Origin of the sequence: Rhodococcus maanshanensis NBRC 100610, assembly GCF_001894865.1 — a bacterium.
In the GTDB taxonomy this organism is placed as follows: domain Bacteria; phylum Actinomycetota; class Actinomycetes; order Mycobacteriales; family Mycobacteriaceae; genus Rhodococcus_G; species Rhodococcus_G maanshanensis.
Window position 1 is genome coordinate 1 of the sequence record NZ_BCXA01000026.1, and the last position, 114248, is coordinate 114248.

Annotated in this window: 110 protein-coding genes and 1 tRNA gene (1 of these 111 running past the window's edge); 51 read left to right on the plus strand and 60 right to left on the minus strand. The window is 68.9% G+C overall.

The window, feature by feature from the left end; translation table 11 throughout:
- Nucleotide 1: 1 nt before the first annotated feature.
- The 4 genes from RM1_RS26430 to RM1_RS13595 form a co-directional block, all read right to left on the minus strand.
- Nucleotides 2-151, minus strand: coding sequence for a hypothetical protein (locus tag RM1_RS26430; RefSeq protein WP_169922320.1), 150 nt, complete (start codon nucleotides 149-151; stop codon nucleotides 2-4).
- Between the two features lie 450 nt (nucleotides 152-601).
- Complete coding sequence (locus RM1_RS13585) at nucleotides 602-799, minus strand: hypothetical protein (RefSeq protein ID WP_245816308.1); 198 nt, start codon at nucleotides 797-799, stop codon at nucleotides 602-604.
- 123 nt (nucleotides 800-922) lie between these two features.
- Entirely contained in the window at nucleotides 923-1570 is a 648-nt protein-coding gene (locus RM1_RS13590) for a GNAT family N-acetyltransferase (protein WP_343286942.1), read from the minus strand.
- Nucleotides 1506-1955, minus strand: a complete 450-nt coding sequence (locus RM1_RS13595) for an SRPBCC family protein (protein ID WP_245816311.1) — start codon at nucleotides 1953-1955, stop codon at nucleotides 1506-1508. Before RM1_RS13595 ends, RM1_RS13590 begins: the two co-directional genes overlap by 65 nt.
- 244 nt (nucleotides 1956-2199) lie before the next feature.
- Here RM1_RS13595 and RM1_RS13600 point away from each other — a divergent pair, with 244 nt between their 5' ends.
- Nucleotides 2200-2784 (plus strand): hypothetical protein, encoded by a 585-nt coding sequence (locus RM1_RS13600; RefSeq protein WP_072751927.1) that lies wholly within the window; start codon nucleotides 2200-2202, stop codon nucleotides 2782-2784.
- Nucleotides 2785-2960: 176 nt separating this feature from the next.
- On the opposite strand, the gene RM1_RS13605 is transcribed toward RM1_RS13600, so the two are convergent.
- Entirely contained in the window at nucleotides 2961-3278 is a 318-nt protein-coding gene (locus tag RM1_RS13605) for a hypothetical protein (RefSeq protein WP_072751928.1), read from the minus strand.
- Between the two features lie 402 nt (nucleotides 3279-3680).
- Here RM1_RS13605 and RM1_RS13610 point away from each other — a divergent pair, with 402 nt between their 5' ends.
- From RM1_RS13610 to RM1_RS13625, 5 genes are all read left to right on the plus strand, one after another.
- Nucleotides 3681-4184, plus strand: a complete 504-nt coding sequence (locus RM1_RS13610; protein ID WP_072751929.1) for a DinB family protein — start codon at nucleotides 3681-3683, stop codon at nucleotides 4182-4184.
- A gap of 200 nt (nucleotides 4185-4384) precedes the next feature.
- The gene (locus tag RM1_RS13615; RefSeq protein ID WP_072751930.1) at nucleotides 4385-4591 is read left to right on the plus strand and encodes a dihydrofolate reductase; all 207 of its coding nucleotides are present in this window, start codon (nucleotides 4385-4387) and stop codon (nucleotides 4589-4591) included.
- A 65-nt stretch (nucleotides 4592-4656) separates the two neighbouring features.
- Complete coding sequence (locus RM1_RS13620) at nucleotides 4657-5133, plus strand: NUDIX domain-containing protein (RefSeq protein ID WP_083576716.1); 477 nt, start codon at nucleotides 4657-4659, stop codon at nucleotides 5131-5133.
- Between the two features lie 263 nt (nucleotides 5134-5396).
- Nucleotides 5397-5771 carry a hypothetical protein gene (locus RM1_RS25915; protein WP_218019705.1) on the plus strand — a complete coding sequence of 125 codons (375 nt, stop codon included), beginning with the start codon at nucleotides 5397-5399 and terminating at the stop codon, nucleotides 5769-5771.
- Between the two features lie 258 nt (nucleotides 5772-6029).
- Nucleotides 6030-6875 (plus strand): NAD(P)H-binding protein, encoded by an 846-nt coding sequence (locus RM1_RS13625; protein ID WP_072751931.1) that lies wholly within the window; start codon nucleotides 6030-6032, stop codon nucleotides 6873-6875.
- Between the two features lie 172 nt (nucleotides 6876-7047).
- Here RM1_RS13625 and RM1_RS13630 read toward each other — a convergent pair whose 3' ends face one another.
- The 3 genes from RM1_RS13630 to RM1_RS13640 all read right to left on the minus strand — a co-directional run bounded on the left by RM1_RS13630 (nucleotide 7048) and on the right by RM1_RS13640 (nucleotide 9382).
- Nucleotides 7048-7365 carry a hypothetical protein gene (locus RM1_RS13630; RefSeq protein ID WP_072751932.1) on the minus strand — a complete coding sequence of 106 codons (318 nt, stop codon included), beginning with the start codon at nucleotides 7363-7365 and terminating at the stop codon, nucleotides 7048-7050.
- An 85-nt stretch (nucleotides 7366-7450) separates the two neighbouring features.
- The gene (locus RM1_RS13635) at nucleotides 7451-7984 is read right to left on the minus strand and encodes a YbhB/YbcL family Raf kinase inhibitor-like protein (protein ID WP_072751933.1); all 534 of its coding nucleotides are present in this window, start codon (nucleotides 7982-7984) and stop codon (nucleotides 7451-7453) included.
- Nucleotides 7985-8044: 60 nt separating this feature from the next.
- The gene (locus RM1_RS13640) at nucleotides 8045-9382 is read right to left on the minus strand and encodes a M20/M25/M40 family metallo-hydrolase (RefSeq protein WP_072752087.1); all 1338 of its coding nucleotides are present in this window, start codon (nucleotides 9380-9382) and stop codon (nucleotides 8045-8047) included.
- Nucleotides 9383-9546: 164 nt separating this feature from the next.
- Here RM1_RS13640 and RM1_RS13645 point away from each other — a divergent pair.
- Nucleotides 9547-9632: transfer RNA gene (locus tag RM1_RS13645), tRNA-Leu, on the plus strand.
- Between the two features lie 83 nt (nucleotides 9633-9715).
- Here RM1_RS13645 and RM1_RS13650 read toward each other — a convergent pair.
- The gene (locus RM1_RS13650; protein WP_072751934.1) at nucleotides 9716-10927 is read right to left on the minus strand and encodes a S8 family peptidase; all 1212 of its coding nucleotides are present in this window, start codon (nucleotides 10925-10927) and stop codon (nucleotides 9716-9718) included.
- A gap of 186 nt (nucleotides 10928-11113) precedes the next feature.
- Here RM1_RS13650 and RM1_RS13655 point away from each other — a divergent pair, with 186 nt between their 5' ends.
- From RM1_RS13655 to RM1_RS13665, 3 genes are all read left to right on the plus strand, one after another.
- The gene (locus RM1_RS13655; protein ID WP_072751935.1) at nucleotides 11114-12553 is read left to right on the plus strand and encodes an SDR family NAD(P)-dependent oxidoreductase; all 1440 of its coding nucleotides are present in this window, start codon (nucleotides 11114-11116) and stop codon (nucleotides 12551-12553) included.
- Nucleotides 12554-12633: 80 nt separating this feature from the next.
- On the plus strand, nucleotides 12634-14130 hold the full coding sequence (locus RM1_RS13660) for a glutamate-cysteine ligase family protein (protein WP_072751937.1): 1497 nt from the start codon (nucleotides 12634-12636) through the stop codon (nucleotides 14128-14130).
- A 43-nt stretch (nucleotides 14131-14173) separates the two neighbouring features.
- A complete protein-coding gene (locus RM1_RS13665) occupies nucleotides 14174-15415 on the plus strand; it encodes a saccharopine dehydrogenase family protein (protein ID WP_072751939.1) in 1242 nt (413 codons plus the stop codon).
- Here the strand turns inward: RM1_RS13665 and RM1_RS13670 are convergent.
- Nucleotides 15396-16103, minus strand: coding sequence for a lysoplasmalogenase family protein (locus RM1_RS13670; protein WP_072751940.1), 708 nt, complete (start codon nucleotides 16101-16103; stop codon nucleotides 15396-15398). The two genes, RM1_RS13665 and RM1_RS13670, sit on opposite strands and share 20 nt — an antisense overlap.
- Nucleotides 16104-16135: 32 nt before the next feature.
- Between RM1_RS13670 and RM1_RS13675 the strand changes: the two genes are divergently transcribed.
- From RM1_RS13675 to RM1_RS13710, 8 genes are all read left to right on the plus strand, one after another.
- A complete protein-coding gene (locus RM1_RS13675; protein WP_083576717.1) occupies nucleotides 16136-17467 on the plus strand; it encodes a CoA transferase in 1332 nt (443 codons plus the stop codon).
- A 54-nt stretch (nucleotides 17468-17521) separates the two neighbouring features.
- Nucleotides 17522-17992 (plus strand): OsmC family protein, encoded by a 471-nt coding sequence (locus tag RM1_RS13680; RefSeq protein WP_072751942.1) that lies wholly within the window; start codon nucleotides 17522-17524, stop codon nucleotides 17990-17992.
- A 1-nt stretch (nucleotide 17993) separates the two neighbouring features.
- The gene (locus tag RM1_RS13685; protein WP_072751943.1) at nucleotides 17994-19046 is read left to right on the plus strand and encodes a nucleoside hydrolase; all 1053 of its coding nucleotides are present in this window, start codon (nucleotides 17994-17996) and stop codon (nucleotides 19044-19046) included.
- Nucleotides 19047-19135: 89 nt separating this feature from the next.
- The gene (locus RM1_RS27045) at nucleotides 19136-20239 is read left to right on the plus strand and encodes a BPL-N domain-containing protein (protein ID WP_072751945.1); all 1104 of its coding nucleotides are present in this window, start codon (nucleotides 19136-19138) and stop codon (nucleotides 20237-20239) included.
- A 444-nt stretch (nucleotides 20240-20683) separates the two neighbouring features.
- The gene (locus tag RM1_RS13695) at nucleotides 20684-24676 is read left to right on the plus strand and encodes a Pls/PosA family non-ribosomal peptide synthetase (protein ID WP_245816313.1); all 3993 of its coding nucleotides are present in this window, start codon (nucleotides 20684-20686) and stop codon (nucleotides 24674-24676) included.
- Nucleotides 24673-25356 carry a BPL-N domain-containing protein gene (locus tag RM1_RS13700; RefSeq protein WP_092667938.1) on the plus strand — a complete coding sequence of 228 codons (684 nt, stop codon included), beginning with the start codon at nucleotides 24673-24675 and terminating at the stop codon, nucleotides 25354-25356. The genes RM1_RS13695 and RM1_RS13700 overlap by 4 nt, the downstream gene beginning before the upstream one ends.
- 1 nt (nucleotide 25357) lies before the next feature.
- Nucleotides 25358-26572 carry a heparan-alpha-glucosaminide N-acetyltransferase domain-containing protein gene (locus RM1_RS13705; RefSeq protein ID WP_072751949.1) on the plus strand — a complete coding sequence of 405 codons (1215 nt, stop codon included), beginning with the start codon at nucleotides 25358-25360 and terminating at the stop codon, nucleotides 26570-26572.
- Complete coding sequence (locus RM1_RS13710; RefSeq protein WP_245816315.1) at nucleotides 26569-27354, plus strand: BPL-N domain-containing protein; 786 nt, start codon at nucleotides 26569-26571, stop codon at nucleotides 27352-27354. Before RM1_RS13705 ends, RM1_RS13710 begins: the two co-directional genes overlap by 4 nt.
- An 8-nt stretch (nucleotides 27355-27362) precedes the next feature.
- Here the strand turns inward: RM1_RS13710 and RM1_RS13715 are convergent, their stop codons facing one another.
- The 4 genes from RM1_RS13715 to RM1_RS13730 all read right to left on the minus strand — a co-directional run bounded on the left by RM1_RS13715 (nucleotide 27363) and on the right by RM1_RS13730 (nucleotide 33212).
- Complete coding sequence (locus RM1_RS13715; RefSeq protein ID WP_245816316.1) at nucleotides 27363-27953, minus strand: C40 family peptidase; 591 nt, start codon at nucleotides 27951-27953, stop codon at nucleotides 27363-27365.
- A 138-nt stretch (nucleotides 27954-28091) separates the two neighbouring features.
- Complete coding sequence (meaB, locus tag RM1_RS13720) at nucleotides 28092-29084, minus strand: methylmalonyl Co-A mutase-associated GTPase MeaB (RefSeq protein ID WP_083576718.1); 993 nt, start codon at nucleotides 29082-29084, stop codon at nucleotides 28092-28094.
- Complete coding sequence (gene scpA / locus RM1_RS13725; protein WP_072751951.1) at nucleotides 29074-31332, minus strand: methylmalonyl-CoA mutase; 2259 nt, start codon at nucleotides 31330-31332, stop codon at nucleotides 29074-29076. The genes meaB and scpA overlap by 11 nt, the downstream gene beginning before the upstream one ends.
- Nucleotides 31329-33212 (minus strand): methylmalonyl-CoA mutase family protein, encoded by a 1884-nt coding sequence (locus RM1_RS13730; protein ID WP_072751953.1) that lies wholly within the window; start codon nucleotides 33210-33212, stop codon nucleotides 31329-31331. Before RM1_RS13730 ends, scpA begins: the two co-directional genes overlap by 4 nt.
- Before the next feature lie 125 nt (nucleotides 33213-33337).
- Between RM1_RS13730 and RM1_RS13735 the strand changes: the two genes are divergently transcribed.
- From RM1_RS13735 to RM1_RS13750, 4 genes are read left to right on the plus strand one after another with little or no spacing between them, the layout of a single operon-like run.
- Nucleotides 33338-34207, plus strand: a complete 870-nt coding sequence (locus tag RM1_RS13735; RefSeq protein ID WP_072751955.1) for a PaaI family thioesterase — start codon at nucleotides 33338-33340, stop codon at nucleotides 34205-34207.
- Nucleotides 34188-34865: a TVP38/TMEM64 family protein gene (locus RM1_RS13740; protein WP_245816318.1), complete on the plus strand. Its 678-nt coding sequence runs from the start codon at nucleotides 34188-34190 to the stop codon at nucleotides 34863-34865. Before RM1_RS13735 ends, RM1_RS13740 begins: the two co-directional genes overlap by 20 nt.
- A 60-nt stretch (nucleotides 34866-34925) precedes the next feature.
- Nucleotides 34926-35507 (plus strand): helix-turn-helix domain-containing protein, encoded by a 582-nt coding sequence (locus tag RM1_RS13745; RefSeq protein ID WP_072751957.1) that lies wholly within the window; start codon nucleotides 34926-34928, stop codon nucleotides 35505-35507.
- Nucleotides 35504-36013, plus strand: coding sequence for a hypothetical protein (locus RM1_RS13750; protein WP_072751959.1), 510 nt, complete (start codon nucleotides 35504-35506; stop codon nucleotides 36011-36013). Before RM1_RS13745 ends, RM1_RS13750 begins: the two co-directional genes overlap by 4 nt.
- Before the next feature lie 10 nt (nucleotides 36014-36023).
- On the opposite strand, the gene RM1_RS13755 is transcribed toward RM1_RS13750, so the two are convergent.
- From RM1_RS13755 to RM1_RS13765, 3 genes are read right to left on the minus strand one after another with little or no spacing between them, the layout of a single operon-like run.
- Nucleotides 36024-37220 (minus strand): SPFH domain-containing protein, encoded by a 1197-nt coding sequence (locus tag RM1_RS13755; protein WP_072751960.1) that lies wholly within the window; start codon nucleotides 37218-37220, stop codon nucleotides 36024-36026.
- A complete protein-coding gene (locus tag RM1_RS13760; protein ID WP_072751961.1) occupies nucleotides 37221-37652 on the minus strand; it encodes an NfeD family protein in 432 nt (143 codons plus the stop codon).
- A 54-nt stretch (nucleotides 37653-37706) separates the two neighbouring features.
- Entirely contained in the window at nucleotides 37707-38522 is an 816-nt protein-coding gene (locus RM1_RS13765) for a DUF3097 domain-containing protein (RefSeq protein ID WP_072751963.1), read from the minus strand.
- Between the two features lie 82 nt (nucleotides 38523-38604).
- Between RM1_RS13765 and RM1_RS13770 the strand changes: the two genes are divergently transcribed.
- Nucleotides 38605-39417, plus strand: coding sequence for an Rv1486c family protein (locus RM1_RS13770; protein WP_072751965.1), 813 nt, complete (start codon nucleotides 38605-38607; stop codon nucleotides 39415-39417).
- 7 nt (nucleotides 39418-39424) lie between these two features.
- On the opposite strand, the gene RM1_RS13775 is transcribed toward RM1_RS13770, so the two are convergent.
- Nucleotides 39425-40315 (minus strand): class I SAM-dependent methyltransferase, encoded by an 891-nt coding sequence (locus RM1_RS13775; protein WP_072752101.1) that lies wholly within the window; start codon nucleotides 40313-40315, stop codon nucleotides 39425-39427.
- Nucleotides 40316-40451: 136 nt separating this feature from the next.
- Here RM1_RS13775 and RM1_RS13780 point away from each other — a divergent pair, with 136 nt between their 5' ends.
- Nucleotides 40452-40832 carry a glyoxalase superfamily protein gene (locus tag RM1_RS13780; protein WP_072751967.1) on the plus strand — a complete coding sequence of 127 codons (381 nt, stop codon included), beginning with the start codon at nucleotides 40452-40454 and terminating at the stop codon, nucleotides 40830-40832.
- A 9-nt stretch (nucleotides 40833-40841) separates the two neighbouring features.
- Here the strand turns inward: RM1_RS13780 and RM1_RS13785 are convergent, their stop codons facing one another.
- The 8 genes from RM1_RS13785 to RM1_RS13820 form a co-directional block, all read right to left on the minus strand.
- Nucleotides 40842-41894, minus strand: coding sequence for a ferrochelatase (locus tag RM1_RS13785; RefSeq protein ID WP_072751969.1), 1053 nt, complete (start codon nucleotides 41892-41894; stop codon nucleotides 40842-40844).
- Nucleotides 41895-41901: 7 nt separating this feature from the next.
- Nucleotides 41902-42732, minus strand: a complete 831-nt coding sequence (gene inhA / locus RM1_RS13790; RefSeq protein ID WP_072751971.1) for an NADH-dependent enoyl-ACP reductase InhA — start codon at nucleotides 42730-42732, stop codon at nucleotides 41902-41904.
- A gap of 52 nt (nucleotides 42733-42784) precedes the next feature.
- Nucleotides 42785-43507 (minus strand): 3-oxoacyl-ACP reductase FabG1, encoded by a 723-nt coding sequence (gene fabG1 / locus RM1_RS13795; protein ID WP_027501904.1) that lies wholly within the window; start codon nucleotides 43505-43507, stop codon nucleotides 42785-42787.
- A gap of 71 nt (nucleotides 43508-43578) precedes the next feature.
- Entirely contained in the window at nucleotides 43579-44559 is a 981-nt protein-coding gene (locus RM1_RS13800) for a VWA domain-containing protein (RefSeq protein WP_072751973.1), read from the minus strand.
- Nucleotides 44556-45524 (minus strand): DUF58 domain-containing protein, encoded by a 969-nt coding sequence (locus RM1_RS13805; protein WP_072751975.1) that lies wholly within the window; start codon nucleotides 45522-45524, stop codon nucleotides 44556-44558. Before RM1_RS13805 ends, RM1_RS13800 begins: the two co-directional genes overlap by 4 nt.
- Nucleotides 45521-46642: a chaperone MoxR1 gene (locus RM1_RS13810; RefSeq protein WP_072751977.1), complete on the minus strand. Its 1122-nt coding sequence runs from the start codon at nucleotides 46640-46642 to the stop codon at nucleotides 45521-45523. The genes RM1_RS13805 and RM1_RS13810 overlap by 4 nt, the downstream gene beginning before the upstream one ends.
- Before the next feature lie 64 nt (nucleotides 46643-46706).
- A complete protein-coding gene (locus RM1_RS13815) occupies nucleotides 46707-48206 on the minus strand; it encodes an NlpC/P60 family protein (RefSeq protein WP_083576719.1) in 1500 nt (499 codons plus the stop codon).
- 420 nt (nucleotides 48207-48626) lie between these two features.
- Nucleotides 48627-49154 carry an Rv1476 family membrane protein gene (locus RM1_RS13820; RefSeq protein ID WP_072751981.1) on the minus strand — a complete coding sequence of 176 codons (528 nt, stop codon included), beginning with the start codon at nucleotides 49152-49154 and terminating at the stop codon, nucleotides 48627-48629.
- A 321-nt stretch (nucleotides 49155-49475) separates the two neighbouring features.
- Here RM1_RS13820 and acnA point away from each other — a divergent pair, with 321 nt between their 5' ends.
- On the plus strand, nucleotides 49476-52298 hold the full coding sequence (acnA, locus tag RM1_RS13825; RefSeq protein WP_174562953.1) for an aconitate hydratase AcnA: 2823 nt from the start codon (nucleotides 49476-49478) through the stop codon (nucleotides 52296-52298).
- Between the two features lie 207 nt (nucleotides 52299-52505).
- Nucleotides 52506-53072 (plus strand): TetR/AcrR family transcriptional regulator, encoded by a 567-nt coding sequence (locus RM1_RS13830; RefSeq protein ID WP_027501910.1) that lies wholly within the window; start codon nucleotides 52506-52508, stop codon nucleotides 53070-53072.
- Nucleotides 53073-53093: 21 nt separating this feature from the next.
- Here the strand turns inward: RM1_RS13830 and RM1_RS13835 are convergent, their stop codons facing one another.
- Together RM1_RS13835 and RM1_RS13840 are read right to left on the minus strand one after the other, a co-directional pair.
- The gene (locus RM1_RS13835) at nucleotides 53094-53318 is read right to left on the minus strand and encodes a helix-turn-helix domain-containing protein (protein WP_072751985.1); all 225 of its coding nucleotides are present in this window, start codon (nucleotides 53316-53318) and stop codon (nucleotides 53094-53096) included.
- Nucleotides 53319-53433: 115 nt separating this feature from the next.
- The gene (locus RM1_RS13840) at nucleotides 53434-55065 is read right to left on the minus strand and encodes an ABC-F family ATP-binding cassette domain-containing protein (protein ID WP_072751986.1); all 1632 of its coding nucleotides are present in this window, start codon (nucleotides 55063-55065) and stop codon (nucleotides 53434-53436) included.
- 139 nt (nucleotides 55066-55204) lie between these two features.
- On the opposite strand from RM1_RS13840, the gene RM1_RS13845 reads away from it, so the two are divergent.
- The 3 genes from RM1_RS13845 to RM1_RS13855 are packed head-to-tail and all read left to right on the plus strand — an operon-like array spanning nucleotide 55205 to nucleotide 57507.
- Nucleotides 55205-55975: an SDR family oxidoreductase gene (locus RM1_RS13845; protein WP_072751988.1), complete on the plus strand. Its 771-nt coding sequence runs from the start codon at nucleotides 55205-55207 to the stop codon at nucleotides 55973-55975.
- A 16-nt stretch (nucleotides 55976-55991) separates the two neighbouring features.
- Entirely contained in the window at nucleotides 55992-56339 is a 348-nt protein-coding gene (locus RM1_RS13850; protein ID WP_072751990.1) for a VOC family protein, read from the plus strand.
- 4 nt (nucleotides 56340-56343) lie between these two features.
- On the plus strand, nucleotides 56344-57507 hold the full coding sequence (locus tag RM1_RS13855; protein ID WP_072751993.1) for a lycopene cyclase family protein: 1164 nt from the start codon (nucleotides 56344-56346) through the stop codon (nucleotides 57505-57507).
- Here the strand turns inward: RM1_RS13855 and RM1_RS13860 are convergent.
- From RM1_RS13860 to ligD, 3 genes are all read right to left on the minus strand, one after another.
- Nucleotides 57470-58279, minus strand: a complete 810-nt coding sequence (locus RM1_RS13860; protein ID WP_072751995.1) for a metal-dependent hydrolase — start codon at nucleotides 58277-58279, stop codon at nucleotides 57470-57472. The genes RM1_RS13855 and RM1_RS13860 overlap by 38 nt on opposite strands.
- 146 nt (nucleotides 58280-58425) lie before the next feature.
- A complete protein-coding gene (locus RM1_RS13865) occupies nucleotides 58426-59427 on the minus strand; it encodes an alkaline phosphatase family protein (protein WP_083576722.1) in 1002 nt (333 codons plus the stop codon).
- Nucleotides 59428-59543: 116 nt separating this feature from the next.
- Nucleotides 59544-61451 (minus strand): non-homologous end-joining DNA ligase, encoded by a 1908-nt coding sequence (gene ligD / locus RM1_RS13870; protein ID WP_072751998.1) that lies wholly within the window; start codon nucleotides 61449-61451, stop codon nucleotides 59544-59546.
- A 64-nt stretch (nucleotides 61452-61515) separates the two neighbouring features.
- Here ligD and ku point away from each other — a divergent pair, with 64 nt between their 5' ends.
- The gene (ku, locus tag RM1_RS13875) at nucleotides 61516-62397 is read left to right on the plus strand and encodes a non-homologous end joining protein Ku (RefSeq protein ID WP_072752000.1); all 882 of its coding nucleotides are present in this window, start codon (nucleotides 61516-61518) and stop codon (nucleotides 62395-62397) included.
- On the opposite strand, the gene RM1_RS13880 is transcribed toward ku, so the two are convergent.
- Together RM1_RS13880 and RM1_RS13885 are read right to left on the minus strand one after the other, a co-directional pair.
- Entirely contained in the window at nucleotides 62394-62861 is a 468-nt protein-coding gene (locus RM1_RS13880; protein WP_072752002.1) for a DUF4334 domain-containing protein, read from the minus strand. The genes ku and RM1_RS13880 overlap by 4 nt on opposite strands.
- 44 nt (nucleotides 62862-62905) lie before the next feature.
- On the minus strand, nucleotides 62906-64006 hold the full coding sequence (locus tag RM1_RS13885) for an NAD(P)-dependent alcohol dehydrogenase (protein ID WP_245816322.1): 1101 nt from the start codon (nucleotides 64004-64006) through the stop codon (nucleotides 62906-62908).
- 184 nt (nucleotides 64007-64190) lie between these two features.
- On the opposite strand from RM1_RS13885, the gene RM1_RS13890 reads away from it, so the two are divergent.
- The 6 genes from RM1_RS13890 to RM1_RS13915 all read left to right on the plus strand — a co-directional run bounded on the left by RM1_RS13890 (nucleotide 64191) and on the right by RM1_RS13915 (nucleotide 68337).
- Nucleotides 64191-64424 carry a hypothetical protein gene (locus tag RM1_RS13890; protein WP_072752004.1) on the plus strand — a complete coding sequence of 78 codons (234 nt, stop codon included), beginning with the start codon at nucleotides 64191-64193 and terminating at the stop codon, nucleotides 64422-64424.
- A gap of 3 nt (nucleotides 64425-64427) precedes the next feature.
- Nucleotides 64428-66185 (plus strand): fumarate reductase (quinol) flavoprotein subunit, encoded by a 1758-nt coding sequence (frdA, locus tag RM1_RS13895; protein WP_072752006.1) that lies wholly within the window; start codon nucleotides 64428-64430, stop codon nucleotides 66183-66185.
- A gap of 3 nt (nucleotides 66186-66188) precedes the next feature.
- Nucleotides 66189-66938: a succinate dehydrogenase/fumarate reductase iron-sulfur subunit gene (locus tag RM1_RS13900; RefSeq protein ID WP_072752008.1), complete on the plus strand. Its 750-nt coding sequence runs from the start codon at nucleotides 66189-66191 to the stop codon at nucleotides 66936-66938.
- Nucleotides 66935-67339 (plus strand): fumarate reductase subunit C, encoded by a 405-nt coding sequence (locus tag RM1_RS13905; RefSeq protein ID WP_072752010.1) that lies wholly within the window; start codon nucleotides 66935-66937, stop codon nucleotides 67337-67339. The genes RM1_RS13900 and RM1_RS13905 overlap by 4 nt, the downstream gene beginning before the upstream one ends.
- A complete protein-coding gene (gene frdD / locus RM1_RS13910; RefSeq protein ID WP_072752012.1) occupies nucleotides 67336-67707 on the plus strand; it encodes a fumarate reductase subunit FrdD in 372 nt (123 codons plus the stop codon). The genes RM1_RS13905 and frdD overlap by 4 nt, the downstream gene beginning before the upstream one ends.
- Before the next feature lie 183 nt (nucleotides 67708-67890).
- A complete protein-coding gene (locus RM1_RS13915; protein WP_083576720.1) occupies nucleotides 67891-68337 on the plus strand; it encodes a hypothetical protein in 447 nt (148 codons plus the stop codon).
- 71 nt (nucleotides 68338-68408) lie between these two features.
- Here RM1_RS13915 and RM1_RS13920 read toward each other — a convergent pair whose 3' ends face one another.
- From RM1_RS13920 to RM1_RS13950, 7 genes are all read right to left on the minus strand, one after another.
- Nucleotides 68409-68828, minus strand: coding sequence for a metal-sulfur cluster assembly factor (locus tag RM1_RS13920; protein WP_072752016.1), 420 nt, complete (start codon nucleotides 68826-68828; stop codon nucleotides 68409-68411).
- A complete protein-coding gene (sufU, locus tag RM1_RS13925) occupies nucleotides 68825-69334 on the minus strand; it encodes a Fe-S cluster assembly sulfur transfer protein SufU (protein WP_072752018.1) in 510 nt (169 codons plus the stop codon). Before sufU ends, RM1_RS13920 begins: the two co-directional genes overlap by 4 nt.
- 1 nt (nucleotide 69335) lies before the next feature.
- Nucleotides 69336-70646: a cysteine desulfurase gene (locus RM1_RS13930; RefSeq protein ID WP_072752020.1), complete on the minus strand. Its 1311-nt coding sequence runs from the start codon at nucleotides 70644-70646 to the stop codon at nucleotides 69336-69338.
- Nucleotides 70647-70650: 4 nt separating this feature from the next.
- Entirely contained in the window at nucleotides 70651-71442 is a 792-nt protein-coding gene (gene sufC / locus RM1_RS13935; protein ID WP_072752021.1) for a Fe-S cluster assembly ATPase SufC, read from the minus strand.
- Nucleotides 71443-71480: 38 nt separating this feature from the next.
- Nucleotides 71481-72680, minus strand: a complete 1200-nt coding sequence (sufD, locus tag RM1_RS13940; protein WP_072752023.1) for a Fe-S cluster assembly protein SufD — start codon at nucleotides 72678-72680, stop codon at nucleotides 71481-71483.
- Nucleotides 72680-74137, minus strand: a complete 1458-nt coding sequence (sufB, locus tag RM1_RS13945) for a Fe-S cluster assembly protein SufB (RefSeq protein ID WP_072752025.1) — start codon at nucleotides 74135-74137, stop codon at nucleotides 72680-72682. The genes sufD and sufB overlap by 1 nt, the downstream gene beginning before the upstream one ends.
- A 62-nt stretch (nucleotides 74138-74199) precedes the next feature.
- On the minus strand, nucleotides 74200-74877 hold the full coding sequence (locus RM1_RS13950) for a helix-turn-helix transcriptional regulator (protein WP_281252141.1): 678 nt from the start codon (nucleotides 74875-74877) through the stop codon (nucleotides 74200-74202).
- Nucleotides 74878-75121: 244 nt separating this feature from the next.
- Between RM1_RS13950 and mptB the strand changes: the two genes are divergently transcribed.
- The 6 genes from mptB (at nucleotide 75122) to RM1_RS13980 (ending at nucleotide 81579) form a co-directional block, all read left to right on the plus strand.
- Complete coding sequence (mptB, locus tag RM1_RS13955) at nucleotides 75122-76810, plus strand: polyprenol phosphomannose-dependent alpha 1,6 mannosyltransferase MptB (protein WP_092667818.1); 1689 nt, start codon at nucleotides 75122-75124, stop codon at nucleotides 76808-76810.
- Complete coding sequence (locus tag RM1_RS13960; protein ID WP_072752031.1) at nucleotides 76807-77751, plus strand: ABC transporter ATP-binding protein; 945 nt, start codon at nucleotides 76807-76809, stop codon at nucleotides 77749-77751. Before mptB ends, RM1_RS13960 begins: the two co-directional genes overlap by 4 nt.
- Complete coding sequence (locus RM1_RS13965) at nucleotides 77748-78539, plus strand: ABC transporter permease (RefSeq protein ID WP_072752033.1); 792 nt, start codon at nucleotides 77748-77750, stop codon at nucleotides 78537-78539. Before RM1_RS13960 ends, RM1_RS13965 begins: the two co-directional genes overlap by 4 nt.
- A 57-nt stretch (nucleotides 78540-78596) precedes the next feature.
- On the plus strand, nucleotides 78597-80045 hold the full coding sequence (locus tag RM1_RS13970; protein WP_072752034.1) for a hypothetical protein: 1449 nt from the start codon (nucleotides 78597-78599) through the stop codon (nucleotides 80043-80045).
- Nucleotides 80046-80109: 64 nt separating this feature from the next.
- Nucleotides 80110-81084, plus strand: coding sequence for a COX15/CtaA family protein (locus tag RM1_RS13975; protein ID WP_072752036.1), 975 nt, complete (start codon nucleotides 80110-80112; stop codon nucleotides 81082-81084).
- Between the two features lie 87 nt (nucleotides 81085-81171).
- Entirely contained in the window at nucleotides 81172-81579 is a 408-nt protein-coding gene (locus RM1_RS13980; protein ID WP_072752038.1) for a hypothetical protein, read from the plus strand.
- 87 nt (nucleotides 81580-81666) lie between these two features.
- On the opposite strand, the gene RM1_RS13985 is transcribed toward RM1_RS13980, so the two are convergent.
- Nucleotides 81667-82032: a hypothetical protein gene (locus tag RM1_RS13985; protein ID WP_072752040.1), complete on the minus strand. Its 366-nt coding sequence runs from the start codon at nucleotides 82030-82032 to the stop codon at nucleotides 81667-81669.
- A gap of 33 nt (nucleotides 82033-82065) precedes the next feature.
- On the opposite strand from RM1_RS13985, the gene RM1_RS13990 reads away from it, so the two are divergent.
- A complete protein-coding gene (locus tag RM1_RS13990; protein ID WP_072752043.1) occupies nucleotides 82066-83031 on the plus strand; it encodes a quinone oxidoreductase family protein in 966 nt (321 codons plus the stop codon).
- Here the strand turns inward: RM1_RS13990 and RM1_RS13995 are convergent.
- From RM1_RS13995 to RM1_RS14010, 4 genes are all read right to left on the minus strand, one after another.
- Entirely contained in the window at nucleotides 83028-83717 is a 690-nt protein-coding gene (locus RM1_RS13995; RefSeq protein ID WP_083576721.1) for a TetR/AcrR family transcriptional regulator, read from the minus strand. The genes RM1_RS13990 and RM1_RS13995 overlap by 4 nt on opposite strands.
- 82 nt (nucleotides 83718-83799) lie before the next feature.
- On the minus strand, nucleotides 83800-84885 hold the full coding sequence (locus tag RM1_RS14000) for a TIGR03857 family LLM class F420-dependent oxidoreductase (protein WP_072752045.1): 1086 nt from the start codon (nucleotides 84883-84885) through the stop codon (nucleotides 83800-83802).
- Nucleotides 84882-85964 (minus strand): phosphotransferase family protein, encoded by a 1083-nt coding sequence (locus tag RM1_RS14005; RefSeq protein ID WP_245816325.1) that lies wholly within the window; start codon nucleotides 85962-85964, stop codon nucleotides 84882-84884. Before RM1_RS14005 ends, RM1_RS14000 begins: the two co-directional genes overlap by 4 nt.
- Before the next feature lie 602 nt (nucleotides 85965-86566).
- On the minus strand, nucleotides 86567-87550 hold the full coding sequence (locus tag RM1_RS14010; RefSeq protein ID WP_072752047.1) for a heme o synthase: 984 nt from the start codon (nucleotides 87548-87550) through the stop codon (nucleotides 86567-86569).
- Between the two features lie 263 nt (nucleotides 87551-87813).
- On the opposite strand from RM1_RS14010, the gene tkt reads away from it, so the two are divergent.
- From tkt to RM1_RS14040, 6 genes are all read left to right on the plus strand, one after another.
- On the plus strand, nucleotides 87814-89916 hold the full coding sequence (tkt, locus tag RM1_RS14015) for a transketolase (RefSeq protein WP_027499723.1): 2103 nt from the start codon (nucleotides 87814-87816) through the stop codon (nucleotides 89914-89916).
- Between the two features lie 5 nt (nucleotides 89917-89921).
- A complete protein-coding gene (gene tal / locus RM1_RS14020; protein ID WP_072752109.1) occupies nucleotides 89922-91055 on the plus strand; it encodes a transaldolase in 1134 nt (377 codons plus the stop codon).
- Complete coding sequence (zwf, locus tag RM1_RS14025; RefSeq protein ID WP_245816327.1) at nucleotides 91000-92604, plus strand: glucose-6-phosphate dehydrogenase; 1605 nt, start codon at nucleotides 91000-91002, stop codon at nucleotides 92602-92604. Before tal ends, zwf begins: the two co-directional genes overlap by 56 nt.
- Nucleotides 92601-93509, plus strand: a complete 909-nt coding sequence (gene opcA, locus RM1_RS14030) for a glucose-6-phosphate dehydrogenase assembly protein OpcA (RefSeq protein WP_343286931.1) — start codon at nucleotides 92601-92603, stop codon at nucleotides 93507-93509. Before zwf ends, opcA begins: the two co-directional genes overlap by 4 nt.
- Nucleotides 93502-94251, plus strand: coding sequence for a 6-phosphogluconolactonase (pgl, locus tag RM1_RS14035; protein ID WP_072752052.1), 750 nt, complete (start codon nucleotides 93502-93504; stop codon nucleotides 94249-94251). The genes opcA and pgl overlap by 8 nt, the downstream gene beginning before the upstream one ends.
- Nucleotides 94252-94592: 341 nt before the next feature.
- Entirely contained in the window at nucleotides 94593-95030 is a 438-nt protein-coding gene (locus RM1_RS14040) for an Lrp/AsnC family transcriptional regulator (RefSeq protein ID WP_169922322.1), read from the plus strand.
- Between the two features lie 33 nt (nucleotides 95031-95063).
- On the opposite strand, the gene RM1_RS14045 is transcribed toward RM1_RS14040, so the two are convergent.
- From RM1_RS14045 to secG, 5 genes are all read right to left on the minus strand, one after another.
- Entirely contained in the window at nucleotides 95064-95906 is an 843-nt protein-coding gene (locus RM1_RS14045; protein WP_245816329.1) for an alpha/beta hydrolase, read from the minus strand.
- Between the two features lie 976 nt (nucleotides 95907-96882).
- Nucleotides 96883-97326, minus strand: a complete 444-nt coding sequence (locus RM1_RS26155) for a hypothetical protein (RefSeq protein WP_143069442.1) — start codon at nucleotides 97324-97326, stop codon at nucleotides 96883-96885.
- Between the two features lie 219 nt (nucleotides 97327-97545).
- A complete protein-coding gene (locus RM1_RS14050) occupies nucleotides 97546-98190 on the minus strand; it encodes an isochorismatase family protein (protein ID WP_143069443.1) in 645 nt (214 codons plus the stop codon).
- Between the two features lie 15 nt (nucleotides 98191-98205).
- The gene (gene ppc / locus RM1_RS14055; RefSeq protein ID WP_072752060.1) at nucleotides 98206-101022 is read right to left on the minus strand and encodes a phosphoenolpyruvate carboxylase; all 2817 of its coding nucleotides are present in this window, start codon (nucleotides 101020-101022) and stop codon (nucleotides 98206-98208) included.
- Between the two features lie 64 nt (nucleotides 101023-101086).
- On the minus strand, nucleotides 101087-101320 hold the full coding sequence (gene secG, locus RM1_RS14060; protein WP_027499703.1) for a preprotein translocase subunit SecG: 234 nt from the start codon (nucleotides 101318-101320) through the stop codon (nucleotides 101087-101089).
- Nucleotides 101321-101571: 251 nt separating this feature from the next.
- Here secG and RM1_RS14065 point away from each other — a divergent pair, with 251 nt between their 5' ends.
- On the plus strand, nucleotides 101572-102456 hold the full coding sequence (locus RM1_RS14065; RefSeq protein WP_245816331.1) for a tyrosine-protein phosphatase: 885 nt from the start codon (nucleotides 101572-101574) through the stop codon (nucleotides 102454-102456).
- A 69-nt stretch (nucleotides 102457-102525) separates the two neighbouring features.
- Here the strand turns inward: RM1_RS14065 and RM1_RS14070 are convergent, their stop codons facing one another.
- From RM1_RS14070 to uvrC, 8 genes are all read right to left on the minus strand, one after another.
- Nucleotides 102526-102975: a nitroreductase family deazaflavin-dependent oxidoreductase gene (locus tag RM1_RS14070; protein WP_245816333.1), complete on the minus strand. Its 450-nt coding sequence runs from the start codon at nucleotides 102973-102975 to the stop codon at nucleotides 102526-102528.
- A 125-nt stretch (nucleotides 102976-103100) separates the two neighbouring features.
- Entirely contained in the window at nucleotides 103101-103886 is a 786-nt protein-coding gene (gene tpiA, locus RM1_RS14075) for a triose-phosphate isomerase (protein ID WP_072752064.1), read from the minus strand.
- Nucleotides 103887-103889: 3 nt separating this feature from the next.
- The gene (locus tag RM1_RS14080) at nucleotides 103890-105101 is read right to left on the minus strand and encodes a phosphoglycerate kinase (RefSeq protein ID WP_072752066.1); all 1212 of its coding nucleotides are present in this window, start codon (nucleotides 105099-105101) and stop codon (nucleotides 103890-103892) included.
- A gap of 5 nt (nucleotides 105102-105106) precedes the next feature.
- Complete coding sequence (gene gap / locus RM1_RS14085) at nucleotides 105107-106126, minus strand: type I glyceraldehyde-3-phosphate dehydrogenase (RefSeq protein ID WP_027499698.1); 1020 nt, start codon at nucleotides 106124-106126, stop codon at nucleotides 105107-105109.
- A gap of 142 nt (nucleotides 106127-106268) precedes the next feature.
- Nucleotides 106269-107252, minus strand: a complete 984-nt coding sequence (gene whiA / locus RM1_RS14090) for a DNA-binding protein WhiA (protein WP_027499697.1) — start codon at nucleotides 107250-107252, stop codon at nucleotides 106269-106271.
- Entirely contained in the window at nucleotides 107243-108259 is a 1017-nt protein-coding gene (locus RM1_RS14095) for a gluconeogenesis factor YvcK family protein (RefSeq protein WP_072752068.1), read from the minus strand. Before RM1_RS14095 ends, whiA begins: the two co-directional genes overlap by 10 nt.
- The gene (rapZ, locus tag RM1_RS14100) at nucleotides 108256-109122 is read right to left on the minus strand and encodes an RNase adapter RapZ (RefSeq protein WP_051636941.1); all 867 of its coding nucleotides are present in this window, start codon (nucleotides 109120-109122) and stop codon (nucleotides 108256-108258) included. Before rapZ ends, RM1_RS14095 begins: the two co-directional genes overlap by 4 nt.
- 29 nt (nucleotides 109123-109151) lie before the next feature.
- Nucleotides 109152-111302: an excinuclease ABC subunit UvrC gene (gene uvrC, locus RM1_RS14105; RefSeq protein ID WP_072752070.1), complete on the minus strand. Its 2151-nt coding sequence runs from the start codon at nucleotides 111300-111302 to the stop codon at nucleotides 109152-109154.
- A 108-nt stretch (nucleotides 111303-111410) separates the two neighbouring features.
- Here uvrC and ggt point away from each other — a divergent pair, with 108 nt between their 5' ends.
- Nucleotides 111411-113360, plus strand: a complete 1950-nt coding sequence (gene ggt / locus RM1_RS14110) for a gamma-glutamyltransferase (RefSeq protein WP_083576723.1) — start codon at nucleotides 111411-111413, stop codon at nucleotides 113358-113360.
- A 4-nt stretch (nucleotides 113361-113364) separates the two neighbouring features.
- Here the strand turns inward: ggt and RM1_RS14115 are convergent, their stop codons facing one another.
- Both RM1_RS14115 and RM1_RS14120 read right to left on the minus strand, forming a co-directional pair.
- Nucleotides 113365-113625 (minus strand): hypothetical protein, encoded by a 261-nt coding sequence (locus tag RM1_RS14115; RefSeq protein WP_072752072.1) that lies wholly within the window; start codon nucleotides 113623-113625, stop codon nucleotides 113365-113367.
- 202 nt (nucleotides 113626-113827) lie between these two features.
- A protein-coding gene (locus tag RM1_RS14120) for a PH domain-containing protein (protein ID WP_072752074.1) crosses the window boundary here: on the minus strand, nucleotides 113828-114248 show its 3' portion. It continues 29 nt past the right edge of the window; the window shows 421 of its 450 coding nt (coding positions 30-450); the start codon falls outside the window, past its right edge; the stop codon is at nucleotides 113828-113830.

A 114248-nucleotide genomic window follows, 5' to 3' on the forward strand; every position in this document is an offset into this window, starting at 1 on the left:
CCTAGGTCGGCGGTGCGGGCAGCGGGTTCACCTTGTCCGTGTCCCACGTCAGCTTCTGATCGGGCGATACCCGGTACGCCTCCAGATCCGGCCACTCGGTGTCCCACCCCTCCCAGGTACCAGCCCAGACGACCCCGGAATCGGCTCCCACGTGCCTGAGTACCTTGGCTAGGCCGCGCGCGACGGACTCGGGCAAGGAACCACAGTCCGGGCTCTCCTCCCAGGTGGGCGGCTGCGCATCTACAGACCACGATCCTGTTATCGACCCCCACTCGACCTCGGGATGCATCCGCCGCCCGTTGGCGCGCGCCACCTCGTCCCAACGGACATCAACGCAGGTACCTCCTTCTACGCGCCCCGCCGGATGGAGGATCCGAACATAGACCGGGAGATCGACGCCAACGAGGTCGGCGACAGTTCGCGGAGCTCGCACCGAACTACCGTCGAACCACTCGACCGCCGTGAGATCGGGAACCTCACTCATGAGAACCACCGTCGTCTTCGATAACCAGCAACGCCGAGCTTGTCGGCCTCGTGCATCGGGTCTTCGAGAACTGTGACCGCGTCGGGGTCGGCGTTGCCGGGGTTTCCAGGTGGGTGCTCACTCAGCACGGCTGGTGGTCCCGTCACCTCCGCGCCGTCGGTTCTTGCCCTGATTGATGTACAGCCGAACACCGTCATACACCACGGTGTAGGGCACATTCTCGTCGTTGTCCGGATCGCCGGAATCCGAAGGATCCGGCAGCTCTGCCATCTCCTCGATGACGATCTGTGCTCGCGCCCCACCGGGATCGAACATCTCCTGAAATGGCCCGACGATGCCCGCGAGCGTACCGATTGAGTTTCTCGGCTCCGTCTGGAAGAGGTTCGGCGTTCGGCGAACAGCGAGATCGGCTGTTCAGTTTGGCCTGGTTGACGATCCTCAATCAGTGCACGCCCCTTCTGCCTTGGGAACCTGAAAGAAGTCGCAGGCGGCACCCTTGTATGAGCGTCGATCCACGAAGATGAAACCGACCTTCTCCAGTACACGGACGCTCGCATGGTTTCCGACCTCGACGTACGCACAGATGCTGCTCGAGGATTGATCGCCAGGCAGATGTTTGTTGTGCCAGTGGACCAGGCCCGCGGCGATCTCCGTGGCGAGACCGCGGTTCCAATGGTCTGGACGCAAGGCGTACGCCAACTCACGGCCTACATCGCTCGCTCCGAAGCCGGCGCGACCGATCATGTCGCCGTCACGATTCTCTACGCGCCACTTGGTCCAACCTCGAACCCGTTGTTCGTCGCAGTATTCCGTAATCCTGGATCGCGCTTCGTCGAGGGTTTCAGGGCGCCCGCTCCCGATGAACCGCATCGTGACAGGGTCGGCGTGCAGCACGGCGAGATCATTCAAGTCCGAGGGGAGCCACGTCGTGATCCTCACCCGGTCAGTACTCAGAATCGTCAGACGACCCACGCTCATCCCTTCCCTTCCGATCTCGGACGAGCAACCGGTGAACCTCACGTTAAGACTCGTCGAATACGTCCCGGAGTCGCGACAAGGTGACCTTCCAGCCCCGCTCCAGGGCATCACGGGCCATCTTCTGCCGGCGGTCCTCGATATCAAAGCCTGTTTGTGTCAACAGAAGTCGCGTGCCGCGGCCCTGCGGATGGAGCATCCAGTCCACAATCCACCGCGCAGGATCCTCAGCTCGCAAATCGACCCAGCTGAACTTCAACTGCTCACCTGGCCGAGCCGCCAGGACTTCGCAGGCAATCTCACCGGTCGGCTGAGTTGGTATTGCGAAAATGAACTGCGTTCCCACTGACGCAGCGAACCCGGTAGGTCGCATCATCCATCGCTCGAGCAGATCCGGATCCGTCAGTGCACGCCAAATGGTGTCTGGCGACTGCGGGAAGAAACTGCCGATCTCGACCGCAGCGGGATTCAACTCTGAGTCAGCAATCATCGGCATCTACCCCCATAGAAAGTAACGGTCGGTCTGTGTGTCCGATCGAGCGGGAACAACGTTACGAACGAGACCACGCCGAGGCACGTGTCGCTTGGCTGTCCGCTTCTGACGATCATGCCGAAACCGGAGACGTAGAACCCACTGTTGGCGGTGGTATGTGACTGTCGTGTAATAGATCGTCAGTCAAGACACCGTCGTCGGCATCGCGCTGGCGCCGCGAGCGAACCGACCAAGTAACAATGACTGGGTGAGTTTCGAACTGTGCGAGGACGCGTCGACCGCCGATTGGCTCGTCGAGCAGGGACTTCCGTGGTATCGATTGGCAGGCCGCGGCCCGGTCGGATATCCGAGCTATGCGCGGGTGAGATTCATACCCGATCCGGGCTTTCCTGGACAGAAGATGAGCGACGTCGATTTCGATCAGCACGCATTGTCGGAGAAGGAGCAGATCGGCGTAGCGCTGGAGGTCCTGTCTCGATACACAACCACACCAGATGAGTGCTACTTCTGCATGTGGGATGGGTGGAGCACGATCACCATCGACTCAGCGCCCAACTTCGCGATTCCCAATCGCGACTACTGGTTGTTCCGCGGCACACTGGCGGACTATGCGGACTGGAATAGCACCGACCCCGCGCGGTGGCCGTATGGCGGCTCACCCGACCCCGCATTCATTTGGCCGGCAGACCTTGCCTGGTGCATCACAAACGACGTTGATCCACACTTCGCCACCATCGGTGCCAGCGCGGACGCAATAAATCGCATTGTGGCCGGCGAGCGAATCGATGCAGTACTCGATGATCCGGCACGCGAGCCACCGTACTGGGAATAATCGAACATGGTCGGTTTGCGTCCCTTCGAGCAAATCTGGGGTGCGCAAGCGGTGTCCCGTAGGACGATCGTCGAGTCGGATGGGTCGCGGTCGACGATGACAGTTCAGGACTGGTATGGGTCTTCGAGAACTGTGACCGCGCCGGGTCGGCGTTGCCGGGGTTTCCAGGTAAGTGCTCACTCAGCACGGCTGGTGGTCCTGTCACCTCCGCGCCGTCGATTCTTGCCCTGATTGATGTACAGCCGAACACCGTCATACACCACGGTGTAGGGCACATTCTCGTCGTTATCCGGATCGCCGGAATCCGAAGGATCCGGCAGCTCCGCCATCTCCTCGATGACGATCTGTGCTCGCGCCCCACCGGGATCGAACATCTCCTGAAACGGCCCGACGAACGCCCCACCGAGCCCGCGGTGCTTCGCACGAATAGCCGCCCACCCGAACAGCGTCAGCGGTCCGATCGTAACGACCAGCAGTAACAAGTCCCCACCCATACCCGCGAGCGTACCGATGAGTTTCTCGGCTCCGCTTGGAAGAGAGGTTCGGCGGACAGCAAGACCGGCTGGGTCAGTTCTAGCCAGTCCTGTTTGACGATGATGCTGGAGCATCATCGATCGGCGTGCAGCCCGGGATGGACGAAGTTCTGAGATATGCTAACCGCAGGCAGTGGAGCCTCCTGCCGAGCCCGGTCTGCGATGTTGCCGCTGGCCTGCTCTCTACGCCCCGTACGCAGTTCTCGCGTCGAGCGGATCGAATGCTCTCCTTCTTCCCGGTCAAACTCTGACGCCGGGCATTTCGTCCCACTCGAAACTGATCGCTGCTGCGCCGCCTTCCTCATTCAGCACCGGTCCTCAACCCGCGGGCCGTTAACCGCACTAGAGAAATGGAGTGAAAGCATGAGTACCTACGGACTTACCAACGGCACCGAACGAGCGATCCTCGAGAACATGCTCGACCGCAACCGCGAAGCACTCATCGAGACCACACGCGGTCTGTCCGAGGACGATGCCCGTCGCCGCCTCGTCGCGTCGCTGACCACACCGATCTCATTGATCAAGCATGCCGCTTGCGCGGAACGGATCTGGTTCCAGCGGTTTTGGGCAGGGCTCGACGAGTCCGAATGTGATGGCTACTCGCGCCGCGACGAGGGCACCTTCGTCGTGGGCGACGAAGAGTCGCTGGCGGACGTAATCGCCGAATTCGAGCGCGCAAGCCAACGATCGCGGGAGATCGCGTCCGCATTCGACCTCGACGACACCAAGGGCAATCCCCGAGAAGGAACCGTCAGCATGCGATGGACGCTGCTCACATTCATCCAGGAGTTCGCCCGGCACGCAGGCCACGGAGACATCCTTCGTGAACAGATTGACAGGCCCCCACTGCGTCAGCCGGAGTCATGAAACTCGGGCACTCCCGAGAGCCCGATTCGGTCACTGTTCTCACGTTGCCGAGTTGCCGTGATCCGAGTTCGTCCCTGCCGCTGCCTGGTCGCCGCACGATCGTGGTCTCCGCGCGCGACGACTACCCGGCGGATGTGTGGGTGGCGCGGAGTCTGAGCGAGGCGGTCGCGATGGCGGATACGTCGGATTAGATCGAGGACGTGATCGTGTTCGGCGGCGCGATGCTTTACGAGCAGGCGCTCGTCGACGACGTCATTGACGAGTTGCAGGTGACTGTCGTGTCCGGCACGCATGGGTGTGACACGTTCTTCCCGGAAATTCCGAGCGTCTACGCGCTGTGTTCTACGACTTCGGGCCGGTACGGGCGGGAGTGGGCGGAGCACCAGGTCTACCGGCGCGGAGCGTGACGCCGCCCGGCCCGGGTAGTGCGGATCGAACAGTGCGTGTCGGTGACTCCTGGAACGATCGGTCGATGCATCCTGTCGTTCGCTCCGTCCACGACCTCGTTTCCAAGATCGAGCCACTCGACGACCTTGAACGTGAACACCTCTCAGATGCGCTGGCCTGGATCGAGAGCACCGACGACATCTTTCGCCACGCCAAGCCAGCAACTCCACCACGCCACCTTGTGTCATACGCGGTCGTGGTGGACCCATCCGATCAGAGCCTGTTCCTCGTCGACCACATCAAATCCGGGCTGCAGCTCCCCACCGGCGGGCACGTCGAGCCCGGCGAACACCCCATGGTTGCGGCCAGACGGGAGACGAGGGAAGAGCTCGGCCTAGAAGCCGACTTCACCATTGCTGGAACGGAGCCGATATTCCTCACGGTCACTGCAACGGCGGGGGCCGACAACAACCATGTCGACGTCAGCCTCTGGTACGTGATCGCGGCCCGCCGCGACACGCAATTCACCCTCGATCCCCACGAATTTCGTGGCGGCCGGTGATGGACAGCGAACGAAGTGCTGACGAGCGACCCCCACCAGTTCGATCCGCAGTTCCGCCGATTCATCGAGAAGTTGCGTTCTGCAGACCCGGCCTGACGTCAGGGCCCGGGCGCCGAGATCTACAGATCCGGGCATTCCCTGGAGACCAGCTGCGGTGAGTCATCCGGCGAGAGCCCTCGGCTCGGTGTCCTGTGTGACCATCGATCAACAAGACGTTGACCGCGCTTTGGCACCCTCGTCACCGAGCCAGCTACGGTTCCCGAATGACGAGTGTGGGTGTCGTGGCCGACTGGCACGGTGAAGAAGGTTGGGGTGTCATCGAATCGTCGGACACCCCGACCGGATGCTGGGTGCACTACAGCAATATCTGGACACTGAACCATCCGCCTCTCCGCCGCGGGGAATCGATCCAGGTCTACGGACAAGCCACAGACCTCCAGGTTGGCGAAACCGTCGACTTCGACTGGGAGTCGGCGATGCAGGATGGTTTCTCATTCCGAGCCGTCGACGTTCGCCCGCGACGGCAGCCGCCACTGCGAACAGTGGAGTTTCGGGTCGAGGGCGAGCGAGTTCCATGGCCTGTCGATCGCTTCGGCGAGCTCCCGCACGGCGGCCATTGGACTGAATCGACCGGTTAGTGCGTCGAATCGTCACGTCTGTCACGAGTTGAGTATCTGATCGCGCGATCCAGGAGGCGGTGGTCGATCCCCGAAGCTTCACCATCCACATTCGCCTTGGTTGGAGGTGTCCTGTTTGACGATCGTCGAACAGGACACCTTCGAGGGAAAGTGTTGGCGTGGCACGGATCACGATGACGTTCACTCCGACAAGGTTGACCTGAACCGTGGTTCATGTTTGACAGTTGTGTCATCGATCGCCGAGATGAGGAGAGTCCGATGACACAGCCCAAGATCCTGGTGGCCGGCGCGACCGGAAAAGTCGGCGGCGCGGTGGTGACCCAACTGCACGCGGCGGGCGTGCCCGTGCGGGCGTTGACGAGAGGGAAGGTCTCCTTCCCGGAGGGGGTGCAGGCGGTACGCGGGGACCTCAGCGATCCCACGTCGCTCGACGCGGCACTGGCGGGCATCGATTCGGTCTTCCTGGTGTGGCCGTTCCTGAGCGCCGAGGGCGCGCCGGCCGTGATCGACGCGATCGGGAAGCATGCCCGGCGGGTGGTGTACCTGTCCTCCGCCGGGGTCGGGGACGAGAAGCCGGGCGAGGCCATCACCATGTTCCACACGGAGCTGGAGCGATTGATCGAGGCGTCGGGTTTGGATTGGACGGCGCTGCGGCCCACCGGGTTCGCGAGCAACACGCTGGGTTGGGCCGAGGAGGTCCGCACCACCGGCGCAGTACGCGCGCCGCTGCCGAAGCTGGCCCGCCCGCTGATCCACGAGGCTGACATCGCGGCGGTCGCCGTCCAAGCTCTGACGACCGACGCCCTGCTCGGCGCCCGCCCCTTGATCACCGGCCCCGAACTGGTCACCCAGGAACGGCAGGTGGCGCTGATCGGCGAGGCGATCGGGCGTCCGGTGCGGTTCGAGGAGATCACGCTGGATGAGGCCATCGAGCAGATGAAGGCCGCGGGCTACCCTGTCGAACTGGTGGAGGCTGTGATGCCGGCCCAGGCAGAGATGCTCAACAATCCGGAGCCGGTCAACGACGAGGTGAAGCGCATCACGGGCACCCCGGCCCGGCCCTTCCGGGAGTGGGCGGTGGATCATGCGGCGGACTTCCGCTGAGGGAGATGTCAATACTCATTGAAGGTCACTCACTCCGCCGTACGTGTCATGGCTGAATAGCGGATGCCTTCGGGCTGGCCAACAAGAGTTGGTCAACCCGAAGGCATTTCACCTGCTCTCGCCCCTCCGGGAGATTCCAATCCGCTCGGCTTCGGTCACTGACCCGCGGACGTCACCGTCGGGACAGATCGGGCCAGGGCGGACGGCGGAGGACGGCCAGCGTCGCCAACACCGCCGACGCCAGGCCGATGGACAAGGCCATCAACGCTATTCGGGTCTCGTCGACGGCGGGCTTCCAGGCGACTTCGCCGTCGTGGATGACGAACACACCGACGGGCACCGCCACGGCGCCGCTGGTGCCCATGCGGCGGCCACCGATCCTGGCGACGGTGATGATCGTGGCGCCGTTGGCGGTCTCGTACGGCTCCCCGTAGACACGCAGGCCACCGGCACCGGGCGGCAGCCGATCCGCGACCTTCCGAATCTCCATGGTCACTCCCCCGTTCCGGCCGACACCGAGGCGCGCCGGGACCCTCGCCCGATCGGTTCGAGGGCCCCGCGCGCCGATCCGTCCGCTACTGCTCGTACGTCCCGGTCAGCGTCGCGCGCGCGATCGCGTGGCTGAAGAGGTTGAACCCGAGACGCCCCGGGCTGACCGACGTGTCCACGTCCAGCTTCTCCACCCCGACCGCGTGCACCGCGACGATGTACCGGTGCGGGCCGTGCCCGGCAGGCGGCGCGGCACCGAGGTACCCGTACAGGCCGCCGTCGTTGAGCAGCTGCACCGCACCCTCGGGCAGCCCGGATCCGTCCGCGGTACCCGCACCGGACGCCAGCGAAGTCACCGTCACCGGGATGTTCGCGACCGCCCAGTGCCAAAAGCCGGAGGCGGTGGGGGCGTCCGGATCGAACACCGTCACCGCGAAGCTCTTCGTCTCCGCAGGGAACCCGGACCACGACAGCTGCGGCGAGATGTCCTGGCCGCCTGCCCCGAAGATCCCGCTCACCTGGGCGTTGGCAAGAACCTGGCCGTCCTCGATGTCCGTCGAGGTCAGCGTGAACGACGGGAGCTCGGGAAGCGCGTCGTAGGGATTGTGCGAGGAAGCCATGGTGGGACCTTTCAGCGGTGAGGGGGCGGAACCGGTGCGATCACTCGATGGATGCTGGCACTAGCAATTATGGAGAAAGTGCTCGAGAACGCGGGTACCGAACTCGAGCGCGTCGACGGGCACCCGCTCGTCGACGCCGTGGAAGAGGGCGGTGAAGTCCAGATCGGGCGGCAACTGCAGCGGAGCGAACCCGAAGCAGCGGATCCCCAGCTTCGCGAACGCCTTCGCGTCGGTGCCGCCGGACAGCATGTACGGCACCGTCCTGCCGTTCTCGTCGTGCGCCAGGATCGCGGCGTTCATCGCGTCCACCAGGTGCCCGTCGAAGGTGGTCTCGTAGGAGTCCAGCTTGGTGATCCATTCGCGGGTGACGTCCGGCCCGATCAGCTCGTCCACCTCCCGTTCGAAGGCGGCCTGCCTGCCGGGCAGCACGCGGCAGTCGACCACTGCCTCGGCGGTCTGCGGGATCACGTTCGCCTTGTACCCGGCGCTGAGCATGGTCGGGTTCGCGGTGTCACGCAGCGTCGCCCCGATGATCCGCGAGATCGTCCCGAGCTTCTCGAGCGTGCCGTCGATGTCCGGGGAGGCCGGGTCGAACTCGACCCCCGTCTCCGCACTCACCGCGCCGAGGAACTCGGCGACCGAGTCGGGCACCACCAGCGGGAAGGTGTGCCTGCCCAGCCGGGCGACCGCCTCGGCCAGGATCGTGACGGCATTGTCCTCGTGCAGGAAGGATCCGTGTCCGGCGCGGGCCTTGGCCGTCAGCCGCATCCAGCCCAGCCCCTTCTCCGCCGTCTCCACCAGGTACAGCCGGGCCTCGCTGCCGTCGGGGCGCGGCACGCTCAGCGAGAAGCCGCCGACCTCGCCGACCGCCTCGGTGACGCCGTCGAACAGATCCGGGCGGTGCTCGACCAGCCACTGCGACCCGTACTTGCCGCCCGCCTCCTCGTCGGCGAGGAACGCGAACACCAGATCGCGCGGCGGCACGGCGCCCTCCGCCTTGAACTGGCGAGCCAGCGCGAGGGTCATCCCGACCATGTCCTTCATGTCGATCGCCCCGCGGCCCCACACATAACCGTCCTCGACCGCCCCGGAGAAGGGGTGCACGCTCCAATCGGCGGGCTCGGCGGGCACGACGTCGAGGTGACCGTGGATCAGCAGCGCGCCACGCGTCGGGTCCGCGCCCCGCAGCCTTGCGAACACATTCCCGCGGCCCGGCGCGCCGGATTCCACGTACTCGGTCTCGTATCCGACCTCCTCGAGCCGGGCGGCCACCCACTGGGCGCACTCACGCTCCCCCTTGGTGGTGGCGAGCTCACCGGTGTTGGAGGTGTCGAATCGGATCAGCGCGCTGACCAGATCGACGACTTCGGCCTCGGCTCGGCCACGATCGGAGTTGATCGCCGCGGCGGGGCCGTGAGTGTTCTCTGCGTCTGACACCCCACTTTCCTACCACCGAACACCCCCTCCTAGCAGCGCAGACGCGCTGATTTTGGCGTGGGGCCCTGCATCAGCTAATCTTTCCCAGCACGCAGAAAACGGCGGGCAAACAACAAGGTGTGCAAGCGCGAGTGGCGGAATGGCAGACGCGCTAGCTTGAGGTGCTAGTGTCCTACTAATGGACGTGGGGGTTCAAGTCCCCCCTCGCGCACTCTGAGTTGAGACAGACGCGAAAGGCCCCGGATCACGATCCGGGGCCTTTCGCGTTTCTCCGAAACATCCTGTCCGACATCATCATCGGCCCATCGCCGCCTCCGTCCTCGCATGCTCGGCCGCCGTCAGCTCGCGCATCGCGAGATCCTTCGCGCATGCGAGCAGCGAGCCGACCGCGCTGACCCTCGGGAAGGACAGCCCGGTGTGCCCGACGTTGTCGTGCTCGTCGTCGCCGTCGTAGATGACGGTGGCGCCGCGCACCAGCCACCGCTTCACATCGGCGACCGACGGCAGTTCACCCCTTGTCCGCAGGTAGAAGGACTGCAACAGCAAAACGACGCCCGTCGCGACCGGTGTCGCCTGACTCGTCCCGAACTGGAGCGACTCACCTGTGTCGTTGAGGATGCCCGCCGACGTCACCGGCGACCCCGGCGCGAAGATGTCCGTCGCGCACGGCCCGCCGATCTTGCGGTGCAGCCGCTGCGAGAACGGCGTCATCCGATCGGCCGCCGTCTCGAACGCCTTCGCCCCGTCCCGGTAGCGGAAGCTGCCCTCGTCGGCGTCGTAGACCGACCCGACACTGATCGTCTGTCTGAAGATCGCCGGGTAACTCATCCCCTGCATGCCGCCGTGCGCGTAGTAGTCGTTGCCCGCCGACACACAGCAGCAGACGCCCTCGTCGGTCAGTTCCTGGAGCAGGGCACCGATGCCGTCGCCCGGCATGTCGGTGTCGGTCGTCCGGTTGTCCGACGCGCCAAGCGCCATGCAGACGGCGGAGATGCCAAGAGACGACCGACGCTCGAGCACCCAGTCCAGTCCGTCTCGAATGTCCGTGAAGCTCCCGCCTCCGCTGTCGCCGAGGACCTTGACAGGAACGATCCGCGCGTTCGGGGCGACGCCCGTGTGGATCCGCGCGGCGCACGCGATTCCCGCCACGCTCGTGCCGTGGCCGTGCGCGTCCGTGACGTCAGCGGGGTCGCCCCCGTTGTCCCGGGTGAAGTTGCGTCCCGGCACCACCCGGCCCGCGAAATCCACGTGTGTGGTGCGTAATCCGGTGTCGAGCACGGCGACGGTGACACCGGAACCACCGACGTTGAACTCACGGCGGGCGTCCGCCGCCCGGACGAGGAGATCGACCTCCGTCAGTTCCGGCAGGAACGGTCCGTCCTTCTGCACCGGGGCCTCGACGGGTATCACCGACTCGACGTGAAGCAGCGAATTCGGACGCGCCATGTCGTCGGTCACTGCTGTCGGGAACCGGGGCGGATCCGTGGAACCATTCAACTCATTCATGATCTCGGCCTTTCGGTGATCGGCATCGACTGCCGACGAATCCCCCGATACCGAAAATCCTCCTCGGGCTTGTGAGCGATGTCACCACCTGAGCCGGTGGAAACTGCGATGGTCTCGGCCCATCCCCTGACTCGGTAGAATCCGACCTCGACCGGCACTTCGAGATCAGAACTGAGCGACCTACCGATGGCACAACCAATGACGGGCATCGATCCCGCCGACCTGGAGATCTGCCTGCGCGTGCTGTCCGAGGCCGGCAGCCTCGACGCCGACCACCCGGATTCGATGGTCCTCCAGCGCGCCAGCGGCAAGATGTTCAAGCAGCTCAAGCGGCGCCGCCGGGTTGAGGCGCGCGACGCCGTCTCCGAGGCCGACCGCCAGGTCGTGGCCGCGACCGCCACCGGTTCGCCCGAGCGCATCGACGACGAGACCGCGGGCGTGCTGCTCACCTCGAACGCACCCGGCGCGAGCGCGGGCACCCTGATCCGTCCGCGGCCCTGCTACATCTGCAAGCAGCGCTACACGGTCGTCGACGCGTTCTACCACCAGCTCTGCCCCGAGTGCGCGGCCAGCAGCCACGCCAAGCGCGACGCCAGCACCGACCTGACCGGCAGGCGGGCGCTGCTCACCGGCGGTCGGGCCAAGATCGGCATGTACATCGCGCTGCGGCTCCTGCGCGACGGCGCGCACCTCACCATCACCACCCGCTTCCCCAACGACGCGATCCGCCGGTTCAAGGCGATGGAAGACAGCGGCGACTGGATCCACCGGCTGAGGGTGGTCGGCATCGATCTGCGCGACCCCGCCCAGGTCGTCTCGCTCGCCGACTCGGTGGCCGAGCAGGGTCCGCTCGACATCCTCATCAACAACGCGGCACAGACCGTCCGACGCTCCCCCGGCGCCTACTCCGCGCTCGCGGAGGCCGAGTCCGGGCCGCTGCCCGCCGGCGAGCTCCCGGACGTGCTGACCTTCGGCAAGACCAGCGACGCGCACCCGGCCTCGCTGGCGAGCTCGCTGCCGACGGCCGAGTCGGTGATCCATCAGGTCAGCGAGCTCGCGCTGGTCGCAGGCTCCGCCTCGCTCGAACGCATCGAGCAGGGCATCGCGATCGACGCGGGCGGGTTGGTGCCCGACCTCGCGCACACCAACAGCTGGGTCCAGACCGTTGCTGAGGTCGATCCGATCGAGCTGCTCGAGGTTCAGCTGTGCAACTCGGTGGCGCCGTTCATCCTGGTGTCCCGACTGCGCCCCGCCATGGCGGCCGCGGCGGCACGCCGCAAGTACGTCGTCAACGTCTCCGCGATGGAGGGCCAGTTCAGCCGGGCGTACAAGGGTGCGGGGCATCCGCACACCAATATGGCCAAGGCCGCGCTGAACATGCTGACCCGCACCAGCGCCAAGGAGATGCTGGATCAGGACGGAATCCTGATGACCGCCGTCGACACCGGCTGGATCACCGACGAACGCCCGCACTACACCAAGGTCCGCCTTGCCGACGAGGGCTTCCACGCCCCGCTCGACCTGGTCGACGGCGCTGCCCGGGTGTACGACCCGATCGTGCAGGGTGAGCAGGGCGTCGACCTGTACGGCTGCTTCCTCAAGGACTACAAGCCGTCACCCTGGTGACGCTGGGCATCGCGGCTGCGGTGCGGGGCCCGAAGCGGGGATACTGAGTCCAGGGCGTCAGCACCGGCCGAGGAGTACCCATGGGCCACGAGGTGACACGGCTGAAGTTCTCGCACCGGGACCGGCAGGACTTCCGCGAGAAGGTGCAGACCTGTCTCGATGCCCTGACGACCGTCCTCGAGAAGGCCGAGGCCGAGATCCCCAGCCCGAAGATGGGCATGGAGATCGAGCTGAACCTCGTCGACGAGAACTGCGACCCCGCCATGGTGAACGCCGCGGTGCTCGCCGACCTCGCAGGCCCGAACTATCAGTCCGAGCTCGCTCAGTTCAACATCGAGATCAATGTCGAGCCGAGGCACCTGGCCGGCGCGAATCTCGCCGCACTCGATAGCGACCTGCGCGCCTCGCTCGACCTCGCGGATGCCCGCGCCCGCGAGTCCGGTGGCCGGCTCGCGATGATCGGCATCCTGCCGACCCTGCGCGAGGAGCACTTCGAGCAGAAATGGATGTCGGCCGACACCAGGTACACCGTCCTGGAGGAGCAGATCCTCGCCGCAAGGGGCGAGGACATCGAGCTGAGCATCGCGGGGGTACCGCTGCCCGGCCGCTCCAGCGCCGAACGCCTGACCACCGTCGCCCAGACGATTCTCCCCGAGGCCGCGTGCACCTCGGTCCAGCTGCACCTGCAGGTGGCCCCAGGCGACTTCGCCGCGTATTGGAATGCCGCCCAGATACTGGCCGCGGCGCAGGTGGTGCTCGCCGCCAACTCGCCGTTCTTCGCAGGAAAAGCGCTGTGGAACGAGACCCGGCTCCCGCTGTTCGAGCAGGCCACCGACACCCGGCCGCGGGAGCTCAGGAATCAGGGGGTCCGACCGCGGGTGTGGTTCGGCGAGCGCTGGATAACGTCGATCTTCGACCTGTTCGAGGAGAACTCGCGCTACTTCCCCGCGCTCCTGCCGGATTGCACGCCCGAGGACCCCATCGCGGTGGTCGCAGGCGGCGGCACACCCGACCTCGCCGAGCTGACGATGCACAACGGAACCATCTACCGGTGGAATCGTCCGGTCTACGACCCAACGGACGCCCGAGCACCGCTGCGCCTGGAGAACCGCGTGCTGCCCGCAGGGCCGACCATCGTCGACACAGTCGCCAATGCCGCGTTCTACTACGGCACGCTGTGCTCGCTCGCCCGTTCCGACCGACCGGTGTGGACGCAGATGCCGTTCGCCTCCGCAGAGGAGAACCTCCGGGTCGGCGCGATCAACGGCTTCGACTCCGTCATGCAGTGGCCCGGGGTCCGCGCGGTGAGCCCACAGGATCTGGTGCGGCGCACCCTGTTGCCGATGGCGGAGGCCGGCCTCGAGGCCCTGGGGGTCGACGCCGCCCTCCGCGACAAGTACCTGGGCGTGATCGAGGGCCGCGCCCGTGCGGCCCGCAGCGGATCGGTGTGGCAGCGCGAGTGCGTCGCCTCGCGGGAACGTGCCGGTCAGTCGCGCGACGACGCCCTGAGGGCCATGCTGTGCGAGTACCTCGAGCGGATGCACTCGGGCGAGCCGGTCCACACGTGGAGCTGGTAGCACCGCGGCCGTGAACGGTGCGTTCCGCGTAGGGTCCTGATACATGACCCGCACTCGCGATCTAGACATCGTCGTCTACGGCGCCACCGGATTCGTCGGCAAGCTCACCGCGGAGTACCTGGCCAGGAGCGCCCCGCGCCGGGCCCGGATCGGCCTCGCCGGACGGTCCACCGCCAAGCTGGAGAAGGTGCGCGCCCAGCTCGACCCGTCCGCCGCACAGTGGCCGATCATCATCGCGGACGCGGACGATCCCACCTCCCTCACCGCGCTCGCCGTGTCCGCCCACGTCGTGATCAGCACCGTCGGCCCGTACGCCAAGTACGGCATCGACCTGGTCCGTGCCTGCGCCGAGGCGGGCACCGACTATGTCGACCTCAGCGGCGAGGTGCTGTTCGGCCGGGAGAGCATCGACAGGTTCCACGAGGTCGCGGTGGCCTCCGGGGCCCGGATCGTGCATTCCTGCGGATTCGACTCCATCCCCTCCGACATCGGCGTGCACGTCCTGCACAAGCAGGTCGCGGCCGACGGCGAGGGCGACCTCACCGACACCACGCTGGTGGTCACCTCGATGCGCGGCGGCATCAGCGGCGGCACCATCGACTCGATACGCAACCTCGTCGACACCGTCAGGGCCGACAAGTCCGCGCGCCGCATCGCGGTGAACCCGTACTCGCTGAGCCCGGACCTCGCCTCCGAACCCGACCTCGGCCGCCAGTCCGACGTCGAGATGCTCAAGGGATCGGACATCGCGCCCGGCCTCGGCGGTCGCACCGCGCCGTTCCTGATGGGCTCGACCAACACCAGGGTCGTGCGCAGGAGCAATGCGCTGCGCAAGTGGGAGTACGGCCGCGCGTTCCGGTACCGCGAGGTGATGAGCGTCGGGCAGTCCGTCCTCTCGCCCGTCTTCGCCGCGGGAGTGTCCGCAGGCCTCGGCGCCCTGATGGCGGGACTCGCCTTCGGCCCGACCCGGTACCTCCTCGACCGGGTACTGCCCAAGCCCGGCGAGGGACCGAACGAGAAGTCGAGGGCCTCAGGCCATTTCACGACCGACACCTACACCACCACCAGCACCGGCGCCCGATACGTCGCCCGGATGCGGGCGAAGGGCGACCCTGGCTACGCCGCGACCGCGGTGATGCTGGGCGAATCGGCGCTGGCCCTCGCGCTCGACCGGGATGCCCTGCCCGACGCGGCGGGCGTGTTGACGCCCGCGACGGCGATCGGCGACGCGCTGGTCGACCGGCTGCGTGCCGCGGGCTTCGAGATCAGCGCGCGGCGGAACTAGTCGCGGCGGGGTGGGGCTGACGGGGGGCGCGTGCGGCCGCCAGCACCCCAACCGTGAGGAGCAGCTGCCCGGCGATGTAGGTGGACATGATCAGGAATCCGGACGCGGGCGGGTCGAACCAGTCCGCGAAGGCGCCGAGGGCGATCATCGAATCCGAGACGAGGAACAGCGCGCCGCCGACGGCCGCGACGACCCCCAACCCGGTGGACAGCGCGGCCATGGTGCCGAGGCAGATCCCGTAGATCAGCGCCGGGACAAGCAGCGCGCCCGCGCCCGCCGCACACGCCGCGACCAGGCCCGCCACCACCACCCCGTAGCCGAGCACCACCGAACGGCGCACCGCGCCGCGATACGGCCAGAACGCGGCGATGTAGGCGAGCTGGGCGAGCAGGAAGAACCCGATCATCACCAGGAACGCCGCGTCGCCGCCGGTCAGATCGGGCGCCGAGTCTCCGAGCCAGGAGAATCCGAGTGCGATCAGCGTCAACGTGACCAGCCGCGGCCGCGGAGCGGGAGCCGCCAGCAGCAGGACGAGCGCCAGCAGCGGCATGAGGAACCACTGGCTCACGTTCGCGGCCCCGTCGGCGCCCGCCAGTTGCGCGACCAGGTGCGCGACGGACACGGCCGCGAAGCCACCCAGTGCGGCGAGGGCCGGTCGACTCAGAGTTGATGCGACGGCGCGAATCATCGCGTCATCGTAGTCTTCGGTACCGTTGCGCCATGGGGCCTCACGAGGAACTGCGGCACGACTACGAACGCGAGTGCCGCCTGACCGCGGGGCCCGCCGCGATCGACTGCGAGCCCGACACCGGGTTCCTCAGCGCCCGGTTGCCGGTGCCCTCGCTCGCCTTCGGTTCCGTCGCAACCCTCGCCTCTGCTGTCAACCGGCTGCTGGCTGCGGGCGGCCTGCCGCCGCAGGACCGCAGGCTGGACCCCGAGCGCATCGCGTCCTCGTTCGCGGGCGACAAGGCGATGCGGATCGACGGAGCGCCCGTCTCGGGGTTCGCCCCGCTGTCCGGCTTCTTCGCCGCCTCGGACGGCTGGGTCCGCACGCACGCGAACTACCCGCATCACCACGCGAGACTACTACGTGCCCTTGACCTTTCGGCCGATGCCGACCCGGGCCTGGTCTCCACACGGATCGGAGAGCTCCCGAAACAGGAGGTCGAGGACCGGGCCGCCGAGGAGGGCGCCATCGCGGCCGCGGTGCGCACGGAGACGGAATGGCTGGCCGGTCCGCAGGCCACCGCAGGACCGCTGGTCCGAATGACCGCCGGCGGTGCGGGCACCGCGGGCGAGCGCGGCGCGCCACCAACCGATCCACACCGCCCGCTGGCCGGGGTTCGGGTTCTCGACCTCACCAGGGTGCTGGCCGGGCCCGTCGCCGGCCGCGCGCTGGCACTGCTCGGGGCGCAGGTGCTGCGGATCGACCCCCCGCACCTGCACGAGATCGACTGGCAGCACCGGGATACCGGGCAGGGAAAGCGGTCCGTGCTGCTGGATCTCGGCAGCACCGAGGGCGCAGCCACCATGCACGACCTGCTCGACACCGCGGACGTCCTGCTCACCGGGTACCGCCCCGGCGCCCTCGACCGGTTCGGGCTCGGCCAGGACCGGCCCGGCCTGATCCGCGGAAGCGTCAGCGCCTGGGGAACAGAGGGACCGTGGGCGGAGCGCCGCGGCTTCGACTCGATCGTGCAGGCCGCCAGCGGGATCGCGCTGATCGAGGGCGACGAGCACCCGGGAGCGCTGCCGGTGCAGGCGCTCGACCACGGCAGCGGCTACCTGCTCGCGGCCGGGGTCGTCGATGCGCTCGCGATGCGCACGGGGGACGGCATCGGCCGGACCGTCTCGGTGTCGCTGGCCCGCACCGCACGCTGGCTGCTCGAGGCACCCGGCCGAACCGAAGCGCCATCGGCACCGAGGCTTCCAGGACCGTCGACAGTGGTCACCCACGGCGCGACCACCGCGGCTCGGCCACCACTGGCCGAGTACGACCAGTACCCGTATCCGGCTCACGACTGGGGCGCGGATGCGCCGCACTGGACCTGACCGGACCGGCGAAGCAACGGCCCTTCGTCCACCCTTCCCGAGAGGATCCGCCCCGTGCGCGAGCACCACTACGAACTGACCGTCACCTGGACCGGCAATCACGGGGCGGGCACGACCGACCCGCGCTCCTACGGCCGCGAACACCTGGTGACCGCGGACGGAAAGCCGGATCTGACGGGCAGCTCGGATCCCGCGTTCCGGGGCGACCCTACGCGGTGGAACCCGGAGGAACTACTGGTCGCCGCCCTGTCGCAGTGCCACATGCTCTGGTTCCTGAATCTCGCCGCCCTCGCGGGCGTCGTGGTGACGGACTACCTCGATCGCCCGACCGGGACGATGACCGAGGAGCCCGGCGGGGCAGGACAGTTCACGGAGGTCGTGCTGCGGCCGGAGGTCACGGTTGCGGCGACAGACATGCTCCCGAAGCTGGCCGAGTTGCACACGGCCTCGCACGAGAAGTGCTTCATCGCCCGCTCGGTGAACTTCCCCGTGCAGCACCGGCCCACGGCCCTCGTGGGGGCCTGAGATGCCCGGTACCGAGCCGTCCACCGTGCCCCTGATCGTCGACGTCGACACCGGCATCGATGATTCACTCGCGCTGCTCTACCTGCTCGCCAGCCCCGAGGCCGAGATCCTCACGATCGCCAGCACCGGCGGCAACGTGCCCGTCGCACAGGTCGCCGCGAACAACCTTGCGTGGCTGGAGCTGTGCGGCCGGCCGGACATCGAGGTCACCCTCGGTTCGCCTGCGCCGCTGACCGATCCACTGCGCACCACCGAGGACACCCACGGCCCACAGGGCGTCGGCTACGCGGAGCTCCCTGCATCGACCAGGTCGGTGTCGGCGCGCAGTTCGGCGCAGGCCTGGGTCGACATCGCACGCGACCGCCCCGGCGAGGTCACCGGGCTTGTCACCGGACCACTGACCAACCTTGCCCTGGCGCTGCGGATCGAGCCAGCACTGCCGACCCTGCTGCACAGGATCATCGTGATGGGCGGCGCGTTTCACCATCCGGGTAACACGACACCGAAGGCGGAGTGGAACATCTCCGTCGACCCCGAGGCCGCCCGCGAGGTCTTCGATGCGTTCTCCGCCGCCCCCGCCGACCGCAGGCCGGTGATCTGCCCACTCGACGTGACCGAGACCATCGAGATGCGACCGGAGCACCTGCGCCGGCTCGCGGCGGTCGCGGGCAGCACTCCCGCCGAGGTGATATCCGAGTCGGATCCGGTCGGAACCCGCTCGCACGCAGCGAATCCGATTGTCCGGCACCTGTCCGACGCCGTCCGCTTCTACCTCGAGTTCCACCGCGACCACGGTCAGGGATTCCTCGCGCACATGCACGACCCCTTCGCGGCGGCCGTCGCCCTCGGGACCGTCGACTATCGTGCCCGGTCCGCCACCGTGGACGTCGAGTTGACCGGAACTCTCACGCGCGCCTGCACTGTCGCCGACTATTACGGAATGTGGGGACGTCCGTTCAACGCGGACATCGTGGTGGAGACCGATCCCGACGAGTTCTTCTCCTCCCTGGTGGACCGAATCGGACACTGTGCGCGTCGGACTCCGTTCGGTTGACCGCATTTCTGTAATGTCTTGTCCCCGGGGGCGAACGAGAGCGAGGCGCGGTGCGAAACCACCAGAGAATCTTGGTTGTCCTTTGGCTCGTGCTCGCTCTCGTCGGCATGCCCGTCGTCGCAACGGCACAGCCGAACTCGAATGCCACGGCGAGCGGACCACTGGCGCTCGTCTATCGCGGCCCCGCCTCATGCCAGGGGTGCCCCGAGTCGGTCGCGGTGATGCTGCGCAATTCACCGTCGCACTTCCGCACCGAGTACGTCGGGCCGAACGACACACCCATCACGGCTGAGACGCTGGCCCGCGCCAGCGTGTTCGCTCAGCCGGGCGGGCCCAGCCTGAGCAAGGCATGGAAGGCGATGAAGCCGTACTCCGGCATGATCCGCGACTGGATCCGCAACGGCGGCAACTACCTGGGCTTCTGCGTCGGCGGATACCTGGCCGGGGCGACTCCCGGCTACGACCTGCTGCCCGGAGACACCTCGCAGTACAGCGCCAAGCCGGGTGCAACGGTGTGGGACGCCCAACCGCACCGCTCCACAGTCGTGTGGCGCGGTCAGGAGAAGACCGCCTACTTCCAGGACCCGCCCGCGTTCGATCTGGAGCCCGGACACGACGCGACCATCCTCGGCACCTACAAGGGCGGCGAGATCGCGGCCCTTGCGGTCGATTTCGGGAAGGGACGGGTCGGCGTCACGGGACCCCACGTCGAAGCGGATGCGAGCTGGTTCATCGACGACGGACTCTCTGCTCAGGACGCGGTGCACATGGACTTGGCGCACGACCTGGTGGAGACGACAGTGCACCGCGGTGCCGGAACGGGAACGTCTAGTGCGACCACGCTGGTAGCGACACCCGTGCCCGGACCCCTTCCGGTCCCCATGCCCGCGGAGACACCCGCTCCCGCGCCGACCGTGCCGGCAGAGCCCGCACCAACGGAAGCGCCTGCACCATTGACCATTCCGGCGCCGGTCGAGGCCACACCGCCGACGACGGCCGCACCTCAGGAAACCGAAGCGACACCGCCGACCGGCACTCCCCCGGCGAGCACGCCCCCGGTCGCCACGCCCCCCGCACCGCAGCGTCCGCCGCTACCGTGGCCACTGAACCGTCTCGCGGAGGACCCGTTCTTCGGCCAGTTCTTCCCGGGTGCGGCCCCGACAGGTCAACCGTCGGCGCGTCCACACTCCTGACTGTCAGGAGCCACATCCCCCGATCTGCTCACCGCTGAGGTTCGCGCCCGGGCGAAGCGTCGCGCGGACGCTGAACGGGTGTCGACGTCCCGGTGAACGGGATGAATCGACGGGTGGAACGAAGGCCACCCGGCACCTGCGATCGGGTGGCGCGCGCTCTGGTAGCCTCCCTCCTCGTCCGGTCCGCCGGACCCCCGGATGCATGCCGTGCACCACCTCGTGGCCAGCTCGACGGCCTACTCAGATGGCCATGGCGACACCGGAATCGACGCGCCCGGTCCGAACATGACCATGCCGCGACGCGACCCGGACCCACCCCTCCGAGCCCCGCGCAGCGCCTCGCGTCCACGCCGCCGTCGACCCCCCCGATCGAGATGCCCGGACGTGCTCACTCAGCGCGCCCGAGATTCCGCGTTTCCCGCGGCTCACCACCACGAGGAAGCCATGTCCAGTGCTCAAACCCAGCCATTTCTGTCCGGTCGGGCATGGCTCGACACACCGATGCGACGTCTCGAGCACGTCTTCGAGGCCTCCGTCGCACGCGTGCCGCACGCCGTCGCGGTCGAGTGCGACGACCGACACCTGACCTACGCCGACCTCGAACAACGCGCGAACCAGATGGCCCACCATCTGATCGGCCGCGGCCTCGGCATCGGTGCCCGCGTCGCGATCCTGCTCGAGCGTTCCCCGGAGACCTACATCGCCCTGCTCGCGGTGCTCAAGGCCGGGGCGGCCTTCGTCCCGATCGATCCCGCCTCGCCCGCCGACCGCATCGCCTACATCACCGCGGACGCCGACGTCGACCTCGTGCTCACGAGCTCGGCGTTCTCGGACATCCTCGGCGGCCTGCAGGTGCCGTGGACCGAGGTCGACAGTGAGTCCGCCTTCATCGCCGGGCAGCCGACCACCCGCCCGAGCTTCACGGTGACACACCGCGATCCGGCGGCGTACATCATCTACACATCGGGCTCGACCGGACGGCCCAAGGGCGTCGAGATCGCTCAGTCGAGCATCTGCAACTTTCTCGACATCGTCCCCACCGTCTACGACGTGCAGCCGACCGATCGGGTGTACCAGGGCATGACCATCTCGTTCGACTTCTCCATCGAGGAGATCTGGCCGACGTGGGCCGTTGGTGCCACTCTCGTCCCCGGACCCACCGGCGCGGGTCGGCTCGGCGGCGAACTCGCGGACTTCCTCGAGTCGCGTGCCGTCACCGTCATGTACTGCGTGCCGACGCTGCTCGCCACGATCCCCCGCGAGCTCCCACTGTTGCGCAGCATCCTCGTCGGCGGCGAGGCCTGCCCGCGCGAACTGGTCGAGCGATGGGGCCGACCCGGCAGACGCATCCTCAACACCTACGGACCGACCGAGGCAACCGTGACCGCGACGTGGTGCGAGCTCGTGCCGGGTCGCCCGGTGACGATCGGTGTCCCGCTTCCCACCTACTCGGTGGTGATCCTCGACGAGAACCGCGAGCCGGTCCCCCACGGTGGCGTCGGTGAGATCTGCATCGGCGGACCAGGCGTCGCCCGCGGATACGTCGGCCGCCCCGACCTGACCGCCGACCGGTTCCTCGACCTGCCGATCACGGGCATCCGCGGCCGCATCTACCGCACGGGCGATCTCGGCCGGATCACCGAGAACGGCGAAGTCGAGTACCTCGGCCGCGCCGACAGCGAGGTCAAGATCCGAGGGCACCGCGTCGATCTCGGTGAGATCGAGAGCGTTCTGCTCGTCGACGACGCCGTCGCCAGCGCGGTCGTCTCGAAGGTCACCGTCGCCGACGTCGAGCAGCTCGCGTCGTGGGTGGTGCTCATGCCGGGCGCAGACGCAGGCGGCGCCGCGATGGCCGCACTGATCGCCCGCGTGCACGACGAGCTGCAGAGACGGCTCCCGGACTACATGGTGCCGACCTTCCTCGACGTCGTCGACGAACTGCCGATGATGCCGAGCGGCAAGGTCGACCGACCCCGCCTGCCCGCTCCCACCGGCCGACGACTGTCCGGGCCGACCGGCCCCGTCGTCGCGGCGGCCAACGCGGTCGAGCACGACCTGCGCAGATTGTGGGCCGACCTGCTCGGTCTGCCCGACGACGAGGTGTCCGTCGAGGCCGACTTCTTCACCGAGCTCGGAGGCCACTCACTCGCCGCGGCCCAGCTGGTCACGCGGTTGCGCGAGAGCGGGATGCACCCGACCGCAGGCATCCGGGACGTGTACGCCCAGCCGACCATTCGTGCGATTGCCGCGACACTGATCGGAATCGGCCGAGTCGGCGGAACCGGCTGCGCGCTCCCCCCTGCCCCGCCGACACACCACACCGTCGGCGAACCGATCGGCAGTGCCGCCGTGCGACGCGCCGGGGCGCTGCAGGCCCTGTTCGTCCTCCTCGTCCTGCTCGTGGTGACCATCCCGGTCTCGATCGTGTACGTCCGCCACGGCGGTCAGCCGTCGTTCGACGCCCTCGTCGACCTGCTGATCGCCACCGTTCCGTCGTACCTGGTGGTGCGGTGGGTGGTCCCGGTCGTCGCGATCCGGCCGCTGTCCGCGGGCATCGGCCCCGGCCGCTACCGACTCTGGGGCGCAACGTATCTACGTCTGTGGATGGTCGACCACCTCATGCTGCTGGCGCCGATGCCGGTGCTCAGCGGATCGCCGCTGATGGCTCCGTTCCTGCGGGCCCTCGGCGCCAGGGTGGGTGCAGGCGCCCACATCGGCACCTCGACCGTCTCGTTCCCCTCGCTGGTCACCATCGGCGCCGGGGCCTCGCTCGGCACGAACACCGACGTGCGGCCGTGGCGGGTCGTCGGCCGTCAGGTCGTAGTGGCGCCGGTCGTCGTCGGTGCGCACGCATACGTCGCCGCGAACTGCGCACTCGAACCGGGCGCCGTCGTCGGCGACGGCGCGATGCTCGGCGACCAGTCCGTGCTCGCGGAGGGCGCGACGATCCCCGCGCACAGCCGCTGGTCCGGCTCGCCGCCGCGCCAGGTGCGCGCCCTCGACCCGCGCATCGAAGCGATGGCCGCGGACGAGCCTGCACCCGAGTGGACCCCGAAGTTGCTGATGTTCACCGCGTTCGGTGTGCTCACCCTCGAGGCGCTGACGATCGCGACCATCGTGCCGAGCCTGGTTCTGGTGTGGGCGGTGCTGCTCGAGTACGGGATGATCGCCTCGTTGCTGGCGACGCTGGCTTCCGGCGCCGTCTACGTTGCCAGCGTGTGCGCCGTCGTCGCGCTCGGCAAGAAGCTGATCCTGCCGTCGCTGCCGATCGGCACCTTCCCCGAGGCGTCCGCGCTCGGCGTCAGGAAATGGGCCACCGACAAGCTGTTCGAGATGAGCCTGCTCTACACGAACACCCTCTACGCGACCCTCTACACGGTGCCGTGGCTGCGCCTGCTCGGCGCCGAGGTCGGCCGCGGCGCCGAGGTCTCGACCGTCTCCCACATCGACCCCGACCTGCTGACCATCGGCGAGGAGAGCTTCGTCGCCGACATGGCGAGCCTCGGCGGCAGCACGTTCTGCAACGGCCGGATGACGTTCGCCCCCACCGAGATCGGTACCAGGGCGTTCATCGGCAACGCCGCGGTACTGCCGAGTGGAATGCGCACCGGCGACGGTTCACTGGTCGGCGTGCTCACCGTCCCGCCTGCCGAGGGCGTTCCGCCCGACACCTCGTGGCTCGGCAATCCGGCGTTCTACCTGCCCGCCCGCCAGGACAGCGGCCAGTTCGACGAGACGGAGACCTTCGCACCGAGCCGAGCGGTGGTCGCCCACCGCTGGTGGATCGAGTTCTTCCGGATCGTCTTGCCGCCGACGGTGATCGGGGTGAGTCTGTACTTCTATCTGCTCGGGCTCTCGCTGATCGCCCGTGCCAGCACCCTCACCTGGACGATCCTGTCTGCTCCGCTGCTCGCACTGGCAACGGCGCTCGGGGTGGTCCTGTTCTCCGCGGCGGTGAAGAAGAACCTGGTCGGCACCTACCGGCCTCGGGTCGAGCCGCTCTGGGCCAAGTTCGTACGACGGTCCGAGTTCGCCACCGGCATGTACGAGTCCGCGGCCGTCCCGGTACTGCTGGGCCAGCTCACCGGAACCCCGTTCCTGCCGATGATCCTGCGCTGGTACGGCGCGGGCATGGGCAGGCGGGTCTGGATGGGTACCACCTATCTCACCGAGTTCGACCTGGTGCAGGTCGGCGACGACGCGGTGATCGGGGCCGGGGTGTCGCTGCAGACCCACCTGTTCGAGGACCGGGTGATGAAGATGTCGACGGTGACCGTCGGCGCAGGCGCGACAGTCGGCACCCGTGCGGTGGTGCTCTACGACGCGGTCGTCGGCGAGCACGCCGAACTCGGTGCCCTGTCCCTGCTGATGAAGGGCGACGAGCTGCCGGCCAACACCCGGTGGGAAGGCGTCCCGGCGCAGGCGGTGCACGCGTGAGGCACCCGTACCACCGCCCCCTCGCCCTCGTGTACCGCGGCGGGGGCGCAACGCTGCCCGGTTGTGCGGAGTCCGTGGCCGCACTGCTCTCGCTCAGCCGGTGGGACTTCGACGTCCGCTACGTGGGCCCCGGCGAGGACCTGCCGCTCGCACCCGACGTCCTGCGGTCCGCGGCCGTCTACGCCCAGCCCGGCGGTGACGAACTGCTCCCCGCCTGGCGGCGGATGCGTCGACACCGGGACACGGTCCGCGAGTATGTCGCAGGCGGCGGTCGCTACCTGGGGTTCTGTCTCGGCGGGTACCTCGCGGGCGCCACGCCTGGCTTCGATCTCCTCCCAGGAGACGCCGACCGTTACATCTCCACCGATCGGTCCGAGGTCGCCGGCCCCGAGGCCACCGTCGTCGACGTGCGGTGGCGGGGCCGTCCACAGCCGATGTACTTCCAGGACGGTCCGACCTTCGAACTGCCGCAGTACTTTCCGCCCGGCATGTACGTGCTGGCCGCGTACGCCAACGGCCAGGTCGCCGCGCTCACCGCCCGCTTCGGTGCGGGGCGTGTCGGGGTCGTCGGCCCGCACCCGGAAGCCGACGCCGATTGGTTCGCCGATTCCGGACTGCCCACTCCCACCGGCGTCGGTACCGTCGCCGGCCTCGACCTGATCGACGCGGTGATGAGCTGACATGACGACACTGACCGACACTCCCGTTGCCGCCGTCCCCGCACGGCGGCGGATCCGCCTGCGCGGCATCGACCTGGCCCGCAGCCTGGCCGTGCTCGGCATGATCGCCGTGCACTCGCTGGACGACTACGACGCCGACGGCAACCCGACCATGTCGTACAGCCTCTCCGCCGGACACGCATCGGCGATGTTCGCGGTGCTGGCCGGAGTCGCGATCGCCTTCCTGTCCGGTCGTCGCCGGCTGCCGCGCGGGCCGCAGTCTCTCGGCACCGCCGCGTCGCTGGTCGCCCGCGCCGGGATGCTCGGGCTGATCGGGTTGTCGTTGGGATACACCGAGATCGACTACGGGGTGGTGATCCTTCCCTACTACGCCGTCATGTTCCTGCTCGCCGTACCCCTGGTGTATCTGGGCACCCGCGCGCTGGCGGTGCTGGCAGTGGCGTCCGCCGCGTTGATGCCTGCGCTCAGTCAGCTCGTGCGCCCTCATCTCCCTGAGCCGTTCACCCGGCAGTTGTCCTGGGAGACAGTGCTGGTCAAGCCGTTCGAGTCGCTGGCCAATCTGATCTTCACCGGTGAGTTCCCTGTGGTCGTGTGGATGACCTACGTGCTGGTTGGCATCGTGGTGGGCCGGCTCGACCTCTCGTCTCTGCGGATCAACGCCTGGCTCACCGGCTTCGGCGCGCTATTGGTCTCGCTATCCGCCACCCTGTCCTGGATGGTGCTGCACCCGTTCGACGGCCTGAACCGACTCGAGGCGATCACCGATCCCGACACCCTGGCGGAAGTCCTCGCGTTCGGCTCCGACGGCACCGTGCCCACCGACACCTGGTGGTGGCTGGGGGTCAACGGTCCGCACACCGGCACCTCGCTGGACCTGATGAACACCATTGGCAGCTCGCTCCTGGTTCTCGGCCTGTGCCTGCTGCTGTTCTGGATCGGCCGGCCGACCCTGGCTCGTGCCGTCAACATCCTCACCGCGCCACTGGTTGCCGTCGGCACGATGTCGCTGACCGTCTACGTCGGCCACATCATGTTCATCAACTCCGACTTCGACATGTACGACGCCACGGAGGGCTATCTGCGGCAGGTCCTGGTGATCTGCGTCGTGGCACTCGCCTGGCGCGCGACCGCCGGTCGCGGCCCCCTCGAGGGTCTCGTCACCGCCGTGACCACCCGGGTCCGCCGGGCCGTCGAGTCCAGGGTTGGCCGCACGTGAACAGAACCGCGGGCCAGGTGACGCGACGGCGGTTCCTGATCGGAGCGGCCGGTGCAGGCGCAGTCGGCGCTGCCGCCGCCGTCGGCCTTCCGCGTCTGCTCGAGGACGACCGCCCCGTCGCACTCGTGTACCGCGGTCCCGCGACGTGTGCCGGATGCGCGGAGTCGGTGGCAAGCTTGCTCGAGTCTGCCCCGACGCCGTTGCGTCCGGTGTACTGCGGTCCCGACGAAGAGGTCGATGTCACACCCGAATCCCTCGCAGGCGCAACGCTCTACGCACAACCGGGTGGCGGGACCCTCGACCCCGCGTGGCGCCGCGTGCGGGGCTACGCTCCGCACCTCCGTGAGTGGGTGGCGTCGGGCGGCACCTACCTCGGCTTCTGTCTCGGCGCCTACCTCGCAGGCGCCGACCCGGGCTACAACCTGTTCCCGGGGCGGGTACGGCAGTACATCGGGACCGACGAGGCCACCGTCGACGACACCGAGGACACCGTCGTGGAGGTGACGTGGCGCGACGAGCGACGCCACATGTTCTTCCAGGACGGCGCTGTGTTCAGGGTGCCCGGTGACGACTGGGGCGCGGTCGGTGCCACGGTGCTCGCCCGCTACCCGAACGACACCGTCGCTGCCGTCGTCAGCCCCTACGGCAGCGGCCGCGTCGGCCTGGTCGGCCCCCACCCGGAGGCCGACGAATCCTGGTACCGCGGGCCGGACCTGGTGAACCCGGACGGCATCCGATACGACCTCGGGCACGATCTCATCACGACCGCACTGCAGCGCTGACGCGTAGCTCAGAACCGTTGCACGTTGTGGATGGGCGGCAGGTCGGCGAGCCCGGTCAGACCGATCGGGACATCCTCGTCGTATGCGTTGAACACCTGCCCGAATCCCGCGTAGATGCCGACGTGGTCGGCGGCATCACGGAAGGTGATCACGTCGCCGGGAGCCATCGCCTCGACCGGAATCGGTTCGCCTGCCAGTGCCTGATCCTCGCTCACCCGCGGCAGATCCACTCCTGCCTGCCCGAATGCCCACTGCACGAGGCCCGAACAGTCCCACGCGTCGGGCCCGGTTCCGCCCCAGCTGTAGGGCTTGCCTGCCTGTGTGTAGGCGGCGGCGAGTGCTCTCAGGCCGGCAGAACTCCCCACACCCTCGGGGAGGGTTATCTCCGAGGGTGCGGCGGATTCCTCGACTTCGTCCGATTCGCTCAACCGGTCGAGCTGATCGGCGGTCGAGTGCGCGAGCAACGGCGGCACCACCATCGCGCTGGCGACCGCAACGAGCAGCCCGGTCGTGGCGAGCGCGGTTCCGAATCGGGCACGACCACCGCGTGGCGCGGCCGCGTCGGCATCGCCCCGCGATGTCACAACGGACGCGTCCACTGCCAATCCTTCTGTGCCACACAAACTCCGTTCAGCAAACCGCAGAGGCACCGACATGGTACAGAGAGGTGACAACCCGGGTCGCGACAGGCACGACCCGGGTTGTCAGCCGGGATTCGACGATGCGGGTCGCAGCGCCTAACTGTCGAACGCGTCCAGGATCTGATGCGCAGCCAGCGCCGCGGTCAGCGAGCCGTCCCGCACCTGCTGCTCGACGTCGTGACGGATCGCCTTGACCTCGGCGTCGGTCTCGAGCCGGCGCAGCAGCTGGTCGTGCACCATCGACCAGGTCCAGTCCACCTGCTGCTGGTGACGCTTGGCCTCGAGCTCCCCCGCGTCGCCCAGCACCTTCCGATGCCGGAGCACGGTGTCCCAGAACTTGTCCACGCCAACGTTTTCCAGCGCGCTCATGGTCAGCACCGGCGGCTTCCAGAGCGCGTCGTGCGGGTAGATCAACCGCAGGGCCCCTGCGAGTTCACGCGCCGCGGCCTTGGCCTCGATCGCGTGCTTGCCGTCGGCCTTGTTCACCGTCACGATGTCGGCGAGCTCGAGCACGCCCTTCTTGATGCCCTGCAACTGGTCGCCGGTACGGGCCAGGGTCAAGAACGTGAACGTGTCGACCATGTTCGCCACGGTCACCTCGGACTGCCCGACGCCGACGGTCTCGACCAGGATCACGTCGTAGCCGGCGGCCTCGAGCAGCACCATCGTCTCGCGGGTGGCCTTGGCGACACCGCCGAGCGTGCCCGAGGTCGGGGACGGCCGGATGTACGCGTTCGGCTGCACCGACAGGTTCTGCATCCGGGTCTTGTCGCCCAGGATCGAACCGCCGGTCCTGGTCGACGACGGGTCGACCGCCAGCACCGCCACCTTGTGACCGAGCTCGAGCAGGTGCATGCCGAGCGCCTCGATGGTGGTCGACTTGCCCACCCCTGGGACGCCGGTGATGCCGACACGGATCGCGCCGCCCGCGTGCGGGAGCAGGCGCAGCAGCAGCCGCTGCGCCTGCTCCCGGTGGTCGGCCCTGGTCGATTCGACCAGCGTGATGGCCTTCGCGAGCTGTGCGCGCTTGTTCGCGAGCACGGCATCGCCGAGGGCCGTCAGATCGAGGGCAGGCCTGTCAGCTGGCACTCAGATCGTGCCCCAACTGCGCGGCCAGCTTCTCCAGCAGACCGGTGGCCGCGTCGGCGATCACCGTGCCAGGCGGGAAGATCGCGGCAGCGCCGGCCTCGTACAGCTCGTCGAAGTCGCCGGGCGGGATGACGCCACCGACCACGACCATGATGTCGGGCCGGCCCACCGCGGCGAGCGCCTCCCGCAGCGCGGGCACCAGCGTCAGGTGTCCGGCGGCAAGGGAGGAGACACCGACCACGTGCACGTCGGCGTCGGCGGCCTGGTTGGCCACCTCTTCGGGGGTCTGGAACAGCGGTCCCACGTCCACGTCGAAGCCGAGGTCCGCGAACGCCGTGGCGATCACCTTCTGCCCTCGGTCGTGTCCGTCCTGGCCCATCTTGGCGACCAGGATGCGGGGGCGACGGCCCTCCGCCTCGGCGAAGGCCTCGACGAGTTCGGTTGCGGTTGCGATGTTCTCCGCCTTTCCGGCCTCGTCCCGGTACACACCACTGATGGTCCGGATCTCGGCCTGATGACGCCCGTACACCTTCTCCAGCGCGTCGGAGATCTCGCCGACGGTGGCCTTGGCGCGGGCCGCGTTCACGGCGAGAGCCAGCAGGTTGTTCTCCATGCCACCCTCGGTGGAGGTGGCGGCCCTTGTCAGCTCGGCGAGCGCGGCCTGGGTGGCCGCCTCGTCGCGCTCCGCGCGCAGGCGCTCGAGCTTGGCGAGCTGCTCGGCACGCACCTTCGTGTTGTCGACCTTGAGCACCTCGATGCTGTCCGGCTCGTCGGGCACGTACTTGTTGACGCCGATCAGCGGCTGCCTGCCCGAGTCGATGCGGGCCTGCGTGCGGGCCGCGGCCTCCTCGATGCGGAGCTTCGGGATGCCCTCGCCGATGGCCTGCGCCATGCCGCCTGCCGCCTCGACCTCGGCGATGTGCGCGCGGGCGCGGTTCGCGAGCTCATGGGTGAGCCACTCGACGTAGTTCGAGCCGCCCCACGGGTCGATCGGGCGCGTGGTGCCCGACTCCTGCTGCAGCAGCAGCTGGGTGTTGCGGGCGATGCGGGCCGAGAAGTCGGTCGGCAGCGCGATGGCCTCGTCGAGCGCGTTGGTGTGCAGCGACTGGGTGTGGCCCTGGGTCGCGGCCATCGCCTCGACGCAGGTACGGGCGACGTTGTTGAACACGTCCTGCGCGGTGAGCGACCACCCGGAGGTCTGCGAGTGCGTGCGCAGCGACAGCGACTTGCTCGACTTCGGGTCGAACTTCGCGACCAGCTCGCTCCACAGCAGGCGGCCTGCGCGCAGCTTGGCGACCTCCATGAAGAAGTTCATGCCGATGGCCCAGAAGAACGACAGCCGAGGCGCGAACGCGTCGATGTCCATGCCCGCGTCGAGACCGGCCCGGATGTACTCGACGCCGTCGGCGAGGGTGTACGCCAGCTCCAGGTCGGCGGTCGCCCCGGCTTCCTGGATGTGGTAGCCGGAGATGGAGATCGAGTTGAACTTCGGCATCTTCGCGCTGGTGAAGGCGAAGATGTCGGAGATGATCCGCATCGACGGCTTCGGCGGGTAGATGTAGGTGTTACGGACCATGAACTCCTTCAGAATGTCGTTCTGAATGGTTCCGGCCAGCTGGTCGGGCGTGACGCCCTGCTCCTCCGCTGCCACCACGTAGAGCGCGAGGATCGGCAGCACCGCGCCGTTCATCGTCATCGACACCGACACCTGCGAGAGGTCGATGCCGTCGAAGAGCTGGCGCATGTCGAGGATGGAATCGATGGCCACACCGGCCATTCCGACGTCGCCCTGCACGCGCGGGTGGTCGGAGTCGTAGCCGCGGTGGGTCGCGAGGTCGAAGGCGACCGACAGGCCCTTCTGCCCGGACGCCAGGTTGCGGCGGTAGAAGGCGTTGGACTCGGCCGCGGTGGAGAACCCGGCGTACTGGCGGATGGTCCAGGGCTGGTTGACGTACATCGTCGGGTAGGGCCCGCGCAGGAACGGGGCCGCCCCGGGGAAGCTGTCGAGCGGGTAGCCCTCGGACTGGGCCTCGTCGCGGTCCGCCCTGGTGTACACCGGCTTGACGTCGATGCCCTCGGGCGTCGACCACACCACCTCGTCGGCGGTGTAGTTGTTGGCGGCCGCCGCCTCGGCGACGTGCGCGGCGACCTGGTCGGCGGTCGGCGCCTTCGGCGCGGGGAAATCCGGGTCCGTCAGCGGCACGTCGGCGAAGCTGCCGATCACGTGCTTGACCTCGCGGGTGGTCATTTCACTCCCAGGGTGTCGAGCAGGTCGGCGAGCGCCGACACCGCATCAATGCGGGCGGTGAGGAATCCGTCGGGACGGTCCTGGCCTTCCGCCTCGGCAAAGGTCTTCTCCGGGCCGGCCAGCAGCACGGTGGTGATGCCGGCCGCGCGCAGCGCGTCCACCGCGGGGACGCCGTCGGCGACGTACCGCTTGTCGGTGCCGCAGAGCACCGCGACGGTGGTGCCTGCCTCGCGCACGATGCCCGCGACCGTGGCCAGGTCGAGGGTGCCCGGGTTCACGGCCTCGATGCCGCCCGAGGCGAGCAGGTTCGAGGCGAAGGTGGTGCGACCGTTGTGCTCGGCCACCGGGCCGAGCGCGGCGAGGAACACCTTCGGCCGGGATCCGTTGTCCGCCAGGTACTTGTCCGAGCGGTCCCGCAGCGCCTCGAAGGCGGCGCCGTAGCGGGCGACGTCGGCGAGCGGCGACTGCGCGTCCAGCGGCAGCGGCTTCTCGTCGAGGTTCGGGAACTCGTTGACCCCGGTCACCGCGGTCTTGCGGTGCGCGATGTCGGACTCGCGGGCGGCGCGGGTGGCCGCGATCCGGTCCGCGATCAGGCCGGACTCCAGCGCGGCCGCGTAGCCGCCGTCGGCCTCGATCTGCTGGAAGAACTCCCACGAGCCCGCCGCGATGGCGGCGGTGAGGTCCTCGACGTACCAGGACCCGGCGCCGGGGTCGAGCACCCGGCCGAGGTGGGACTCCTCGAGCAGCAGCAGCTGGGTGTTGCGGGCGATGCGGGCCCCGAACGACTTCGACGTCTCGAGCGTGCCCTCGGGCACCGCGGCGTCGAAGGGCAGCACGGTCACCGCGTCGGCCCCGCCGACGCCTGCGCCGAAGGCCGCGAGGGTGGTGCGGAGCATGTTCACCCACGGGTCACGCTGGGTCATCATCGCCGCCGAGGTGACGGCGTGCTGCGGCGCTCCGCCGAACTCGGAGGCCCCACAGACCTGCGCGATGCGGGCCCAGAGCTGCCGAGCCGCACGGAACTTCGCGATCGTCTGGAACTGGTCGTCGGTGGCGGAGAACCGGAACTCGATCTGGCCGAGGGCCGCCGAGATGGTGACGCCCGCACCCGTGAGCGCGCGCAGATACTCCAGTCCGGCCGCGATCGCCGCACCCAGTTCCTCGGCGTCGCTCGCACCCGCGTTGTGGAACGCGGTGCCGTCGACGGTGATGGCGCGGACCGTCTCGGCCCGGCCCGCCGCGGCCTGCGCGAGGGCAACGGTTGCGGCGAGGTCGACGTCGCCGCGACCGGCGAAGGCACTGGTCAGCGGGGCGGCACCGAAGCCGACCGTGACCGCCGAGCGATCCGTCACGCCGTCGCCTGCGGCCGCGCGCTCGTCGAGCAGCGTCAGTACCGCCTCCGCGGCGGCGGCCGTCTCGACGCCGGCGTCGAGGGTCAGCGGCGCCAGATCGAGCAGCACCCCGTCCAGGGCCTGCGCCACCGCGGCTGCGGGCACGTCGCCGCCGCCGGCGCTGAGCCAGATCGCGCTGATGCCGTTCTCGAGCCCGTCCAGGATCGCCTGGTTGACGGCCTTCGGATCAGCCTCTCCCGCACCGAATCCGGCGCTGACGAGCCAGCCGCGGTTCACGTCGCGGTGGGCGTCCCGGCCTCGGATGAAGGGGAACTCCCCCGGGAGGGTGGTTTCGGGGGTCTCGTTGCGGCGCGTGTACAGCGGCGCGACGGTCACACCGTCGTACGTGGTGGTGTCGAGCAGCCGCTCGGGCTCGGCGGGCATGTCAGCCACATCGACCTTGCGGGCCTTCGCCAGCACCGCGGCCACAGCCTTCTGCCACTTCGCGTAGTCGCGTGCAGCGTCCTCGGCCTGTGAAGCGTGTGACACAGGAGCTTGTGACACGGTGTCTGCTTCCTCTCCATATTCGGACACAGTCATTGTTTCTGTGATGCTAGCCGCACCCTTTCGGCCACTATCGCCTGGATCACCTACCCTTCGGTAACCTCCACCCAATGAGCATTGCGAACGTCAGGACGGGCGCCGAGCGGAGGACGCCGCAGGCCCTGTTCCGGGTCAGCCCGGCCACCCGCGCAGACGAGGTGAACCGGATGACGATGGACCTGGGCGCGCCCGAGTCGCACGGCGGGACCGCGTCGCTGGGGGTGCTCCTCGACGACTGCCTCGGCTTCACCATGTACGAGCGGCGCGGCGATCGGGCGGGCCTGGTGAGCGCAGACCTGTCCGTCGACTTCGTCCGGCCGACCGGTTGGACCGGGGCGCACCTGACCGCCGAGGGCAGGCTCGAGACCCGCGGCGAGGACGGTGCGATGGCTTCGGTGCGGGTGTACGACTCCGCGGGCGAGCTGGTCGCCACCGGCACCGCGTGGGGCAATTTCATCGACGGCGTCCAGCAGTCCCGCGACGACCGCCCGCTCGTCCCCGCCGACGGGTCCGTACCGACATCGACGACGCCGCTGGAGGCGATCGGCGGCAGGCTCGAACGGACCGAGCGCGGCGCGCGGCTGACCGTGCCACCGAACCGGTCGCTCGCGAACGCTCTCGGCGTCATGCACGGCGGCGTGCAGGCCTGCGCCTACGATCTCGCGGGCAACGCGGCCGCGGCCGGGTCGGCGGGCGCCATGGACACCAGTTCCCTGCGGATCAACTTCTTCCGGACCGTGCCGCTCGACCGCCCGGCCGTCTTCGAGGCCGAGGTCCTGCGGGCCGGGCGCCGGGTGGTCGTCAGCCGGGTCACGTGCACGGATGCCGACGGCCGCGAATGCGGGGTCGCGACGGTCACCTGCCGCCGCGCCACGCCGGGAGACCGGGCACCGCGTGCCGCCGCGGGTACTCTTGGCGAACGTGACCAGGCACCTTCGTGATCCGAAGCTGATCGCGGGGCTGCTGGTCGCCGCCGCGCTGCTGGTCGCCGCGCTGATCGTCCCGCTTCCGTCCATCGACCAGGTTCGGGAGTGGTCGCGCTCCATCGGCCCCGCGTTCCCACTGGTGTTCTTCGCCGTGCACGCCCTCGTCACGGTCGCCCCGGTCCCGCGCACCGTCTTCACCCTCAGCGCCGGGGTGCTGTTCGGCGCCGCGACCGGGATCCTGATCGCCGTCGCCGCGACCACCGTCAGCGCCGTGCTGGCGCTGTTGCTCGTGCGCGCCGTCGGACGGGACGCGTTCGCGTCGCGGATGACCCACCCGGCGATCCAGGCGATCGACGATCGGCTCGCCCGGAGGGGCTGGCTGGCCGTGGGGTCGCTGCGGCTGATCGCCGCGGTTCCGTTCTCGGTGATCAACTACTGCAGCGGCGTGTCGTCGGTCCGGGTCCTGCCCTACATGCTCGCCACCCTGGCCGGGGTGCTGCCCGGCACCATCGGTGTCGTGGTGCTCGGCAACGCCCTCGGCGGCGACACCAACCCGGCGCTGCTCGCCTTCTCCGCGGTCTGCATCGCCATCGGCGTCCTCGGCCTGGTGCTGGACGCCCGAATGGGCGTGCCGACCCCGAGAGACATCACCGAGGTCAAGTCCGCACGCTAGACCACGGCAAGTCAAGTGAAGAACCTTGACTTCATAGGATCCAGTTCCTAGCCTTGACAGATGTTCGTCATGACGGTCGACCAGCGCGGCAGCCGCCGGGACGTCGACCGCGTCGATCCGATCCTGCACGAGTTCGCGGACGCACCGCTGCTGCGCCCCTTCGAGCGAACCGCGGGCGACGAGGTGCAGGCCGTTGCGGACCGCGCCGACCTGGTTGTCGACCTCGCGCTCGAACTGGCGGCACGCGGGTACTGGAGCGTGGGAATCGGCATCGGTCCGGTCGAGAGCCCCCTGCCCGCCAGCACCCGAGCCGGCCGCGGGCCGGCCTACGAGGCCGCGAGGGACGCGGTCGATCGGGCCAAGAACCTGCCCGGCTCGATCGCCGTCACCGGCCCCGACACCGCGTCCGCCACCGACGCGGAAACCGCGCTCATGCTGGTGTCGGCACTCATGTCGAGGCGGTCCGAGCCGGGTCGGGACGCGGTCGCCGCGATGCGGGAGGGACTCACCCAGGCCGAGGCCGCGGAGCGACTCGGCATCAGCAAGCAGGCCATCTCGCAGCGGTTGGCAGTGGCCGGATGGCAGGCGGAGTGCGCCGGACGCACCCTCGCCCGGCGACTACTCCAGGAGGCGGCCCGATGACCACGCTCGCCCTGGTGCTGCTCGGCCTCGCCGCGCTGTGCCCTGTGGTGCTCGCCGGCGGCCGGATCCGGCCCTGGATCAGCCCGACCCTCACGGCGCTCGCCCTCGGCGGCGCCGCACTCGCCGCAACGGCGACCCGGCCCGTCACCGGATTCGCGCTGGGTGCCACGCTGGTGCTGGCAGTGCTTGCGGCAGCCACCGGCGGAGCGCCGTTGGTACGCGCGGCATTTCGCATCGCCAAGCGCCAGGAGGACGCGGGACCGACGCCCGAGAAGGGTCCGTTGTATGGCGGCCGGATTATCGGTGTACTCGAGCGCAGCGCCGTCGCGGTGGCGATCCTGGCCGGCTGGCCCGAGGGCCTCGCGATCGTGCTCGCGGTCAAGGGCCTGGCGCGCTATCCCGAACTGCGCGAACCCCATGCGTCCGAACAGTTCATCATCGGCACCTTCACCAGCGTGCTGTGGTCGGTGGCGGTGTGCGGGGTCGCGAAGGGGCTCATCACTTAAACGCCTACGACTACGCGGGCGGCAGCTGCCCACCCGGATCCGCCGGGCCCGCCGGGAGCTCGCTCGCCTCGTGACGCTGCGGCTCGAGCTGGTGCTCGGGCACAAGCGAGGTGTCGACAGGTTGGCGCGCAACGGCTTCCGCCGCCGCGACCGCGCGCGCGACGGTCGGGTCCGACTTCGTCTCGAACCAGTCGGCGACCTCCGCCGAGTCGTCCTCCGGCTTCGGCAGGTCCTCCTGAGCCTGGCTGGGCTCGTACCGGAACACCCCGTCCTCCCCCGGCGCCCCGAGGGTCCGCGCGAAGCCCTTCAGCGCATCCCCGAAGTCGCTCGGCACCAGCCACACCTTGTTCGCATCACCCTGCGCCATCTGCGGCAGGGTCTGAAGGTACTGGTACGCAAGCAGTTCCGGCGTCGGCTTGCCCGCCTTGATGGCCGCGAAGACCTTCTCGATCGCCTTCGCCTGACCCTGTGCCTGCAGGTACTTCGCGGCCCGCTCGCCCTGCGCGCGCAGGATTCGGGACTGCCGCTCGCCCTCCGCGCTGAGGATCGACGCCTGCTTGGCACCCTCCGCCGCGAGGATCCGCGACTGCTTGTCGCCCTCCGCCGTCTTGATGGCGGATTCGCGGTGGCCCTCGGCCGTGAGGATCATCGCCCGCTTCTCGCGGTCCGCCTTCATCTGCTTCTCCATCGACTCCTGGATCGACGGCGGCGGATCGATGCTCTTGAGCTCGACGCGGGCCACGCGCAGGCCCCAGCGGCCGGTGGCCTCGTCCAGCACCCCTCGGAGCTGCCCGTTGATCGAATCGCGCGAGGTCAGCGTCTCCTCGAGGGTCATGCCGCCGACCACGTTGCGCAGCGTCGTGGTGGTCAGCTGCTCCACACCGACGATGTAGTTGTTGATCTCGTACACCGCGGCCTGCGGGTTGGTGACCTGGAAGTAGACGACGGTGTCGATGTTCAGTGTCAGGTTGTCCTGGGTGATCACCGGCTGCGGAGGGAAGGACACCACTCGCTCGCGCAGGTCGACCTTGGCCCGGATCCGGTCGACGAACGGAACAAGGAAGGTCAGCTGGCCGGACACCGTCCTCGCGTAGCGGCCGAGCCGCTCGATGACTGCCGCCTCCGCCTGCGGGACCAGGGCGACCGACTTCGCCACCACGATCACCACCAGCAGCACGATGACGGCAAGAACGATCAGTGCGGCCATTTACGGTCCCCTCCATACGACGGCGGTCGCGCCGTCAATCTCCATCACGGTCACGGTCGTCCCCGGCGGATACACCTCGGAGCTGTCGAGCGGGCGGGCCGTCCACACCTCGCCTGCGAGCTTGATCTGGCCCGCGTGCTCGGCAACCTCCTCGAGCACCAGCGCGTGCTTGCCCGTCAGCGCCTCGACGTTGGTCGGCAGCAGCGGCGGCTTCGCGAAGCGGCGCAGCAACGCTGGCCGCACCCCGACGACGAGCGCGAGCGACACCACGCCGAACACCACTGCGTCGATCCACACCGGCCAGTCGGTCACCGCGCTGACCCCGGCCGCGGCAAATGCGCCACCTGCCAACATCAGCAGGAAGAAATCCCCCGACAATGCCTCGGCGGCGGCCAGCAAAACCCCTGCTATCAGCCAGACAAGTGCTGCCACAACACCATCTAACCAGAGTTCCCCTCCAGTGCGGCCCGGGAAACGACGGCGGGATCAGTCCGCGGCTGTGACGAAGTCGACCAGCCGCTCGACCGCGCCGATCAGTGGCGACTCCAGGTCGCGGAAGCTGGACACGGCGCCGTAGACGCGGCGCCACCCGTCCTGCGGGGTCCCCCAGCCCAGCTCCCGGCAGATTCCCGTCTTCCAGTCCTGGCCGCGCGGGATCTTCGGCCACGCGGCGATGCCGACCGCCTTGGGCCGCACCGCCTCCCACACGTCGATGTACGGATGCCCGGTGACCAGCACGTGCGGTCCGACGTTCTGCGTCATCCTGGACTCCTTCGAGCCCTCCACCAGATGGTCGGCGAGCACGCCGACCTTGCGGCCCGGTCCCGGCCGGAACTCGGCCAGCCGGTCGGCGAGGTTGTCGAGTCCCTCCAGGTGCTCGACGACGACGCCCTCGACCCGCAGGTCATGGCCCCAGACCCGCTCGACGAGCGCGGCGTCGTGGATGCCCTCCACCCAGATCCGGCTGGGCAGCGCGGTGCGCGCCTTCAGCCCCTCCACCCGGGTCGAACCGGACGCGGACCTGGTGGCCGCGGCCGGCTTCTTCGCAGCGGTCGGCCGCACCAGGGTCACCGGCTTGCCGTCGATCAGGAAGGCCGCCTCACGCATCGCGAACAGTCGCGTCTGGCGTCGCGCGTCCTCGAGACGGACGTAATCGCCGTCGTACGTCTTCTCCATGCCGACCACGGCGCCGCAGTAGCCGGTCGCCGAGTCCTCGACCACGAGCCCCTTGTCCGCGGGGACCTTCGGGTACTCCGGTCGTCGACTACGGGTGTGGCCGGAGAAGATGTTTCCGCCGTACATATCGCGTGAACTCACGGTCGCCAACGCTAGGACACCGATTCGGTTGGTCGCCGCCCGCCACGCCGACCTATGCTGGAATACCGTGTCCTGTTCCAGCACCACCTTCACCGTGTGGGCCGCCGCCTGGCTCGCCGGCACCAGCTCCCCAGACGACGTCATCGACGCCGTCCAGTCCTGGGCGCCCATGCACCTGGTGGGGGCCGGCGATGCCGAGGTGGCTCTGCGCCTGGACCTGCCATGGCCGCAACTCCAGGACAACGGACCGATCGTGCTGATGCGGATCGCCCGCAGGCTCAGCACCGAGGATCCGGACACCCAGCTCACCCTCGTGTTGCCTGCACCCGGCGATGTCCGCGGACTGCCGACCGGCACCGACTTCGCCGCGGCAGCCATCCACGCCGAGGAAGGCATCCTGGTCGGCGCGCCCGGCAGGCAGGGTATCGGCATCGTGCCGACCGTGGAGGGGCCGGATGTGTTGCGCTGGACGGTGTTCCCGGTCCCGACCATCCCGCAGCCCGTCGAACAGATGGGGCTGGGTGAGGCCGAGTTCGAGATGCGCCGCGCCGTCCGCGATGCCGCCGACACGCTCGCGTCGATGCGCGGCGGTTTCGCGGCCGACGACCGCGACTCTCGCGCCCGCATCGCCGAGGCGATCGAGGAGTTCTCGCACCACAGCTACCCCGACTCCACTCCCGATCGCGCGCTGCGCATCTTCGACACCGCCGACCAGGTCGCCGCGATCCTCACCGTCGCGGGCGAGACCGGGGTCCGGGCGCAGACCGCCGCAGGCGTGGCGGCGCGCGAGGAGACCCTCCGACCGCTCTGGTCGACCATCAGGGCGGCCCGTCTCGGGGCGGTCGCCGCGACCGTCCGAGCGGCCCGGCCGCGGGTGTGACCCGTCGCTATTTCGTCGCCGTCAGGTACGCCGGTGTCTGCGCCAGTTCCACGAGGTCGTCCGGCAGATCCGGGACCTCCACACCGTAACCCGTGGTGAGTTCGACCGGACTGAACCGCTGCACGGTCCAGCCGTGCTCGGTCAACCACTGCGCCGGGTCGGCCCGTTCGTCGTCGTAGAACAACGCCTCGACGTCGATGTCTCCGAAGGACTTGCCCCCGAAGTACTTGTCCCGCAACGCAAGGAACCGTCTCACGTCCGTCGCGGATCCGAATCCGTCCAGCGCGATCCGGCTGCCGGGGGCCGAGAGACCGTCGATCCGCTCGAACAGCGCGTCGTGCGCCGCGCCTGGCAGGTATGGCAACAGACCCTCGGCCGACCAGGCGCACGGCCTGCCCGGGTCGAAGCCCGCCGCCTCCAGCGCGGCAGGCCAATCCTCGCGCAGGTCGACGGCGACGGGCAGGCGATCGACCTTCGGCCTGGCACCGTGCCCGTCGAGCACGCCGGATTTGAAGTCCAGCACCTTCGGCTGGTCGACCTCGAAGACCGTCACGTCCGGCGCCCAGTCCAGGCGGTACGCCCGCGCGTCCAGCCCGGCGGCCAGGATCACCGCCTGCCCCACCCCTTCGGCCGTGGCCGCGGTGAAGTACTCGTCGAAGAACCTGGTCCGCACGCCCATGAAACCAGGGAAGAAGAACGGCATCGCCTCGAGTGGGGACGGGTCGGCCAGCAGGCCGGTGAAGTGCTCGTCACCGGCCGCCTCGACGAACCATCGAGCGAACCCGTCCGTGATCAGCGGGTCGGGGCGCTCCGATTCCAGCGCCCGGAAGGTCGCCACCCCCAACGCGGTGCGGCCCACGCTGCTCACGATGTCCCAGGTGTCTCCGTCGGTACGCATCAGCACCATCGCCTCTCCAGGTTCCGACGGTCCGAACACTACGCCGGTGCGCGCCTGCCTGACACCGTCGTCATCGGAGGAGGAGGATCCTCGGTGACCGTTCCCGATGCACACACGCAGGAGAGGGCAGACAACCGTGGACCTGAGACTCCAGCTCGTACCGCTTCCCGTCGCCGACGTCGAGCGTGCGAAGTCCTTCTACGTCGACAAGGCGGGCTTCACGCTCGACCACGACCACAGCGCGGGTGATCAGTTCCGCGTCGTGCAGCTGACCCCGCCCGGGTCAGCCTGCTCCATCTGTTTCGGCATCGGCATCGTCGACACCACTCCTGGTTCGGTGAAGGGCCTGCACCTGGTCGTCGACGACATCCACGGTGCACGTGCCGAACTCGCGGGCCGCGGCGTGGAGATGGGTGAGGTCGAAAAGATGGGCGCCCCTGGCAAGCCGACCGTCTCCTACGCAGCCTTCACCGACCCGGACGGGAACAGCTGGACCCTGCAACAGATCTCCGGCTGAGACGGGCGGTCAGCGTCCCGGCCTGCGCGGCGGCTCACAGCACGCCACCGCGCACAGGGCGCCGTTCGTGCCCGCCCCGTACAGCGGCTCCGAGCCGAGCCGCTGCGGGTTGCCGCCCTCCGACATCTCCCGCACCAGCGCCGAAACCAGCTGCGCGAAACGGGGATCGGTGCCAGGCGTGCCGACCCGGACGTAGCCCAACCCGAGCTCGGCGGCCCTGTCCCTTGCCTCGGTGTCGAGGTCCCAGATCACCTCGAGGTGGTCGGAGACGAAGCCAACCGGGCACACGATGACGGCCTCGGAGCCAGCCGCGGCGAGCGCGTCCAGGTGATCGCAGATGTCCGGCTCGAGCCACGGGATCTGCGGCGGGCCCGACCGCGACTGCCAGACCAGGTCGTATTCGTCGACGCCGACCGAGCCGGCACACAGCCGCGCCGCCTCTGCGACCTGACGGCTGTAGAGCCGGCCACCGTCGGCAGGCGGGCCTGCGGAGGCATCCGCGGAGACCGGAATGGAGTGCGCGGTGAACACGAGCCTGGCCCCCGCACGCTGGTGGGCGGGGAGCTGCTCACGGGCCGCGCCGATGGCCCCGGCGAACGCGGCGATGAGCAGTGGGTGGTCGTAGTACTGACGCAGCTTCACCAGCGCGGGAGCACCGTCTCCGACCGCGTTCCTCGCCCGCTCGATGTCCTCGTGGTACTGCCTGCAACCCGAATAGCCGCCCCACGCCGAGGTGGGGAACACCAGCGCCGAGCGGACACCGTCGTCGCGCATGCGAGCGACGGTGTCCTCGACCATCGGATGCCAGTTTCGGTTGCCGAAGTAGATCGGCAACTCGATTCCCGCATCGGCGAACTCGGCCTCGACCGTGGCGATGATGTCGCGGTTGAGCCGATTGATCGGCGACACCCCGCCGAAGTGCAGGTAGTGCTCGACCACCTCGTCGAGGCGCTCGGGCGGCACTCCCCTGCCCCTGGTCACGTTCTCCAGGAACGGGCGGACGTCGTCGGGCTTCTCGGGTCCGCCGAAGGAGAGCAACAGCAGGGCGTCGTACTCGGTCATCGGCGTGTCAGCCCGCGAAACCCTCCGGGAACCACATGTTGTGGCTGGCCCCGCCGTCGACGTAGATGATCGAGCCGGTCGTCGCAGGCAGCCAGTCCGAGAGCACCGCGCAGATCGACTTCGCGACCGCGGTCGGATCCCCGACGTCCCAGCCGATCGGCGACGCGCCGTCCCAGTAGGACTGGAGCTGGTTCAGCTGCTTCGCGTCGTCGGTCGCGGTGCCCGCGATCGCCTTCGCCGCGAGGGTCTTGATCGGACCGGCCGCGACCAGGTTCGAGCGGATCTTCTTCGCCTCGCCGACCTCCCGCGCCACGTACCGGTTGACCGACTCGAGCGCGGCCTTCGCGACGCCCATCCAGTTGTAGTACGGCATCGCCGTGCGCGGGTCGAAGTCCATGCCGACGATCGAGCCACCCTCGTTCATGACGGGAAGCACGGCACGGGCGAGGGCCGCGTAGCTCCACGCCGAGATCTCGAACGACTTGGCCGCGTCGGGTCCCGGGCCGTCGAGGAACGGCTTGGCGTCGGGCCCCATCAGCGTCCGGGGCGCGAAGGCGATCGAGTGCAGGACACCGTCGACACCCTCCGGCGCCACCTCGCGGACCCGGTCGGCGAGCGCGCTCAGGTGCTCCTCGTTGGTGGCGTCCAGTTCGATCGCGGGCGGCACCGGCTGCGGCAGGCGCTGCGCGATGCGGTCGATCAGCCGGAGCCGGTCGAAGCCGGTGATGATGACCTTCGCGCCCTGCTCCTGCGCCACCTTCGCGGCGTGGAACGCGATCGACGAATCGGTGATGATGCCGGTGACGAGAATCGTCTTGCCTTCGAGCAATCCGCCCATGCTTGTACTCCTGTAGGTGAAAGTCTGTGTGTTGGTTGCGCTTCGAGCGGAACTAGTGGCCCATGCCCATGCCGCCGTCGACCGGGATGACCGCGCCGGAGACGTACGCGGAGTCCTCCGAGGCGAGGAAGCTGACCACGGCGGCGACGTCCTCGGCCTTGCCGACTCGCTGCAGCGGGATGAACTTCTTCGCCATCTCCTTCATGTCCTCCGGCAGGTCGGCGGTCATGTCGGTCTCGATGAAGCCGGGTGCGACGACGTTCGCGGTGATCGACCGCGAACCCAGCTCGCGGGTCACCGAGCGCGCCAGACCGATGACCCCGGCCTTGGAGGCGGCGTAGTTGATCTGCCCGGCCTGACCGGCCATGCCCACCACCGAACCGAGGAAGATCATCCGGCCCCAGCGCCCCCGCAGCATGCCTCGGTTGGCCCGCTTGGCGCAGCGGAAGGCACCGGTGAGGTTGGCGTCGATGACGTTCGTGAACTGCTCCTCGGTCATCCGCATGAGCAGCGTGTCGTCGGTGATGCCCGCGTTGGCGACCAGCACCTCGACCGGACCCTGGTGCTCCTCGACCTCGGTGAACGCCCGGTCGACCGACTCCGCGTCGGTGACGTCGCACTTCACACCGAACAGGCCCTCGGGAACCCCGGAACCACGGTGCGTGACCGCCACCTTGTGGCCGTCCGCCGCGAGACGCTGGGCCACCGCGAGGCCGATGCCGCGGTTGCCTCCGGTCACGAGCACGGAACGGGACGGAGAGGGGGTGTTCGACATGCGATCAACCTATCTGTTCGGGTACGCCGCGTTGGCGTCGGTCGGTGAAATTGTGACGGGTCATCGCCCCGTCAGGGCAGGCGTTGGCGCAGAACCAATGCCAGGGCGAGCCCCGCCGCGGTGCACAGCACCCCGAGCACTAGCCACGGCCTGCTGGCGTCGCCCCTGGTCGTCTCGAACCCGATCTGTTCCTCGAGGGTGTCGTAGACCTTGCGCAGTTCCTCGAGGCTGGACGCCGTGAAGAAGCTACCGCCGGAGAGGTTCGCGATCTCCCGGAGCGACGGGTCGTCGACCGGGACCGGGATCCGCTCGTCCTCGATATCGACGGTGCCGTAGGTGGTGCCGAACGAGATCGTCGAGATCGGCACGCCCTTCTCCTTCGCCTCCCTTGCCGCGGTGTAGCCGCCGCGCTGGGCGTCGGGATCGTCGGGGACGGTCTGCTTCCCGTCGGAGAGGAGCACGATCCGCGCGGGCGGCGCCTGATCCCCGCCTCCGAGGACCGCGCCGAGCGTCTCGATCGACTGCAGCGAGGTGAAGATGGCCTCGCCGGTCGCCGTTCGTTCGCTCAGCTTGAGGTGATCGATCGCGGTCTTGGTCTCCTCGCGATTGATGGTCGGCGAGACCAGGACCGAGGCGGTACCCGCGAACGCGACAAGCCCGAGGTTGATCCCGGGTGTCAGCCCGTCCGCGAAGTCCTTCGCGGCGGCCTTGGCGGCGTCGAACCGGGTCGGCTCCACGTCGGTGGCCTTCATCGACAGGGATACGTCGATCACCATGATCACGGTGGCCCGGTTCCTCGGCACCCGCTTCTCCGACGTCGGGCCCGCGAGCGCCACCGTGAGCAGCAACAGTCCGCACAGCACCAGCGCGGTCGGCACGTGCCGATAGCGCCCCGGCCGCGACGGGGCGACCTTTTCGAGGAGCTCGAGGTTGGAGAACCGGAGCAGGTGCTTGTGCCTGCTCCGCTGGACCAGGACGTAGGCGACGGCGAGGGCCGCCACCACCACGAGGAACGCCAACCACATGGGGGACGCGAAATCAGCGAAGCTCACTGGCGCGGCACCCGATTCACCCGAGCACCATAACTGTGCCGGCGCGACGCCACGAAGCGAACGACATCAGCGATCCAGTCCCGGTCGGTGCGCAGCGCCAGGACGGGCGCCCCGCACCCGCGCAGCGTGTGCTCGACCGCGCGACGGTGCGCCTGCGCGGCCGCGGCGAAGTCCGCGCGCAGTCCCGGGGTGGTGTGGAACTCCCGGGTCCGGCCCGTCTCCGGATCGTGCAGCACGACGTCGCCAACGTCCGGCAGCTCCAGGTCGCGGGGATCGAGCACCTCGATGCCGAGCAGGTCGTGCCGGCCGGACACCGCACGCATCGACCGCTCCCAGTCGATCGGACCGAGGAAGTCACTGATCACCACGGCGAGACCGCGCCTGCGCTGGGGCCTGCGCAGCGACTCGATCGCGCCGCGCAGGTCTCCGCGCACCCCGTCCGGGGCGTGTGGGGTGGTCGCGATCTTACGGAGCATCGCCTGCGCGTGCAGCCGGCCGCCGCGCGCGGGGATGCGCACGGTCCGCTCGCCGGTCGCCACGATGGCGCCGATCCGGTTGCCGCCCCCGCTGGTGAGGTGGGTGACGGCGGCCGCGGCGGCCACCGCCAGGTCGCGCTTCTCGGCCCCGGTCGTCCCGAAGTCCAGGCTCGCGGACAGGTCGACGACCAGCCACGTCTCGAGCTCGCGGTCGGCGACGGACTCCCGCACGTGCGGATGGGTCGTCCTCGCGGTCACCGACCAGTCCATCTGCCGGACGTCGTCGCCTGGCTGGTACTCGCGGGCGTCGCCCGATTCGGTGCCCGGCCCCGGGATCAGCCCGAGGTGCTCGCCGTGCAGGACGCCGTCGAGCCGCCTGCGAACCGTCAGTTCGAGGGTGCGCAGTGCCGCGGACAGCTCCGGGTTGCGCAGTTCGCCCGAACGGAACGAGGGCAACGCGCCGCCGTCACGATGAGCCGGAGCGCTCACCGCTGCTGGCCACCGACCGACGCGGTCGGGTCGGCGACAGCCTGTTGCTGCGGCGTGCCGTTCGACTGCGGGGCCACCTGCGGGGCGACCGCTCCGTTCTGGGCCTGCACGGGCGGGGCGACCGGCTGGGCCGCGACCTGCGGGAGACCGACGCTCTGCAAGACCCTTGTGATGACGTCGTCGGGCGAGACATCGTCCGCGAGGGCGTCGTAGGAGAGCACCAGGCGATGGCGGAGCACGTCCGGGATCACCTCGAGCACGTCCTGCGGCACCACGTAGTCGCGTCCGCGCATCAGCGCGAGCGCACGCGAGGCGGCGATGATCCCGAGCGTCGCGCGCGGCGAGGCACCGTAGGCGATCCACCCGGCCACATCGGTCATGCCCAGGTCGGCAGGGGTGCGGGTGGCGGCGATGACGCGAACCACGTAGTCCACGAGGGCGTGGTGCACGAAAACGGCGCTTGCTGCCTTCTGCAGGCGGATCAGCTCGGCCGGATCCAGGATCGGCTTCGGCTCGGGAGCCGCGACACCCATCCGGTAGACGATCTCGCGCTCCTCCTCGACGGATGGGTAGTCCACGAGGATCTTGAACAGGAAGCGGTCGCGCTGCGCCTCGGGCAGCTGGTAGACGCCCTCGCTCTCGATCGGGTTCTGGGTCGCCATGACCAGGAACGGCTCGGGCATGGGGACCGTCTTGCCGCCGATGGTGACGTGCCGCTCGGCCATCACCTCGAGCAGGGCCGACTGGACCTTCGCGGGCGCCCGGTTGATCTCGTCGGCGAGCACGAAGTTCGCGACAACGGGACCGAGCTCGGTGTCGAACTCCTCCCGGCCCTGCCGATAGATCCGGGTACCGACCAGGTCGGTCGGCACCAGGTCCGGGGTGAACTGCACCCGGGAGAACGAACCGCCGACGACAGTGGCGAAGGTCTCCACCGCCAGCGTCTTGGCGACACCCGGCACGCCCTCGAGCAGCACGTGCCCCTTCGCGAGGAGCCCGACCAGAATGCGCTCGACCAGCCGGTCCTGCCCGACAATGACCCGCTTGACCTCGTAGATCACCTTCTCGAGGATCTGCACGTCCGTACTGCCGGTCGCCCCGTCAGCTGAGGTCACCAAGAATCCACCGCTTTCACATCGATCGCCTCGATCCGCCTCCGTGTCCCGGAAGGCGGTCAGGTCGCTACACCATTCGGACCACGTACGGGGTCATGCCGTCCCAGCGCACCGGCGACACCTTGACGATGGAACCGGACTGCGGCGCCTCCAGCATCTCCCCATTGCCAAGGTACAGCGCAACGTGCTGGCTGGCGTTCGGTCCATAGAAGATCATGTCGCCGCGTCGCATCTCCGAGGACGGCACCTGCTCACCGGCGGTGTACTGGTAGCCGGTGTAGTGCGGCAGCGAGACGCCGATGCCTGCGAACGCGTAGATCATCAGGCCCGAGCAGTCGAAACCGACCTTGTTGAAGTCGCCGTAGCTGTCTGCCACGCCACCGTCGCGGATACCGAGGGTCGGCCCGTTCTCGTCCCCGCCACCCCACGCGTAGGTGATACCGAGCTGAGACATGCCGCGGTCGATCACGGTCTCGACGGCTGCGCTGCCGGTGACGGCCGGTTTGGGCTTGCTCGGCTTCGGCTTCGGCTTGACCGGCTTGGTGGTGACCGGCGGCGATTCTTCGGACGCCTCCGACTCCTCGGCCTCCGACTCCTCGGTGCCCGATTCGACCGCGCCCGACTCCTCGGTTCCGTAGTCGGTCGCCGCGTCGTCCTCGATCTGTGTGTGCGGGCGCTGTCCCGTTGCGAGCTCGCGGGCCCGGTCCTTCGCCGCCTGGTTCGCGGCGACACGCGCCGCGGCCGCGGCGGCGACCTCCCGTGCAGCGGCAGCGGCGGCGGCGATCGCGGCCTGCTCGGCGGCGCGCTGGGTGTCCCAGTTGACGAACGCCTGCCGCTGGCTCTGCAGCCCGGAGACGTTCTCCCTTGCCGCCGCGAGCGCGGACTCCGCCGACGACCTCTGCGCCTCGATCGCGGCCTTCTTGCCGGACTGTTCCGCCAATGCGGACCTCGCGACCGAGATGGCGTTCTCCGCGTCCGACTTCCGGGACTCGGCCGCGCTGGCCGCGGCGTCCGCCTGCTGCTTCGCCTCGCGGGTCGACGAATCCTTGTTCGCCTGTTCGGTTCTCACGCGTTGCAGCGCGTCCATCACCGAATTCTTGTTGGTGGCGAGGATCTTCATCACCTGGGCGCGGTCGAGCACGTCGCCGGGTCCCTGCGATCCAAGGAACGACGCGAACGACGCGATTCCGGTGCCCTGCTTGTATGTTCTGGCCGCGAACTCGTCGAACCTGGTCTGCGCCAACTCGATCTGGGCGCCTGCATCCCGCAGTGCCTGCTGGCTGATTCCGACCGCACCAGCGGCCGCGGCGGCCGCATCACGGGACATCTGCAGGTCGACCAGCGCCTTGTTCACCTGCTCACGCTTGATCGCGACCTCGTCGTCGAGCGCGCGCAGTTGCTGGTCGGCCGCGGCCACCTCGTTGATGAGGGCGCTGACCTGACCGACACGTTCCTCGACACCCTGGCCGGCCTGTTGCAGCTCGGATTCGCTCGGATTCGGCGGCGGTGGCGGCACCGCGGCGGCCAGCCCGGGGGTTCCCGTGACCAACGAGGCCACGATCGCCATTCCGATCAGCAGCTGTCCACTACGAGTCCTCGTGCGCGGTGCCCTTCGCCTCACAGGTCTCTCCCTCGGTTCTCCACCGAGCCAGACGGATCAGCGCTCAGCTCGGTCGTACCCGCACAGGGAAGACGCGCAAGCTTGGCAGCACTCGACGATCAGCAGAAATCGCCGAACTCACACCACTTCCGTGGCCATGCTGCTCAAAGCGACACTTCTTCCCCATAAGTGCCAAAAGTATCGTACGACACAATGCCCACTAGTGGAACTCTAGTCACAAGAAAAACACTGGTTTGCTCGCCCGCGAGACGCCGTGAGCTGCGGGTTTGCCGAATCGGTTGCGAAAGATATTCGCGGAGTTGGGATTTCTCTCCAATGGACGGATTGATCCCGCGGTGGCGCGTCGGGCCACCCGAATGAGCCGCCCTATCGAGCGTCGATCTTGCCGTCGACGGGGGCCGCGGAACGTCGCGAGCGCACCCAAAAGCCCACCGCGGCAACGCCGCCGACCAGCACCACCAGAGCCGCCGTGATGAGCCCGTACGGCGGGTCCGGTTGCGTGATCGCACCGAGGAAGTTGTCGGCGGAGGCCACCGCGTTCCCGGTGTACGCCTTGTCCTGTGCGTCCTCGACGGTGACCCGACTGAGGGTGTCGCTGTAGGTGCCGACCCAGCTCGGGCTCAACACCAGGACGGTGCCGCCCTCCTGGTGACCCACCTCGGTCGCGATGTCGCGCAGCTGGGAATCCCGCGCCGGGTTCTCCGCGAGCGCCACGACGCTCAACTCGATCCCGTCGCGCTCGGCCCGGTCCACCACGCTCCTGAGCCCGTCCACATCGCTCGCGGGTGCCGACACCCCGTCGTCCCTGACGTCGACCAGGATCGCGTCGATGCCGATATCGGGGGGAACGTCAGCCAGGACCGGACGAAACGCAGAGGTGAGAGCAGCAGGCATCTTTCATCCGGATCGGGTCGAGGGGAATGCAGCGCTTACGGAAACGACAGTATCGAGACCATCGCTGCTGACCCGATGCACATTACGTGACGCAGGTCGCGGCGCGGCGAAACCCGCGATTGCCGCGTTGCGGACGCCGGTGCCGTCGACAAGAATCGACAGGTGTCGGATCGGGCGCGGCGCGCCCTCCACACCTGCCCGAAATTCTCACAGGACAAGCGTACTGTTAGACTTGCCGCGATGCGCCCGGCGTGACCGTTTGGTCCGCCGCGATGCGCTTCGCTTCAGCCGTCGGCACAGCCCCGTCGACGGCGAACCTCAATGACGAGTGGAGCTGACGTGAGCACCAGTATTGATTCGTTCGGCGCCAAGGGAACCCTCGAGGTCGGAGAGAACTCGTACGAGATCTTCCGCCTCAACGCCGTTCCCGGCACCGAGAAGCTGCCCTACGCGCTGAAGGTTCTCGCCGAGAACCTGCTGCGCACCGAGGACGGCGCCAACATCACCGCCGACCACATCCGTGCCATCGCGAACTGGGATCCGTCGGCCGAGCCGAACGTCGAGATCCAGTTCACCCCCGCCCGCGTGATCATGCAGGACTTCACCGGCGTGCCCTGTGTCGTCGACCTCGCGACCATGCGTGAGGCCGTCGCCACCCTCGGCGGCGACCCGAACAAGGTCAACCCGCTCTCCCCCGCCGACATGGTCATCGACCACTCGGTCATCCTCGACGTCTTCGGCCGGGCCGACGCCCTCGAGCGCAACGTCGACCTCGAGTACCAGCGCAACGGCGAGCGTTACCAGTTCCTGCGCTGGGGCCAGGGCGCGTTCGACGACTTCAAGGTCGTCCCCCCGGGAATGGGCATCGTCCACCAGGTCAACATCGAGTACCTGGCACCCACCGTCATGACCCGCAACGGCCAGGCGTACCCCGACACCTGTGTCGGCACCGACTCGCACACCACGATGGTCAACGGCCTCGGTGTGCTGGGCTGGGGCGTCGGCGGCATCGAGGCCGAGGCCGCGATGCTCGGCCAGCCGGTCTCCATGCTGATCCCGCGCGTCGTCGGCTTCAAGCTGACCGGTGAGATCAAGCCGGGCGTTACCGCGACCGACGTCGTCCTCACGGTCACCGACATGCTGCGCAAGCACGGCGTCGTCGGCAAGTTCGTCGAGTTCTACGGCAAGGGCGTCGCCGAGGTGCCGCTGGCCAACCGCGCCACCCTCGGCAACATGAGCCCCGAGTTCGGCTCCACCGCCGCGATCTTCCCGATCGACGAGGAGACCGTCAACTACCTGCGCCTGACCGGCCGCAGCGAGGAGCAGCTCGCGCTCGTCGAGGCGTACGCCAAGGAGCAGGGCATGTGGCACGACGCGGACGTCGAGCCCAACTACTCCGAGTACCTCGAGCTGGACCTCGGCTCCGTGGTGCCGTCCATCGCGGGCCCGAAGCGCCCGCAGGACCGCATCCTGCTGTCGGACTCGAAGAACGCGTTCCGCCGGGACATCCACACCTACGTGGAGGATCACGCCGCGGCCGACCACAGCAAGCTGGACGAGGCCGTCGAGGAGTCCTTCCCCGCGTCCGATCCCGCCGCGCTCTCCTTCGCCGATGACGCCGCGGGCGCCGTGGCGTCGGCCGCGAACGGCGCGGAGGGCCGCCCCTCCAAGCCGGTGCGCGTCACCACCGATGAGCAGGGCGAGTTCGTGCTCGACCACGGCGCCGTCGTGGTCGCGGGCATCACCTCCTGCACCAACACCTCGAACCCGTCGGTGATGCTGGGCGCCGCCCTGCTGGCCCGCAACGCGGTCGAGAAGGGCCTGTCCACCAAGCCGTGGGTCAAGACCAACATGGCGCCGGGCTCGCAGGTCGTCAACGACTACTACGAGAAGGCCGGCCTCTGGCCCTACCTGGAGAAGCTCGGCTACTACCTGGGTGGCTACGGCTGCACCACCTGCATCGGCAACACCGGTCCGCTGCCGGAGAACATCTCCAAGGCGATCAACGACAACGACCTGTCGGTCACCGCGGTGCTGTCCGGTAACCGCAACTTCGAGGGACGCATCTCCCCCGACGTGAAGATGAACTACCTGGCCTCCCCGCCGCTGGTCATCGCCTACGGCCTCGCGGGCACCATGGACTTCGACTTCGAGACCGACGCCCTCGGACAGGACACGGACGGCAACGACGTGTTCCTGAAGGACATCTGGCCCTCGACGAAGGAGATCGAGGAGACCATCGCCTCCTCGATCGACCAGGACATGTTCGTCAACTCCTACGCCAACGTCTTCAAGGGCGACGAGCGCTGGCAGAACCTGGAGACCCCGGAGGGCGACACCTTCGCGTGGGACGAGAAGTCGACCTACGTCCGCAAGGCGCCGTACTTCGACGGCATGCCGAAGGACCCGACGCCGGTCACCGACATCACCGGCGCCCGCGTGCTCGCGCTGCTCGGCGACTCGGTCACCACCGACCACATCAGCCCGGCGGGCCCGATCAAGCCCGGCACGCCTGCCGCGCAGTACCTGGACGCCAACGGTGTCGAGCGCAAGGACTACAACTCCCTCGGCTCGCGTCGCGGCAACCACGAGGTGATGATCCGCGGCACGTTCGCGAACATCCGTCTGCGCAACCAGCTCCTCGACGACGTCTCGGGCGGCTACACCCGTGACTTCACCCTCGAGGGCGGCCCGCAGTCGTTCATCTACGACGCCTCGCAGAACTACCAGGCCGCCGGCATCCCGCTGGTCGTCCTCGGCGGCAAGGAGTACGGCTCCGGCTCCTCGCGTGACTGGGCAGCCAAGGGCACCAGCCTGCTCGGCGTCAAGGCCGTCATCACCGAGTCGTTCGAGCGCATCCACCGCTCCAACCTCATCGGCATGGGCGTTGTCCCGCTGCAGTTCCCGGCGGGCGAGTCCGCCGCGTCGCTCGGCCTGGACGGCACCGAGACCTTCGACATCGTTGGCATCACCAAGCTCAACGAGGGCGTCACCCCGAAGACCATGAAGGTCACGGCCACCAAGACGGACGGCGCCAAGGTGGAGTTCGACGCGGTCGTCCGCATCGACACCCCCGGTGAGGCGGACTACTACCGCAACGGCGGCATCCTGCAGTACGTCCTGCGCAACATGATCAAGGGCTAGGCGCAACGCGGCTGCGTGAGCCTTCGGCCACGCAGCCGCCTCGCGCGTGTGCGCGTTTTCGGCCTTTCGCGAGATGGGTCACCAAATGCACAAAGCGCGCACGACCACTGTCGAACGGACATTGCGGACCGGGAACTGTGGTCGTGCGCGCTTTGTGCCCATCTGGGCCGAAAACGCGCACACGCAACCGACGAAGGAGGTTTGCCTGTGCCTAAGGTCAGTGAAGACCACCTCGCGGCGCGGCGGAGCGAGATCCTCGACGGCGCTCGCCGGTGCTTCGCGGAGTACGGCTACGACGGTGCCACCGTGCGCCGCCTCGAGGAGACCACCGGTCTCTCACGGGGAGCGATTTTCCACCACTTCAAGGACAAGGACGGCCTGTTCCTCGCGCTCGCGCACGAGGACGCCATGCGGATGGCCGACGTCGCCGCGAACCAGGGCCTGGTCCAGGTCATGCGGGACATGCTGGCACAGCCCGACCAGTTCAACTGGCTCGGCACCCGGCTCGAGATCGCACGCAGGCTCCGAACCGACCCCGAGTTCGCCCGGGCCTGGTCGCAGCGCAGTGCGGAACTGACCGAGGCGACGATCAACCGGCTCGAACGACAGAAGTCCGCGGGCCGGCTGCGCGACGACCTCCCGACCGAGGTGCTGGTCGGCTATCTGGATCTGGTCCTCGACGGGCTCATCGCCCGGATCGCGTCTGGCCACGCGGGCGAGAACCTGTCCGCCGTGCTCGACCTGGTCGAGGAATCGGTCCGCCGCAGAGACTGAGGCGACCGACGTCCGCGGTGACTAGTGCGAGAGGCGGCCGCGGCGGTTCGCGCCGCCGCGGCCCCGCAGCGTCACCCCGGCCTCGGTGAGCAGAGCCCGGATGAATCCGTACGAGCGACCGGTGGCGTCCGCGAGAGTTCGGATGCTGGTGCCCGACTGATAGCGCTCGCGCAGCTCGGTCTGCAGGGCCTCCCGCGCACCCCCAGACACCCGGGCGCCCTTGGGTAGTCGCGTGAGCTCGGCCATGGCTGACCTCCGTACAGGAGTGCGCACGAATCCCTCGCGCGCGGCGCGTGCCGTCATTCGGCGGATTTGAGCGAACACTCTCAGGCTAGCCACCCGCGCCGCGCCGCGGCAACGATCAGGCCAGCTGGATCAGTTCCAGGTACTCCTGCGACCAGTGGTCCTCCTGGCCGTCGGGCAGCAGGATGACCCGCTCCGGGTTCAGCGCCTCCGCGGCACCGGGGTCGTGGGTGACCAGCACGACCGCACCCTTGTAGCTGCGCAGCGCGTCGAGGACCTGCTCACGCGAGATCGGGTCCAGGTTGTTGGTCGGCTCGTCGAGCAGCAGCACGTTGGCCGCCGAGGACACCAGCCCGGCCAGCGCCAGACGCGTCTTCTCACCACCGGAGAGGGTGCCCGCCGGCTGCTCGAGCTGCGGGCCGGTGAACATGAACGCGCCCAGCAGCGACCGCAGCTCCTGCTCGCCGGTGTCCGGTGCGGCGTGCCGGATGTTCTCCCACACGGTCGCCTCGTCGTCGAGGGTGTCGTGCTCCTGCGCGAAGTAGCCCACCTTCATCCCGTGGCCGGGCACCAGCTCGCCCGCGTTGGCCTGCTCGGTGCCGGCCAGGATGCGCAGCAGCGTGGTCTTGCCCGCGCCGTTGAGGCCGAGCACGACGACGCGGCTGCCGCGGTCGATCGCCAGGTCGACGCCGGCGAAGATCTCCAGCGAGCCGTACATCTTGGTCAGGTTCTTCGCCATCAGCGGGGTCTTGCCGCACGCCGCGGGCTCGGGGAACCGGATGTGCGCGACCTTGTCCGAGACCCGGACCTCGTCGAGGGCGGCCATCAGCTTGTCGGCCCGCTTGGCCATGTTCTGCGCCGCGGTCGCCTTCGTCGCCTTGGCGCCGAGCTTGGCGGCCTGCACCCGCAGCGCGCCTGCCTTCTTCTCCGCGTTGGCGCGCTCACGGCGGCGGCGCTGCTCGTCGGTGGCGCGGGCGTCGAGGTACTTCTTCCAGTTCATGTTGTAGATGTCGGCCTCGCCGCGGACCGCGTCGAGGAACCAGACCCGGTTCACGACGTCGCCGAGGAGCTCGACGTCGTGGCTGATCACGATCAGCCCGCCGTCGTGGTTCTGCAGGAACCCGCGCAGCCAGGTGATGGAGTCGGCGTCGAGGTGGTTGGTCGGCTCGTCGAGCAGCAGGATGGTGTCCGAGCGGCCACCGCTGCCGTCGGAGGCGGCGAACAGGATGCGGGCCAGCTCGACGCGGCGGCGCTGACCACCGGAGAGGGTGCGCAGCGGCTGGGCGAGGATCCGATCCGCCAACCCGAGGCTGTTGCAGATCCGGGCCGCCTCGCTCTCGGCGACGTAGCCGCCGAGAGAGGAGAACCGGTCCTCGAGCGCGCCGTACTTGCGCACGGCCTTGTCCAGCTCGGCGCCGTCGACCAGCTCGGCCATCAGCGTCTGCATCTTCTCCATGTCCCGCAGGATGGTGTCGAGGCCGCGGGCGGAGAGCACCCGATCCTTGGCGAGCACGCTGAGGTCGCCCTCCTTCGGGTCCTGCGGGAGGTAACCGAGGTCGCCGGTGCGGATCACCGACCCGGCGTAGGGCTCACCCTCCCCCGCGAGGATGCGCAGCGTGGTGGTCTTGCCCGCACCGTTGCGGCCGACCAGACCGATCCGGTCGCCCGCCTGGACCCGCAGGGCCGGGCCCGGCGCGGAGAGCAGGGTCCGCACACCGGCACGAACTTCGAGGTCGGTGGCGGTAATCAACAAGAACTCCTCAACGGAAACGGAAACTTTGCGTGGCCGGGCAAACGCCGACGGCACACGAGACACAAGAACGATCCACTTTACCGTGACATTCCCGGCGGGAGTTGCACGGCGTTGTGATTCGGCTAACGTTCCGCAGATGACTCTCACGAGGGATCTGCAGGGAAAAACGGCGCTGGTCACGGGCGCGAGCCGCGGCATCGGCCGGGCCATCGCGGCCGAGTTCCTCGCGCGCGGCGCCGCGGTCGCCATCACCGCCCGCAAGCCGGAACCGCTTGAGACTGCCGCGCAGGAGCTGCGGGCGGCCGTCGCGGGCGGCGTGGTGCTGCCCATCGCGGGCAATGCGGGCGACGCCGATGCGCGCGCGGAGGCGGTCACGCGGACCGTGGCCGAGCTCGGGTCGCTCGACATCCTGGTCAACAACACCGGCATCAACCCGGTCTTCGGGTCGCTGATGGACGCCGATCTGAACGCGGTGAAGAAGATCTTCGACGTGAACGTGGTCGCCGCGCTCGGCTACATCCAGCAGGCGTACCACGCCTGGATGGGCGAACACGGCGGCGCCGTCGTCAACCTCGCGAGCGTCGGCGGACTCCGGTCGACGGGGGTGATCGCCGCGTACGGCGCCTCGAAGGCGGCGCTGATCCGCCTGACCGAGGAACTGGCCTGGCAGCTCGGGCCGAAGATCCGGGTCAACGCTGTCGCCCCCGGCATCGTGAAGACCCAGTTCGCGGCCGCCCTCGTCGCGGCGGGCGAGGATCAGGCCGCGGCCGGCTACCCGATGAAGCGACTCGGGTCGCCCGAGGACGTCGCGAGCCTGGTCGGGTTCCTGGTCTCGGACGCCGCCTCGTGGATCACCGGCGAGACGGTCCGGGTGGACGGCGGACTGCTCTCGACGGGTTCGATGTAGCCATGAAGGAGGCGCTGTGACCATTCGCCGTGTCGTGCCGGACATCCGGTGCGACGATCTGGACGGGAGCCGCCGGTTCTACGGCCTCCTCGGTTTCGTGGAGGTCATGAACCTGGGCTGGGTGACCACGCTGGCGTCGCCGTCGAACCCGACGGCCCAGCTGACGCTGATGGGCGAGGACGCCACCGCGGCCGTCCATCCCGACATGAGCATCGAGGTGGACGACGTGGACGCGGTGTACGCGACCGTCGTCGCGGCGGGCGCGGAGATCGTGCATCCGCTGCAGGACGAGGAGTGGGGCGTGCGCCGGTTCTTCGTCCGCGACCCCAACGGCCAGGTCGTCAACGTCGTTGGTCACCTGTGATCCGATGACCTCCCGCGAACCGGTGGCCGATCTCGCGGTGGTCGGGCTGGGGCCCGCCGGGCGGGCGCTGGCCCATCGGGCCGCCGCCGCCGGGCTCGACGTGGTTGCGGTCGATCCGCACCCCGACCGCCGCTGGACGCCGACCTATGCGGCCTGGTGCGACGAGCTGCCGGGCTGGCTCGACGGGCCCGCGGTGGTCGCGGCTCGGGTCGAGCGCCCCCGGGTGTGGACGACCCGCGAGCAGGTGCTGCCCCGGCCGTACTGCGTGCTCGACAACGACGCCTTGCTGGCCGCCCTCGACCTCGGCTCCGCCCGGGTGCTCGCCGGTTCCGCCGCCGAGGTCGAACCGGGCCGGGTGATCCTCCGGGACGGCAACCGGCTGTGCGCCCGACAGGTGATCGACGCGCGCGGCGCCAAGCCCGCACCGGTGCTGGCCGAACAGACCGCCTACGGCGTCGTCGTGTCAGGGGAAGCCGCGAGCCCGGTCCTCGGGGACGGCGAGGCGTGGTTCATGGACTGGCGCGCGGACAACGGCGCACCGCCGGACGAGACCCCGTCGTTCCTCTACGCGGTCCCCCTCGGCCGCGACCGGGTCCTGCTGGAGGAGACCTGCCTGGTGGGCAGGCCGGGGCTGTCTCAGGAGGTCTTGCGCACGCGACTGGAGGCCAGGCTGCGCTCACGGGGTGTGCCGGTGGCCGCCCATGCGGAACGCGAAAGGGTGCGGTTCCCGGTGCAGGTTCCGCGCGCGGCGGCCGCGACGGCCACCTTCGGCGCGCGCGCCGGGATCATGCACCCCGGCACCGGATACAGCGTCGCCGCCTCGCTGTCCGCCGTCGACGGTGTGGTCGGTGCGATCGTCGCAGGCAACGACCCGCGGGCCGCGCTGTGGCCCAGGGCCGCCCTGGCGGTCCGCGCTCTACGGGAGGTCGGGTTGCGCGCGCTGCTCCGGCTGCCGCCCCAGCTCACCGCGGAGTTCTTCGAGGCGTTCTTCGACCTGCCCACCGTCCGCCAACGGGCCTATCTCTCGGAGCGCGCCGACCCGGCGGCGGTGAGCCTGGCGATGGCCGCGGTGTTCCGACGTGCCCCGAACCCGGTCCGGCGCACGCTGGCGAGAGCGGTCCTGCCGACCGTCAGCCCCACGCACGGATCTCTGCCACGACCTCGGTGACAGCGCCTGGGACACCGTCGATCGCCCAGATCGCCAGCCCCACCGCGACGAGGGTCAGCAACGGACCGAGCACCACCCGTTCGACCGTGCCGCCTGCCCGGATCGAGAGCATCGACGGCAGGCGCAGTTCCCACCATCGCCTGCGCCCCCACGGCAGTAGCGGCGCCAGGAACGGGACGCCCTCCTTGGTGATCGCATCGCCGAGACAGTGCACCGCACATCCGAGCCCCACCGCGACACCGAGCGCCCTGGAACCCACCTCGTCCGGGTACCAGGTCCACGTGAATGCCGAGAGGGCCGCGGCGACGACGGTGACCGCGATCCAGCCGTTGCGCGCGGCCCAGCTCCCGGCCAGGCCACGCAGCGCCAGGCCGAGCGTGACGAACAGGGTGCCGATGATCGCCGGGCGCCCGAACTCGATCACGAGCGCCGAGATCCCCGCGCTCAACGCGATCGCGAACAACGCTGTGTGCGTGAGTGTCCGGTGCCCGCCGCGGCGCTTGGGGTCCCGCCGTCCGCGGGTGAGCCGGTAGTACCACAGCGAGACCTCGTCCACGCCGCGGGCGACCAGCTGACTGACCGGCCCGAAGGACCTCGCGACCGTGGACTGCGCCGTGTCGAGGTCGGGCAGGAGTGCCGCCCCCGCGCACACCCCGGCAAAGGTGAACACCTCGGCCGTCGAGGTCGGACCGCCCCATTCGGGTGGAAGAACCTGCGCGGCAAGAAGACCCGCGACCGCGCCGGAAACAGCATGGGTAGCACCCATCACCATGTGAGAGAAAGCCTTTCGGAGGAACCGTCGAGCAGTGCCCGATCGGAGCCGCCCACACAAAACTAGCAAGCCACTCCGACACGCCACCCGGACAGCCGTCCGCGCACACCGACCCCGAGGGCGGGATCGGTGTGCGGCAGTGACCGTTACGAGCCGGTCGGGACCCAACTCGGCAGGGCCGCGCCGGTCGACCCTCCCGCGACCGGCGGCGGCACCGGCGCGTCCTTCGCCAACGCGGTGCCGTCCAGGTTCGCCGGCCTCGGCACGCCCAGAATCTCGAGCACGGTCGGCGCGATGTCGGCCATCGTGTAGCCGTTGTCGATGCCACCGGCCCGGTATCCCCCGCCGCGCACGATCACGAAGGTCGAGGCCTCCGCAGGGGTCTGACCGCCGTGCCCGCCGAGCGGCCGGTGACCGTGGTCGGCGGTGACCAGCACGGTCCACCGCTCACCGGTGTTTCGCTGACGCTCGTCCACCGCCGCGACGATCCTGCCCACCTCGAGATCGACGGCTTCGATCGCCAGGTTGTACGCCGGACCGAGGGTGCCGGTCGCGTGTCCGGCCCCGTCCACCTGGTCCAACTGGGTGAAGACGAAATCGGGCCCGTTTCCGGCGATCTCGTTCGCCACCGCCGTCGCTGTCGCGGTATCGGTCGCGCCTTCGCTGCCCGCATCCGGGGTGGTGGTCACGACATCGGCCGTCGGTGAGCCGCTGCCTGCGATGGTGGCGATCCCACCCCAGGTCGAGATGGCCTCGGTGCGCAGAGCCGGGTCGGCCCGCTCGATCTGGGTGAACGCCGTGGGGTACTGGTCGAATCGGGCACCGTTGAAGGAGTTGTCCTGGACGCCGTGCTTGGTGTTCCAGACGCCGGTCAGCATCGTGGACCAGGACGGCCCGGAGATGGTGGGGTGACCCAGGATCGAGGAGGACCCGGTGGTGCCCTCCGCCATCAGCCGGTGCAGATTCGGGGTGTTCGCCGTCTTGATGTGGTCGAGCATCGTTCCGTCGAGTCCGATGACGACGACCTTCGCGGGATCGTTCGACTCCGGGGTGGTCGGAGACGCTGCGGCGGTTGCCGTTCCGGCGGAGACGGCGCCGGCAATCGCGATGGACAGTGCGGTCAGGGTGCGGGTGCGCTTCGTGGTCACGCCCACGAGCCTGCAATAGGACTAGACCAATCGCGCGCCGAGGCGACAGGGGCTCCCCACTGTTCACCACACGTTCAATATGGTCTAGACCAATTGCCGCATCCGTTCAACCGCGCTTAACCCAGGCCCCCGACCTGGTCCGGGTCCTTGTCCGGGCGGAGCCCGCGCCAGGTCGGGTGGCGCAGTCGTCCGTCACCGGTCAGCTCCGAGTACCGCACCTCCCCAACAATTTCCGGGCGCACCCAGTGGGCCGTGCGAGCGTCCACCGCGGGAACCGAGTGACCGAAGGGCGAGCTGTCCGCGGACGCGTCCGCCAGCAGCCGCGCCAACCGCGTCAGGGTGGCGTCGCTGAACCCGGTCCCGACCTTTCCGACGTACCGCAGGCCGTCGGCACCGCCTGGCACACCGAGCAGCAGCGATCCGATGCCACCGGACCGACGCCCCTCCCCCTGCTGCCAGCCGCCAACCACCACCTCGAGGTCCGAGTAGTGCTTGAGCTTCAGCCAGGAAGCGGATCGACCGGCCCGGTAGGTGGAGTCCCACCGCTTGGCCACCAGGCCCTCCATCCGGGCGGTCCGGCTTGACTCGAGCGCCTCGCCGAGGTCCGCGGGCGCCAACTCGAGCACCCGCCAGGTCTCGTCCTCGCCGAGGCGGATCGCGTCCAGGACCTTGCGCCGGTCCCGGTAGACCTTGGCGCGCAGCGATGTCCCGTCGAGCTGCAGGACGTCGAAGATCTCCAACAGCACCGGATTCTTCGCCGCCGCCACCCGCACGTCGCGCGGTTTGCTCAGTCCCATCCGCTGCTGCAGCCGACCGAAGCTCGGCGCGCCGTCGTCACCGAGGACCACGATCTCCCCGTCCAGCACGCCCGAATGGCCATGCAGGCCTTCCGGAACGTCGAGCAACTCCGGATAGCCCGAGGTGAGGTCCGATCCACTGCGACTGACCAACCGAACGGTGGACACGCCGCTCTCGGCGTCGTGGTCGAAATGCACAAGGGCACGGATACCGTCCAGCTTCGGCTCCAGGGCCCACACCTCGGGGTCCGCCCGGGACGTGAAGTCCGCCACGGTCACCGCGGATGCCAGCATCGGGGCCAGGTCGCCCGTGGTGGCGGCGCGCGAGCGCCGTTGGGGGCGTGCGCGCTCGGGTGCGGGAGCAGGCGGGATCCCCGGCTGCGCGCCGCCCTCGGCTATCCGGTCGAGGACCTCATGGAAGTCCAACTGGCGCAGTCCCGGCCGGGTCAGCTCGTCCCAGGTGCGAGGGGCGGCCACGTTCGGGCTCGCGGTGCCGCGGAGCGAATACGGCGACACCGTCGTCTTCGACGCCGAGTTCTGGCTCCAGTCCACGAACACCTTGCCCGCGCGCTCGGCCCTGGTCATCTTGGAGATCACCGACTTCGGTGTCTCCCGTTCGAGTTCGACGGCGATCTTCTTCGCGAACTCAACACACCGCGCCGCCGTCCAGCCCTCACCGATCCCGGCGTACAGGTGAATTCCCTTGCTGCCACTGGTCACCGGAAGTGCCCCCAGACCGCTGTCCGCAAGCCGGTCACGCACCCGCAGGGCCACCTCGGCGCACTCCTCCAGGGTGACGCCCGGACCCGGGTCGAGGTCGATCACCAGGCGGTCCGGGTCCATCGGTACGCCACCCGCGCCGAATCTCCATTGCGGCACATGGAACTCGAGCGAGCCCGCCTGAGCGAAGTACACCAGGGACGCCAGGTCGTCGACGATCGGGTAGGTGATGGTCTTCGACGAGTGCGTCATGGTCCGGCGATCGACCCAGTCCGGTGTCGACGCGTCGACGTTCTTCTGGAAGAACGGGGTTGCGGAGGTGCCGTCCGGCCAGCGCTTTCTCGTGACCGGCCTACCGGCGAGCAGCGGCACCATCAGCGGGCCGACCGTGGTGAAGTACTGCAAGATCTCCGCCTTGGTGGTCCCCGTCTCGGGGTAGAGAACCTTGTCCAGATTGGTCAGGGACAGGCGCTTGCCCTCCACCATCACCGCGGTGTTGTGACTCATGCTCCGCCCACCCATTTTCGGGTACTGCCTGGCCTGATCCCGTCCTGTGCACCATCATGGTTTCATGCGGTCCATTTGGAAAGGCTCCATCGCGTTCGGGCTCGTGAACGTCCCGGTGAAGGTCTACACCGCGACCGAGGACCACGACATCAGGTTCCACCAGGTCCACGGCGCCGATGGCGGCCGCATCAAATACAACCGTGTCTGCCAGGAATGCGGCAAGACCATCCAGTTCGCCGACATCGACAAGGCCTATTCGTCCGAGGACGGGACACAGGTGATCCTCACCGACGAGGACTTCGACGAGCTGCCCGCCGCCGAGAAGCACGAGATCCCGGTCCTGCAGTTCGTGCCGTCCGAGCAGATCGATCCGATCCTGTTCGAGAAGAGCTACTACCTCGAGCCGGACTCCGCCTCCCCCAAGGCCTACCAGCTGCTCGCGTCCACGCTGACCGAGAGCGACCGCACCGCGCTGGTGCACTTCACGCTGCGTCAGCGCACCCGGCTCGCCGCGTTGCGGGTGCGCGACGGCGTGCTGGTCATCCAGACACTGCTCTGGCCCGACGAGGTGCGGGCCGCAGAGTTCGAGACCCTCGACAAGGCGGCCGCGCCGAGCGACAAGGAACTGGCGATGGCAAAGTCGTTGGTGGAGTCGATGTCCGAGGACTTCGAGCCCGAGTCGTACACCGACGAGTACCAGATCCAGCTGCAGAAGATGCTCGACGAGGCGATCAAGAACGGCGGCAAGAAGGTGACCCCGCCCGAGGCGGTCGTCGCCGCCAAGGAGGACGCCGAGGTCGTGGACCTGGTCGCCGCACTGCAGCGCAGCGTCGACGCCGCGAAGTCGGGGAAGTCGGGCGAGGGCTCCGCGAAGGCCGCACCGGCGAAGAAAGCGCCCGCGAAGAAGGCCGCAGCCAAGAAGGCACCTGCCAGGAAGACCGGCTAGTCGGTCTCGTCCCTCATGAGGGCAAAGTAGAAGTGCTCACCACCGTCGAGCACATCCTTGCCGTTCATGATGCCCATCAGCGTCCGGTCGTCGACGCGCTTGAAGTGGTCGAACACCGCCATCCCGTCGTAGACCATCGTCGCGGTGCACTCGCCCCTGAACTCGACCATCCACAGGCTCGCCTCCCCCTTGCCCGCCGCGACATCGGAGAACAGCTCGCCGTCCGGTCCGCGACAGAGCATCGGTTGCACATCGAAGCGCGAACCGAAGTTCTTGCCGTACCAGCCCGACTTTGCGAGCAGCCTGCCCGTGCGATGACCGGTCTCGAAGCCGCTCCCCCGCCACCGCCCCTCGAGCTCGTCGATGTGCACGGTCGGCAGCGCCGCCCACAGCTCGTCGAGGACCCGGGGATCCACCGGCCCCGCGCTGCCGAGGAGTTCGAAGAATTTCTGCTTACCGGTCACGGCGTTCCTTTCGTCGGGAGGATATGGGCGATCGATCGCACATGTCAGAAGGTGAGCACCGGCTTGACCACGGCCCCGCTCGACGCCGCGGCCAGGGCCGCCTCGATCTCCTCGAACGGGAAGGTCGTGATCATCTCCTCGAACGGGAACCGACCCGCCCGCCACAGCTCGATCAGCTCGGGGATGAACGTCTGGGGGTCCACGTCACCCTCGATGACCCCGGTCACGCTGCGGCCCATCAGCAGGCTCGATTGGTCGATCACCACCGGATTGCGTTGGCCGCGCAGGCCGAGCGTCACGCAGCTGCCCGGCGAGCGCAGGGTCGAGACCGCCAGGTTCAGCACCTCCTCGCTGCTGACCGTGTCCACGCTGTGGTCCGCGCCGCCGCCGGTCAGCCTGCGCAGTTCGCGGCCGAGCCCGGGCGTGGCGCTGTCCAGCGCGGCGGTGGCGCCGAGTTCGACGGCCAGCTCGCGCCGGGCGCGCAGCGGATCGACGACGAGGATGGTCGCACACCCAGTTGCCGCGGCCGCCAGGACCGATCCCAGTCCGACCGCCCCGGCGCCGAAGACGATCACCGAGGAACCGGGCTGCGGACGCAACACCCGCAACAGCGCGCCCGCGCCGGTCTGGATGCCGCATCCGAGAGGTCCGAGCAGCGGGAGCGGGAGGTCGGCGGCAACCTTGACCGCGCCCGCGGCGTCGACCACGGCATGGGTCGCGAACGAGGATTGCCCGAACCAGCCGCCGTGCACCTCCCCCGACCCCGAGTGCAGCGTGGTGCTGCCGTCCCGCCTGCGCCCCGAGTAGTTGAGCGCGGCGAAGTCCGCGCAGTACGCCGGGTGACCGCCGGTGCAGTTCGGACACTGTCGACACGACGCGAAGCTGAGGACGACGTGATCGCCTGCGCGGACCGTGTCGACCCCGGAGCCGACCCACTCAACCACGCCCGCCCCCTCGTGCCCGAGAACCGCGGGCAGCGGAAAGGGAATCGCCCCAGCCGCCGCCGTCAGGTCGGTGTGGCAGATGCCGACGCCTGCCATCCGGACCAGGATCTCCCGCTCCCGCAGGGCAGTGGTCCGGATCTCCCTGATCTGCGTGGGCCCGCCGTACTCCGCGAGAACCGCCGCACGCACCCGATCACCCACCGAGAACTTCCCTCCGACGTATGCGAACTCCGGTTAACTTACGCCCCTCGCCGGGATTCGCCACCCGCAAAGAGGCGTATCGTCCGATGTGAAACAGATCACACCCGCGTGGTGGCGCCCGGCCCGCTCGCCCGGCCGAGACCGATCAGGGGTTTGGCCGTCCACCAGGGCACGGAGGTCGGCGATGAGCACCACCAGTTCCCCCATCACCGCGGATACGGCCCCGTGTGGTCGCGTCGTGGACGGTCGCCGCCATCAGGAGAACGACGACGAGGGCCTGCGCATCGACGACCGCACCTACGAGTGCGGTTGCCGGGTGATCCGCCACGAGTATCACGACGGATCGGTGCGCATCAAGACGATTCGGCACGACGGCAAGGTGCTGACCGATGAGCACAGTGGCAACCACGAGGCCTGAGCGATGACCGCATTCCACTCGGTCGTCATCGTCGGCGGCGGTGGCGCCGGGCTGCGCGCGGCCATCTCGATCGCCGAATCAGACCCGAACCTGAGCATCGCGATCGTGTCGAAGGTCTACCCGATGCGCAGCCACACCGTGTCCGCGGAGGGTGGCGCCGCCGCAGTGGTCGCGCCGGACGACTCCCTCGACGAGCATGCCTACGACACGGTGTCCGGCAGCGACTGGCTGTGCGACCAGGATGCCGTCGAGGCCTTCATCCAGGAGGCGCCGAGGGAACTGCTCCGCCTCGAGCACTGGGGTTGCCCGTGGAGCAGGCAACCGGACGGGCGCATCGCCGTGCGCGCGTTCGGCGGGATGAAGAACAAGCGCACCTGGTTCGCCGCCGACAAGACCGGATTTCACCTGTTGCACACTCTCTTCCAGACGGCGCTGTCCTACTCGGACATCGTCCGCTACGACGAGTGGTTCGCCACCACGCTGCTCGTCGACGACGGGCGGGTGCGCGGTGTCGTCGCCATCGAGCTGGCCACCGGCCGGATCGAGACGATCGTCGCCGACGCCGTCATCGTGTGCACCGGGGGGTGCGGCAGGGTCTTCCCGTTCACCACCAACGCCACAATCAAGACCGGCGACGGAATGGCCCTGGCCTACCGGGCCGGGGCCGGGCTCAAGGACATGGAGTTCGTCCAATACCACCCGACCGGACTGCCGTTCACCGGCATCCTCATCACGGAGGCCGCGCGGGCCGAGGGCGGTTGGCTGATCAACAAGGACGGCTATCGGTACCTGCAGGACTACGACCTCGGCACGCCCACACCGGGTCCGGTCCTGCGCAGCATGGAGCTGGGCCCGCGCGACCGGCTCTCCCAAGCCTTCGTGCACGAGCAGGAGAAGGGCAGGACGATCGACACCCCCGACGGACCGATCGTCCACCTGGACCTGCGGCATCTCGGCGCCGACCTCATCGACTCGAAACTGCCGTTCGTGAGGGAGCTGTGCGCGAGCTACCAGAACATCGACCCCGTGCACGAGCTCGTCCCGGTGCGCCCGGTCGTGCACTACATGATGGGCGGGATCCACACCGACATCCACGGCGCGACCGACCTGGACGGGCTGTACGCGGCGGGCGAGGTCGCCTGCGTCAGCATCAACGGCGCCAACCGTCTCGGTTCGAACTCGCTGCCGGAACTGCTCGTCTTCGGCGCCCGCGCAGGACAGGCGGCCGCACAGCACGCCGCAACGGCTCGCGCCACCGGCTCCACCGCGGCGATCGAGGCACAGGGACGAGACGAGCAGCGCCGGCTCGAACGGGAACTCGCCCGTCACGACGGCGCAGGCGGGGCCCGGCCGGACCGCATCGCCGACATCCGGACCGGGATGCAGGAGGCGATGGAGGCCGGTGCGGGCATCTACCGGGACGCGGCGTCGCTGCGCACCGCCATTGACGAGATCCGGGAGTTGAAGGAGCGCTACACCCACGCCGTCATCGACGACCACAGCCGGACCTTCAACACCGAACTGACCGCAACCCTCGAGCTCTCGGGAATGCTCGATGTCGCCGAGTGCATCGTCGGCAGCGCGTTGCGACGGGAGGAGTCCCGCGGCGCGCATCAGCGCACCGACTTCCCCGACCGCGACGACGACAGATACCTGGCTCATTCACTGGTCCACCGGCAACCGGGCGGCGAGGCCCGGATCACCTACCTACCGGTGACGATCACCCGTTGGCCACCCGGCCAACGGGTCTACGGGAGGTAAGCGATGCCCGAACACGACACCGTCGCCGTCGAGGTCATGCGCTACCGGCCGGAACAGGAGTCCACGCCTGCGCCGCAGTGCTATCGGGTCCCGCTGCGCAAGGAGTGGACCGTCCTCGACGGCCTCAACCACATCAAGGATCAGCTGGACGGAACGCTCTCCTACCGGTGGTCCTGCCGAATGGGGATCTGCGGCAGCTGCGGCATGACGGTCAACGGCGAACCGAAGCTGGCCTGCTCGACGTTCCTGACCGACTATGCGCCCGAATCGATTCGGGTCGAGCCCCTGCGGAACTTCCCGGTGATCCGCGACCTCGTCGTCGACATCAGCGACTTCATGTCCAAGCTGCCAAGGGTCAAGCCGTGGCTGATCCGCTCGGACGAGTCCGAGCCCGAGGAGGGTGCGTACCCGCAGACGCCGGAGGAGATGGAGGCGTACAAGCGGTACAGCATGTGCATCAACTGCATGCTCTGCTACTCGGCCTGCCCGGTGTACGCCCTCGAGCCCACCTTCCTCGGCCCCGCGGTGATCGCGCTGGGCCAGCGCTACAACCTGGACTCGCGGGACGAGGGCGCCGAAGACCGGCGTGATGTGCTCGCCTCCGCGGAGGGCGCCTGGGCCTGCACCTTCGTCGGCGAGTGCAGCGTGGCGTGCCCCAAGGGCGTCGACCCCGCAGGCGCCATCCAGCGCTACAAGCTGACCGCGGCGTCGAGGTCGCTGAAGGAGTTCCTGCTCCCGAGGGGTGCGCGATGAGTTCCGCGGGAACTGTGGCTGCGCGTCCATACCGACCGCCGGTGCCCCGGCTGTGGTGGCTGCGGCGCAGGTCGTACCTCCTGTTCATGCTGCGCGAGCTGTCGTGCCTGTTCGTGGCGTGGTTCGTCGTGTTCGCGCTCACGCTGGTGGTGGCGGTCGGCGACAGCCCTGGCGCCTACCGGGACTTCCTCGACTGGAGCGCGCGCCCCTGGGTGATCGCGCTCAACGTGATCGCGACGGCGTTCGTCCTGCTCCACGCCGTGACCTGGTTCAACTTGGCACCCAAGGCAATCGTGGTCCGGGTGGGGAAGCGGTCCGTTCCGCCTGCCGCGGTGCTCGCCGCGCACTACGCGCTGTGGGCCGCGTGCTCGGCGATCGCGGCGTGGGTGGTCCTGCGATGACGACCAGCAGGCGCGGAAGTCGCAGACCGACGGCGGAACCGCTGGCGTGGCTGGCGTTCAGCGCAGGCGGGATGGCCGCGGCCCTGCTGATCCCGGTCCTCATCCTGCTGTTCGGGGTCGCGATTCCGCTCGGCTGGGTCGCCGCCCCCGACTTCGCGCACCTGCACTCGGTGCTGCGCCACCCGATCACCGTCGTCGTGCTGGTCGGCCTCTGCGTCCTGGCGCTGTTCCACGCCGCGCACCGGCTCCGCTTCACCCTCTGGCACGGCCTGCGGCTCCAGAAGGCCAGGGGTGCGGTCACCGTGGCGTGCTACGGAGGCGCCGCGGTCGGGTCCGTCGTGGCCACATACCTGCTGATCAGGGGCTGAGGAGCCGCGCCCATCGCGGTCCCGGCCCGTGTACGTTTCGACCCTCTACGTAACGAATTGTCGGTTTCTTTCGACTTTCAGGTGTCGGCACCCCGAATCGAATCGGAGGACTGACATGATCGGAAACGGTTAGTTTCAACAAACAGGGGAGAAACGTATATGAACGGCAACACCTTTCGACGCATGGCGACCACGGCCGTCGTATCGGCCGGCATCGCGGGGGGCCTTGTCGCGGGCACCGGTCTGGCAGCGGCGCAGACGGTGGAAGTACCCATGAGCACCTGCTTCGGCCTGAGCCCGTACATTGTCGACCAGCCCTACATCGCCAGCCGGGCGTTCTTCTATCAGGACGGGCCGGGCACCGGCACCGTCACCCTCGCCGACGTGTCGAGCGTGGTGGGGTTCTTCACGACGCCGTACCTGTCGGACGCCCGGCTCGACTGGCGCAACAAGACGACCGGGGCCACCGGCACGCTCACCGCCACCACGCCGATCGCGCTCGGCAACGCGGTCAACCTCCGGATGAACAGCGGCCCCGGCGAGGTCGAGATCACCAGGAGCGCCGTCAACCGGAATGCGCTGTGGGCCATCCCGACCACGTCCTGCACCGGTACGGTGCGCGTCAACTGATCCGCGTGAGCGCATGACAAAGGCGCCGGACCCGATTCGACGGGTCCGGCGCCTTCTCTGTCACGTTCGGGTCAGACGGTGAAGCCGAGCGCCCGCAGCTGCTCGCGGCCGTCCTCGGTGATCTTGTCCGGGCCCCACGGCGGCATCCAGACCCAGTTGATCTTCAGGTCGTTCACGAGGCCGCTCTTGACCAGCGCGCCTCGTGCCTGCTCCTCGATCACATCGGTCAGCGGGCAGGCGGCGGAGGTCAGCGTCATGTCCACGGTGGCGACGTCCTCGTCGTCCACGGCGATGCCGTAGACCAGCCCGAGGTCGACCACGTTGATCCCGAGCTCGGGGTCGACGACGTCGCGCATCGCCTCCTCGAGCTCGTCGATCACGGCCTGCTGCTCGGGCGTCAACTCGAGCACGGCCTGCTCATCGGCGGCGGGCGCGGACTCCTGCACGGCCTGGTCCTCAGTGGCCTCGGCGCTTGCCTGGGTCTCGGTCATGATGACGATCCTCCGGTCTGAACCGGCACCGCGGTGCCGATGACATTCTTCGTGGGCGCAGCGTCGGCGCCGTCGACTATTTGAACAACGGCATCCTTGAATGCCATCCATCCCAGCAACGCGCACTTCACGCGGGCCGGGTACTTCGAGACGCCCGCGAACGCGATCCCGTCGCCGAGCACGTCTTCGTCGCCCTCGATGTTGCCGCGGCTGGTGATCATCGCGTCGAACGCGTCGACCGTCGCGATCGCCTCCGGCACGCTCAACCCGACGACCTGGTCGGTGAGCACCGAGGTCGAGGCCTGGCTGATCGAGCAGCCCTGCCCGTCGTACGAGATGTCGCCAACCCGGCCGTCGTCGGTCAGCGCCACCCGCAGCGTCACCTCGTCGCCACAGGTCGGGTTCACGTGATGTACCTCGGCACCGAACGGCTCCCGGAGCCCCCGCCCGTGCGGGTGCTTGTAGTGATCGAGGATCACTTCCTGGTACATCTGCTCCATACGCATGTCAGGACGCCCCGTCGATCGGTGCGGACTCCGGCACGTCGACGACCGGCTCGCTGGCAGGAGTCACCCCGAAGAAGTCCTGCGCGCGACGGATGGCCGCCGCCAGGGCGTGCACCTCGTCGGTGGTGTTGTAGAGGGCAAACGACGCGCGGGCAGTCGCCGCGACCCCGAAGTGCCGGTGCAACGGCCAGGCGCAGTGGTGCCCGACCCGGATCGCGATGCCCTCGTCGTCGAGGATCTGGCCGAGGTCGTGCGCGTGGATGCCGTCCACCACGAAGGACACCGCGCCGCCGCGGTTCACCGCGGTGGTCGGACCGATGATCCGCACGCCGTCGATGGCACCGAGTTGTTCAAGTGCCAGCGCCGTCAGCTCGTGCTCGTGCGCGGCGACGGAGTCCATGCCGAGCTCGTTCAGGTAGTGCACGGCCGCACCGAGCGCGACGACCTGCGAGGTCATCGGCACGCCCGCCTCGAAACGCTGCGGCGGGGCGGCGTAGGTGGTCGCCTCCATCGTGACGGTCTCGATCATCGAGCCGCCGGTGATGAACGGCGGCATCGACGCGAGCAGCTCGCGCTTACCGTAGAGCACACCGACGCCCGACGGGCCGAGCATCTTGTGCCCGGAGAACGCCGCGTAGTCCACGTCGAGCGCGTGGAAGTCGACCGGCATGTGCGGCACCGACTGGCACGCGTCCAGAACAACCAGCGCGCCGACCGCCCTGGCCCGGCGGACGAGCTCGGCCACCGGCGCCACGGCGCCCGTCACGTTCGACTGGTGGGTGAAGGAGACCACCTTCACCGCGTCGGTCAGCTCCAGCGACTCCAGGTCGATGCGGCCGTCCTCGGTCACCCCGTACCAGCGCAGCGTCGCACCGGTCCGCCTGGCCAGCTCCTGCCACGGCACCAGGTTCGCGTGGTGCTCGAGCTCGGTGATCACGATCTCGTCACCAGGGCGCAGGTGCCGCTCGAATCGCTCGTCGCCGAGCACATACGTCACCAGGTTGAGCGCCTCGGTGGCGTTCTTGGTGAACGTCAGCTCGTCGGCGTCGGCCCCCACGAAGTCGGCGATCGCCGCGCGCGCACCCTCGTACGCGTCGGTCGCCTCCTCCGCGAGCTGGTGCGCCCCGCGGTGCACGGCCGCATTACAGGTGGTGAGGAACTCCCGTTCGGCATCGAGCACCTGGACGGGACGCTGCGAGGTCGCCCCGGAATCCAGGTACACCAACGGTTTACCGTCGCGCACCGTACGGCCGAGGATCGGGAAGTCCTTCCGGATCCTGGTGATGTCGAGTTCCTTCACCGAGGTGGTCATGGAACTAGGCTCCTGTCGCTGCAGCCTGCGTGAACCGGACGTAGCCGTTCTCCTCGAGCTCGTCGGCGAGCTCGGCGCCGCCGGACTCGACGATCTGGCCGCCGACGAAGACGTGCACGAACTCCGGGCGGATGTACCGCAGGATGCGGGTGTAGTGCGTGATCAGCAGGACGCCGCCGTGCTCGCGCTCCTTGTAGCGGTTGACGCCCTCGGACACGATGCGCAGCGCGTCGACGTCGAGGCCGGAGTCGGTCTCGTCGAGGATCGCGATCTTCGGCTTGAGCAGGCCCAGCTGCAGGATCTCGTGACGCTTCTTCTCGCCGCCGGAGAAGCCCTCGTTGACGCTGCGCTCGCTGAACGACGGATCGATCTCGAGCTCGGTCAGGGACTCCTTGACCTCCTTGACCCAGTGGCGGAGCTTGGGGGCCTCGCCGCGGACCGCGGTCGCGGCGGTGCGGAGGAAGTTCGACATCGAGACGCCGGGCACCTCGACCGGGTACTGCATGGCGAGGAACAGGCCGGCGCGGGCCCGCTCGTCGACGCTCATCTCGAGCACGTTCTCGCCGTTGAGGGTGATGCTGCCGGAGGTCACCTCATACTTGGGGTGGCCGGCGATGGCGTACGACAGGGTCGACTTGCCGGAGCCGTTGGGGCCCATGATCGCGTGGGTCTCCCCCGAGCGGACCGTGAGGTTCACGCCCTTGAGGATGTTGATCGGCTCGGCGTTCTCGTCGGTGGTCGCGACGTTGACGTGCAGATCCTTGATTTCGAGAACGGAGTTTTCAGCGGTAGTCATTCAATGTTCCTTAGAGAAGTGTGTTGTCGGCGGCGATCTCAGACGCCGACCGCGGCGAGCTCGACCTCGATGGCGGCTTCGAGGCGCTCGCGCACCTCCGGGACGGCAATGCGGTTGATGATCTCGTGGAAGAACCCGCGGACCACCAGGCGACGGGCCTGGTCCTCCGGGATGCCCCGCGACCGCAGGTAGAACAGCTGCTCGTCGTCGAACCGGCCGGTGGCGCTGGCGTGGCCCGCGCCGACGATCTCGCCGGTCTCGATCTCGAGGTTCGGCACCGAGTCGGCGCGAGCGCCGTCGGTGAGCACCAGGTTCCTGTTGAGCTCGAAGGTGTCGGTGCCCTCGGCCTCGGCGCGGATGAGCACGTCGCCAACCCACACGGTGTGCGCGTCCGGCTTGCCGGAGTGCGGATCGCCCTGCAGCGCGCCCTTGTAGACGACGTTCGACTTGCAGTGCGGCTGCGAGTGATCCACCAGCAGGCGCTGCTCGAAGAACTGGCCGGCATCGGCGAAGTACAGGCCGAGCAGCTCGGCGTCGCCGCCGGGCCCGTCGTACTTCACGATCGGGGTCAGTCGCACCAGGTCGCCGCCGAGGCTCACCGAGGTGTAGCGGAGCACGGCGTCGCGGCCGAGCCGCGAGTGGTGCGCCGCGACGTGCACGGCGTCGTCGGCCCAGTCCTGCACCGCGACCACGGTCAGCTTGGCACTGTCGCCGAGGACGAACTCGACGTTCTCCGCGTACGTGCCGCTGCCGCGCTGGTCGAGCACGACCGTCGCCTGCGCGAACGCCTCGAGCCGGATCTGGATGTGGCCGTAGGCGACCTGCTCGGCGCCGGGACCGGTGACCACGATGTTGATCGCGTCGGCGGGCTCCTGCTCCTTGCCGACCGTCACGACGGTGGCCGACTCGAAGCTCGAGTACGCCTGCGCGGCGACGCGGTCGGCGGGCACACCGGCCTGGCCGAGACGGGCGTCGTCGCGGCCGACGGTCTCGACGCTGACGCCGTCGCCCGCCTGCACCTCGACGGTCGCGGCGCCGGTGCGGGCCGCCGTGCCGTCGTGCAGGCCGCGCAGCCTGCGCAGCGGCGTGAAGCGCCACGCCTCGTCGCGTCCCGCGGGGACCTCGAAGGCGTTGACGTCGAATGAGGTGAACACCTCGCCCTTGTTGGTGGCGGGCACGATGTTCTCACCGGCGACGGCGGCCTTGACCCCGGTCGTCGCCTCGTTTGCGTTGGCCACTAACCCACGGCCCCTTCCATCTGCAGTTCGATCAGGCGGTTGAGCTCGAGGGCGTATTCCATCGGCAGCTCCTTGGCGATGGGCTCGACGAACCCGCGCACCACCATTGCCATTGCCTCGTCCTCGGTGAGGCCGCGGCTCATCAGGTAGAACAACTGGTCTTCGCTGACCTTCGACACGGTCGCCTCGTGACCCATCGACACGTCGTCCTCGCGGATGTCCACGTAGGGGTAGGTGTCGGAACGGCTGATCTGGTCGACCAGCAGGGCGTCACACTTGACGGTCGACTTCGAGCCGTGCGCTCCCTTGTTGACCTGGACCAGGCCACGGTAGGAGGCGCGGCCGCCGCCGCGCGCCACCGACTTGCTGACGATGGTCGAGGAGGTGTGCGGCGCCAGGTGCAGCATCTTCGCGCCGGTGTCCTGGTGCTGGCCCTCGCCGGCGAACGCGACCGAGAGGACCTCGCCGCGCGCGTGCTCGCCCATCATCCACACGGCCGGGTACTTCATGGTGACCTTGGAGCCGATGTTGCCGTCGATCCACTCCATCGAGCCGCCCGCGTCCACCTTGGTGCGCTTGGTCACCAGGTTGTAGACGTTGTTCGACCAGTTCTGGATGGTCGTGTAGCGGCAGTGGCCGCCCTTCTTCACGATGATCTCCACGACCGCGGAGTGCAGCGAGTCGGACTTGTAGATCGGCGCGGTGCAACCCTCGACGTAGTGCACCGAGGCGCCCTCGTCGACGATGATCAGGGTGCGCTCGAACTGACCCATGTTCTCGGTGTTGATCCGGAAGTATGCCTGCAGCGGGATGTCCACGTGCACGCCCGGCGGCACGTAGATGAAGGAGCCGCCCGACCAGACCGCGGTGTTGAGCGCGGAGAACTTGTTGTCGCCCGCGGGGATCACGGAGCCGAAGTACTCCTTGAACAGCTCCGGGTGCTGCTTGAGCCCGGTGTCCGTGTCGAGGAAGATCACGCCCTGCTTCTCGAGATCCTCACGGATCGAGTGGTAGACGACCTCGGACTCGTACTGCGCGGCGACACCGGCGACCAGGCGCTGCTTCTCCGCCTCCGGGATGCCGAGCTTGTCGTAGGTGTTCTTGATGTCCTCGGGCAGGTCCTCCCAGGACTCCGCCTGCTTCTCGCTGGACCGCACGAAGTACTTGATGTTGTCGAAGTGGATGCCCTCGAGGTTGGAGCCCCAGTGCGGCATCGGCTTCTTGTCGAAGGTCTTGAGCGCCTTGAGCCGGATGTCGAGCATCCACTCGGGCTCGCTCTTCTTCGCGGAGATGTCCCGCACGACGGCCTCGGACAGCCCGCGCTGCGCGCTGGCGCCCGCGACGTCGGAATCAGACCAGCCGTAGCCGTAATGGCCGAGCGAGGCGATGGCCTCGTCCTGCGTCAGTGCGGGCGACTTCTCCGTGCTGCCGGCTGCCTGATCTTGGGTGACTGTCATGCGAGCTCCTTCCGGAGTCTTGTTGCGTACCGGTGCGGGCTGGGCATCGGCGTGGGTGGTGCTTACTTCGGGGATGCGTCTGACGAGCGAGGCTCGTCTGGTGGGGCTATCGGTATGTGGGTGGTGCAGGCGCAGTCACCGTTGGCGATGGTCGCCAGGCGCTGCACGTGGGTGCCGAGCAACTCGGCGAAGGCCTGCGTCTCCGCCTCGCACAGCTCGGGGAACTCCGAGGCGACGTGCGAGACCGGGCAGTGGTGCTGGCAGATCTGGACGCCGTTGCCCACCGGCCGGGTGGTGGCCGCGAAACCCGCCGAGGTGAACGCATCCGCGATGGCGTCGGCGGTGTCAACCACCTCGCCTGGGGTGTGCGGTGCGACGGGATCGATGTCGGCGACGATCGTCTGGACCCGGCGCCGCGCGAACTCCACGATCGCCTCCTCACCGCCGACCTCGCGGAGGTGCCGCATGGCCGCACCGGCGAGATCGTCGTAGGAGTGACCGAGACGCGAACGGCCGGCGGCAGTCAGCTGGAACTGCTTCGCCGGGCGACCGCGGCCCTTGTGCTGCCAGCTCGCGGCGTTCGAGGAACGTGCCTCGCCCGCGTCGATCAGCGCCTCGAGGTGACGTCGGACACCCGCGGCGCTCAGACCGAGCTTCGCGCCGACCTCGGGGGCCGTGATCGGGCCCTGCTCGAGGAGAAGCTGGACGACGGCGGCCCTGGTGTGCCCGTCATGGCCCACCACGGTCGCGGTCGGGGCACCACTGAGTGCAGGCGAAACAGGTGCATGACCTGCGCCTTCACTTCGCGCGTCCCGAGCCGGTGCCGATTTCACAACACAAGTGTGACGGAATTATCGGAGCTGGTCCACCAAGGGTGCCCTGTATTACACCGCTACGCTTCCCCATGTGCCGCAGTCCCACGACGCACCGGACTCCGGTGACACCCCCAGCGCCGGCCCGGCGACCCGACTCCGCGAACGGGCTGTGACGCTCGCCAAGCGAGGGCTGGGCGTCGACGGCCCGCACCACGGCTTCGAGGTGTCGAGCCTGCACGGCGACGAGGCCGAGGCCCCCGGACTCAACAAGCGCGAGACCGGTCAGCTCCGCGGGATCAGGCGTTTCGGTGCGACCGGGGCCGTCCTGATGGCGATCGGCGCGCTCGGGGCAGGCGCGCAGCCGGTGCTGCAGAACCCGGTCCAGGGCCTGCGGATCCTCGGACTGCCCGCGCGCCTCGGCGCGACCGCGCTCACGCTCACCATGACCGGCAGCGTGATGGTGGTGCTCGCGTGGCTGCTGCTCGGCAGGTTCGCGATCGGCCGGTACCGGGGGGAGGGCACCGCGCCCCGACGGCTGACCCGCTCCCAGCTGGACCGCACCCTGCTGCTCTGGGTGATCCCGCTCACGGTCGCACCGCCGATGTTCAGCAAGGACGTCTACTCGTACCTCGCGCAGAGCGAGATCACCGCGCGCGGACTCGACCCGTATGCGATCGGGCCTGCACAGGCCCTCGGCGTCGACCACGTCCTGACCAGGACCGTGCCGACCATCTGGCGTGACACACCAGCGCCCTACGGACCGCTGTTCCTCTGGATCGGTCGCGGCATCTCCGCCCTCACCGGCGAGAACATCGTCGCGGGCATCTTCCTGCACCGGTTGCTCGCGCTCGTTGGCGTCGCGCTGATCGTCTGGGCGCTGCCCCGGCTGGCGCGCCGGTGCGGCGTCGCGAGCGTGACCGCGCTCTGGCTCGGCGCCGCCAACCCGCTGCTGCTGTTCCACCTGGTCGCCGGGATCCACAACGAGGCACTGATGCTCGGCCTGATGCTGGCGGGTATGGAACTGGCGCTGCGCGCCGTCGAGAGCGCCGACCCGATCCGCTTCGACCCCCGCGGCGCCACCGCAGGCGGCAGGAACCTGATCTATCTGCTGGCCGGGTCGGGCCTGATCGCGCTGTCCGCGACAGTCAAGATCCCGTCGCTGCTGGCGCTCGGGTTCATCGGCATGGCCCTGGCGCGGCGCTGGGGCGGCACCGTCCGATCCGTGCTGGCGGCCGCCGGGCTGCTGATGGCGGTGACCGCGGTGGTCATCCTCGTGGTGAGCCTGGCCAGCGGCCTCGGCTTCGGCTGGCTCTCCCCCGGCACCCTCGGCACCGCGAACGAGGTGCGGAGCTGGATGTCGCTGCCGACGCTGCTCGGACTCGGCACCGGCCTGGCCGGGGTGTTCCTCGGACTCGGCGACCACACCACCGCCGTCCTCAACCTGACCCGGCCGATCGCCTCGCTCGCGGCGGCCTTCGTCGCGCTACGCATGCTCGTCGCCGTTCTCGTCGGGCGGGTGCACCCGGTGGGCGCGCTCGGTGTCTCCCTCGGCGTCCTGGTGCTGCTCTTCCCCGTGGTCCAGCCGTGGTACCTGCTGTGGGCGGTGATCCCACTGGCCGCATGGGCGACCCGGCCGGTCTTCCGCATCCCGGCCATCGTCTTCTCGTCGGCGGTGAGTCTGATCGTGATGCCCAACGGCGGCGAGTACCAGCCGTTCATGATCGTCCAGGCCGCCGTCGCCACCATCCTCGTGGTGGGACTGGCGATGTTCCTCACTCGCGACCGGCTGCCGTGGCGGGCCGGGACCGGGGCACCGAACGGCAGTGGATCGGCCGCCGAATACGCTGGGGCCCCGTGAGCTCTTCCGCGTCCGACACGGCGCATCCGGTTCTTCGGCTCGACGGCGTGGTCAAGTCCTTCGGCAGCGTCACGGCCGTCGACGGCCTCGATCTGTCCCTGCACCGCGGCGAGGTGCTGGCGTTGCTCGGCCCCAACGGCGCAGGCAAGACCACCACTGTGGAGATGTGTGAGGGCTTCCTCAGCCCCGACAGCGGCACCGTGCGCGTCTTCGGCCTCGACCCGATCGCGGATTCCGGAGCGGTCCGGGCCCGCGTCGGCGTCATGCTGCAGGGCGGCGGCGCCTACCCGGGGTCAAGGGCGGGCGAGATGCTGGACCTGGTGGCCGCGTACTCGGCCGACCCCCTCGACCCGGCGTGGCTGCTGCGGACCCTCGGCCTCACCGACGCCGCCCGCACCCCCTACCGCCGGCTCTCTGGCGGCCAGCAGCAGCGCCTCGCGCTTGCCTGCGCGCTCGTCGGCAGACCCGAGCTGGTGTTCCTGGACGAACCGACCGCGGGTCTCGACGCCCAGGCCAGGCTGCTGGTCTGGGAACTCATCGACGCGCTGCGCAGGGACGGCGTCGCGGTGCTGCTGACCACGCACCTGATGGACGAGGCGGAGGCACTTGCCGACCGCCTGATCATCATCGACCACGGCCGGATCGTCGCCGAGGGCACGCCGACGGAGCTGACGCGACACGGATCGGCCGGACAGCTCCGGTTCCTCGCGCCCGAGAGCCTCGACCTGAGCGGGCTGCGCGCCGCGCTGCCCACCGGTTTCACCCCACGGGAGGTCTCCCCCGGCTCGTATCTGGTCGAGGGTGTCGTCGACCCGAAGGTGCTGGCGACGGTGACCGCGTGGTGCGCCGAGCTCGACGTGCTCGCCACCGAACTGCGGGTCGATCAGCGCAGGCTCGAGGACGTCTTCCTCGACCTCACGGGACGGGATCTGAGGGGATGAACGTGCAAGACCGGCTCGCCGACAACAGGTTCGAGGCGGGGACCTTCACCCCCGACCCGAGGCCGAGTGCCGCGCTGCCCATGCTGGCGGCCCAGACCCGGCTCGAGCTCACGCTGCTGCTGCGCAACGGTGAGCAACTGCTGCTCACCATGTTCATCCCGATCACCCTCCTGATCGGGCTGTGCCTGCTGCCGGTCGGCGACCTCGGCGACCCCCGGGTCGACACGGTGCTGCCCGCCGTGATGATGGTGGCGATCATGTCCACCGCGTTCACCGGGCAGGCCATCGCTGTCGGTTTCGACCGGCGCTACGGCGCGCTCAAGCGGCTCGGTGCGACCCCGCTGCCGCGCTGGGGAATCATCGCGGGCAAGAGCGCCGCGGTCATCATCGTGGTCGCGATGCAGTCGGTCTTGCTCGGCGGCATCGCCTACGCGCTCGGCTGGCGGCCCGAGCCGACCGGCCTGCTGCTCGGCGCGCTGATCATCGCGCTGGGAACCGTCACGTTCGCCTCATTGGGGCTGTTGCTCGGCGGCACCCTCCGGGCGGAGATCGTGCTCGCGCTGGCGAACGTCCTCTGGTTCGTGATGGCGGGCATCGGCTCGGTCGTGTTCGCCGAGGACATCCCGGGACCGTTGCACACGGCCGCCCGGATGATCCCCTCCGGCGCCCTCGCCGAGGCCCTGCAGCAGGCGATCGGCGGGTCGATCGATCTGTTCGCGGTCGCGGTGCTCGTGGCCTGGGGTTCGGTCGCGGCATGGCTCGCGACCAGGCTGTTCAAGTTCACCTGATACGGATCAGTTCCAAAACGTATTCATTTCCGTCAAAAACCGGCAGTATGCGGAGCCGTGCCGAAAACACTCCGCGCCCTCGCCTCCCTGGCCGCCGTCTCCGCGATCACCCTCGGCGGCGGACTCGCCTCCGCACAGCCCGCGTGGGGCCCGCTCGCACCGCCCAACCCGTTCCTCGGGCCGACGGGCACCGCGACGATGCACGGCGACGCGGGATCCTCGGACGCGACGCCGCTGGCAGGCCCAGGCGCCGAAGCGGTCGGCGTGACCTCGTACCCCCTCCTCGCCGCGTGCCCGACCGTGCTGCAGGGCTCCGACGGACTGGTGGTCGCGCTCTGCACCTCCGTGCTGGGCCAGGACCCGACGGTGCACCTGATCGATCCGGCCGCCCCCGCGGTCCCGGTTGGCGGCTCGCTCGCCCAGCTCAAGCTGGCAAAGGGCAGCCTGCTCGGCGGGGTGTACGCATTCCTGGACAACCAGAACCGGCTCGTCGCCGTCGACGGTGAGCGCAAGCTCCGGCGGGTCGGCCACACGAACAACACGCTGTTCATCGACTCCACCGTCGACCTGTCCGGGGCCATCCCCGACGGCGACGCGGTGACCGGGCTGACCCCGGACTGGCAGGGCAACGTCTGGTTCGCGACCGGCGGCGGTGTGATCGGCTCCGTCGACGCGGCCGGGGTCGCCAGGACCGTCGCGGTCCCGGCAGGCGAGCAGGTGCAGAACAGCATCTCCACCTCCCCGGCAGGCACCTCGGTGGCCACCACCCACGCCCTGTACCAGCTGAGCCTCGCCGCGGACGGCACCCCGAAGATCGACTGGCGCCGCACGTACGACCGGGGGTCGGCCCGCAAGCCGGGCCAGCTGAGCTGGGGCACCGGGTCCACGCCGACCTACTTCGGCCCTACAAGCGGCTACGAGTACGTCGCGATCGTGGACAGCGCCGACACCCGGGTGAACCTGCTGGTGCACCGCACCGACACGGGCCAGGAGGTCTGCAAGATCCCCGTGCTCGGCTCGGGCGGACCCGGCAGCGAGAACTCCCCGATCGGCGTCGGCAACTCGGTCTTCGTCGCGAGCACCTACGGCTACCCCTACCCGAAGGTGCCCGAGGGCGCCGGACCGGCCGTGCCCGCGTCCGCACCGTTCACCGGCGGCATGACGCGCGTCGACCTCGACGGCGCCGGCTGCCATCAGGTGTGGGACAACACGCTGCGCAGCTCAGCGGTGCCGCACCTGTCGACCGCGGACGGCCACCTCTACACCGTGCTGCGGGACGGCACCGGCGGACCCCTCGACGGCTACGCGTTCGCCGTCGTCGACCCGAACACCGGCTCGATCCTGCGCCGCACCGGACTTCCCGGCACCACGGCGAACGACACCCTGCAGATGTCGGCGCTCATCACCGCGCAGGGCGACTACCTGCAGGGCACGATCACCGGCATCCTCAAGGTCGGGGCGAACGGCTCCGGCAGCCTCGGCAGTTCGGGGAGTTCCGGCAGCTGAGGCCCGCCGGGCGCGGCCAGACCCAACGACGCTCTGTAGTTGACGGGCATCTACCATCGGGGGCGTGCTGTATCGAGGGTTCCTGAGCCTGGTCAACCGTCTGCCGCTCCCCTCTTTGGCGGTGCAGAAATGGATCGCCGTCGCGGTGATCCTGACCCAGGGCGGTATCGCCGTGACCGGCGCCGTCGTCCGGGTGACCGCGTCCGGCCTCGGCTGCACCACCTGGCCGCAGTGCCACCCCGGCAGCTTCGTGCCCACCGGGACGGCGACCGCACCGTGGTTCCACCAGGCCATCGAGTTCGGCAATCGGCTGCTGACGTTCCTGGTGGTGGCGACGGCCGCGGCCGTCGTGCTCGCGGTGACCCGCGCCGCGCGCCGCCGCGAGGTGCTCGCCTACGCCTGGCTGATGCCGCTCTCGACGGTCGCGCAGGCGGTGATCGGCGGCATCACCGTCCTGACCGGTCTGCTCTGGTGGACCGTCGCGGTGCACCTACTGGTGTCGATGGCGATGGTCTGGCTGTCGGTGATCCTGTACCACAAGATCGACCAGCCCGACGACGGCGTCGAGGTGATCACCGTGCCGAAGCAGCTGCGCTGGCTCACCGCGCTGTCCGGCGTCGCGCTGGCCGGGACGCTGGTCGCGGGCACCATGGTGACGGGCGCGGGCCCGCACGCGGGCGACAAGAACCCCGAGCGCACGGTCGAGCGGCTCGACCTCGACATCACCAATCTGGTGCACCTGCACGCCGAACTGCTGGTCGCCTACCTCGCCCTGCTGGTGGGGCTCGGGTTCGGGCTGTACGCGGTCGGCGCGAGGGCCGCGGTGACCCTTCGACTCAAGGTCGTCGTGGCCGTGGTTGTGGCGCAGGCCTGCGTCGGCCTGGTCCAGTTCTGGACCCATGTCCCCGCCGTCCTGGTGACGGTGCACGTCGCGCTGGCGGGTGCCTGCACGGCCGCGACCGCCGCTCTCTACGCCGCGGGCCGGGTCCGCGAGCTCGCCCCGGTCGAGCGGGAGCCACTGAAGTCGAGATCCCGCTGAACACGGCCGAAGGAGCGATGAAGCGAGGAACAACGGGCCCGTTGTAGGTCACGACGGGAGGCAGTCTCGCGGGTACCGTCAATCCGCATGACCGCATCCAGAAGAGTCAGACGCGTCCTTGTCACCGGAGCTTTGTCCCTCTCGACCGTCGGTTTGCTGGCGGTGGGTCCTGCGGCAGCTGCGCCGAGCACCATTCCGTTCCAGGTCAGTCCCTTTATCCCGCTGGTCGAGCTGCCCACTCCCAGACTGGCCGCGACAGTGGGCGAACAACCGGGCGTCGCTACTTTGAGTGTGCTCAGGACTCCCGAATCCGGAAACCCTCACAGCGCGGTTGTCCACTGGGTCAGTCTCGCCACCGGCGCATCAGGGTCCGCGTCGTTTCCGACATTGAACGCCGCGCCCGTGACCATCCATCCGGGCGCAGGTCAGGTAGTTGCCTTCGTCGACCCGCAGGCGATCGCGACGCCAGGCTTCGGGACCTTCTTCGTTCCCTGATTCGCTAGGTCTGCCCGACAGACCCCCGACGACAACGCGGGCGCCCCGGTCATGTGACCGGGGCGCCCGCATTCGTTTGTGTCTGGCTCAGCCCAGGCCGTTGCGCGCCTTCGGGAAGCGCGTCTGGTTCGCCACCCAGCCGGCCATCTTCCGCCAGTGCCCGACACGCGGGGTGGCGATGCTGGTGATGGAGCGCTCCCACTCGGCGGCGGTCACGTTGTCGACCGCGGCCACCACGGCGTTCGCGGTCGCGAGGTCGTCGACCACCTGATCGCCGAGGACGCCGTCGGCGCCGACGAGGGTGATGCGCACGCCGTCGAGACCGACCGGCTGGATCACCGCCGAGGCCGATCCGCCGTGCTCGGCGACGAACTTCTTCACCGCGGCGAGGGTCCGCGGCGGCAGCGATACGGCCGGAGCGCTCGCGCCGGAGTCCTGGGTGTCCACAGTCATGGCGTCAGAATACTGGAGAGTAGAAATAGGGTCATGCGCGCAATCACCGTGACCGAGTTCGGCGGCCCCGAGGTACTCCGAATGTCCGAGATCCCCGACCCGGTACCGGGCGATGCCGATCTGCTGGTCCGCACGGACGCGATCGGTGTGAACTACATCGACACCTACTACCGGACCGGCGCCTATGCCGTCGAGCTGCCGTACGTCCCCGGGCTCGAGGGCAGCGGCGTCGTCGAGGCCGTCGGCTCCGACGTCGCAGGAGTCCGCGTCGGCGACCGGGTGGCGTGGTCCTCCGCACCGGGCAGCTATGCGGAGAAGGTCGTGGTGCCCGCCGCGGTGGCGGTGCCGGTGCCCGACGGCGTCGACGCCCCCGTCGCCGCCTCGGTGCTCCTGCAGGGCATGACCGCGCACTACCTGATGAACTCGGTCTACTACGTCGAGCCCGGCGACACCGTGCTGGTGCACGCGGGCGCCGGCGGGGTCGGCCTGGTGCTGACGCAGCTCGCGGTCGCGCGGGGCGCTCGCGTGATCACCACCGTGTCCTCGGACGAGAAGGAGCTGCTGTCCCGGGAGGCAGGCGCCGCGGAGGTGCTGCGCTACACCGACGACCTCGCGGAGCGGGTCAGGGCGCTCACCGACGGCGAGGGCGTGGCCGCGGCGTTCGACGGTGTCGGCGCGGACACCTTCGAGGCCAGCCTCGCGTCGGTCCGGATCCGGGGCACCGTCGCGCTGTTCGGGGCGGCCAGCGGACCGGTGCCGCCATTCGATCCGCAGCGGCTCAACCCGGCAGGCTCGCTGTTCCTGACCCGCCCGACCCTTGCGCACTACACCCGCGACCGCGACGAACTGTTGTGGCGCTCGGGCGAGGTGTTCGAGGCGATCCGGGACGGCTCCGTGAAGATCCGGGTCGGCGCGCAGTACCCGCTCGATCAGGCCGAGCAGGCGCACGACGACCTGCAGGGCCGCCGCACCACCGGGTCGATCGTGCTGGTCCCCTAGCCTCGGGCCAGGAAGGCCACGAGGGTTTCGGCCAGCGCCCGACGCGCGACATCGAGTTCCGACGTGAAGCCGAGCTGGCGCTCGCTGCTCAGGCCTCGCACGGCCGCCGGGAGCAGGCAGCGCACCTGGTACAGCTTGGCCGGATCGAGGTCGAGGCCCTCCATCAAATAGTCGAAGCCCTGAATCCAGTCGTGCTCCCGGGCTGCGAGGGCCGCCGCCGTCCTCGGGTACTCGGCGGCTATGTCCGAGCGTCGCGGGGGCAGCAGGGTGCGCAGCGCGGTGAGCGCCCGCCCCTCGGTGGTGTCGAGGTAGGTCCACACGGAGTCGATGGCTCCCACGACACGCTCGCGCAGCGAGCCGGTCCTTGCGGGCCACGGACCAGGGAGCTCGGCCCAGCTGCGAGCGTGGATCTCGGTGACGACGGCGACCCACAGGCCGTCCAGGTCCCCGAACTGGTGCTGGACCGTGCCCCAGGTGACGCCTGCCTCCTTGGCGACACGATTCGCGGAGACCGGCTCGCTGCCACTGTCGGCCAGGCAGGCGATGGCCACGTCGAGCAACCGCGCCCTGGTCTCCAGGCCGCGCTTGTTCAGCCGCGTCCCTGCGGCCGACAGCGTGACCTGGGACGGAACCGCCACCCGCCACTGCTCCAGCGCACGGGCCGCCTGGGGAGACTCGCTCGTCATGACCCGGTCCGTCCTACGTGAAGGGTGCGCGCGAGACCGGGATCGACGCTCCCGGTCTCGCGCGCAGTTTACCGGCGGCCGCTCAGGCGAACCGTCCCGCGTTCGCCGCGACCGCCCTGCGCAGCGGCGGCCGATCGGCGCGGTAGGCCGCCACGACGGGCGCGAGTTCCTGGGGACTCGCCCCGTGCATGATGACCGAGTGCACGCCCAGGTCGAACTGCCTGGAGATGGTCTTCGCACAGTCCTCGGGCGATCCCGAGGCCGCCGAGGCCAGCCATTCGGCCGGCATCATGGCGTCGAGCTGCTCCAGGGTCTCGACCGATGCACTGGCGTCGATGGGACCAACGGCGGCCGCGTTCGTGAACAGCTCGGTCTGGCGGATCCGCTCCCACACGGCGGGGTCCCACCCGTTGGCGCGGATCAGGACGTCGGCATAGGCCTGCAGGTAGGTCACGAGCCGCCCGGCCCGGCGGCGCAGGCGGTCCTCCTCCGCCAGGGTGTCGCTGACCGTCGCGAGACAGGCCCAGATGCGGACGCTGTCGGGGTCCTTGCCCGCCCGCTCGGCACCGCGACGCACGGCCTCGACCGACGCGACCGTCGCCTCGTCCGAGAAGAAGGTGTGCAGGATGACGTAGTCGCAGATCTCGCCCGCGAGTTCCATCGTCTTGGGGCCGACCGCGACCATGCCGATCGGCGGCGCGTCCGCCAACCCGTTCAGGTGGCGCAGCACCGGCCACTTCCCCGCGGGCCCGTCGTGATTCAGGATCGTCTCGCCGTCCCACAGCCGACGCAGGATGCCGATGAAGTCGCGCAGCCGGGCCTCGGTCACCACGGAAAGGCCGACGGCCTGCCAGTAGGCGGCCATCCCCCGGCCGAACGCCATGGAGAAGCGCCCCTCGGTCAGCGCGTGCATCGTCGATCCGATGGTCGCGGTGACGGTGGGATGCCGGGTGTGGTGGTTGGTCGACGGGGCGATGCCCAGGCTGGTCGTGGCACCCGCCACCGCGCCGGAGAGGACCCCCGCGTCCTTGACCGTGAACCGCTCGCCGATGTGGCAGGAGCCCAGACCGAGCTCCTCCGCCGCGCGGGCCTCGGGCAGGACCACCCGCGCGTCCGCCGGGTGCCGGGTCACGGCGTAGTAGCCGAGCTCGTTCAGTTGCTCGCTCACGGGGCCGCCACCTCCAGGCCGTCGAGGAGGCTCTCGAACAGCGGCCTGTGGTGCAGCAACGACTCGATGTCGTCGGGGCGTTCGGCCTCCCCGAAGTGGATGGCCCGCGCGCCGGTGCGCAGGAACAGGATTCCCCAGCTGACCGCGCTGTGGACGTGGTACCAGAGCAGGTCGCCGACCGGGGCGCCGGTGAGCTCGGTGTACCGGGCCACGATGTCCTCCTCGCGCATGAAGTCCGGCATGCCGGGCATGCCGAAGCGGGTGGTCATCGACTCGAAGACCCGGTGCGCGAAGATCAGCCAGGACAGGTCCAGCTCGCGCGGGCCGATGCTCGCCATCTCCCAGTCCAGGACGCCTACCGGCTCGAAGTCGACGTACATCACGTTGCCGAGACGGGCGTCACCCCAGGTCAGCACCGCCTCGGTCGTGTCTGGGAGGTTGGACTCGAGCCAGCTCAGGCCGCGCTCGATCAGCGGCGAGCGCTCGAGGTCGCGGACGGCGAACTCGTACCAGGCGCGGGTGCGCGCGAGGTTGCGTTGCAACGCGGTGGCGCCGGGGTATTTCGGGTCGAGGAAGGCGAAGGTCTCGTCCGCCGCGGGGATCGCGTGCAGGCCCGCGAGTGCCTTCACGGTGCTGTCCTGCAGGCGCCGCTGATCCTCTGGCGACGCGTCGAAGAGCCAGTTGCCGCCGAAGTTGTACGGCATCACGTCGGGCGGGACGACGCCTGCGAGGCGGTCCATCAGGAAGAACGGCGTACCCAGCACATCACCCGACGGCTCCATGAAACCCACCCGCGGTACGGGGACGTCACTCAGCTCGCCGATGATCCGCATCGTGTCGTACTGGTCCTGCAGCGCGTAGTTCTCGAGGACCGGGAAGTCCTGGGCCGACGGCACGACTCGGGCCACGTACTCGGCGGTGCGCTCCTCGCCGTCCTCCCGCCAGGACGCGTCGAAGACGAGGGTCTCGGAGGACATGCCGTTGGCGTCGATCCCGGAGTGCAGGGAGACGGTTGGCTCCGCCCCCACGGGGAGCTTCGTGGCCAGCCATCCGGCCAGGGCGGCCGGCACGGCGGTCATGTCCCGGCTCGTTCGCTGCATCTTCATGTCATCCGGCGGCTGGGCGTGCGTCACATTTCCTCCCGAGTGTTACCTGCGTTACATCGACGACGCCATCTTTCGGCCACGTGAGTGCAATTGTCAATGAACCCTCTCAAAGATTGACACCGCGCAGGGGCCTCACTATCTCCATACGACGTAAAGAGATGGGCCTTTACGGCGTATAGAAGCCGTTGCCAGAGAGAGTATTTGCAGTTCAGAGCGATTCCGTTCGCTCGATCGCGCCGCAGCGGCGGACGCCCGCCACCGACGTCCAGAGCAGGTGCGAGCAGGTGGACCTGTACGACAGGGGGCAGGCTTAACTGCCCCGTACCCAGGGCTGGGCGCGGGCTGGGGTGCGCGACGGTGACCTCGTGGGCCGAGGAACTGTGGGGGTTCTACCTTCGGCGGAACGGCCTGCTCGTCGGGGCCGCCGAACCCGATCGGCCCTCATGTGGCCGTGGATCGAATAGCCCAGGCGTCGGACCAACGTCGACAACTGCCGCAACGGGAGGCATGCCAATTCGCCGAGTCAACGGGACTCGGGAAAGGGGGGCGATAGGGACGACGCGAGCGCCCCGAGATCAGCTGAAGAAGGAGCCGATCGTGTTCATGCCGAGCACCGAGTCCACCGCGAGCCCGCAGAACACCACGGCGAGGTAGTTGTTCGACTGCAGGAACAGGCGCAGCGGCTTCACCGGCTCGCCGCGGCGCACGCCCGCGTACAGCTGGTGCGCCATCAGCAGGAACCAGGCGCCTGCGACCAGGGCGATGGCGGCGTAGACGACACCGGCCGCGGGCACGAGTGCCAGCGTGGTCAGCACGGTCAGCCAGGTGTAGACGAGGATCTGCTTGGTGACGCGTTCCTCGGTCGCGATGACCGGGAGCATCGGCACGCCCGCCGCCTTGTAGTCCTCCTTGTAGCGCATCGCGAGCGCCCAGGTGTGCGGCGGCGTCCAGAAGAAGATGACCAGGAACAGCACGATCGGCTCCCAGCTGATCGAGCCCGTGACCGCGGCCCACCCGACCATGACCGGCATGCAGCCGGCTGCACCGCCCCAGATCACGTTCTGCCAGGTCCGACGCTTGAGCACCATCGTGTACACGAGCACGTAGAACGCGATGGTCAGCACGATCAGCACGGCCGCCAGCAGATTCGTCGCCCACCACAGCCACGCGAAGGAGCCGGCGCCGAGGAGCAGCCCGAAGACGAGCGCGTGCGAGGTCGGCACCGCGAGGCGGGCCAGCGGCCTGCGGGCGGTGCGCTTCATCATCTTGTCGATGTCCGCGTCGACCACGCAGTTGAGCGTGTTGGCGCTGGCCGCACCCATCCAGCCGCCGAACAGCGTGCTCAGGATGAGCGGGAAATCGACGTTGCCGCGATCCGCGAGCAGCATCGCCGGGATCGTCGCGACGAGCAGCAGCTCGATCACCCGCGGCTTGGTCAGGGCGAGATAGGCGAGAACCTTCCCGATCGCCCGACCCATGAGGGTGTCGGGCCTGTTCACCTGGGTGGGCTCGGAGCCACCAGCGAGACCGTGTCCGCCATGCTCCACAATCCGCACCATTTCTCCTTGCGACACGCGAGTGACCACCTGATCCTGTCGCGCACCGCTGCGCGCCTGACTTCGCACTACTACACAAGATGGTAGACGGCACGGCGAACAGATCCGAACCGCAGGTCGCACTTAGCCGGTTCCAGCACAGACCGGCCGGTCTCGACACGACCCGTCGTCCAATCGACCGGGATGCGCCCGAGCACTAGTGTTGTCGCGGAACTACCCTTGGCGTTACCGCGTCGCCGTACCCCACTGTCAGGAGACTTCTGCTCGTGTCGATCACAGACGAGATCCGCGTCCTCACCCAGCCGGTGCACCCCACCGACTGGACGGAGCTAGACACCAAGGCCGTGGACACCGCCCGTGTCCTCGCCGCCGACGCCGTGCAGAAGGTGGGGAACGGCCACCCCGGCACCGCGATGAGCCTCGCGCCGCTCGCGTACACGCTGTTCCAGCGCGTGATGCGGCATGATCCGTCGGACGCCGAGTGGGTCGGCCGCGACCGGTTCGTACTGTCCTGTGGCCACAGCAGCCTCACCCTGTACCTGCAGCTCTACTTGTCGGGCTACGGCCTCGAGCTGTCCGACATCGAGGCGCTGCGCACCTGGGGTTCGCTGACCCCCGGCCACCCCGAGTACGGCCACACGGTCGGTGTCGAGATGACCACCGGCCCGCTCGGCCAGGGCCTGGCCTCGGCCGTCGGCATGGCGATGGCGGCACGCCGCGAGCGCGGCCTGTTCGACCCGGACACCGCCGCGGGCGCCAGCCCGTTCGACCACAACATCTACGTCATCGCCTCCGACGGTGACCTGCAGGAGGGCGTCACCTCCGAGGCCTCCTCGCTCGCGGGCGTCCAGCAGCTCGGCAACCTCATCGTCTTCTACGACGACAACGAGATCTCCATCGAGCACGACACCGCCATCGCGTTCGGCGAGGACGTCGCCAAGCGCTACGAGGCGTACGGCTGGCACGTGCAGCGCGTTGAGGGCGGCGAGAACGTCTCCGCGATGCTCGACGCCGTCGCCGCCGCGCAGGCCGTGACCGACAAGCCGTCGATCATCGTGCTGCGCACCATCATCGGTTACCCGGCCCCGACCAAGATGAACACCGGCGACGTGCACGGCGCGGCGCTCGGTGCGGACGAGGTCGCGGGCGTCAAGGTCGCGCTCGGCTTCGATCCCGAGAAGTCGTTCGAGGTCGATCCGGCCGCGCTGGCGCACGCCCGCGAGGTCGCGGTCCGCGGCGCCGCCGCGCGTGCGGCCTGGGAGGCCGAGTTCGCGGCGTGGGCCGGTCGCGAGCCCGAGCGCAAGGCGCTCTTCGACCGCCTGCACGCGGGCGAGTTCCCCGCGGGCTGGACCGACATCCTGCCGACCTGGGAGCCCGACGCCAAGGGCGCCGCCACCCGCAAGGCCTCGGCCAAGGTGCTCAACGCGCTCGGCCCGATCCTGCCCGAGCTGTGGGGCGGTTCCGCCGACCTCGCGGGCAGCAACAACACCACCATCGACGGCTCGGATTCCTTCGGTCCGGCGTCGATCTCGACGAAGGACTGGACCGCGCAGCCCTACGGCCGCACCCTGCACTTCGGCATCCGTGAGCACGCGATGGGCTCGATCCTCAACGGCATCGCGCTGCACGGCCCGACCCGCCCGTACGGCGGAACCTTCATGGTGTTCAGCGACTACATGCGTCCGGCCGTCCGACTGGCCGCGCTGATGAAGACGCCCGCGATCTACGTCTGGACGCACGATTCCATCGGCCTCGGCGAGGACGGCCCGACCCATCAGCCGATCGAGCACCTCGCCGCGCTGCGCGCGATCCCGAACCTCGCGGTGATCCGTCCCGGTGACGCCAACGAGACCGCGCACGCATGGAAGACGGCCCTGGAGAACAAGACCGGGCCGACCGCGCTCGCCCTGACCCGCCAGGACATCCCGGTGCTCGAGGGCACCAAGGCCGGATCCGTCGACGGCGTCGCCCGCGGCGCGTACGTCCTGGCGGAGGCCTCCACCGGTACCCCGGAGGTCATCCTGCTGGCCAGCGGCTCCGAGCTGTACCTGGCCGTCGAGGCCAGGGAGGCACTCGAGGCCGAGGGCATCGGCACCCGGGTCGTCTCGGTCCCCTGCCTGGACTGGTTCCAGGAGCAGGACCAGGAGTACCGCGACTCGGTGCTGCCGCCTGCGGTCCGCGCCCGCGTCTCGGTCGAGGCCGGCATCGCGATGCCGTGGTACCGGATCATCGGCGACGCCGGTGAGGCCGTCTCCATCGAGCACTTCGGTGCGTCCGCCGACCACAAGACCCTGTTCCGCGAGTTCGGATTCACGGCCGAGGCCATCACCGCCGCGGCTCGCCGCACCCTCGACCGAGTGAAGGGATGACCTCGATGAGCGAATCAGTACAGAACGCCAACCTCGCCGCGCTGTCGAAGGCCGGGGTGTCGGTGTGGCTCGACGACCTGTCCCGCGGCCGCCTCGAGTCCGGCAACCTCGCGGCGCTGGTCCGGGAGAAGAGTGTCGTCGGTGTCACCACCAACCCGACGATCTTCCAGGGCGCCATCACCAAGGGTCACGAGTACACGATCCAGCTCAAGGAGCTCGCGGGCCGGGGCGCCAACGTGGATGACACGGTCCGCGCCCTGACCACCGACGACGTCCGCGACGCCTGCGACGTGCTGGCCCCGCAGTTCGAGGCCAGCGCCGGGGTGGACGGCCGCGTCTCCATCGAGGTCGATCCGCGACTGGCCCACGAGACGGACGCGACCGTCGCGCAGGCGATCGAGCTGTGGAAGATCGTCGACCGCCCGAACCTGCTCATCAAGATCCCGGCCACCCTGGCCGGGCTGCCCGCGATCACCCGGGTGATCGCGGAGGGCATCAGCGTCAACGTCACGCTGATCTTCTCGGTGGAGCGGCACCGGGCGGTGATGGACGCGTACCTGGCCGGCCTCGAGGCCGCGAAGGCAGCGGGCCACGACCTCTCCCAGATCCACTCCGTCGCCTCGTTCTTCGTCTCCCGCGTGGACTCGGAGATCGACGCCCGCCTCGAGGCCATCGGCACCGAGGAGGCGCTGGCCCTGCGCGGCAAGGCCGGGCTCGCGAACGCGCGCCTCGCCTACGCCGCGTACCAGGAGGTCTTCGAGGGCGGCAGCACCTACGCGGCGCTGGCTGCCGCGGGTGCCCGCGTGCAGCGTCCGCTGTGGGCCTCGACCGGCGTGAAGAACCCCGATTACTCCGACACGCTCTACGTGACGGAGTTGGTCGCACCGAACACGGTGAACACCATGCCGGAGAAGACGATGGAGGCGGTAGCCGATCACGGCGTCATCACCGGCGACACCATCACCGGCACCGCCACCGCCTCGCAGCAGGTCTTCGATGCGCTCGCCGCGGCCGGCGTCTCGCTTCCCGAGGTCTTCGAGAAGCTGGAAACCGAAGGAGTCGACAAGTTCGAGGTCTCCTGGAATGAGCTTCTCGAAGCCATTTCCGGGGAGCTCGCGGCCGCGTCCGACAAGGGCTGAGCCGGTGCCGGGCACGGGCTCCGCGCCGCGGTGGGACAACCCACTCCGGGACGAGAGGGACAAACGACTACCGCGTATCGCGGGCCCGTGCGCACTGGTGATCTTCGGGGTCACCGGCGATCTCGCACGCAAGAAGCTGATGCCGGCCGTGTACGACCTGGCGAACCGGGGCCTGCTGCCGCCCGGCTTCGCCCTGGTCGGGTTCGCCCGCCGGGACTGGGCGGCCGAGGATTTCGGCAAGGTCGTCCACGACGCGGTCAAGCAGCACTCCCGCACTCCGTTCCGTGAGGAGATATGGGAGCGGCTCGCCGAGGGAATCCGGTTCGTGCAGGGCAGTTTCGACGACGACGCGGCGTTCATCGAGCTGACCAAGACCCTCAAAGAGCTCGACGAGGAACGCGGCACCGGCGGCAACCACGCGTTCTACCTCGCGATCCCGCCCGCCGCGTTCCCCACCGTGTGCGAGCAGCTGTCCAAGTCCGGGCTGGCGCAGCCGGTGGAGGACCAGTGGCGGCGGGTGGTCATCGAGAAGCCGTTCGGGCACGACCTGGAGAGCGCCAAGGAGCTCAACGCGGTCGTCAACACGGTCTTCCCCGAGGACTCGGTGTTCCGCATCGACCACTACCTCGGCAAGGAGACGGTGCAGAACATCCTGGCGCTGCGGTTCGCGAACCAGCTGTTCGACCCGATCTGGAACGCGCACTACGTCGACCACGTGCAGATCACCATGGCCGAGGACATCGGGCTCGGCGGCCGGGCCGGCTACTACGACGGCATCGGTGCCGCGCGCGACGTCATCCAGAACCACCTGCTGCAGCTACTCGCCTTCACCGCCATGGAGGAGCCGGTCAGCTTCGAGCCCTCGGAGCTGCAATCCGAGAAGATCAAGGTGCTCTCCGCGACCAGGCTCGCGGAGCCCCTCGACGAGACCACCGCGCGCGGTCAGTACGCGGGTGGGTGGCAGGGCGGCCAGCAGGTGGTCGGACTGCTCGACGAGGAGGGCTTCTCGAAGGACTCCACCACCGAGACCTTCGCCGCGATCACCCTCGAGGTGGACACCCGCAGGTGGGCGGGCGTCCCGTTCTACCTCCGCACCGGAAAGCGGTTGGGCCGCAGGGTCACCGAGATCGCCGTGGTGTTCAAGCGAGCACCACACCTGCCGTTCGACAAGACCATGACCGAGGAACTCGGCCAGAACGCACTGGTGATCCGGGTGCAGCCGGACGAGGGCGTCACGATGCGGTTCGGCTCCAAGGTGCCCGGGTCCTCCATGGAGGTCCGCGACGTCAACATGGACTTCAGCTACGGCCAGGCGTTCACCGAGTCCTCCCCCGAGGCCTACGAGCGCCTGATCCTCGACGTGCTGCTCGGCGAACCGTCGCTGTTCCCCGTCAACGCCGAGGTCGAGCTGTCCTGGAAGATCCTCGACCCGGTGCTCGAGCACTGGGCCGAGTCCGGCAAGCCCGAACCGTACGAGGCCGGCACCTGGGGTCCGGAGTCGGCGCAGGAGATGCTCCGTCGCACCGGACGTGAATGGAGAAGGCCGTGATCATCGACATCCCCTCGACGACCACCGAGAAGATCAACAAGAAGCTCGTCGAGGTCCGCGAGACCGGCGGTGCGGTGACCCTCGGCCGGGTGCTGACCCTGGTCGTCTGCACCCTCGACAGCGAGAACGCCGAGGACGTGATCGACGCAGCCAACGAGGCGAGCCGCGAGCACCCGTGTCGGGTGATCGTGGTCGCGCGCGGCGACCGCTCCGGCGAGACCCGGCTCGACGCCCAGATCCGGGTCGGCGGCGACGCGGGCGCGTCGGAGGTCGTGGTACTGCGGCTCCACGGCGAGCTGGCCGACCACGAGAGCAGCGTGGTCGTGCCGTTCCTGCTCCCCGACACCCCGGTGGTGGCGTGGTGGCCCGACAAGAGTCCGCCCTTCCCCGCGCAGGATCCGGTGGGGCGGTTGGCGATCCGCCGCATCACCGATGCGACCGGGGCGCCGGACCCGCTGGCCACCATCAAGTCCCGGCTGCAGTCGTACACCGCGGGCGACACCGACCTCGCATGGAGTCGCATCACATACTGGCGGGCGCTGCTCACCTCCGCGCTCGATCAGCCGCCGTACGAGCGGATCGTCTCGGCGACGGTGTCCGGCCTCGCGGAGGAACCCGCCGTCGACATGATCGCCGGGTGGCTGGCCAGTCGCATCGACGGACCGGTCCGACGGGTGGCCGGCCCGCTGACGGTCGTGCTGGAGCGCGAGAGCGGGTCGGTGACCCTCAGCAGGCCGCAGACCGGTAAGACCGCGACCCTGAGCCGACTGGGCGCACCGGATTCCCTTGTCTCGCTTGCTCGTCGTGAAACCCGTGACTGCCTGGCCGAGGAGCTGCGCCGCCTCGACCCGGACGAGATCTACCACGCGGCGCTCGCCGGGCTGACGAAGGTGAACTATGAGTGACAACGTGAGCGTGCAGACCTACGGCGATTCCGAAGAACTGGTGACGGCCGCTGCCGCCCAGTTCGTCGACGTGATCGTCGCCGCCCAGGCCGAACGCGGCGAGGCCGCGGTGGTGCTCACCGGCGGCGGGAACGGTATCGGGCTGCTGCGCAAGGTTCGGGAGAACCCCGGCGCCGTCGACTGGTCCAAGGTCGACTTCTACTGGGGCGACGAGCGATTCCTGCCCCGGGGCCATCCGGACCGCAACGAGGTGCAGGCGCACGAGGCGCTGCTCGACCATGTACCGGTGACTCCTGCCCGCCTGCACCCGATGCCGTACGGCGACGGGCTGTACGCGGGTGACCCCGATGCCGCGGCCGTCGCCTACAGCCACCTGCTCAGCGCGCACGCCGGGTCGAACTCGATCCCCGAGTTCGACGTCCACCTGCTCGGCATGGGCGGCGAGGGCCACGTCAATTCGCTGTTCCCGGACACCGACGCCGTCCGCGAGGGCAAGCGGTTCGTCGTGGGGGTCACCGACTCCCCCAAGCCGCCCGCGCAGCGGGTGACCCTGACGCTGCCGGGCGTGCGGCGGGCCAAGCGCGTGTGGCTGCTGGTCGCGGGCGCGGACAAGGCCGAGGCCGTGTCCGCCGCGCTGACCGGTGCGAGGCCCGTTGACATCCCGGCCGCAGGTGCCGTCGGTTCCGAGTCGACCATCTGGATGCTCGACAAGGCCGCTGCGGCGAACCTGCCCGCGAGCTGACGCTCAGCCCTCATCCGGTTCGTCCTCCACCAAGGGAGGGCGGACCGGATGTATCTCGGGGACTCCCCACCCCTCGCGGGGCCCGATGGGCCTGCAGCCGGACCGGATCGCGGGTCGCGGCCTCGACCGCTTGTCGATCCCCCCGCGCCACGCTGCCGCGCCTGCACAGTCGGTCATCGCGGACTCCCTCCTCGGCCTGTTGCGGCCGTTGGGGAGTTTGACGCGGCGTCGGTGCGATCGGTTCCACCGTGAGGTCGAACCGGGAGCAGGTCGTTCCCCACTCATTGTCCGATTTCCCCAATCGACCACCCGGAATGGGGTTGGTCGGTAGGTTCCGAACGGTGACGACCTCCTCAGCACGACTCGACGACATCGATCGTCTGCTGGTCAACGAGCTCGTCGCCAACGCCAGGACCAAGCTCAGTGACCTTGCGACGAAGGTGCTGCTCTCGACCTCGGCAGTTCACGCCCGGGTGCACCGGCTCGAATCCCTCGGTGTGATCGAGGGCTATCACGCCGCGGTCGACCACGGGGCGCTCGGTTGCCACATCTCGGCATTTGTCGCGATCAGCCCGGCCGACCCCGCCGACCACGCCGGCCTGGCCGAACGGCTGGTCAAGTACCGGGAGATCGAGTCGCTCTACTCCCTCTCCGGCACCGCTGACTATCTCGCACTCGTCCGGGCCACCACAACGACCGCGCTCGGCGATTTCCTGCTCGAGGTCCGGGCCTCCCTGCGCGTCAACACCCAGGTCGGTGTGATCACGAAGGTCCATTGACGGCGTTCGGCAGCGAGTCCTGACGCGGAGGAGTTAGCGCAGGGCTGGCTCCAGCGTCGGCCAGGACCGTGTGAGTTCGTCTCGCCAGTAGGGCCAGTCGTGAACTCCCAGCGTTGTCGCGCTGCGCGTCACGTTCACGCCCTCGGCTTGCAGCCGCGCGGTGAGCTGATCGGTGCACAGATCGGAGCCGAACTCGAGAAGGCCTCCGACTGCCACCACTCGCGGGAGATCAGGCGTGTCGGCCGTTTCGTGGGGACCGGGAAGCCCCGAACCCGACGCCAGGTACACCGACGTGCCGCGGAGCTGTGGGGCTCCGGCAAAGACATCGTGCGACCGCCAGTCCGCGCCACCCACCGGACCCCACATCTGCCGCGGGTCGGCGTTTCCGTTGATCACCACCAGATTGGTAAAGGCCTCCCCGAGGTCACCGCTCGTCGTATAGCAACCGCTGTACCCGGCAACCGCGTCATAGAGGTTCGGCGTGCGTTCCGCCAGCATCACCGCGGCCTCTGCTCCCATCGAGATCCCGCCGATCGCGTTGCGCCCGTTGGTTTGGAATCGCGCGTCGATCAGGGGTGGTAGTTCCTTGGTGAGGAACGTCTCCCACTTCACCCGCCCGAACTTCGGATGATCCTGCTGCCAGTCGGTGTACATCGTGCCGGTGCCGCCTATCGGGAACACCACGTTGATGTTCTTGTCGGCGAAGAACGATTGGGCGTCGCCCTTGCCCGGTCCGAGCCAGTTGTTGTCGTCGACCCGGCCGGAATTGCCGTCCAGTAGATAGAACGTGCCGCGCGGCCGGGAGTTGTCCGCCGGCAGGAGAACCTTCACCGGTACCTGACGCTCCATGGCCGGGCTCGCGACCTGCAGCAGCACCAGACGAGCGGACAGTGGGGTCTCCGCTTCGATGGAAGGTGTCGCGTCGGCCGAAACCGGTACCCGCGGAGGCACCGCCTCACCTGCCCCAGCAGGTGCCGGTTCGACCAGCACGGACACCAGGACGACAGCCCAGGCCATCGCGGTGACCGCGCACCAAGGTCGGAGCCTTGACATCCGACTCAGATCTTCGCGATCAACGGTCAGGCTACGTGCGGGTCGTCGACCGGACCGTAACCCGACGAGTGGCCGCCGACGGGACGTGAGCGCTGAGTGATGTTGTCCGTGTACACAACTCATTGTCTTCCTCTCGCTTTCATGGCCGGTCGATCCTCAGGCCAAGGCTCACATGCCGACGCGATCGTGGCCCCCGCTCGGAGTGGGGCCACGACCGCGTCTATCACTGGTCCAGAGCCATCGTCACCCCGTGGGTGTGCCGCCGCTGAGCGTTACCAATGCGTTGACCACCAAGGTGCCGAGTGGCGCGCCGAAGCCCACGCTGCCCGCGATAGCGTCCGTGATCGATCCCATTTGTGACTCCTCTTGTTCTGTGTGGCGTGAGACTGTTGACAGGTTGATTCAGCCGGTCCGGCGGAGCTCGGGTTGACGCACACCGCCTCCGGTCACCTATTCGAAGAACCCCTCCATCGACCCGATGAAGGTCTCGAACAGGTGGTCGCCTGCGAATGCCGATCCGGTGATCGGGAGTACCCCGATGAGCAGGTCGTTGATCGAACCCATTTTCACTCCTTTGAGATGGCCTGTTGTCGGCCACACGAATCGGCGGCGACAAATGTGAATTGCTTGTTCGAGTCATCCCCACAAGAACGGGGATGCCCTGATTGATCCGAGCTTTGACGTGATGCGATCATCCGCCGAGCATTAATGGTTTCCGCATCGAACCTCAGCCCAATCCTCCGCCGATTCCCGCGACGGCATGCGTTTCAGGAATTCCGCGGGAGCTCTGTTGCGCCTTTCAGAAGACGAGGTTGAATCCGGTGGCGCTGGTCGGGCCGGTCTGATGACCGATGAAGTCAGCGGTGAATATTCCGGCGGGATGCGAGGCCGCCACGGCACCCGGCGCAGAGATCGTCACGTAGCCGCCCCCGAGAATTGTCGAAACCATCGACGCATTCCCGGTCAGGCAGTACTGGCCACTTGCGTTTGTGGTCGCGGTATAGGTAGTGGAGGTGCCTCCGACGAGGGTGCCTGTGACCGTCACGCCCGACCTCGGAACAGCGCCGGACGGGGTCCCCGACGGCGGGTGTGTGTCGACGAGCGCGGCGCCACTGTAGGCCGTCCCGCACAATTGGTATGCACCAGCCACCGGGTCAGGTGCTGCGTTCGCGATTCCCGTTCCGAGAAGCGCGACAGCGGAGGCCGATGCGGCAATTGCGAAGCCGAATCCACTCTTTCTCATACTCAGTCCTTTGCGAAGTCCATGGAGCCACCGGATGGCGACCCCACAAGCCCACTAGATTTCCCGAGAATTTAGATATGCCCTCAACCAGTTGGGACCCTTCGTGGTGCTCAGACACGGTACGACGGACGAATAGAAACGTGTTCTCGTTTATGACAGATTCCGAATCTGTTCCGTAGCACCAGCGGATCGGCCGGATTCGTTTCGGCAGTCGGCACCTCACCTCGCGACGATCTCCGCGACCGACACCACCCTTCCGGTGAGCTCCGCAACGAGTCCGAGCGCTGTCGCATGCCTGTCCTTCGTGTGGTCGGCAGTCGCCTCGACGGTGACGAAGCACTGCACGTCTCGCGCGAACGCGTCGAAGGTCGTCGCGAGGATGCCCGCCGACGCGAAGACACCCGCGACGACCAACTGGTCACGTCCGGTGCGGCGCAGCTCCTCGGCGAGGTCGGTCGCGAAAAAGGCGCTGTAACTGCGCTTCTTCACCCACGTCACCCCGGATTCGAGCGAATCGATCGCCGTCTCAGCAGATTGGCGCTCGGTCGGGCCCATCCCCCACAGCTCCCCGAGCAGGCCTCGCTGCGCCGGATCCGAAGCCGCACGGGGTGCGCTCCCGATCACAGGGACTCCCCGACCGACTGCCCAGTCCACCAGCCGCGAGGTCTCGGCGACCACCCTCGAGCGAACCCCATGCGCCAGCACGTCCACGTAGTAGGGCTGGAGGTCGTGCACGAGCAATGCCGACCGCTCGACCTCCACCGTCCAGCCCGGGCCTCCGGACATCGCGATCAGATCGCGCGCGTCATAATCCTCGACCGCCATGTCGAATGTCGCCACCGACGGACCGCCCCCCTCCCTCACCCGAACTCCGATGGGCTACCCGCTGTTGCGCAGCGCCGTGGCCAGTCCGTTCATCGTCAGCTGGATGCCCCGACGCACCAGGTCGCTGTCGTCGCCGGATCGGTACCGCCGCAACAGCTCCACCTGCAGGTGGTTGAGCGGCTCGAGGTACGGGAACCGGTTGTGCACCGACCTTCTCAGGCCCGGGTTGTCGGCGAGCAGGTCGTCGTTGCCGGTGATCGCCTTGTATATCGCGATCGTCCGCGCGTGCTCGGCGGTGATCTTGCCGAACACCCTCTCCCGCAACGCGACATCGGGAACCAGCTCCGCATACCGCGCCGCCAGACCCATGTCCGACTTCGACATCACCATCGCCATGTTCGAGAGCACGGTACGGAAGAACGGCCACCGCTCGTACAGCTCCGTGAGCCTTGCCAGGCGCGCCGGATCGCCGCCGACCCACTCCTCGAACGCCGTGCCCGTGCCGTACCAGCCCGGCAGCATCACCCGGGACTGGCTCCAGGACAGCACCCACGGGATCGCGCGCAGGTCGGCGATCGACTTGGTGGCCTTGCGCGAGGCCGGTCGACTGCCGATGTTGAGCGCGCCGATCTCGGCGACCGGCGTGGAGGTGGTGAAGTACTCCACGAACCCAGGCGTGTCGTGCACCAGGTCGCCGTAGGCGATCCGGGCCGCAGCGGCCAGCTCGTCGAGCACCGCGTACGCCGGCTCCGCGTCGGCGCCGAGCCCCTCCACGTCCAGCAGGGTGGACTCGAGGGTCGCGGCGAGCAGGGTCTCCAGATTGCGGTGCGCCAGAAGGGGTTCGGCGTACTTCGCCGCGATCACCTCGCCCTGCTCGGTGATCCGGAGCGAACCCGCCACCGCGCCGGGCGGCTGCGCCAGGATCGCCTCGTAGCTCGGTCCCCCTCCGCGGCCGACGGTGCCACCACGACCGTGGAAGAGCCGCAGCCGAATCCCCGCCGCCCTGGCCGCCTCCACCAGGTCCAGCTCCGCCCGGTACAGCGCCCAGTTCGCCGCGAGGTAACCGCCGTCCTTGTTGGAGTCCGAGTACCCCAGCATCACCTCCTGCCGCCCGCCGCGGGCGGTCAGCAGCGCACGGTAGACCGGCACGTCCAGCACCGCGGTCAGCGTGGTCGCGCCGCCCTGCAGGTCCTCGATGGTCTCGAACAGCGGGACGATCCCGACCGGACACGACGGCGCGGACCCGTTCGCCCCCGGATCGAGCAGGCCGACTTCCTTGAGCAGCACCGCCGCCTCCAGCATGTCACTGACCGAGGTGCACATGCTGATGATGTAGTTCGGGATCGCGCCCGCGCCGATGCTCCGCACGGCCTCCGCCCCTGCGGCCAGGATCGCCAGCTCGGACGTGGTCAGCTCGCCGAACCGGGCCCCCGGCCCCACCAGCGGCCGCCGCAGCCCGAGCTCCGCCGTCAACAGGGCGACACGCTCCTGCTCGGACAGCGACCGGTAGTCCGGATGCACACCGGCCCAGGCGAACAGCTCCGCGATGACCTGCTCGTGCACCTCCGAGTTCTGCCTCATGTCCAGCCCGGCCAGGTGAAATCCGAACGCCTGCACCGACTCACGCATCGTCGCGAGCCGATCCTCGGCCAGCAGTTCGTCCCCGTGCCCGCGCAGCGACGCATCGACGACATCGAGGTCGGCGAGCAGTTCCGCCGCCGTGCCGAACGGCTCAAGGCCCGCCTGATGGAGGGCGGACCGCGACAGCGCGACCTCGGCCCCGCCGAGGATGCGGACCGCGGTCGCCGTCAGCCGCCCGCGGATCCCGCGCAGCGCGCGCCGGTACGACTCATCCGACCGGAACGGCGAGTCGTCTCCCGACGCGTCCGCGAGGGCCCGCAGCGGCGCCGAGGCGTCGACGAGCCGGTCCGACATGGACAGTTCCCGCTCGAGTAGTTCGAGCTGACCGAGATGATGCTCCAGCGCGGTCGCCGCGGCCCGACTGGTCGCCCGGCGCACGACCTCCGCCGTCACGAAGGGGTTCCCGTCGCGGTCGCCGCCGATCCAGGACCCCATGGTGAGCATCGGCTCGGCGAGCAGATTTGCCTCGGGCCAGCGGCGCCGGAGCTCCGCGCGCAGCCGGGCGTTGATCCTCGGCACCACCTCGAACAGGGCCGCGTCGTAATACCGCAGGCCCACCTCGATCTCGTCCTGGATCCGCAACCGCGAGAGCCGGATCAGGGCGGTCTGCCAGAGGGTGAGGATCTGCCGGTGCAGGTCGCGGTCCACCCCAGCCAGCTCTCCCGGGTCCAGCTCCGTGCGCTCGCGGAACCGCATCAGCTCGGTGATCCGATGCTGTGCCTCGAACACGGTCCGGCGCCGGGTCTCGGTCGGGTGCGCGGTGATCACCGGCACCACCGATGCGCCCTCGAGCTCACGGGACACGGTCGCCGGATCGAGTTGCGCCGCATCGAGTTTCCGATAGGTCGCGGCGAGACTGCTGTCCTGCGGCGGCTCGCCCGCCCGAACGTGGACGGCCCGACGCCGCTCGCGGTGCAGGTCCTCCGCGAGGTTCGCCAGCAGGGCGAAGTGACTGAAGGCGCGGATGACCGGGATCGCGACGCCGACGTCGACCGTCGAGAACAGGTCGGCCAGCTCGGCGCGATCGATCTCCGATCGGCGCACCCGGAACGACTCCACCCGAGCGCGCTCGACCAGTTCGAAGACCTCGTCGCCCGCCTGCTCGCGGATGATCTCGCCGAGGATCCCGCCGAGCAGCCGGATGTCCTCGCGCAGCGGTTCCGTCGCCTCCCGGGGAGGCTCGGCCGGGTGGTCGGGACGCGGACCCTCGTGCACGGGCAACGGGTTCATGGAACCAGTATCGGTGCTCAGCCCCGTCCCGGCAGGATCACGACCTCCAGATCCGGTGGAATCGTCAGCTGTACTTGATCTGCAGACCGATGCCGAGGATCGCGATCAGCCAGATCACGGCCGTGAACACGGTGAGCCGGTCGAGGTTCTTCTCCACGACGGTGGAACCGGACAGGCTGGACTGCACGCCGCCGCCGAACAAGCTGGACAGGCCGCCACCCTTGCCGCGGTGCAGCAGCACCAGCAGGATCAGCAGCAGGCTGGTGATCACCAGCAGGATGTCCAGGAACAGTTCCATGTAATCTCCACGCCTTCGCTGACGGATACGGCCACAAGTCGCCCAATCCTACCGTTTGGCGCGCCGCGGCCTCGTATCGGACCGGATTGTGAGCCGCCCAACAGAATTGTGACCGCTGAGCGGGAGAAACGGCCTTCGTTCGAGACAGCGGAGCGCCCGCGTGACTACCTTCGCGTCCCGACAGACCTCAATATCCGATCGGAAGGTTCTTCATGTCTCGACACGGTTCCAGGATCGCGGGATCTCTGCTGGTGACGAGCGGAGTGCTGCTCGCCGGTTTCAGCGGCGCCGGCCTCGCACAGGCCGACCCGGTCGTCCCCCCGGCCCTCGCCGAACAGCTCAACTCCGGCCTCGGTAGCGTCGGCGCAGGCAAGACCGCGCCGGACGCTCCGCGGATGGCAAGCATTCCGAACTTCCGCGATGTCGCGGGCACCGGCGCCGGCTACGCGGGCGCGCACGGGAAGAACCTGAACAAGGGCGTCTTCTATCGCGCGGATGCCATCGTGCCGAAGGGCGACGACGTCGCCACCCTCGCCGGGCTCAAGCTTGCCGCCGTCTACGACCTGCGTAGCGACCAGGAGGTCCACGACAAGGCCGACATCGTCCCGGCGGGCGCGGAGTACGTCCGCATCCCGATCCTGTCGGGCAACATCAACGACATGGTCGGGAAGATCAAGTCCCCCGACGACGCTCGCCGGATGATGCAGGAGATGAACCAGGCGTTCGTCACCGGCGCGGCCGAGAAGGCGGGCTTCGCGCAGCTGCTCACCGGTCTGGCGAACACCAAGGGCCCGGCGGTCTACCACTGCACCGCAGGCAAGGACCGCACCGGCTGGACCTCGATGCTGCTACAGAGCATCGCCGGCGCCAGCAACGAGACCATCATGAGCGACTACCTGCTCACCAACGAATACAACAAGGAGTGGGCCGCCAAGACCCGCGCCTACATCGCCTCCACCCAGGGCGAGCAGGTGGCCCTGCTGTTCGAGCCGCTGCTCGGCGTCGAGGCCAGCTACCTGCAGGCCGGCCTGGACAAGCTCAAGGCCGACTACGGCACCGTCGACAAGTACCTGACCGACGGCCTCGGCCTGGATCAGGCCACCCTCGGCAAGCTGAAGGCCAAGCTGCTCCGCTGATGTGACCCCGCCGAAAATGCCGGTGGGCGCGCGGCCCGAAGCCACGCGCCCACCGGCATTTCTGCGTTTCTACCGCGGCGCCAGCACGACCAGCGGGATCGGCCGTTCGGTGTGCCGCTGGTAGCCGCTGTAGCGCCCGCCGTTGTTCGCATCGGCGGCGGCGAACAACCGCGCGTAGTCCGCGTCGTCCGGCCCGATCAGCCTGGCGGTGACCGGCACGGTGGTCGTGCCGACCCGGATCGAGGCGTCCGGACGTGCCCGCAGGTTGAAGTACCAGCCCGGCGATCGGGGCGCGCCGCCGTTGGAGGCCACCACCACGTAGTCCAGGCCGTCGCGCACATAGGTGAGGCTGTTGACCCGCGCCTGCCCGGTCTTCGCGCCGACGGTGTCGAGCAACAGGCAGGGCACCCCGAGGATCCGGTGGCCGATCCGGCCGTTCGTGCGCTCGTAGACCCACTGATGCGCCTTCAACGCCTGGACCCCGATCTTCTTCACCGCGGGGATCTCCTCGAACTTCACCGGACACTCCTCTGATCGACTGCAGTACACGTTACTCCGTGACACACAAAAACGCCGGTGGGCGCGGGTCCGAAGACCACGCGCCCACCGGCGTTTGTTTGTTCAGCAGGTCAGTGCCGCCCCGATCAGGGCAGCGGACCGCCCGCCGCGATCGCCGAGAGCGTCGCGAACTCGTCCGCCTTGAGCGAGGCGCCGCCGACGAGCGCACCGTCCACGTCCGGCTGGCCGACGATCTCGCCGACGTTCTTCGCGTTCACCGAGCCGCCGTAGAGGACGCGAACGCCCGCCGCGACCTCGGCCGACGCCAGCGTCGCGAGCTCCCCACGGACCGCCTTGCAGACCTCCTGCGCGTCCGCCGGAGTCGCCACCCGGCCGGTGCCGATGGCCCATACCGGCTCGTACGCGACGACGACCTTGGAGATCTCGTCCGCGGACAGCCCGGCCAGGGAGCCACGCAGCTGCTCCAGGTTGTACTCCACCTGGTTGCCTGCCTCGCGGATCTCCAGGCCCTCACCGATGCACACGATGGGGGTCAGCTCGTTCTTCAGCGCCGCCTTGGTCTTGGCGAGCACCGTCTCGTTCGACTCCCCGTGCAGGGTGCGACGCTCCGAGTGGCCGACCACCGCGAAGGTGCAGCCCAGCTTCGCCAGCATGGCGCCGCTGATCTCGCCGGTGTAGGCGCCGGAATCGTGGGCGGAGACATCCTGCGCACCGTAGGTGAGCAGGAGCTTGTCGCCCTCGACCAGCGTCTGCACGCTGCGGATGTCGGTGAACGGCGGGATCACCGTCACGTCGACCTTGTCGAAGTACTTCGCGGGCAGCGAGAACGCGATCTTCTGCACCAGGGCGATGGCCTCGAAGTGGTTGAGGTTCATCTTCCAGTTGCCCGCGATGAGCGGCTTACGTGCCATCGCTCAGCCCTCCAGCGCTTCGATGCCGGGAAGGGCCTTGCCCTCGAGGTACTCCAGGGAGGCGCCGCCGCCGGTCGAGATGTGCGAGAAGCCGTCCTCGGGCAGGCCGAGCAGCCGCACCGCGGCCGCGGAATCGCCGCCGCCGACGACGCTGAACGCGCCCTTGCCGGTGGCCCCGATGATCGCCTCGGCGACACCCTTGGTGCCCGCCGAGAACTTCTCGAACTCGAACACGCCCATCGGCCCGTTCCAGAACACCGTCTTGGCGCCGGACAGGATCGCCGCGAAGCGCTCCACCGACTCCGGTCCGATGTCCAGGCCCATCCAGCCGTCCGGGATCTCGAGCACCGACACCGTCTTCGCCTCCGCGTCGGCGGAGAACGAGTCGGCGATCACCACGTCCTGCGGGATGTGGATGACGTCGGCGTACCGCTCGAGCAGCGACTTGCAGGTGTCGATCATCGACTCCTCGCACAGCGAGTTACCGACGGACACCCCCTGCGCGGCGAGGAAGGTGTAGAACATGCCGCCGCCGATGACCAGGGTGTCGGCCTTGGTGGCCAGCGCCTCGATCACGGCCAGCTTGTCGGAGACCTTCGAGCCGCCGAGCACAACCGCGTACGGCCGCTCGGAGTCCTCGGTCAGCTTCTGGAGTACCTCGACCTCGGTGGCGACCAGGTTGCCCGCGTAGTGCGGCAGCAGCTTCGCGACGTCGTAGACCGACGCCTGCTTGCGGTGCACCACACCGAATCCGTCGGAGACGAACGCGCCGTCGCCGTCGACCAGCTCCACGAGCGCCTTGGCGAGCGATTCCCGCTCGGCGTCGTCCTTGCTGGTCTCGCGGGGATCGAAGCGGATGTTCTCCAGCAGGAGCACATCACCGTCGGTGAGTCCCTCGGAACGGGCCAGCGCGTCCTGCCCGACGACATCGCCTGCGAGCTGCACGTTGCGTCCGAGCTCCTCGCCGAGCCGGGCCGCGACCGGGGCCAGCGACAGCGCAGCGTCGGGCTCGCCCTTGGGGCGACCCAGGTGCGCCATCACGATGACCTTGGCGCCTGCCTCGGCCAGCGTGCGGATGGTCGGCGCGGACGCGATGATGCGGCCGGGATCGGTGATCGTGCCGTTGTCCAGCGGGACGTTGAGGTCCGAGCGCACCAGCACGGTGCGGCCCGCGACCCCGGCGTCCAGCAGATCCTTCAGTGTCTGTACAGCCACGTGGATCAGAGGGACTTCGCGACGAGACCGATGAGGTCCGCCAGACGGTTGGAGTAGCCCCACTCGTTGTCGTACCAGGAGACGATCTTGACCTGGTCGTCGATCACCTTGGTCAGGCCCGAGTCGAAGATCGACGAGTGCGGGTCGGTGACGATGTCCGAGGACACGATCGGCGCATCGGTGTACTTGAGGATGCCCTTGAGGGGGCCCTCGGCGGCGGCCTTCATCGCGGCGTTGATCTCGTCGGCGGTGGCCGACTTGCGCAGGTTCGCGGTGAGGTCGGTGACCGAGCCGGTGGGGATCGGAACCCGCAGCGCGTAGCCGTCGAGCTTGCCGAGCAGCTGCGGGAGGACCAGGCCGATGGCCTTGGCCGCACCGGTGCCGGTGGGAACGATGTTCAGGGCGGCCGCGCGGGCGCGACGCAGGTCGCTGTGCGGGGCGTCCTGCAGGTTCTGGTCCTGGGTGTAGGCGTGGATCGTCGTCATCAGACCCTTGACGATGCCGAACTCGTCATCGAGGACCTTGGCGATCGGGCCGAGGCAGTTGGTGGTGCACGAGGCGTTGGAGATGATGTTCTGGCTGCCGTCGTACTTGTCGTCGTTGACGCCCATCACGATGGTGATGTCCTCGCCCTTGGCGGGCGCGGAGATGATGACCTTCTTGGCGCCGGCCTCGAGGTGACCCTTGGCCTTGGCCGCATCGGTGAAGATGCCGGTCGACTCGACGACCACGTCGACGCCCAGGTCGCCCCAGGGCAGCTCGTCGAGCGGGCCGCGGTGCGCGAGCGCCTTGATCCGCTGATCGCCGACGACGATGGTGTCCTCGCCGTCGAGGGAGACGTCGTACGGCAGACGACCGAGGATCGAGTCGTACTTGAGCAGGTGGGCGAGGGTCGCGTTGTCGGTCAGGTCGTTGACCGCCACGATCTCGATGTCGGTGGTGCCGAGCGCCTTCTGCGCATCGACCGCCCTGAAGAAGTTACGTCCGATACGACCGAAGCCGTTCACGCCTACCCGGACAGTCACAATTCGCTCCTTTGACCATTCTCAGTGTTCATAGATCAGATGTGTGTCCCACACTAGTGCTCCGCGCGGGACGCAAAGTCAGGTGGCCCAGTGGGATGGATCACCCACTGGGCCCGAGGTGAACCTCGATACACCAGGTTCGCTATGCCTCATCCAGCAGGTCGGCGGTCACCGCGGACTCCGTGTCCGGGATCCCGGTGTCCTTCGCCTTGCGGTCCGCCATCGAGAGCAGGCGACGGATCCGGCCCGCGACCGCGTCCTTCGTCATCGGCGGGTCGGCCAGCTGGCCGAGTTCCTCGAGCGAGGCCTGCCGGTGCTGCACCCGCAGGCTGCCCGCTGCCGCGAGATGATCGGGCACGTCGTCGCCGAGGATCTCCAGCGCCCGCTCCACCCGAGCCGCCGCCGCGACCGCGGCCCGCGCCGACCGGCGGAGGTTCGCGTCGTCGAAGTTCGCCAGCCTGTTCGCCGTGGCCCGGACCTCGCGGCGCATCCGGCGCTCCTCCCAGGTCAGCCTCGTGTCCTGGGCGCCCATCCGGGTGAGCAGCGCGCCGATCGCCTCGCCGTCGCGCACCACGACGCGATCCGTGCCGCGCACCTCCCTGGCCTTGGCCGCGACACCGAGCCTGCGGGCCGCGCCGACAAGGGCGAGGGCCGCCTCCGGGCCGGGGCAGCTGATCTCCAGCGCCGAGGAGCGCCCGGGCTCGGTCAACGAACCGTGCGCGAGGAAGGCACCGCGCCACGCCGCCTCCGAGTCGACGACGCTGCCGCCGACGACCTGGGCGGGCAGCCCGCGCACCGGACGGCCACGCAGGTCGAGCAGACCCGTCTGGCGCGCGAGGGCCTCGCCCTCCTTGGCCACCCGCACGATGTAGCGGGAGCTCTTGCGCAGCCCGCCCGCACCGAGCACGTGCACGTCCGAGGCGTAGCCGTACAGGTCGAAGATCTCCCGGCGGAGCCGACGGGCGGTGTTGCCGAGATCCACCTCCGCCTCGACCACCACGCGCCCACCGACGATGTGCAGCCCGCCCGCGAATCGAAGCAGGGACGAGACCTCGGCCTTGCGGGCGGAGACCTGGGTCACCGCAAGCCGGCTCAGCTCGTCCTTGACCTCCGCTGTCATTGCCACGAAGTGGTCTCCCTTCCGGGGGTTGTCTGGCGTTCCTTCGGCACCGCGAGGCGGTCGAGGACCGCGGCGAGCTTGCCCGCGTGGTGTGTCGCACCGCCGTTGTCCGCAACGTCGGCGTAGGTCACTTCTGCCCCGAGGAGCTGGGCGGCCCGGTGTAGATAGTCGCGTTCACTGCCCTCCGGCACCGACGCCGAGTCGACCACGATGTCGTCGACCGTCAGCTCCGGCGCATGCTGGGACAGTACGTGCAGATGCCGCTCCGCGGAGAACCCCGTCGTCTCGCCCGGCTCGGCAACCAGGTTGAGGATCAGAGTCTTCCGCGCGCCGGTCTCCATCAGAGCGTGCACCAGCTCCGGCACCAGCACATGCGGAATGACGCTGGAGAACCAGGAACCGGGACCGAGCAGCACCAGGTCGGCCCGCTCGATGGCGGCGATCGATTCGGGGCAGGCGGGCGGATCCGGCGGCAACAACCGCACGCGCCGCACCTTCCCGGGCGTGGTGGCGACGGCCACCTGCCCGCGGATGCATCGACTGACGCGAGGATCGCTCTCCAGGCCGACCACATCGGCCTCGATGTCGAGCGCGATCGGGGACATCGGCAGCACGCGACCCTGGATGCCGAGCATCCGCCCCATCTCGTCGAGGGCGGCGACGGTGCCGCCCATCACCTCGCTGAGACCGGCGAGGATCAGGTTGCCGACCGAGTGACCCGCGAGCGCGCCGGTGCCGCCGAAGCGGTGTTGCAGTGTGGCCGTCCAGGTCCGCACCTCGGGGGTGTCCGCCGCCAACGCCGCCAGCGCCATGCGCAGGTCGCCCGGAGGGATCACGCCGAGTTCGGACCGGAGCCGACCCGACGAGCCGCCGTCATCGGCGACTGTCACGACCGCGGTGACGTCGGAACTCACCCGCCTGGCGGCGCCGAGCGTGGCGTAGAGACCGTGACCGCCGCCGAGGGCAACGATCGTGGGGTCGGCGGGAGCAGCGGCGAGGGAGCCGGACGTCATTCGCGCCCCAGGTCCCGGTGCACGACCTTGACGGTCACACCCTGCTCACGCTCCAACATGCCCGCAAGGGCCTCAGTCATTGCCACACTCCGATGCTTCCCGCCGGTGCACCCCACCGCAATTGTCATGTAACGCTTGCCTTCCCGACGGTATCCGTTGGTCGTCAACTCCAACAAATGCCGGTAGGTGTCCAGGTAGTCCCTTGCCCCCTCCTGGGAGAGGACGTAGTCGCTCACCGCCGCGTCCCGCCCGGTGTGCTCGCGCAGCTCCGGGATCCAGTGCGGGTTCGGCAGGAATCGCACGTCGCACACGAGGTCGGCGTCCATCGGCAGCCCGTACTTGAAGCCGAAGGACTGGACCGTGATCGCGATCGCGCCGGTCGTCTCGCCACCGAACGCGGACTCGATCTTCTGGCGCAGTTCGTGCACCGACAGCGACGAGGTGTCGATGACCAGATCCGCGTCGGCCTTGACCGGTGCCAGCTGCACCCGTTCGGCCTCGATCCCCTCGATCAGGGTGCCGTCGACACCGTCCTGCTGCAGCGGGTGGCTGCGACGGACCTGTTCGAACCGGCGCACCAGCACCTGGTCGGTCGCCTCGAGGAACAGCACCCGCGTCCGCGTCGCCTTCGACTCCACCTCCTTGATGACCGAGACGAGATCGCCGGTGAAGCGGCGACTCCGGACATCGATGACGACGGCGAGCTTGGGGATCCGCGAGCCGGGTTCGAGACCCAGGTCGACCATCCGGGAGATCAGTTCGGGCGGCAGGTTGTCCGCGACGTACCAGCCGAGGTCCTCGAGAACGTTCGCCGCGGTACTCATGCCGGCGCCGGACAGGCCCGTGACCAGCGCCACCTCCATGTCCGACTCCCCCTGCCCGGTCTGGTCGCTCACTTGACTCCCGCCCTCCTCAGTCCGTTTCCGTGCTGGTCGGAGCCCCCGAACTCGCCCTCGTGCGCCGCCTCGGCGGTCGCACTTGGACCATCATCCCCCACCGCGGGGTCCGCCACCGGTTCATCCACGCCCATTGGTGCCTCGACGGCGGTCGAGTCCGGCTCGGCTCCGAGCGCGGCGAGCACCGCCTTCGCGGTGGTGACCCCGATACCGGGCACCTCGATGATCTCCTCCACCGTGGCCTGTTTGAGCTTGGCCACCGACCCGAAATGGGTCACGAGCGCGGTGCGTCTGGCCTCGCCGAGTCCGCGGACGGAATCGAGCGCCGACGCCGTCATCCGGCGCGAACGCTTGCTCCGATGAAAGGTGATCGCGAATCGGTGCGCCTCGTCGCGCACCCGCTGCAGCAGATACAGCGACTCACTGGTGCGCGGCAGGATCACCGGGTCCTCGTCCCCCGGCACCCAGACCTCCTCGAGCCGCTTCGCGAGTCCGACGACCGCGACATCGGTGATCCCCAACTCGTCGAGCACGGCCGCGGCCGCCGCGACCTGTGGGGCACCACCGTCGACGACGAACAGATTCGGCGGATAGGCGAACCGCCGAGGCCTGCCGGTCTGCGGGTCGAGTGCGGCCTCGGGCGCCTGGTCTCCCCCGCTGCCCGTGTCCGCGACGTCCGTACCCGCCACGTCAGCCGCGTGCCGCAGAAAGCGGCGCCGCGTGACCTCGGCGATGCTGGCCACGTCGTCCGAACGCCCGTCCCCCGCAGCCTCTTTGATCGAGTAGTGCCGGTAGTCGGACTTGCGGGGCAGGCCGTCCTCGAAGACCACCAACGAGGCGACCACATCGGTGCCCTGGACGTGACTTATGTCCACGCACTCGATCCGCAGCGGCGCCTGATCGAGCTCGAGCGCTTCCTGAATCCCCTGCAGCGCTGCCGATCTCGAGGTGAGATCGCCCGCCCTGCGGAGCTTGTGTTGCGCGAGGGACTCCTGGGCGTTGCGCTGCACCGTTTCTGCGAGGGCCTTCTTGTCGCCGCGCTGCGGCACCCGCAGGGTCACCGCCGAGCCCCGCAGGCCGCTCAGCCAGACCTGCAGTTCCTCGGCGTTCGGCGGCAGCTCCGGCACCAGCACCTCGCGGGGCACCACCGTGCTCTTGTCCGCGGTCAGCCCTGGCTGATCGGTCATCGAGGCCTGTTCGCCGTAGAACTGGGTCAGGAACTGCTCGACGAGGTCCCCCATTTCGCCGTCGTCACTGTCGCCGCTCTCCCCGGAACGCTCGACCACCCAGCCCCGCTGACCGCGCACCCGGCCGCCGCGGACGTGGAACACCTGGACGGCCGCCTCGAGGTCGTCGGCCGCGAAGGCGACCACGTCGGCGTCGGTCCCGTCGCCGAGCACCACGGCCTGCTTCTCGAGAGCCTTGCGCAGCGCCCCGAGGTCGTCGCGCAGCCGCGCCGCGCTCTCGAAGTCCAGCTCGTCAGAGGCGCGCAGCATCTTCGCCTCGAGCTCTCGCACCAGCTTGTCGGTGCGGCCGGACAGGAAGTCGCAGAAGTCCTCGACGATGCGCCGGTGCTCGTCGGCACTGACCCGGCCGATGCACGGGGCCGAACACTTGTCGATGTAGCCGAGCAGGCAGGGCCTGCCGATCTGGTTGTGCCGCTTGAACACACCGGCCGAGCAGGTGCGGGCCGGAAACACCCGGAGCAGCAGATCGAGCGTCTCGCGGATCGCCCATGCGTGCGCGTACGGACCGAAGTACCGCACCCCCTTGCGCCGCGGACCTCGGTACACGAACAGCCGCGGGTACTCCTCGCCCAGTGTCACCGCCAGCACCGGATAGGTCTTGTCGTCCCGGTAGCGGACGTTGAAGCGTGGATCGAACTCCTTGATCCAGTTGTACTCGAGCTGCAGCGCCTCGACCTCGGTGCCGACCACGGTCCATTCCACGCCGGCCGCCGTCGTCACCATCTGGCGGGTGCGCGGATGCAGCGATGCGACGTCCGCGAAATAGGAGCTCAGCCGGCTCCGCAGGCTCTTCGCCTTGCCGACATAGATGACCCGGCCGTGGGGATCACGAAACTTGTAGACGCCGGGCGCCACCGGAATGGTTCCCGCGGCGGGGCGATAAGTGGCTGGATCGGGCACAACACCAGGTTAGTCGCCCCCACCGACCACCAAGGACAGCCGCACCGAGGGGCCCGTTCGCCTGCTAGCGTCGGAAGCCTGGGCACGTAGGCCACTCGTTCTGGGGTGATCGGTGTGAGAGCAGGCGACGCGGTACGTCTCGCGGCGGCGACCGCGACGGCCCTGACCCTGACCCTTGCGGTCGGATGCTCCCCCGCCGACGACGGTGCGGCAGGCCCGTGCACCATCGCGCCGAACGGCACCCCCATCGCCGCCGCACCCCTGACCCAGCCGCCCACCAGCGCGAACCTGTCCACCCATCCGGAGATCGCCACCGGATACCGAGCCGGGATGACGCCGGTCACGACGGCTACCTTCGCGGTCTCCACCGCGAACCCCGTCGCCACCGAGGCCGCCTGCCTGGTTCTGGACGACGGCGGCACCGCGGCGGACGCGCTGATCGCGGCGCAGGCCGTGCTCGGACTGGTCGAGCCGCAGTCGTCGGGCATCGGCGGCGGGGCCTTCCTGCTGTACCACGACGCGGCCACCGGGACCGTCGAGGCCTACGACGGACGCGAGACCGCACCGATGGCCGCCACCGAGAACTACCTGCGCTTCGTCGACGACACCAACAGGACCGAGCCGACGCCCTCGGCCAGGGCGAGCGGTCGCTCGATCGGCGTTCCCGGGGTGCTGCGCATGCTGGAGATGAGCCATCGCGAGCACGGAAAGCAACCATGGGACACCCTGTTCGAGCCCGCGATCGCGCTCGCGGACAACGGGGTCGAGATCAGCCCCCGGATGGCCGACTCGATCGCGGGCTCGGCTCGGGACCTGACGATCGACGAGGACGCGCGTGCGTACTTCCTCAACCCGGACGGGTCACCGAAACCGGCGGGCACCGTGTTGACGAACCCGGCGATGGCGAAGACGTTGGGGGCGATCGCCGCGGAGGGTGCCGACGCGTTCTACACGGGGCCCATCGCCGAGGCGATCGTCGCGGCGACCGCCGACCCGAGCGGCGGTCGCACACCCGGCGCGATGACCACCGCGGACCTCGCCGGATACCAGGCCAAGAAGCGCACCCCGCTGTGCACGGACTACCGCGGTCGCGAGGTGTGCGGGATGCCGAGCCCGTCGTCCGGCGGCACCGCGGTGGCCGCGACCCTCGGCATCCTGAGCAACTTCGACCTGTCGGCGTATCCGCCGACGGCGCTCGACGCGGACGGCGGCGAGCCCGACGCCTCCGGCGTGCACCTGGTCGCCGAGGCGGAGCGACTGGCCTACGCGGACCGGGACAAGTACGTCGCCGACTCGGACTTCGTGCCGTTGCCGGGCAACTCACCCGACACGCTGATCGATCCGGACTATCTGCAAGGTCGTTCGGCGCTGATCGACCCGCGTCGGAGCATGGGCACCGCCGAGCCCGGCGACTTCGGCCCCGTCCCCATGGGCACCCAGCCGGGCAACGACCACGGCACCAGCCAGATCACCGTCGCCGACCGATACGGCAACGTCGCGGCCATGACCACCACCATCGAGTCGGCATTCGGCTCCTTCCACATGGTCGACGGCTTCCTGCTCAACAACCAGCTGACCGACTTCTCGGCACAGCCGACCGCGCCGGACGGGTCGCCGCTCGCCAACCGGGTCGAGCCGGGAAAGCGGCCGCGCAGCTCGATGGCCCCGACCCTTGTCTTCGAACGCGGCAACGGTCACCGCGGCGAGGTGCTGCTGGCCGTCGGGTCTCCCGGCGGGTCGGTGATCATCCAGTTCGTGGTCAAGACGCTGGTCGGCATGCTCGACTGGGAACTCGATCCGCAGCAGGCCGTGTCGATGGTGGATTTCGGCGCGGCGAACTCACCGAAGACGAACGTCGGCGGCGAGCACCCCAACATCGAGGCGGCCGACAACGGCGCAACGGACCCACTGGTGCGGGCGCTGACCGAGATGGGACACCAGGTTTCGACGGAGCCCCAATCGAGCGGGCTGAGCGTGCTCGGGCGTCACGACGACGGCTGGATCGGCGGCGCCGATCCGCGCCGCGAGGGCGCGGTGACCGGAGACGTTGTCGGGTAGCGACCTACGCAGAGGTCGTGACCGGCTCACGCCGGCTCGACGTGCGCGGGCGGTTGCCCCGTCCCGCGGGGGCGCGGCGACCGTCCGCCCTACGCAGGTCGGCCAGCCGCTGGGACGGCTGACACCCGGACGGCTGGGGCGTGGCGTTCACGGCGGCGCGGGAGCGGTCGAGCCTGCGGAGCTCGACGTAGTAGACGACGCCGATCGCGAGATAGATGGCGGCCATGATGATCGGGCCGCATGCGAGAACGAGGAGGATTTCCACAGGACCTCCAATGCAATTCGAGTCGGGCACCCGATCCGAGCGGTCTCGAATTCGCGGTGCTTGACTCGATCCAGATTAGCGGGGCCGAGGGCGCCAAAAGGTCACAGCCGCGTGAAATCGGGCCGATCCGGACGTGGGATGCGACACACCTTTTCGGGTGTGTCGCCGGTCCCCCACGTCCGGGAATCGCTCAGCCGCGGAGCTATTCGGCGTCCGCCTGCGCGTACTTCGACTCGAGTTCGCGGAACTTCCTGACCGAGTCCACCGCGTGCTCGCGGTCGTTCGCCTGGATCGCCATCACCGGGATGTACTCGTCATCGGGCAACTCGATCCGGGCCCAGGCCGCCCCGTCAGGAAAGGTCAGTCCGCGCACCAGATCCCACTCGACGAACCGCTCCGTGAACGCATTGCGCACCGAGACGCCCTCTGCGTTCGCGCGCAGCCGCGGGCGGGTCAGCAGCAGCGCACCGCCTGCGAGGATCCCGCCGATGGCGACCATCGCGAGCTGATCGATCAGCCGGAAGTAGACGCCGGTTGCCGAGCTGCGCAGCAGCACCGCGAGCACGATGAACACCAGCACGAACACCGCCGCCACGGCCATCGCGTAGCGCGCGGACCGCTTG

What these genes read in the sequence shown, in the direction of transcription:
- RM1_RS13815 (WP_083576719.1), bottom strand. Translation starts at nt 48,206, where the DNA reads ATGGCGATCGTGGCCTCGTTGGTCACGGGAACCCCCGGGCTGGCCGCC.
- RM1_RS13990 (WP_072752043.1), top strand. Translation starts at nt 82,066, where the DNA reads ATGCGCGCAATCACCGTGACCGAGTTCGGCGGCCCCGAGGTACTCCGA.
- RM1_RS13915 (WP_083576720.1), top strand. Translation starts at nt 67,891, where the DNA reads ATGGCGACCACGGCCGTCGTATCGGCCGGCATCGCGGGGGGCCTTGTC.
- RM1_RS13630 (WP_072751932.1), bottom strand. Translation starts at nt 7,365, where the DNA reads ATGGAGATTCGGAAGGTCGCGGATCGGCTGCCGCCCGGTGCCGGTGGC.
- RM1_RS14095 (WP_072752068.1), bottom strand. Translation starts at nt 108,259, where the DNA reads ATGACGTCCGGCTCCCTCGCCGCTGCTCCCGCCGACCCCACGATCGTT.
- secG (WP_027499703.1), bottom strand. Translation starts at nt 101,320, where the DNA reads ATGGAACTGTTCCTGGACATCCTGCTGGTGATCACCAGCCTGCTGCTG.
- acnA (WP_174562953.1), top strand. Translation starts at nt 49,476, where the DNA reads ATGACGAGTGGAGCTGACGTGAGCACCAGTATTGATTCGTTCGGCGCC.
- RM1_RS13900 (WP_072752008.1), top strand. Translation starts at nt 66,189, where the DNA reads ATGCCCGAACACGACACCGTCGCCGTCGAGGTCATGCGCTACCGGCCG.
- RM1_RS13980 (WP_072752038.1), top strand. Translation starts at nt 81,172, where the DNA reads ATGACCGCATCCAGAAGAGTCAGACGCGTCCTTGTCACCGGAGCTTTG.
- fabG1 (WP_027501904.1), bottom strand. Translation starts at nt 43,507, where the DNA reads ATGTCGAACACCCCCTCTCCGTCCCGTTCCGTGCTCGTGACCGGAGGC.
- inhA (WP_072751971.1), bottom strand. Translation starts at nt 42,732, where the DNA reads ATGGGCGGATTGCTCGAAGGCAAGACGATTCTCGTCACCGGCATCATC.
- RM1_RS13855 (WP_072751993.1), top strand. Translation starts at nt 56,344, where the DNA reads ATGACCTCCCGCGAACCGGTGGCCGATCTCGCGGTGGTCGGGCTGGGG.
- RM1_RS13785 (WP_072751969.1), bottom strand. Translation starts at nt 41,894, where the DNA reads ATGACCGAGTACGACGCCCTGCTGTTGCTCTCCTTCGGCGGACCCGAG.
- RM1_RS13705 (WP_072751949.1), top strand. Translation starts at nt 25,358, where the DNA reads ATGACGACACTGACCGACACTCCCGTTGCCGCCGTCCCCGCACGGCGG.
- RM1_RS13745 (WP_072751957.1), top strand. Translation starts at nt 34,926, where the DNA reads ATGTTCGTCATGACGGTCGACCAGCGCGGCAGCCGCCGGGACGTCGAC.
- tpiA (WP_072752064.1), bottom strand. Translation starts at nt 103,886, where the DNA reads ATGGCACGTAAGCCGCTCATCGCGGGCAACTGGAAGATGAACCTCAAC.
- RM1_RS13660 (WP_072751937.1), top strand. Translation starts at nt 12,634, where the DNA reads ATGGGCCACGAGGTGACACGGCTGAAGTTCTCGCACCGGGACCGGCAG.
- RM1_RS13695 (WP_245816313.1), top strand. Translation starts at nt 20,684, where the DNA reads ATGTCCAGTGCTCAAACCCAGCCATTTCTGTCCGGTCGGGCATGGCTC.
- RM1_RS13750 (WP_072751959.1), top strand. Translation starts at nt 35,504, where the DNA reads ATGACCACGCTCGCCCTGGTGCTGCTCGGCCTCGCCGCGCTGTGCCCT.
- sufB (WP_072752025.1), bottom strand. Translation starts at nt 74,137, where the DNA reads ATGACAGTCACCCAAGATCAGGCAGCCGGCAGCACGGAGAAGTCGCCC.
- sufC (WP_072752021.1), bottom strand. Translation starts at nt 71,442, where the DNA reads ATGACTACCGCTGAAAACTCCGTTCTCGAAATCAAGGATCTGCACGTC.
- RM1_RS13685 (WP_072751943.1), top strand. Translation starts at nt 17,994, where the DNA reads ATGCCCGGTACCGAGCCGTCCACCGTGCCCCTGATCGTCGACGTCGAC.
- RM1_RS13610 (WP_072751929.1), top strand. Translation starts at nt 3,681, where the DNA reads ATGAGTACCTACGGACTTACCAACGGCACCGAACGAGCGATCCTCGAG.
- RM1_RS13995 (WP_083576721.1), bottom strand. Translation starts at nt 83,717, where the DNA reads ATGACGAGCGAGTCTCCCCAGGCGGCCCGTGCGCTGGAGCAGTGGCGG.
- RM1_RS13625 (WP_072751931.1), top strand. Translation starts at nt 6,030, where the DNA reads ATGACACAGCCCAAGATCCTGGTGGCCGGCGCGACCGGAAAAGTCGGC.
- RM1_RS13820 (WP_072751981.1), bottom strand. Translation starts at nt 49,154, where the DNA reads ATGCCTGCTGCTCTCACCTCTGCGTTTCGTCCGGTCCTGGCTGACGTT.
- pgl (WP_072752052.1), top strand. Translation starts at nt 93,502, where the DNA reads ATGAGTGACAACGTGAGCGTGCAGACCTACGGCGATTCCGAAGAACTG.
- RM1_RS13860 (WP_072751995.1), bottom strand. Translation starts at nt 58,279, where the DNA reads ATGGTGATGGGTGCTACCCATGCTGTTTCCGGCGCGGTCGCGGGTCTT.
- RM1_RS13775 (WP_072752101.1), bottom strand. Translation starts at nt 40,315, where the DNA reads ATGCGTACCGACGGAGACACCTGGGACATCGTGAGCAGCGTGGGCCGC.
- RM1_RS13595 (WP_245816311.1), bottom strand. Translation starts at nt 1,955, where the DNA reads ATGCCGATGATTGCTGACTCAGAGTTGAATCCCGCTGCGGTCGAGATC.
- RM1_RS14005 (WP_245816325.1), bottom strand. Translation starts at nt 85,964, where the DNA reads ATGACCGCCGTGCCGGCCGCCCTGGCCGGATGGCTGGCCACGAAGCTC.
- RM1_RS13650 (WP_072751934.1), bottom strand. Translation starts at nt 10,927, where the DNA reads ATGAATGAGTTGAATGGTTCCACGGATCCGCCCCGGTTCCCGACAGCA.
- RM1_RS13835 (WP_072751985.1), bottom strand. Translation starts at nt 53,318, where the DNA reads ATGGCCGAGCTCACGCGACTACCCAAGGGCGCCCGGGTGTCTGGGGGT.
- RM1_RS13985 (WP_072752040.1), bottom strand. Translation starts at nt 82,032, where the DNA reads ATGACTGTGGACACCCAGGACTCCGGCGCGAGCGCTCCGGCCGTATCG.
- zwf (WP_245816327.1), top strand. Translation starts at nt 91,000, where the DNA reads ATGAGCTTCTCGAAGCCATTTCCGGGGAGCTCGCGGCCGCGTCCGACA.
- RM1_RS13620 (WP_083576716.1), top strand. Translation starts at nt 4,657, where the DNA reads ATGCATCCTGTCGTTCGCTCCGTCCACGACCTCGTTTCCAAGATCGAG.
- RM1_RS13845 (WP_072751988.1), top strand. Translation starts at nt 55,205, where the DNA reads ATGACTCTCACGAGGGATCTGCAGGGAAAAACGGCGCTGGTCACGGGC.
- RM1_RS13675 (WP_083576717.1), top strand. Translation starts at nt 16,136, where the DNA reads ATGGGGCCTCACGAGGAACTGCGGCACGACTACGAACGCGAGTGCCGC.
- RM1_RS25915 (WP_218019705.1), top strand. Translation starts at nt 5,397, where the DNA reads ATGACGAGTGTGGGTGTCGTGGCCGACTGGCACGGTGAAGAAGGTTGG.
- RM1_RS13735 (WP_072751955.1), top strand. Translation starts at nt 33,338, where the DNA reads ATGAGCATTGCGAACGTCAGGACGGGCGCCGAGCGGAGGACGCCGCAG.
- sufU (WP_072752018.1), bottom strand. Translation starts at nt 69,334, where the DNA reads ATGCGTATGGAGCAGATGTACCAGGAAGTGATCCTCGATCACTACAAG.
- RM1_RS14010 (WP_072752047.1), bottom strand. Translation starts at nt 87,550, where the DNA reads ATGGTGCGGATTGTGGAGCATGGCGGACACGGTCTCGCTGGTGGCTCC.
- RM1_RS13765 (WP_072751963.1), bottom strand. Translation starts at nt 38,522, where the DNA reads ATGTACGGCGGAAACATCTTCTCCGGCCACACCCGTAGTCGACGACCG.
- RM1_RS13930 (WP_072752020.1), bottom strand. Translation starts at nt 70,646, where the DNA reads ATGACCACCTCGGTGAAGGAACTCGACATCACCAGGATCCGGAAGGAC.
- frdA (WP_072752006.1), top strand. Translation starts at nt 64,428, where the DNA reads ATGACCGCATTCCACTCGGTCGTCATCGTCGGCGGCGGTGGCGCCGGG.
- ligD (WP_072751998.1), bottom strand. Translation starts at nt 61,451, where the DNA reads ATGAGTCACAACACCGCGGTGATGGTGGAGGGCAAGCGCCTGTCCCTG.
- scpA (WP_072751951.1), bottom strand. Translation starts at nt 31,332, where the DNA reads ATGACCACCCGCGAGGTCAAGCACGTGATCGGCAGCTTCGCCGACGTG.
- RM1_RS13635 (WP_072751933.1), bottom strand. Translation starts at nt 7,984, where the DNA reads ATGGCTTCCTCGCACAATCCCTACGACGCGCTTCCCGAGCTCCCGTCG.
- RM1_RS13755 (WP_072751960.1), bottom strand. Translation starts at nt 37,220, where the DNA reads ATGGCCGCACTGATCGTTCTTGCCGTCATCGTGCTGCTGGTGGTGATC.
- rapZ (WP_051636941.1), bottom strand. Translation starts at nt 109,122, where the DNA reads ATGGAGGTGGCGCTGGTCACGGGCCTGTCCGGCGCCGGCATGAGTACC.
- RM1_RS13585 (WP_245816308.1), bottom strand. Translation starts at nt 799, where the DNA reads ATGTTCGATCCCGGTGGGGCGCGAGCACAGATCGTCATCGAGGAGATG.
- frdD (WP_072752012.1), top strand. Translation starts at nt 67,336, where the DNA reads ATGACGACCAGCAGGCGCGGAAGTCGCAGACCGACGGCGGAACCGCTG.
- RM1_RS13670 (WP_072751940.1), bottom strand. Translation starts at nt 16,103, where the DNA reads ATGATTCGCGCCGTCGCATCAACTCTGAGTCGACCGGCCCTCGCCGCA.
- ku (WP_072752000.1), top strand. Translation starts at nt 61,516, where the DNA reads ATGCGGTCCATTTGGAAAGGCTCCATCGCGTTCGGGCTCGTGAACGTC.
- RM1_RS13965 (WP_072752033.1), top strand. Translation starts at nt 77,748, where the DNA reads ATGAACGTGCAAGACCGGCTCGCCGACAACAGGTTCGAGGCGGGGACC.
- RM1_RS13665 (WP_072751939.1), top strand. Translation starts at nt 14,174, where the DNA reads ATGACCCGCACTCGCGATCTAGACATCGTCGTCTACGGCGCCACCGGA.
- RM1_RS13905 (WP_072752010.1), top strand. Translation starts at nt 66,935, where the DNA reads ATGAGTTCCGCGGGAACTGTGGCTGCGCGTCCATACCGACCGCCGGTG.
- RM1_RS26155 (WP_143069442.1), bottom strand. Translation starts at nt 97,326, where the DNA reads ATGAGAAAGAGTGGATTCGGCTTCGCAATTGCCGCATCGGCCTCCGCT.
- tal (WP_072752109.1), top strand. Translation starts at nt 89,922, where the DNA reads ATGAGCGAATCAGTACAGAACGCCAACCTCGCCGCGCTGTCGAAGGCC.
- RM1_RS13590 (WP_343286942.1), bottom strand. Translation starts at nt 1,570, where the DNA reads ATGCCCTGGAGCGGGGCTGGAAGGTCACCTTGTCGCGACTCCGGGACG.
- RM1_RS13920 (WP_072752016.1), bottom strand. Translation starts at nt 68,828, where the DNA reads ATGACCGAGACCCAGGCAAGCGCCGAGGCCACTGAGGACCAGGCCGTG.
- RM1_RS13605 (WP_072751928.1), bottom strand. Translation starts at nt 3,278, where the DNA reads ATGGGTGGGGACTTGTTACTGCTGGTCGTTACGATCGGACCGCTGACG.
- RM1_RS13655 (WP_072751935.1), top strand. Translation starts at nt 11,114, where the DNA reads ATGGCACAACCAATGACGGGCATCGATCCCGCCGACCTGGAGATCTGC.
- RM1_RS13890 (WP_072752004.1), top strand. Translation starts at nt 64,191, where the DNA reads ATGAGCACCACCAGTTCCCCCATCACCGCGGATACGGCCCCGTGTGGT.
- ppc (WP_072752060.1), bottom strand. Translation starts at nt 101,022, where the DNA reads ATGAACCCGTTGCCCGTGCACGAGGGTCCGCGTCCCGACCACCCGGCC.